The organism is Streptomyces sp. NPDC031479, assembly GCF_055581065.1.
On sequence record NZ_JBVIKC010000038.1, the window covers coordinates 1 to 84,959 of the forward strand.

The window sequence follows — 84,959 nt, forward strand, 5'->3', positions numbered from 1 at the left end:
GGGTCGGTCGACACCACCGGTCTCGATGCCGGGTACTGGTACCGCAACCTGCGTCACCCCGTCCGTTTCGAGGAGACCGTCAAGGTCCTCCTGGACAACGGCTTCGCCACCTTCGTCGAGTCCAGCGCGCACCCCGTCCTCACCATGGGCATCCAGGAGACCGCCGAGGCCCTCGGCGCCCACGCCGTCACCACCACCGGTTCGCTCCGCCGTGACGAAGGCGGACTCCAGCGGTTCCTGACCTGTGCCGCCGAGCTCTTCGTGCGCGGCACCGACATCGACTGGGCCCGGCTCTTCGAGGGCACCGGCGCCCGCCGCGTCGAGCTGCCCACCTACGCCTTCCAGCGCACCCACCACTGGCTGCCCGCCGCCCCCGCCCAGGCCCGTGCCGGCGCCGACGGGCCGGAGCCCCTCGGCTACCGCGTCGGCTGGCACAGCCTGCGCGGCGACGACACCGCCGCCCGGCTGCACGGTCGCTGGCTGCTCGTCCTGCCCGACTCCCCGGCCGGCCGCGCCGACGCGGAATCCGCCCGGCAGGCCCTCACCGGCCTCGGGGCGGCCGTCGAGACCCTCGCCATCGATCCCGTCCACGCCGACCGCTCCCTCCTGCGGGCCCACCTCGCCGAGGCCGCCGGCCGCCCCGGCGCCCAGCCGCTCACCGGTGTCCTGTCGCTGCTCTCCCTCACGCCCGGCGAGCACCCCGACCACCCGGGCGTCCCCCTCGGCCTCACCGCCACCCTCACCCTGGCGCAGGCCGCCGCGGACGCCGGGACCGAGGCCCGGCTGTGGGCCGCGACCACCGGCGCGGTCGCCGTGTCGCCCGCCGAGTCCCCCTCGCCCGTACAGGCCCAGACCTGGGGTCTGGGGCGGGTCGCCGCGCTGGAACTGCCCTCCCAGTGGGGCGGTCTCGTCGACCTGCCCGCCGAGCCCGACGACCGCTCCTTCCGGCGGCTGGCCGCCTTCCTCGCCGCGCCGGGAGCGGAGGACCAGGTCGCCGTACGCGGGTCCGGCACCTACGGGCGCCGGCTCCTCCCGGCCGCCCTCCCGGCCACCCCCGGCCGTACCCCGCAAGCCCCTGCCGGGAACGGCACCGTCCTGCTCGTCGGCGACACCGCTCCCGTAGCCGGAGTCCTCGCCCGCCGGCTGCTCGCCGACGGCGCCGGTCACGTCGTCCTCGCCGGACCCGCCGCGACCCTGCCCGACCCCTCCGGCGAGGACTTCGCCGACCTCGCCGACCGCACCACCCTCGCCGCGTGCGACCTCGCCGACGACGCCGCGCTGCGCTCCCTCCTCGCCCGGTACACGCCATCCGCCGTGTACGTCGCCCCGCCGGCCGCCGCGCTCACCGCCCTCGGGGACACGACCCTGGAGGGCTTCGCGGCGGCCGTCACCGCCAAGAGCGGCCTCGCGGGCCGTCTCGACGCCCTGCTCGGCACGCTCCCCGACGGTGCCGCGCCGGACACCCTCGTCCTGTTCTCCTCCGTCGCCGGCGTGTGGGGCGGCGCCGGGCAGGGCGGCTACGCGGCCGGCACCGCCTACCTCGACGCCCTTGCCGAACAGCGCCGCCACCGCGGGCTCCCCGCCGTCTCGGTGGCCTGGACCCCGTGGCGGGACGCCCTCACCGGGCCCGCCGCCGAGCGGCTGCTCCGCGCGGGCCTGGCCCTCCTGGAGCCCGAGCGGGCCCTCGACGCACTCGGCACGCTCGTCGCGCGCCGCGAGAGCGGCATCGTCGTCGCCGACGTCGACTGGGAACGCTTCGCGCCCGCTTACACCGCCGCCCGCCCCGGCACCCTCCTCGACGAGCTGCCCGCCGTACGGGCGCTGCGCGCAGCCGAACGGCGGGCCGCCGAGGACGTCCGCGACACCCCCGGAGCCCTCGCGGCCGGCCTGCGCGGGAAGAACGCCGAGGAGCGGCGCCGCGAACTGCTGCGGCTGGTCCGTACCCACGTGGCGGCCGTCCTCGGCCACACCTCCGCCGAGGACGTCACACCCGACCGGGCGTTCCGGGAACTCGGCGTGAACTCCGTGACCGCCGTCGAACTGCGCAACCGGCTGCGCGAGGCCACCGGGCTGGACCTGCCGGCCTCCCTCGTCTTCGACCACCCCACCAGCGCGGCCGTCGCCCGCCACCTCCACGAACTGGCGTCGGGCGGACCCGACGAACAGGCGGACGGCCCGTTCGCCACCGCCCACGCCGGCGGGGACGCGGAACCCGTCGCGATCGTCGCCATGGCCTGCCGGTTCCCCGGCGGCATCAACACCCCCGACGAGCTGTGGCAGCTGGTGCGCGGCGGCGGCGACGCCATCTCCACCTTCCCCACCAACCGCGGCTGGGACCTGGACGGCCTCTACGACCCGGACCCCGACGCGAAGGGCCGTACGTACGTCCGCGAAGGCGGCTTCCTCCACGAGGCCCCCGACTTCGACCCGGAGTTCTTCGGCATCTCGCCCCGCGAGGCCCTCGCCATGGACCCGCAGCAGAGGCTCCTGCTGGAAACCTCCTGGGAGGCCATGGAGCGGGCCGGAATCGACCCCGGCCTGCTGCGCGGCAGCCGGACCGGCGTGTTCGTCGGCACCAACGGCCAGCACTACATGCCGCTGCTGCAGAACGGTGACGAGGACTTCGACGGCTACCTCGGCACCGGAAACTCCGCCAGCGTCATGTCGGGCCGCCTCTCGTACGTCTTCGGGCTCGAAGGCCCCGCGGTGACCGTCGACACCGCCTGCTCGGCTTCCCTGGTCGCCCTGCACCTGGCCGTGCAGTCGCTGCGCCGCGGCGAATGCGGCCTGGCCCTCGTCGGCGGCGCCACCGTCATGTCCACGCCCGAGATGCTCGTCGAGTTCTCCCGCCAGCGCGTCATGTCGCCCACCGGCCGCTCCCGCGCCTTCGCGGCCTCCGCCGACGGCGTCGCCCTGGGCGAGGGGGCCGGCCTGCTGCTCGTCGAGCGGCTCTCCGACGCCGAACGCAACGGGCACCCCGTCCTCGCCGTCATCCGCGGCTCCGCCGTCAACCAGGACGGCGCCTCCAACGGACTCACCGCCCCCAACGGCCCCTCCCAGCAGCGCGTCATCCGCCAGGCCCTCGCCGACGCCGGCCTGGAGCCCGGTGACATCACCGCCGTCGAGGCGCACGGCACCGGTACGGAACTGGGCGACCCCATCGAGGCGCAGGCCGTCCTCGCCACCTACGGCGAAGGCCGCTCCACCGAGGACCCGCTGTGGCTCGGATCCGTGAAGTCCAACATCGGTCACACCCAGGCCGCCGCCGGAGTCGCCGGCGTCATCAAGATGGTGCTCGCGCTGCGCGGCCGGACCCTGCCCCGCACCCTGCACGTCGACGAGCCCACCCCGCGCGTCGACTGGTCGTCCGGAGCGGTGTCCCTGCTCACCGACGACGTCGACTGGCCGCAGGCCGACACCCCCCGCCGGGCCGCCGTGTCCGCGTTCGGCATCAGCGGCACCAACGCCCACGTCATCGTCGAGGAAGCCCCCCGCCCCGCCGCCACCGGCCCCGACACCGCGCCCGCGCCCGGCGCCGACACCGACGGGTGGGAGGAGGTCACCGTCCCGCTGCTGCTGTCCGCGCGCTCCGACAACGCCCTGCGCGCCCAGGCGGCCCGGCTGCGCGCCGGACTCCTCGAACACCCTGGCACCCACCCCGCCGACGCCGGCTACACCCTGCTCAAGGCCCGCTCCCGGTTCGCCCGCCGGGCCGCCGTCATCGGCGAGAGCCGTGAGGAGATCCTCGACGCCCTCAACGCACTCGCCCAGGACCGGCCGCACCTGGCCGTACTGCGGGGGGCCGCCGGCCCCGGCGACCGCGTCGTGTTCGTCTTCCCCGGCCAGGGCTCCCAGTGGCCCGCCATGGCCGACGGGCTCCTCGACCGGTCGCCCGCCTTCCGGGAGGCCGTCCTCGCCTGCGACGCCGCCCTCGGCTCCTACCTGGACTGGTCCGTCATGGACGTCCTGCGGCAGGTTCCCGGCGCGCCCTCGCTCGGCCGCGTCGACGTCGTCCAGCCCATCCTGTTCACCATGATGGTGTCGCTGGCCGCCGCCTGGCGGTCCCTCGGCGTCCACCCGTCGGCCGTCGTCGGCCACTCCCAGGGCGAGATCGCCGCCGCGTACGTGTCCGGCGGGCTCTCCCTCGACGACGCGGCCCGCATCGTCGCCCTGCGCAGCCAGGCCTGGCTGACCCTCGCGGGCAAGGGCGGCATGATCGCCGTGTCGCTGGCACCCGACGCACTGCGGCGCCGCCTGGAGCGGTTCGGCGACCGGCTGTCCGTCGCCGCCGTCAACAGCCCCGGCACCGCCGCCGTCGCCGGGGAGCCCGCCGCCCTGCGCGAACTCCTCGACGAGCTGACCGCGCAGGGCGTCCACGCCCGTGCCATCCCCGGCGTGGACACGGCCGGGCACTCCGCCCAGGTCGACGCCCTCAAGGAGCACCTCCTGGAGGTCCTCGCCCCCGTCGCCCCGCGGACCGGCGGGATCCCCTTCTACTCCACCGTCACCGGCGGCCTCCTCGACACCGCCGCACTGGACTCCGCGTACTGGTACCGCAACATGCGCGAACCCGTCGAGTTCGAGCGGGCCGTCCGCTCCCTCATCGCCGACGGCCACGAGGTCTTCCTCGAATCCAGCCCCCACCCGATGCTCGCGGCCTCCCTCCAGGAGACCATCGCCGACACCGGCGCCCACGCCGCCGTCCTCGCCACCCTGCGCCGCGACAAGGGCGGCGCCCGCTGGTTCGGCGCCGCGCTCGGCATGGCCCACGTCAGCGGCGTCGAGATCGACGCGGACGCCCTCTTCGGCAGCGGCTCCCGCCGGGTGGAACTGCCCACCTACCCCTTCCAGCGCGAGCGCTACTGGTACAACGCGCCCGCCCGCCGCGGCGACGCCGCCTCCGTGGGCCTCCACGAGGCCGGGCACCCCCTGCTCGGCGCCGGCGTGGAACTCCCCGAGTCCGGATCGGTCGTCTACACCGCCCGCATCGGCGCCGACACCCAGCCCTGGCTCGCCGACCACGCCCTGCTGGGCACCGTACTGCTGCCCGGCGCGGCCCTCGTCGACCTGGCCCTGTGGGCCGGCCGGCAGTCCGGCTGCGACCGCCTCGACGAGCTGATCCTCCAGGCGCCCCTGGTCCTGCCCGACACCGGCGCCGTCGAACTGCGCCTGCTCGTCTCCGCCGCCGACGGGGAGGGACGGCGCACCCTCACCGTCCACTCCCGCGCCGCGGGCGCCGCCCCCGGCTCGCCCTGGCAGCGGCACGCGGAGGCCGTCGCCGCCCCCGCCGGGGACACACCGCCCGCCGCCGCTCCCGCGTGGCCGGCGCCCGCCGCCCGGCCCGCGTCCCGCCCGGCCCCCGACTCCTTCTACGAGGAGTTCACCGCCCGCGGCTACGACTACGGCCCGCACTTCCGCGGCTTCCGCGACGGCTGGCGCGACGGCACCGCCGTCCACGCCGAGGTGGCCCTGCCCCCGCAGACCCGCGAGGGCTCCGCCGGCTTCGGTGTCCACCCGGCGCTCCTCGACGCGGCGCTCCAGGCGATGAGCCTCGGCGCGTTCTTCCCCGACGACGGCCGCGCCCGCATGCCGTTCGCCGTCCGCGGCGTCCGCCTGCACGCCGAGGGCGCCGACCGGCTGCGCGTCACCGTCACCCCCGCCGGCCCCGACGCCGTCACCCTGCGCTGCGCCGACGAGGACGGCCGCCCCGTCCTCGACGTGGACGAACTCCTCGTCCGTACCGTCTCCGACGAGCAGCTCGCCGCCGCCGCGGGCCCCGCGGGCGCCCTGCGGGGCGGATCCCTCCACGAGGTGACCTGGCCGCGGCAGCACACCGCCGCGGCCCCGCCCGGACGCCGCATCGCCGTCGTCGGCGAGGACCACGCCAAGGTCCTCGCCGCCCTGGAGAGCACCGGCGGCCACGGCGACTGGTACCCCGACCTGGCCGCGCTGTTCGCCGACACCGACGCCGTCACCCCCGACAGCGTCGTCGTCTCCTTCCCCCAGCACCCCCGCCCCGACGCCGCGACCGCCCACACCGTCACCCACCGGACCCTCGACCTCGCCCGGACCTGGCTGGACGCCCCCGAACGGTACGCGCACACCGCCCTCACCCTCGTCACCCGCGGCGCCGTCGCCACCGCCCCCGACGAGCACGTCACCGACCCGGCGACCGCCACCCTGTGGGGCCTGATCCGCTCCGCCCAGTCCGAGGAACCCGGCCGCTTCGCCCTCCTCGACCTGGACCCCGCCGCCGTCGACGGCACCGCCCTGACCGCCGCCCTGGCCGGCACCGAACCCCAGCTCGCCGTCCGCGGCGCCGCCGTCCGCGCACCCCGGCTGGCCCGCGCCGGCACCACCGACCCCCGTACGGACCTCCTCGTACCGGACGCCGGCACCACCGCCTGGCGGCTCGCCACCGACGGCGGCGGCACCCTCGAAGGCCTGCGCCTCGCCCCCGCCCCCGACACCCTGGCCCCCCTGGAGGAAGGCCAGGTACGGATCTCCGTACGGGCCGCCGGCATCAACTTCCGCGACACCCTCATCGCGCTGGGCATGTATCCCGGCGAAGCGGCCGTCATGGGAGCCGAGGGCGCCGGCGTCGTCACCGAGGTCGGACCCGGCGTGAGCACCCTCACCCCCGGAGACCGGGTCCTCGGCATGTGGACCGGCGGATTCGGCCCGTACGCCGTCGCCGACCACCGCATGGTCGCCCCGGTCCCGGCCGGCTGGACCTACGCCGAAGCCGCCTCCGTCCCCGCCGTGTTCCTCACCGCCCACTACGCGCTGACCCGCCTGGCCCGGGCCACCCCCGGCCAGTCCCTGCTCGTCCACGCGGCCGCCGGCGGCGTCGGCATGGCCGCCCTGCAACTGGCCCGCCACCTCGGCCTCACGGTCCACGCCACCGCGAGCACCGGCAAGTGGGACACCCTGCGCGGCCTCGGCCTCACCGACGACGCCATCGCCGACTCCCGCACCACCGGCTTCGCCGACGCCTTCCTCACCCGCACCGCGGGCCGCGGCGTCGACATCGTCCTCAACTCCCTCGCCGGGGAATTCGTCGACGCCTCCCTGCGGCTCCTGCCCCGCGGCGGCCACTTCCTCGAACTGGGCAAGGCCGACGTCCGCGACCCGCGGACCGTCGCCGCCGCCCACCCCGGCACCCACTACCAGGCCTTCGACCTCGTCCAGGCCGGCCCCGAAACGGTCGGGGAGATGCTCCGCGAACTCCTCGTCCTGTTCGAGGCGGGCGTGCTGCGGCCCCTGCCGCTGACCGTCCACGAGGTCCGGCACGCCCGCGAGGCGTTCCGCACCCTCAGCCAGGCCCGCCACACCGGAAAGCTCGTCCTGACCATGCCGCCCGCCTTCGGGCCCCACGGCACGGTCCTCGTCACCGGGGGCACCGGCACCCTCGGCAGCGCGGTCGCCCGCCACCTCGTCACCGCACACGGCGTACGCCACCTCGTCCTCGCCGGCCGACAGGGCCCCGAAGCCGAAGGCGCCGCCGAACTCGCCGACGAACTCGCCGGGCTCGGCGCCCGCGTCACCGTACGGGCCTGCGACGCGGCCGACCGCGACCAGCTCGCCGCGCTGCTCGCCGCCGTCCCCGCCGCCCACCCGCTGACCGCGGTCGTCCACACCGCCGGCGTCCTCTCCGACGGCACCCTGGCCACCCTCACCCCCGAAACCCTCGACACCGTCCTGCGTCCCAAGGTCGACGCCGTACTGAACCTGCACGACCTCACCAAGGACCTCGACCTGTCGGCGTTCGTCCTCTACTCCTCCTCGTCCGCGCTGTTCGGCAGCCCCGGCCAGGGCGGCTACGCGGCCGCCAACGCCTTCCTCGACGCGTTCGCCGACCACCGCCGCTCCCTGGGACTGCCCGGCGTCTCCCTCGCCTGGGGCCTGTGGTCCAGCAACAGCCGCATGGCCGGCCACCTCGACCAGAGCGGCATGCACCGCCGTCTCGCCCGAGGCGGCGTCATGCCCCTCACCGACGCCGAGGGCCTCGCGCTCTTCGACGCCGCCCAGACACTGGACACCCCCCTCCAGGTCCCGATCCGCCTCAACCCGGCGGCCCTGCGCGCCGCCGGACCCGTCCCCCCGTTCCTCAGCGCCCTCGTCGGCACGACGGACGCCCCCAGCGGCCCCCGGCAGCCCAGCGGCCCCACCGGCACCCTCGCCGACCGCCTTCCGGGCGTGCCCGCCGAGGAACAGGAGGAACTGCTCCTGGACGCCGTACGCGCCCACGCCGCGGCCGTCCTCGGCCACGGCGGCCCCGAGGGCATCACCGTCGACCGCGCCTTCAAGGAACTCGGCTTCGACTCCCTCACCGCCGTCGAGATGCGCAACCGGCTCGCCGCCGACACCGGGCTGCGCCTGGCCGCGACCCTGGTCTTCGACCACCCCACCCCGGTGGCCCTCGCCGCACACCTGCACCGCGCCCTCGCACCGCGGGACGACACCGAGGCCACCCCGGCCGCCGACGCCCGCGGCACCTCGGTCATGGCGGAACTCGACCGCCTGGAGGCCCTCTTCGGATCCCTGTCCGGCGGGGCCGCGCACGGCGCCACGGGCCCCGACGAAGCCGCCCACAAGGAGATCGCCAACCGGCTCGCGGCCCTCACCGGCCTGTGGAACGGCATCGGCGGCCCGAACGGCACGAACGGCACGAACGGCACGCACGGCACCACCGGGGGCACCGGGCCCTCGGACCCCGGCGGATCCGTCGCCGTGTCCCTGGAGGACGCCGACGACGACGAGATCTTCGCATTCATCGACGAGCGGTTCTGAACCGCACAGCACGTGACGGGTGACGAGACATGGCGAACGAAGACAAGCTCCGCGAATACCTGAAGCGGGCCACGACCGAACTGCACCGCACCAGCGAACGCCTCAAGGACCTGGAGTCCCGGGCCCACGAGCCGATCGCGATCGTAGGCATGGCCTGCCGCTTCCCCGGCGGCGCCGACAGCCCCGAGGCCCTGTGGAAGCTGGTCTCCTCCGGCACCGACGCGGTCTCCCCCTTCCCGGGGGACCGCGGCTGGGACGTCGAGGGCCTCTACGACCCCGACCCCGACGCGGCCGGTCGCTCCTACTGTCGCGAAGGCGGCTTCCTGGACGCGGCGGGCGCCTTCGACCCCGCCTTCTTCGGCATCTCCCCGCGCGAGGCGGTGGCCATGGATCCCCAGCAGCGGCTGCTGCTGGAAACCTCCTGGGAGGCCCTCGAACGGGCCGGAGTCGACCCCCGGTCCCTGCACGGCAGCCGCACCGGCGTGTTCGTCGGTGCCTGGGACGGCGGCTACACCTCCGGCGTCCACGCGCCGTCCGCCCAGCTCGAAGGCGACCTGCTCACCGGCAGCGTCGTCAGCTTCACCTCCGGCCGCATCGCCTACACCCTCGGCCTGGAAGGCCCCGCGGTGACCGTCGACACGGCCTGCTCGTCCTCCCTGGTCGCCCTGCACCAGGCCGCCCAGTCCCTGCGCCGCGGCGAGTGCGACCTCGCCCTGGCCGGCGGCGTCACCGTCATGTCGACACCCGCCGTCTTCGTCCAGTTCTCCCGCCAGCGCGGTGTGGCCACCGACGGCCGCTGCAAGGCCTTCGCGGACTCCGCGGACGGCTTCGGCCCCGGGGAGGGCGCCGGGATCCTGCTCGTCGAACGGCTCTCCGACGCCGTGCGCAAGGGACACCGCGTCCTGGCCGTCCTGCGCGGCTCCGCCGTCAACCAGGACGGCGCCAGCAACGGCCTCACCGCGCCCAGCGGCGCCGCACAGCAGCGCGTCATCCGCCAGGCCCTCGCCGACGCCCAGGTCACCGCCGCCGACGTCGACGCGGTCGAGGCCCACGGCACCGGCACGAAGCTGGGCGACCCGATCGAGGTCCAGGCCCTCATGGACACCTACGGCAGTGCCCGAAGCGTCGAACAGCCTTTGTGGTTGGGGTCGTTGAAGTCGAACATCGGGCATGCGCAGGCGGCTGCGGGTGTGGGTGGTGTCATCAAGATGGTGATGGCGCTGGAGCACGGGCGGCTTCCGAGGACGTTGCATGTGGGTGTGCCGTCTTCGGAGGTGGACTGGGAGGCGGGTGCGGTCGAGCTGCTGGCCGAGGAGCGTGTGTGGCCTGAGGTGGGTCGGGTGCGGCGTGCGGGGGTGTCGTCCTTCGGTGTGAGCGGGACGAACGCGCACGTGATCCTGGAGCAGGCCCCGCTGACGGAGCCCGCCGCGGAAGCGGACTCCCGGGAGCTGCCGGTGGTCCCCGTGGTGGTGTCCGCCAGGTCGGCGGCGGGCCTGCGTGACCAGGTGGAACGCCTGCGCACCCACATGGAACGGGAGCCCGCACCGCGTCCGCTGGACGTGGCGTGGAGCCTGGCCACGGGCCGTTCGATGCTGGAACACCGCCGGGTGGTCCTCGGCGGTACGACCGTCGAGGGTGTGGCGGGGTCGTTCGGTCGTCGGGTGCTGGTGTTTCCGGGTCAGGGGACGCAGTGGGTGGGGATGGGTGCGGAGCTGCTCGACTCTTCCCCGGTGTTCGCGGGGCGGTTGCGGGAGTGTGCTGATGCTCTGGCGCCGTTCGTGGATTTCGATGTGGTGGAGGTGTTGCGGGAGGGGCGTTCGCTGGAGCGGGTGGATGTGGTCCAGCCCGTGACGTGGGCGGTGATGGTTTCGCTCGCCGAGGTGTGGCGTTCGCTGGGTGTGGTGCCGGATGCGGTGGTCGGGCATTCGCAGGGTGAGATCGCCGCTGCTGTCGTGTCGGGGGCGTTGTCCCTTGCGGATGCGGCGCGGGTGGTTGCGTTGCGGGCTCAGGTGATCGGGCGTGAGCTGGCCGGTCTGGGGGGTATGGCGTCGATTCCGTTGCCGCTGGAAGCGGTTGAGGCGCGGCTTGGGGTGTGGGCGGGCCGGCTGGGTGTGGCTGCGGTGAACGGGCCGTCGAGCACCGTCGTCGCCGGGGATGCGGATGCGGTGGCCGCGTTCGTCGCGGAGGCGGTGGAGGAGGGGATCCGGGCCCGTCAGGTGCCCGTCGATTACGCCTCGCACTCTGCGCATGTGGAGCGGATCGAGGCCGAGCTGCTGGACGTTCTCGGCCCGATTGTGCCGCGCAGGGCGGAGATCCCGTTCTACTCGACCGTGACCGGCGGCCTCCTGACGGAGACCGTGCTCGATGCCGGGTACTGGTACCGCAACCTGCGCCATCCCGTCCGCTTCGAGGACACGGTGCGCAAGCTGATCGCCAAGGGATTCGGGACGTTCGTCGAGTCCAGTGCGCACCCCGTCCTCACCATGGGCGTCCAGGAGACGGCCGAGGCGGTCGGTGCCGAGGTGGTCACCACCGGTTCGCTCCGCCGTGACGAAGGCGGACTCCAGCGGTTCCTGACCTGTGCCGCCGAGCTCTTCGTGCGCGGCACCGACATCGACTGGGCGCAGCTCTTCGAGGGCACCGGCGCCCGCCGCGTCGACCTGCCCACCTACGCCTTCCAACAGCGGCACTACTGGCTGGAGCCCTCGATCCCGGCCGCGTCCCGGGCCCTGGAGGCGTCCGGCGTCGACGGGTGGCGGTACCGGGCCGGGTGGAAGAAGCTGCCGGGCCGTGAGCTTCCGGCCCGGCTGGACGGGACCTGGCTGCTGGTGGTCGCCGACGGGCTCGCGTCCGGTCTGGCCGACGAGGCGGAAGCGGCCCTCGTACGGCACGGCGCCCGCGTCGAGCGGTTCGTCCTCGACGCGGCGACCGCCACCCGCGCCGCCCTGGCCGCCGCTCTCGCCGGGCACACCGCCCCGGCCGGGATCCTCTCCCTCCTCGGTACGGGCGAACTCCCGCACCCCGAGGGGTCCGACGTGCCCCTGGCCGTGGCCGGTACCACCCTGCTCGCCCAGGCCGCCGTCGACGCGGGCCTCACGGCCGGGATCTGGGCCCTCACCCGGGGCGCCGTCGCCGTCTCCCCGGGCGAACTCCCGCACTCCGCCGGAGCCCAGCTCTGGGGCCTCGGGCGCGGGATCGCCCTGGAGCACCCCCGTCTGTGGGGCGGGCTCGTGGACCTGCCCGAGGCTCCCGACCGGCGCGCCTGGCAGCAGGTGGCCGCCGCCCTGACCGGTACCACCGGTGAGGACCAGATCGCCCTGCGGGCCTCCGGCACCTACGGGCGCCGGCTCGTCCCGGCGGACCGTACACCCGTACGCCGCACCTACGCTCCGCGCGGCACGGTCCTGGTGACCGGGGGGACCGGCGCGCTCGGGGCGCACGTCGCGCGCTGGCTCGCCGCGCAGGGCGCCGGGCATCTCGTCCTGACCAGCCGCCGGGGCGCCGGGGCCCCGGGCGCCGAGGACCTGGCCGCCGAACTGCGCGCCCTCGGCGCCGAGGTGACCCTCGCCGCCTGCGACGTCTCCGACCGGAGCGCGCTCGCCGCCCTCCTCGACGCCCACCCCCCGACGGCCGTCTTCCACACCGCCGGCGTCCCGCACTCCGAGACCTTCCTCGACACCGGCACCGGCTCCCTCGCGGCCGTGTACGGGGGCAAGGTCGCCGGGGCCCGCCACCTCGACGAACTCACCCGCTCCCACGGCCTGGAACTGGACGCGTTCGTGCTCTACGCCTCCGGGGCCGGCGTATGGGGCAGCGGAGGCCAGAGCGCCTACGGCGCCGCCAACGCGGCCCTGGACGCGCTCGCCGAGCGGCGCCGGGGGGAGGGCCTGACCGCGACCTCCGTGGCCTGGGGCCTGTGGGGCGGCGCAGGCATGGGTGAAGGCGCCGGGGAGGAGTTCCTCAGCAGCCGGGGGCTGCGCGCCATGGACCCCGCCGAGGCCGTCCGCGCCCTCGGTCGCGCCCTCGACCGCGACGACGTGTGCGTGGCCCTCGCCGACATGGACTGGCCGCTGTTCGCGAAGGGGTTCACCACCTTCCGGCCCAGCCCGCTCATCGGGGACCTGCCCGGCGTCCGCGAGGCCACGGCGGGCCCGGAGGCCGACGGGCCCGCCGACGACGGGCTGCCCGCGCTGCCGGTGCTGCTCGCCGCGGCCGACCCGGCCGAACGGTACGAGATCGTCCTGGACCGGGTGCGCGAGGCCGTCGCCGCCGTCCTCGGCCACGCGGGGCCCGAGGACGTCGACCCCGAAGGGGCCTTCAAGGACATCGGGTTCAGCTCCCTGACCGCGGGCGAGCTCGCCGTCCGCCTCAGCGGTGCCACGGGACGCAAACTGCCCCCGACCCTGGTCTTCGACCACCCCACGGCCTCCGCCGTCGCCGCCCACCTGGTGGACCTGCTGGCGCCGCGGGCCCCCGAGGGCGTGGCGGAGCCCGAGGAGGCGCGGATCAGGGCCGCGCTGGCGGCCGTACCGCTCGACGTGCTCCGCGGGGCCGGACTGCTCGACACCCTCCTCGCGCTGGCGCCCGGGGCGTCGGCAACGCCGGTACTCCAGCAGGGCTCGGGCGGCGTCGCCTTCGATCGGGTCGGCCACGGTCACGGCGGTCGTGACGGGGGCGGCGCCGACGGCGAGGCCGTCGACCTGATCGACGCGCTCGACGAGGACGCCCTGATCGAGCTGGCCCTGCGGGACGCCGCCGCCTGACCCGGTGTCCCGCCCGTACCACCCGCCCCACCCAGAGAGGGATCCACCGATGGCCATGTCCTCCGAGAAGCTCATGGAGGCGCTCCGCACCTCGCTGAAGGAGACGGAGCGCCTGCGCCGGCGCAACCGGGAGCTGACCGAGGCCGCGCACGAGCCGGTCGCGGTGGTCGGCATGGCCTGCCGCTACCCCGGAGCCGACTCTCCGGAGGACCTCTGGGACCTGGTGGCCGCCGGGCGGGACGCCGTCACCCCCTTCCCGGCGGACCGGGGCTGGGACCTGGAGGGCCTCTACGACCCGGACCCGGACGCGGAGGGCACCACCTACTGCGCCGAGGGCGGGTTCCTCGCGGGCGCCGCCGACTTCGACGCCTCCTTCTTCGGCATCTCGCCCCGCGAGGCCGTCGTGATGGACCCGCAGCAGCGGCTCCTGCTGGAGGTGTCCTGGGAGGCGCTGGAGCGCTCCGGCCTGGACCCGCGCTCCCTGCGCGGCACGGGCACCGGCGTGTACGTCGGTGCCGCCCACGCCGAGTACGCCACCGACCTGGACCGGGTGCCCGAGGGATCGGAGGGCTACCTCCTCACGGGCAGCGCGGACGCCGTGCTGTCCGGGCGGATCTCCTACGCCCTCGGTCTCGAAGGCCCCTCCATGACCGTCGAGACGGCCTGCTCCTCCTCGCTGGTCGCCCTGCACCTCGCCGTGGCGGCGCTGCGGCGCGGCGAGAGCGGACTGGCGCTGGCCGCGGGCGTCGCCGTCATGCCCGACGCGGCGGCCTTCGTGGAGTTCTCGCGGCAGAAGGGTCTGGCCGCCGACGGCCGGTGCAAGGCCTTCTCGGCGGACGCGGACGGGACCGGCTGGGCCGAGGGCGTCGGCGTCCTCGTCCTGGAACGGCTCTCCGACGCCGAACGCAACGGGCACCCCGTCCTCGCCGTCATCCGCGGCTCCGCCGTCAACCAGGACGGCGCCAGCAACGGCCTCACCGCCCCCAACGGCCCCTCCCAGCAGCGCGTCATCCGCCAGGCCCTCGCCGACGCCGGCCTGGAGCCGCACGAGGTGGACGCCGTCGAGGCGCACGGCACCGGCACCCGCCTCGGCGACCCCATCGAGGCCCAGGCGCTGCTCGCCGTCTACGGGACCGGCCGTCCCGACGGCCGGCCGCTGCGGCTCGGCTCGCTGAAGTCGAACATCGGCCACGCCCAGGCCGCCGCCGGGGTGGGCGGGGTCATCAAGACCGTCCAGGCGCTGCGGCACGGACTGCTGCCCAAGACCCTGCACGCCGCGACGCCCACCCCGCACGTCGACTGGTCGGCCGGCGGGGTCCGGCTGCTGACCGAGCCCGTCCAGTGGCCCGCCGGTACCCGGACGCGCCGGGCGGGGATCTCCGCCTTCGGCGTCGGCGGCACCAACGCCCACGTGATCGTCGAGGAGGCACCCCGCAGCGCACCCCCGGCGGCCGTTCCCACCGGAGCCCCCGACCGTGCGCCGGCCGCCGCCGCGCCGCCGCTCGTCCCGTGGTTCGTCTCCGGGCGCTCCGAAGCCGCCCTGCGCGCCCAGGCCGGCCGGCTGCGCGACCACCTCGTCACCGCCGAACCCGACGCCCTCGGCATCGGCCACGCACTGGCCGCCACCCGTACCGCCTTCGAACACCGGGCCGTCGTCCTCGGGACCACGTACGCGGAACTCGCCCGGGGCCTCGACGCCCTCGCCGACGGCGTGCCCTCCCCCTCCGTGGTGACGGGCGTGCGGCGCAGAGAGGCGAAGACCGCCTTCCTCTTCACCGGACAGGGCAGCCAGCGCACCGGCATGGCCCGCGCCCTGCGCGCCGCGCACCCCGTGTTCGCCCGCGCCGTCGACGCCGTGGCCGAGCGGCTCGACCCGCACCTGGACCACCCCCTGTCCACGGTCCTCGACGCCGCCCCCGGCAGCCCCGAGGAGGAACTGCTCCACCGCACCCGGTACGCGCAGGCCGCGCTGTTCGCCGTCGAGGTGGCCCTGTTCCGGCTGCTCGAACACTGGGGCATGCGGCCCGACGTCCTCCTCGGCCACTCCGTCGGCGAGATCGCCGCCGCCCACGTCGCCGGGGTCCTCGACCTCGACGACGCCTGCGCCCTCGTCGCGGCCCGCGGCCGGCTGATGCAGGCCCTGCCCGCCGGAGGCGCCATGCTCTCCGTACGGGCCACCGAGGACGAGGTGGACGAACTGCTCGCCGGCCTCGGCGGTGTCGCGGTCGTCGCCGCCGTCAACGGGCCCCGCTCCGTGGTCGTCTCCGGCACCGGGGAAGCAGTCGAGGAGGTCGGGGCGGCGCTCGCCCGGCGCGGCAGGAAGACCAAGCGGCTCACCGTCAGCCACGCCTTCCACTCCCCGCTCATGGACCCCATGCTGGAGGAGTTCCGCACCCTCGCGGACGGCCTCACCTACCGCGCCCCCCGCATCCCCGTGATCTCCAACGTCACCGGCCGGCGCGCCACCGGCGGGGAACTGCGCGACGGCTCGTACTGGGCCGGCCACGTCCGCGCGGCCGTACGCTTCGCCGACGGGGTGCGCGCCGCGCACGCGATGGGCGTCACCACCTTCGTCGAACTCGGCCCCGACGGCGTGCTGTGCGCGATGGCGGAGGAGACCCTCGCCGCGGTCCCGGCCGGCGCGCCCGGGGACGAGCCCGTCCTGGTCCCCGTGCTGCGCCGCGGCCGCCCCGAGGGCGAGACCCTGGTGCGCGCCGTGGCCGTCGCCGCGAGCCGGGGCGCCGCCGTCGACCGGGCCCGCCTCTTCGAGGGGACCCGCGCCCGGCCCTTCCCCCTGCCGGTGTACGCCTGGCAGCACCGGCGGTTCTGGATCGCCCCCGGCCCCCGGGGCCGGGGCCGGGGCCCGGCGGCGGCGGGCGGCACCCGGCGCCACCAGGTCACCTGGCAGCCGCTGCCCGCCCCGCACCCGGGCCCCGAGCCCCTCACCGGCACCTGGCTGCTCGTCGAACCCGCGCCGGGCGACTCCGCCGCGGCGGCCCCCTTCGCCGCCGCCGCCGTACGGGCCCTGACCGCGCGCGGGGCCGTCGTACGCCGACTGGCCGTCGACGCCGACCGGACCGACCGGGCCGCCCTGGCCGAGGCCCTGCGGACCGCCGCGGCCGACCCGGCCGCACCCGTCGCGGGCGTCCTCTCCCTGCTGGCGGCCGACGAACGGGAGCGGGCCGCCACCGGCGCCGTCCCGGCCGGGATCCGGGCGAACCTGGCCCTCGTCCAGGCCCTGGCGGACACGTCCCCGACCACCCGCCTGTGGTGCGCGACCCGGTCGGCCGTCGCCCTCACCCCCGGCGAGCGCCCCCGCCAGGCGGCCGCCCAGCTGTGGGGGCTCGGCCGGGTCGCGGCCCTCGAACTCCCCGCCCTGTGGGGCGGCCTGGCCGACCTGCCCGAGCACGCCGACGACGCCGACTGGCGGATCCTCGCCGCGGCCCTCGGCGGCCCCGAGGACCAGATCGCCGTCCGCGACGGCCGCGCGTACGGTCGCCGCCTGACGTCGGCCCCCGCGCCCCGCGCGCAGCGCCCGTACCGTCCCTCCGGCACCGTCCTGGTCACCGGCGGCACCGGTGCCCTGGGCGGTCACCTCGCCCGCCGGCTCGCCGCCGAGGGCGCCGCGCACCTGCTGCTCGTGGGCCGGCGCGGCCGCCGCGCCCCCGGGGCCGACGTCCTCGAGGCCGAACTCCTCGCCCTCGGCGCCAAGGTGACCTTCGCCGCCTGCGACCTCGCCGACCGGGCCGCGCTCGCGGACCTCCTCGACGGGGTGCCCGCCGACGCCCCGCTCACCGCCGTCTTCCACGCGGCGGGCGTCCCCCAGGTCAGCCCCCTGACGGAGGCCGGCCCCGCGGCCTTCGCCGACGTCTACGCGGGCAAACTGGACGGGGCCCGCCACCTGGACGAACTCACGCGCACCCACGCCCTCGACGCGTTCGTCCTGTACTCCTCGGGCGCGGGCGTCTGGGGCAGCGCCGGCCAGTGCGCCTACGCCGCCGCCAACGCCGGACTCGACGCCCTCGCCCTGCGCCGCCACGCCGAGGGCCTGCCCGCCACCTCCGTCGCCTGGGGCCTGTGGGGCGGCGGCGGCATGGGCGACGGCGAGGGCGCCGCCTACCTGACGCGGCGCGGCGTACGGCCCATGGACCCGCAGGACGCGCTGACCGCGCTGTTCCGTGAGATCGCCGCCGGCGAGGCCACCGCCACGGTCACCGACACCGACTGGGAGCGCTTCGCCGACGGCTTCACCGCGTACCGGCCCAGCCCCCTGCTGGCTCCGCTGATCCCCGCCGCACCCGGCGGCGTACCGGCCGCACCCGCCGCTGACCCGGCGCCCGGCGCACCCGCCCCCCGGGACCCGCGCCGGGAGCTCGCCGGGCTGCCCCCGGCCGAGCGGCACACCGCCCTCCTCGGCCTGGTGCGGGCCGAGGCCGCCGCCGTCCTGGGACACGCGGACGCCGCCGAGGTCGAACCCGACGCCCGCTTCACGCTCATCGGCTTCGACTCGCTCGCCGTCACCCACCTGCGGCGCCGCCTGGCGGCCACCACCGGACTCGACCCGGCCCCCGAGGCCTTCTTCGACCACGACACCCCGGCCGCCCTCGCCCGCCACCTCCTGGAACTCCTCCAGGCAGACCCCGACGACCCGGCGGACGGCCCCGCCGCGCCGCCCCGGCCCGGCACGCTCTCCGCCCTGTACCGGGACGCGGTCCGCGACGGCCGGATCGCCGAAGCCGTCGAAGCGTTCGGCGCCGTCGCCGCCCTGCGCCCCGTCTTCACCCGTGAACGGCCCGCGCGCGTACGACCCGTACCCCTCGCGCAGGGCCCGGACGGCGCGGGTGACGGGCCGCTGCTCATCGGCGTCGCGGGCACCGCGGCCGTCTCCGGTCCCGCGGAGTTCGCCGCCCTCGCGGCGGCCCTGGCGAGCCGCCGCACCGTCGCCGCCCTCCCGCAGCCCGGATTCCGGCCCGGGGAGGAACTCCCCGACTCCCTGGACGCCCTGTGCGCGGCCCACGCCGAGGCCGTCGCCGGACTGGCGGCGGGCCGGCCGTTCGCGCTCGTCGGCCACTCCGCCGGAGCCAACGCCGCGCACGCGCTCGCCCGTCATCTGGAAGCCCGGGGCGACGGCCCCGCCGCCCTCGTGCTCGCCGACGTCTACACCCCCAGCGCGCCCGGCGCGATGGGCGTCTGGCGGGACGTCATGCTGCGCTGGGCCATGGACCGCAGCCCCGTACCGCCCGACGACACCCGGCTCACCGCCATGGGCGCCTACCACCGGCTGCTCCTCGGCTGGACGCCGCGACCCACCCGCGCCCCGGTCCTGCACCTGCGCGCCACGCTGCCCATGGCCGACTGGACCGACCCCGACGAGGACTGGCGGTCCGTCTGGGACACCGCCCACACCGTCACGGACGTCCCCGGCAACCACTTCACGATGATGACCGAGCACGCCCCGGCCACGGCCCGTGCCGTCGACGGCTGGCTGGACGCGCTGTTCGGCGGCAACCGACGACGAGGAGAGGCATGACCTCCGAGACGCTGAACGGGGGAGCGCCGGCCCGGGACACCGCCCGCCGCGCCCGCAGGAACCAACTCACCCGTGCCGCGCAGTGGTTCGCGGGCATCGAGGACGACCCCTACGGCCTCCTCCTGCGGGCCGGCGACGAGGACCCGTACCCGTACGAGGAGCGGGTCCGCGCCCTCGGCCCCCTGTACCACAGCACCCTCCTGGACACCTGGGTCACCGCCGACCCGGCCGTCGCGCGACAGGTCCTGGGCCACCCCGCCTTCGAGGGGCCCGGCCCGGCCGACGCCGCCGACGACCCGCTGCCCTACCGCAGCCCCGCCCTCACCCCGGACCGGGCGGACGCCGCGCGGCTGGGCGCCCTCACCGCCTTCGGCGGGCCCCTCCTGCGGGCCGGGGACCCGGCGTCCGTCGAGCGGCGGACCGACGCGGCGGCCCGGACGCTCCTCGCCGGACTCGGCCCGCGCTTCGACCTCGCCGAGGACTTCGCCCGGCCCCTCGTGGGACGGGTCCTCGCCGCGGAGCTCGGCCTGCCCGAAGCCGTCCACGGGGACTTCGTCCGCCACCTGTCCGGCTGCCGCCACGCCCTGGACGGCCTGCTGTGCCCGCAGACGCACACCGTCGCCGAGGCCGGCGAGGCCGCCGAACGCTCCCTGGCCGCCCTCCTCGCCGAGGCCTTGCCCGGTGCCGAGGCCGGTGCCGACGCCGACCGCGCCGACGCCGACCGCGCCGACGCCGACCGCGCCGACGCCGACCGCGCCGACGCCGACCGCGCCGACGTCCTGCGTGCCGCGCTGGCCCTGGCCGTGGGCTGCGCCGAACCCACCGTGGTCCTGCTCTCCCACGCCGTCGGCCGGCTGCTCGACGAGCCGGGCGGCCGGCTCGGTCCGGCCGCCCGCCCCGACGGAGCCGCCGCCGCCATCGCCTCGACCCTGCGCGAGGCGCCGCCGGTGCGGCTGCGGACCCGTACCGCCCGCGAGGCCGTCACCCTCGCCGGGCACGAGCTGCCCGCCGGGGCCCACGTCACGGTCCTGGTCGCCGCCGTCGGCCGCGACCCGAGGGCCGCCGCCGACGGTCCGCCCCCCGGCCTCCCGGCCGACCCGTACCCCGGGCCCGGCGCCCACCTCGTCGGGGCCGTCGCCCGCGCCGCCCTGCGCGTCCTCGCCGAGACCCGTCCCGGGCTGCGCGCGGCCGGCGGGACGGTCGTCCGGCCGCGCTCGCCCGTACTGCGCGCCCCGGCCCTCCGGCCGGTCGCCGCCGACCCCGCCGACGGAACCGAGGAGGAGACGCTGCCGTGCGCGTCCTGATCACGTGCTTCGCGCACAACACGCACTACTACAACCTGGTCCCGCTGGCCTGGGCGCTGCGCGCCGCCGGACACGAGGTGCGGGTCGCCAGCCAGCCCGCCCTCACCGAGGTGATCAACGGGTCGGGGCTGACGGCGGTCCCCGTCGGAGACCTCGACTCCATCGTCGAGCTGATGACCCGGATCGGCGGCGACCCCACCCCCTACCAGCAGGGCCTCGACTTCGCCGAGACCCGCGGCGGTCCGCTGGGCTGGGAGCACGCCCTCGGGCAGCAGACCATGATGACCGCCATGTCGTTCGCCCCGCTCAACGGCGACACGACCATCGACGACCTGGTCGCCTTCGCGCGGGCCTGGCAGCCCGACCTCGTCCTGTGGGAACCCTTCACCTACGCCGGGCCGATCGCCGCGCACGTCGTCGGCGCCGCCCACGCCCGCCTGCTGTGGGGGCCCGACGTCATCACCCACGCCCGACGGCAGTTCCTCGAACTGAGCGCCGGCCGGCCGGAGGAGCTCCGCGAGGACCCCATGGCCGAGTGGCTCACCTGGACCCTGGAACGGTTCGGCCCCGCCCCCGACGCCGCCGCCGTCGAGGAGCTCATCGGCGGGATGTGGACCATCGACCCGGCCCCCGGGGCCCTGCGCCTGCCGGTGCCAGGCGAGGTCCTGCCGGTCCGCTACGTCCCGTACAACGGGCCGTCGGTGATCCCCGGCTGGCTGCACGCCCCGCCGGCCCGGCCCCGGGTCTGCGTCACCCTCGGCGTATCGGCGCGCGAGACCTACGGCCGGGACGCCGTCCCCTTCGAGGAACTCCTGCACGCCCTCGGCGACATCGACGCCGAGATCGTCGCCACCCTCGACGCGAGCCAGCTCCAGGACCGCGACGCGCTGCCCGCCAACATCCGGGCCGTCGACTTCGTCCCCATGGACGCCCTGCTGCCCACCTGCTCCGCCGTCGTCCACCACGGCGGCGCCGGCACCGGCTACACCGCCACCCTGCACGGCGTGCCGCAGATCATCGTCGGCTCCCTGTGGGACGCCCCGCTGAAGGCCGAACTCCACGCCGAACAGGGCGCCGGCATCGACCTGCCCCCCGCCAAGCTGGACGCCGCCACCCTGCGCGAGGCCGTCGTACGGGCCCTCACGGACCCCTCCATCGCCGCGGCCGCCCGCCGGCTGCGCGAGGAGGTCCTCGCCGCGCCGTCACCCGCCGCGCTCGTCCCCACCCTGGAACGGCTCGCCGCCCGCCACCGGGCCGCCCGCTCCGCTTCCCCCACCGCTCCCCGCCCCGGCCAAGGAGACCCGACGTGACCACCGCCACCGCCACCGCCCGACCGGACGACGGCTACACGGGCGGCATCGCCCGCCTCTACGACCTCGTCCACCAGGGCAAGGGCAAGGACTACGCCCGCGAGGCCGCCGACCTCGCGGACCTGGTGACCTCCCGCGCGCCCGGCGCCCGCAGCCTGCTCGACGTGGCCTGCGGCACCGGACTGCACCTCGAACACCTGACGGCCGCCTTCGACACCGTCGAGGGCCTCGAACTCTCCCCCGACATGCGGGAGATCGCCGTCCGCCGCAACCCCGGCGTCCCCGTGCACCCCGGCGACATGCGCGACTTCGCGCTCGGCACCACCTACTCGGCCGTCACCTGCATGTTCAGCTCCATCGGCCACATGCGCGACCAGGCCGAACTCGACGCCGCGCTCTCCCGCTTCGCCGCCCACCTGGACCCCGCGGGCGGGGTGGTCGTCGTCGAACCCTGGTGGTTCCCCGAGACCTTCACCCCCGGCTACATCGGCGCGTCCGTGGTGGAGGCCGAGGGCAAGACCATCTCCCGGGTCTCGCACTCGCGCCTGGAAGACGACGCCACCCGCATCGACGTCCACTACCTCATCGCCGAACCGGGCCGCGACATCACCCACCTCAGCGAGAGCCACCGCATCACCCTCTTCACCCGCGCCGCCTACGAGCTGGCCTTCACCCGCGCCGGACTGACCGTGGAGTTCCAGGAGGGCGGCCCCTCCGGTCGCGGCCTCTTCACCGGCGTCCGGGCCTGATCCGTCCGGGTCCGATCCGGCCGTGCCCGGCCGCGCCGTGATCCAGGAGATCCCCCCCGCCGGGCGCGGGCGCGGTCGACACCACGGCGGAGTTCCCGCCGGAACCGCTCTTCCCCGAGGCACGGGCGGCGGTCCGCGGGGCCGTCGCCGCCCGTACGCGACCGTACGGGTCTGCGCGCACCGGGCGCCCACCCTCCTCGGCCGGCCCGCCGGGCCGCCGCTCACCGCGGTGGCCCGGCCCGCCGCCTGAGATCCGTCGGAGCCCCGGCCGAGGTCCGCTCGCGGCCCACCGGAACGCGACAGTCCGCCCGCGCCCCGTACGGCATCCGCGCGGAGCGGACGGCGGCCGCCCGTACCGGAAAACCGGGGCGCTCCCGGCGCGAACCGGTCAGCGTACGACCGGGGCGGGGCACGGGCCAAGGTGGCGCGGGCACCCGTCAAAGGCCCCGCCGGGGCCGCCGGAGGTGCTCCGGCCACCACCCGGCCGGGCGGCCGCGAAGGCCCGTAGTCCGGTTGACGCCCCTTCACGGCGGACGTTACGTTCCCGGCCACCGAACAGATCGGCCGATTTCGTCCCAGGGGGGTAGCGATGACGGGGGAGGACTCCCAGACCGAGGACGACGTACTGCGCGTCCTCGAACTCCTGGCGGGCGAGGCGCCCGCCCGCGCCTACGACCAGCTCCTCGCCGGCGCCCGCTCCGGCGCCGCGCGCACCGAACGGCTCGAACGTGCCACGTTCCTGGCCCGCGAGGTGAGCGCCCTCTTCGAACGGCGCAGCCGGCGCGAGGCCGAACTCGCCGCCCTCGTCGACGCCGCACGCGACCTCAGCAGCCCGGGCGGTCTCGACGAGACCCTGCGCCTGATCACCCGCCGGGCCCGCCTCATGACCAACATGGACCTCGCCTGCACCGTCCTGGTCGACGAGGACACCGGCGACGCCACCCTCACCACCGCCGACGGCGCGGTCAGCGCCCTCACCGTCGGCTACCGGATACCCGCCGGGGCCGTGCCCGCCGCCGTTCCCGGCGAACCGCCCGCCCCCTTCTGGACCGCCGACCACCTCGCCGACGACCGCACCACCCACGCCACCGCCCTCGACGAGGTCCTGCACGCCGAGGCCCTGCAGGCCGTGCTCGGCGTCCCGCTGTGCGCCGACGGCCGTCACATCGGACACCTGTACGTCGCCGCGCGCGGCATCCACCACTTCACCCCCGACGAGGTCGCCCTCATGCGCTCCCTCGCCGACCTCTCCGCCAGCGCCGTCCGGACCGCCCGGACCCTGGAGGGCGTCCGGACCGCCAACGCCGAACTGGCCCGCGCCGACGTGCGGGTGCGCGCCTCCCTCAGCGAGGCCCTGCGCGCCCACCGGGTCCAGAACGACCTGGCCAAGCTCGTCCTGGACGGCCTCGGCCTGGACGCGCTCCTCGCCCGTGCCGCGGCGGACCTCGGCGGCAGCCTCGCCGTCCGCGGCGAGGGCGGCGAACGGCTCGCCGAACACGGCCGCCTGCCGCGCACGGACGACGCGGAACTGGCCCGCGTCCGGCTCAACGCGGCGGCGACCGGCGTCGCCTGCCCCCTGTCCGACGGCACCTGGGTCGTGCCGCTCTCCGTGCGCTCCCAGGACATCGGCTGCCTGCTCTTCCACCCGGCCGCCGGCGCCGGGGCGCCCGCCGACCAGCTCCTGGTCTCCTACGCCCGTACCGTGGCGCTGCTGCTCGTCGTACAGCGCTCCGGCACGGTCGAGGGACAGGTCCACGACGACCTGCTGGCCGACCTCACCACCTGGGACGGGCCGCCCGAGCGGCTCGTCGAACGGGCCAGCCGGTTCGCCGCCGAACTGCACCGCCCGCACGTGGTGGTCGTCGCGGACCCGCAGACCGGGGCCACCGACCTCGTGGAGAGCTGGGCCAGCGGCTACGTCCGCCACCGGCGCGGCATGAAGACCGTCCAGGCCGGCCGGCTCGTCCTGCTGCTGCCCGGCGAGGACGCGGCGGCCGTCGCCGAGGAGGTCCGCGCCGCCCTCGCAGCGGCCACCGGCGCCCAGGTCACCGCCGGTGCCTGCGGTCCCACCCGGGGTGCCGACGCCGTCCACACCGCCTACCAGCAGGCCGTGCGCTGCCTCCAGGCCCTCGTCGCCCTCGGCGGGACGGGCCGCTCCGCCGCCGCGCGCGACCTCGGCTTCCTCGGCATGCTCCTCGCCGGGGACCACGACATCGCCGGATTCGTCGAACGCACCCTGGGCCCGCTCCTCGACCACGACGCGGAACGCTTCGGCAACCTGGTGGAGACCCTGGAGGGCTGGTTCAGCGCCGCGGGCAGTCCCACCCGCGCGGCCGAGATCCTCTACGTCCACCCCAACACGGTCTCCCGCCGCCTGGAGCGCATCACCCAGCTGCTGGGCCGTGACTGGCAGCATCCGGACCAGGCACTGGAACTCCAGCTCGCCCTGCGGCTGCAACGGGCGCGCACCTGCCTCGACCCCGAACCCGCCGGCCCCCCTGCAACGGTGCGGACGTGACCTGCCCGCCCCCCAGGTGCAGGCCGCCGCCCAGCAGCCGCGAGGCGTGGGCCAGCGACACCAGCGTCGCGTGCCGGTGCCAGCCGTGGTACGAACGCCCCTCGAAGTCCAGGGCCCCCACCGACAGGCTCGTCCCGCGGAAGTCGGCGTCGGCCCGCCCGATCAGCCGGCCCAGCCCCAACAGGGCACCCCGGCCGGCGCCGGACATGCCGGTCAGCCACAGCTCCGCCACCTCCCGGCGGTCCGGATCCCACACCCCGACCAGGGTCAGCGCCGACGGCCCGGGCGGCCCGCCGGGCAGCCGCACCGGCAGCAGACCCACCAGCGAGGTCCGGGTGTGCCCCGGCCACGCCGGGTCGTGCCACTGCACGGGGCGCCGCTGGGAGCGCGCCAGTTCCGCGAGCCCGCCCGCCGACCCGGCCACCGCCCGGCTGCGCCCCGCGGACAGGCTCGGCGCCAGCAGCCCCGTACCGGCTCCCACCCGGATCAGGAACGGCAGCCGCGCCCGGGAGAACGCCTCCACCAGCGGCAGCACGCCCTCCTCCCGGGCGTCCGCCACCACCGGCAGCGCGGAGGCGCCCCATCCGGCCGTCTCCAGCACCATGTCCACGGCCAGCGCCTCCGCCGTGCGCGGATCCGCCGAGTCCTCCGGTATCGCGGCCCGCCGGCGCAGCTCCGTGTCGTCCAGCCAGTCGCCGCTCAGCGACAGCCGCCAGTTGACGGGCGCCGCGCCCGCGCCCGAGGCCAGCCACAGCCCGTATCCGTGCTGGCTGTTGACCACCTGCCCCAGCTGCGGGACGAACCGCCGCCCCACACCCACCGAATGACGGCCCGTCTTCGGGATCACCAGCGGCCGCACCACCCAGGCCCGCGGCGCGAGCAGCCGCTCCAGCCCGGCCGTCAGCTCCGCCCGCAGCGGCGACCAGTCCCAGGTGGAACAGCTGATGAAGTGGTGCAGGCTCTGCTCCGCCGAGCGGCGGCCCGTGGTCGCGGCGAGGTTGCGCATCGTCTTGCGGCCGGGGGTGTTCAGCAGCCCGTGCACGTAGAGCTCGCCCTTGTGACGCTGGTCCCGGCGGCGCAGCGACCCCAGCACCGACGTGCACAGCGCCCGCACCTCCGCGGACTGGTCACCTGTCGGGGTCTCGGCTTCCACCGGGCGGATGGCCCTCATGGCGCTCCTCGCGTTCTGCACCCCGGAACGTGGGGGCCGGGGCAGGTCAATTGGGTACCTCCACCGTCACCCCCGTACCGGCGGGCGCCCAGGTAGGCCGGAACCACACTTCCCGGCGCCGGCCGGGGTGGCCGCCCGGTCCCGGCCCACCGCCGACGCGCACCGCCCCGGGTGGTGACCCGGCCACCACCCGGGGCCCGCCGGAGCCCGTACGGGGCCCCTCGGTCGCCCTCCGCGGCGCCCGCCGCGGGCCGCCGGCCCCGCGGATCCCTTTCCCCGTACGGCCGAACAGCACCGGAACCGCGTACTCCGAACAGTGTGGCCGGGGAACCTCGCCACCCCGGCGGATCTCCGGAAGCGTGGAGGTGCGCGTACCCGGCGTCCGTCCCGGGGCAGCTGCGCGCCCACACCCAGGGAGACCACATGCCGTCCCGCACGCCAGGGGACCCGATACCCCGCCTCCGCAGCAGACTCCGCAGCCCTGGGCGGCGGGGCCCGCGCCGGGCCGCTCGCGTGCTCGCCGTCTGCGCGGCGCTCTTCTGCACCGGCAGCCTCCTCACCCCGGCCGCCGGGCACGCCGTCGGGGCCGCCACCGAGGGCAGCCCCCGCGTCCGGGCGCTGGTCGCGCGGATGACCCTCGACGAGAAGCTGTCCTTCGTCCACTGGACGGCCGGTCCCACCGGCGGCCCCCTCGCCCGCGGCGTCGGCTACCTGCCGGGCGTGCCCCGCCTCGGAATACCGCCGCTCCAGGCCTCCGACGGCCCCGTCGGGGTCCGCCTCAACGGGGTGCGGGCCACCGCGCTGCCCACCCCGACCGCCCTCGCCGCGACCTTCGACGACTCCCTCGCCACCGCCTACGGCACCGTCCTCGGCCACGAGGGCCGCGCCCTGGGCCAGGACGTGGTCCTCGGACCGATGGTCAACACCATCCGGGTGCCCCACGGCGGCCGCAACTTCGAGACGTTCAGCGAGGACCCCCTCGTCACCTCCCGCACCGCCGCCGCCCAGATCAAGGGCATCCAGAGCCAGGGCCTGATGGCCACGGTCAAGCACTTCGCGGGCAACAACCAGGAGACCGACCGCTTCACCGTGGACGCCTCCATCGACGAGCAGACCCTCCAGGAAGTCGAACTCCCCGCCTTCCGCAGCGCCGTCGACGCCGGCGCCGCCGCCGTCATGTGCTCCTACAACGGCGTCAACGGCACCCCCTCCTGCGGCAACGACCAGCTCCTGCAGAAGGTCCTGCGCGAACAGTGGGGCTTCAAGGGGTGGGTGATGTCCGACTGGCTCGCCACCCACGCCACCACCGACCTGACCAAGGGCCTGGACCAGGAACTCGGCCTGGAGATGGGCAAGCCCACCGACCCGGTCCCCGACGCCAGGCACTTCGGCGCCGCCCTGCGCGCCGCCCTGCGCGACGGCACCGTCCCCCAGGCCGCCCTCGACCGCTCCGTCACCCGCATCGTCGGGCAGATGGAACGCTTCGGCCTCCTCGACGCCGCCCGCCCGCGCCCCGCGCGCGACGCACAGGCCGGCCGCGACACCGCCCGCCGGATCGCCGAGAACGGCGCCGTCCTGCTGCGCAACACCACCGTCGCCGGCCGCCCGGCCCTGCCCCTCACCGGCCCGGCCGGCTCGGACCTCGCCGTCATCGGCGACAGCGCCCTGCGCCCCAAGGTGTCCGGCCTGGGCAGCGCGCACGTGGTGCCCGACGGTGCCGGGGCGCCCCTGGACGCCCTGCGCGAACGGGCCGGATCCGGCGCCACCGTCCGCTACGAGCCGGGCGTCGACCGCCTCGGCACACCGCTCACCGCCGAGCAGCTCAGCCCCGCCTTCACGGGTGGCAGGCAGCTCGACCCGGGCGGCGACCGCACCTTCTACGACGGCACCCTGACCGTTCCCGCCGACGGCGACTACCGCATCGGCCTGCGCGTCGACGGCGGCCTGGCCGTCCTCCAGATCGACGGCCAGAGCCCCGTCTACGCGGCCGACTCCTTCAGCGAGACCACCAGCGTCGTCCTGCGCCTGACCCGCGGCACGCACAAACTGTCCATGAACGGCTGGGCGTGGCCCGACCGCCCGCTGTCCGTCGACCTCACCTGGGTCACCCCGGAGCAGGCCGCGCGCAACCTCGACCGCGCCGTCGCCGCCGCGTCCGCCGCCCGGACCGCGGTCGTCTTCGTCCAGGACGAGGGCTCCGAGGGCTACGACCGCCCCTCCCTCTCCCTGCCGGACGGCCAGGACGAGCTCGTCACCGCCGTCACCCGGGCCAACCCGAACACCGTCGTCGTCCTCAACACCGGCTCCTCGGTGCTGATGCCGTGGCTCTCCGGCACCGCCGCCGTCCTCGACATGTGGTACCCGGGCCAGGAAGGGGCCCGGGCCACGGCGGCCCTGCTGTACGGGGACGCCAACCCCAGCGGCAAGCTCACCCAGACCTTCCCCGCCTCCGAGAGCGCCCAGCCGATGGCCGGGCACCCCGAGCGCTTCCCCGGCGTCGGCGGCAAGCAGACGTACAGCGAGGGCGTCAACGTCGGCCACCGCTGGTACGAGCAGCAGGGCGTCGCCCCGCTCTTCCCCTTCGGGCACGGCCTGTCCTACACCACCTTCGACTACCGCGACCTGGCCGTGGAACGCACCGGCGCGGGCGCCGCCGTCCACGTCACGGTCCGCAACACCGGCTCCGTCGCGGGCAAGGAGGCGGTCCAGGTCTACCTCGGCCCCAGCGGCCTCGTCTCCGCCCCGCAGGCCGTCCGCGCACTCGCCGCCTACACCAAGGTCTCCCTGGAGCCGGGCGAGGAGAAGCGCGTCACCCTGCCCGTCGACGCCCGTCGGCTCCAGTACTGGGACACCCGCGGGCACGCCTGGCAGAACGCCCCCGGCCCCCGCACGGTCACCGTCGGATCGTCCTCCGCGGACATCCGTCTCACCGGCCGTCTGAACCAGTGATCCACCCCACCCACCCCTTCTGAGAGGAAGCGCATGACCGCCACAGAGCAGCCCGGCACCACCACCCGCCCCATCGGCGCCGCCGACGCCATCGACGCCCGGGAGGAGACCGGACTGCGCCACGTCGCAGGCCTGTCGACCGAACTGCGCGACGTCGTCGAGGTCGAGCAGCGTCAGGTCCGCCTCGAACGCGTGGTGCTGGTCGGAGTGTGGACCTCCGGCTCGGCCGCGGAGGCGGAGAGCTCACTCGCCGAGCTGGCCGCCCTCGCCGAGACGGCGGGCGCCCTCGTGCTCGACGGAGTCATCCAGCGCCGCGACAAGCCGGACCCGGCCACCTACATCGGCTCGGGCAAGGCGAAGGAGCTGCGCGAGATCGTCGAGCGGACCGGTGCCGACACGGTGGTGTGCGACGGCGAGCTGAGCCCCTCCCAGCTGGTCCGGCTGGAGGAGTTCGTCCAGGTCAAGGTCGTGGACCGGACCGCCCTGATCCTCGACATCTTCGCGCAGCGGGCCACGTCCCGCGAGGGCAAGGCGCAGGTCGCGCTCGCGCAGATGCAGTACATGCTGCCGCGCCTGCGCGGCTGGGGCGCCTCGCTGTCCCGGCAGATGGGCGGCGGCGGCGCCGGGGGCGGCGGCATGGCCACCCGCGGCCCCGGCGAGACGAAGATCGAGACGGACCGGCGCCGGCTGCGCGACAAGATGGCCAAGATGCGCAGGGACATCGACGAGATGAAGACCGCGCGCGACCTCAAGCGCCAGGAGCGCCGTCGCAACAAGGTCCCCTCGGTCGCCATCGCGGGCTACACCAACGCGGGCAAGTCCTCGCTGCTCAACCGGCTCACGGGGGCCGAGGTCCACGTCCAGAACGCCCTGTTCGCCACCCTCGATCCGACCGTGCGCCGGTCCGAGACGCCCGCCGGGCGGGCCTACACCCTGGCCGACACCGTGGGATTCGTCCGCCACCTGCCCCACCAGCTCGTCGACGCCTTCCGTTCCACCCTGGAGGAGGTCGCCGAGGCGGACCTCATCCTGCACGTGGTCGACGGCTCGCACCCCGACCCGGAGGCCCAGATCGAGGCCGTGCGCGCCGTCGTCGGCGAGGTCGGCGGCGCCGGCGTGCCGGAGGTCGTCGTGGTCAACAAGGCCGACACCGCCTCCGCGCAGACCCTGGAGCGGCTGCTGGCGGCCGAGCCGGGAGCCGTCGTCGTGTCCGCCCGTACCGGGGAGGGAGTTCCCGAGCTGCTGGCCCGGATCGAGGCGGGGCTGCCGCACCCCGAGACCGAGATCGAGGTGCTCATCCCGTACACCGAGGGCCACCTGGTCGCGCGGATCCACTCCGACGGGGAGATCCTCGCCGAGAGCCACGAGGAGAGCGGAACCCTCCTGAAGGCCAACGTGGACGCCGCGCTCGCCGCCGAACTCGCCGGCTACGTGGCCTGACCCGCCCCGCCCGCCACCGGCCCGTCCGGCACGCTTTCCGGCGTGCCGGACGGGCCTTCCGCATCTCCCCTTCACGAAAAGTCGGGAGGGTGGCTGGATTTGTTCAGTCGGGCGGGGAAGAGGGTCGCCATATCGCTGCTGGGATGTCACACTAAAACGGCTCTAGAAAATGCTCAGGAGGTACGTATGACTGATACGCCGGAAAACCACGCCGCTGAGACCGATAGCAAGCGAAAGTTCCGCGAGGCTCTGGAGCGCAAGGTCCGCACCAACCGCTCGCAGCAGGCTCACCTGGAAGGACGGTCCAAGATCAACGGGCTCAACGGGCCCAACGTCCAGAACCGCAACTTCCGTCGTAAGGCCGGCTGAGCCGCCCCAGGTCGTTTTCTCAAGGCTGCCGCGATCCGATGCGCATCGGATCGCGGCAGCCTTTTTGTATTCCGTTGGAGCCTCGGTGGAGGGGGCCTGGAATTGGCCTGGAGTATCCGATGAGAAAGATCTGTGCGGCATTCGGTATTCGGACTCCGTTTGTTGATTGCGAATCGGGTGGAGCCGGAAAAGAAATCGGATAGCCGGTTTCCCGCGCACCCGGGACGCACCCGGGACGCACCCGGGACGCGCCCGGGACGCCCGTAGCGCGTCGCGGCAAAACCCTGGCCGCGTGGCCGGGCGGGATGCCACCATCGGCCGCGCGCGGGCACGAGGCCCGTCGGCGACGGGGGAGGACACGCCCATGGAAGCGGAACGGACACGACCGCGCGGTGGCGGACACGAGGGCGGGGGAAGAACCCGGGCGGCGGGCTTCCTGCTGGGGCTGGCGACCGTACTGGTCGGCCTGATGGCGGGCCTGTTCTTCGCCTTCGACATCTCGGTGATGCCGGGGCTGGCCGCCTCCGACGACCGTACGTACGTCACCGCCATGCAGCACTTCAACGCCGCCATCGACGGCAACGGCCTCTTCGGCACGGTCTTCCTGCTCGCGCTGCTCGCCGCGGCGGCCTCGGCGGTCGTCGAGTTCCGCGGCGGGCGGCGCCGGGTCGCGCTCTGTGCGGGCGCGGCCGCCGCCGCCTACCTCGCCGTCCTCGTCATCACCTTCACGGTGAACATCCCGCTCAACAACGAGCTCGCGGCCGTCGGTGACGCGGCGAAGGCCACCGCTTTCCCGGTGCTCGACAAGTTCAAGGGCACCTGGGTCACCACGAACATCATCCGCACGCTGCTCTGCACCGCCGCCCTGACCGCCCTGGCCCGAGCCCTCCTCCTGCACGGCCGCGACACCCCCTAGCGGGACTGTCCGTAGAGGACCAGTGCCCACGCCAGCAGGCCGGTCGCCGCCGTGCACAACAGCGTGCGCCACACGTTGGCGCGGACCCACGGGCCCTCGAACGCGCGGCGCACGGCGGCCGGGTCGGCCAGTCCGTCCGCCGGGCCGGCCTGCTCCAGGGCGTTGTTGAGCGGGATGTTCACCCGCCCCGTGACGACCAGCGCGAGGACGCTCGCCACGAACGCCCCGATCAGCGGAGGCAGCACCTCCCGCCCGTCCGCGGGCAGGTGCAGGACCAGGGCGAGCCCGGTGAACAGCGGCGCGCCCAGATACCCGGCCAGGAACCAGCCGTTGAGGATCGCGACGTTGACCCGCTGCATCACCTCCACGGCCGTCCGGTCGCCCGCACCGCGCAGGGCGGGCATGACCGCCACCGCGAATCCGTAGAAGAGCCCGCTCACCAGACCCGTCGTCACCACCGCCGCGATCAGCGAAGCCATCCGTGCCGTCTCCACGCAGCCCTCTTCCTCGCGCTCGTGTCGCCCCCCGTCGGACCGTCCAAGCGACGGGGAGCCGGTCCGGGGCGATCCTACGGCTCGCCGACGGCCACGTCCCGACATATCCGACGCGGCCCAAAGTCCCAGTTCAGCGCCTTGGGAGAGGCTTTGCCGGGGCACAGCCCGGGCGCGGTACGCTCCTTCGGCCGGGCCCGCACGCCCCCCGACAGACATCGGAGAGGAAACAGACGTGACCGACGCCAAGGACAGGCTGGACGTACTGCGGGCGGACATCGAGCGCCGCAACCCCGCACAGCCCGAGTTCCACCAGGCCGTACGTGAGGTCCTGGACACCCTGGCCCCCGTTCTCGCCGCACGTCCCGAGTACGCCGAGGCCGGCCTCGTCGAGCGGCTCCTGGAGCCCGAGCGCCAGATCATCTTCCGCGTGCCGTGGACCGACGACCGGGGCCGGGTGCACGTCAACCGCGGCTACCGCGTCGAGTTCAACAGCGCGCTGGGCCCCTACAAGGGCGGCCTGCGCTTCCACCCGTCGGTGGACATCGGCGTCGTGAAGTTCCTCGGGTTCGAGCAGATCTTCAAGAACGCCCTGACCGGCCTCGGCATCGGCGGCGGCAAGGGCGGCAGCGACTTCGACCCGCGCGGCAAGTCCGACGCCGAAGTCATGCGCTTCTGCCAGTCCTTCATGACCGAGCTGTCCCGCCACATCGGCGAGCACACCGACGTCCCGGCCGGTGACATCGGCGTCGGCGGCCGCGAGATCGGCTACCTCTTCGGCCAGTACCGGCGCATCACCAACCGCTGGGAGGCCGGCGTCCTGACCGGCAAGGGCCAGGGCTGGGGCGGGTCCGCGATCCGCCCCGAGGCCACCGGCTACGGCGCGGTGCTGTTCGCCTCCGAGATGCTCGCGGTCCGCGGCGAGTCGCTGGACGGCCTCTCCGCGGTGGTCTCCGGCTCCGGCAACGTCGCCCTGTACACGATCGAGAAGCTCCAGCAGCTCGGCGCCAACCCGCTGACGGCCTCCGACTCCTCTGGCTACGTCGTCGACGACAAGGGCATCGACCTCGCCCTGCTCAAGCAGATCAAGGAGGTCGAGCGCGGCCGCATCGACGAGTACGCCGCCCGCCGCGGGTCCTCGGCCCGCTTCGTGCGGGGCGGACGGGTCTGGGAGGTGCCGGCGGACGTCGCCTTCCCGTCGGCGACCCAGAACGAGCTGGGCGTCCAGGACGCGCGCACGCTCGTCGCGAACGGCGTCAAGGCCGTCTCGGAGGGCGCGAACATGCCCACCACCCCCGACGCGGTGCACCTGTTCCAGGCGGCGGGCGTCGCCTTCGGGCCGGGCAAGGCCGCCAACGCGGGCGGCGTCGCCGTCAGCGCGCTGGAAATGGCGCAGAACGCGGGCCGGGTGGCGTGGAGCCGCGACAAGGTCGAGGAGGAGCTCGCGGGCATCATGCGGTCGATCCACGCGGTCTCCCACGAGACGGCGGCCCGCTACGGCGCCGCGGGCGACTACGTGACGGGCGCCAACATCGCCGGCTTCGAGCGCGTGGCCGACGCGATGCTGGCCCAGGGCGTCATCTAGCCAGAACGCAGTCGCGGGCGCCGTCGCGGGCGCGGTCCCGGGCACCGGTACCGGACGCCGTCCCGGTCACCGGTACCGGGCACCGCTCCCGCGCGTCGTCCCGCACGGCCGTGGTGGTTCCGCCCCGCCCCAGGGGTGGGCGGGGCGGGGCCGCTCGGCCGGGAGTCAGGCGGGGGAACGTAGCCTGGCCTCCCACCACCGACAGGGAGTTGCCGCGTGCTGACCGCACTGGACGGGACGTACGGCGACCGCGCGGACGCCATCGGCGTCGCCGGCCGCACCGCTTCGTACGAGGAACTGCTGGGCGCGGCGGGCGCCGTGGCCGCCGACATCGCGGGCGCCCCCGCCGTCGCCGTGACCGCGACCGCCTCCCTGGAGACCGTCGCCGCCGTCGTCGGCGCGCTGCTCGCCGGGGTGCCCTGCGTACCGCTGCCCCCCGACGCCGGCCCCGCCGAACGCGACCACATCCTGCGCGACTCCGGCGCCGTCGGGATCGAAGTCGACTTCGCCCGGCGCGCCGCACCGCCCTCCGCCGCTCCCGGCGCCTCCCCGCGGGATCCCGCGCTGATCCTGTACACCTCCGGCACCACCGGCCCGCCCAAGGGCGTGGTCCTCGCCGCCGACGCCCTCGCGGCCGACCTCGACGCCCTCGCCGAAGCCTGGCAGTGGAGCGCCGAGGACACCCTCGTGCACGGGCTCCCGCTCTTCCACGTGCACGGCCTCGTCCTCGGCGTCCTCGGCGCCCTGCGCACCGGCAGCCGCCTCGTGCACACCGGCCGCCCGACCCCGCAGGCCTACGCCGCCGCGGGCGGCAGCCTGTACTTCGGGGTGCCGACCGTCTGGTCCCGCGTGGCCGCCGACCCGGGGGCGGCCGCCGCCCTGTCCGGGGCCCGCCTCCTGGTCTCCGGCAGCGCCCCGCTGCCCGCCCCCGTCTTCCGGGACCTGGAACGCCTCACCGGGCACCGCCCCGTCGAGCGCTACGGCATGACCGAAACGCTGATCACCGTCAGCGGCCGGGCCGGCGGCGCGGTGCGCCCCGGCACCGTCGGCACCCCGCTCCCCGGCATCCGGACCCGCATCGCCGCCGAGCCGGGCGCCGAGATCGGCGAACTCCAGCTGACCGGACCCACGCTGTTCTCCGGATACCTGGGCCGCCCCGAGGCCACCGCGGCCGCGTACACCGAGGACGGGTGGTTCCGTACGGGCGACATCGCGACCGTCGACGAGAGCGACGGCGTCCACCGCATCGTCGGCCGCGCCTCCATCGACATGATCAAGTCCGGTGGCTACCGCATCGGCGCGGGCGAGATCGAGAACGCCCTGCTGGACCACCCCAAGGTGAGCGAGGCGGCCGTCGTGGGCGTCCCCGACACCGACCTCGGGCAGCGGATCGTCGCCTTCGTCGTCGCCGAAGGGGTCACCGGCGCCGAACTGACCGACTTCGTCGCCGCCCACCTGTCGGTCCACAAACGCCCCCGCGAGGTCCGCTTCGTGGCCTCCGTACCGCGCAACGCCATGGGCAAGCCGCAGAAGAAGCTGCTGCTCGACGACCACTTCGGCGGGGAAGCGCGATGACCGCCCCCGCCGGCACCCGCCGCGACCCCTGGCTCCGCCGCTTCCACCCGACGGCGCACCTCCCGACCGCGCCCGTCCTGGTCGTCCTCCCGCACGCGGGCGGGAACGCCTCCTTCTACTTCCCGTTCTCCCGCGACCTCGCCGCGCACGCCGAGGTGCTCACGGTCCAGTACCCCGGCCGCCAGGAGCGGCTGGGGGAGAGCGGCCCGGACACGGTGGCCGGGCTGGTCGACGGAGTGGAGCGGGCGCTGCTGCCGTGGCGGGAGCGGCCCGTGGTGCTGTTCGGGCACAGCATGGGCGCCGTACTCGCCTTCGAGCTGGCCCGACGGTGGGAACGCGCGGGGGAGGGCCCGCGCGGCCTGGTCCTGTCCGGGCGGCGCTCCCCGCTCGTGCACCGCGAGGAGACCCTGCACCTCCAGGGCGACGACGCCCTGATCGGACAGCTGACGGCACTCGCCGGCACCGACGCCGGACTGCTGGCGGACCCGGAGTTCCGGGAGCTGATCCTCCCGTCGCTGCGCAGCGACTACAAGGCCGTCGAGACCTACCGGTACGAGCCGGGGCCGCCGCTGCGCACCGCCGTGAGCGTGCTGTGCGGGGAGTCCGATCCACGGGCGAGCGTGGCGGAGGCCATGGGGTGGCGGGAGCTGACGGGGGCGGCCTTCACCTTCCGCTCCTTCCCCGGCGGGCACTTCTACCTGGCCGAGCGGCACGCGGACGTGGTCCGCGCGCTCGCCGAGGACCTGGCGTCCTTCGTCCCCGCGCCGGCGTCCGGCTGACGGCGCGGGGGTCCACCGCGGGGGTGGAGGGGGTCACCGGAGGGTCAGCGGCGTCTCGGAGGCGACGCGGGCGAGCTTCGCGGGGTTGCGGACGTAGTAGAGGCCGCTGATGCGGGCGTCCTCGACGCGGACCGCCATGATCCCGTCGATCTCCCCGTCGAGGCGTACGACGAGGGCCGGGCTGCCGTTGACCGCGGTGAGCTCGCAGGTGACCGCGTACCCGGACTTGGCGGAGCCGCCGAGGTAGAAGCGGGCCACCTTCCCGGCGCCGACGACCGGCCGCAGCGCGGCCTGCTTGACGCCGCCGCCGTCGCTCACCAGGACGACCTCGGGGGCGAGCACGTCGAGGAGGTCCTGCAGGTTCCTCGTTTCGAGGGCGAGCCGGAACGCCTCCACGGCCGCCCGCGCCCTGCCCGCGGAAACCGTCTGACGGGGGCGGCGGGCGTCGACGTGCCGGCGCGCGCGGTGCGCTATCTGGCGGACGGCGGCCGGGGTCTTCTCGACGGCGGCCGCGATCTCCTCGTAGTCGACGTCGAAGACCTCGCGCAGTACGAAGACGGCGCGTTCGGTCGGCGAGAGCGTCTCCAGGACCAGCATCATCGCCATCGACACGCTCTCGGCGAGCTCGACGTCCTCGGCCACGTCCGGCGTGGTGAGCAGCGGCTCGGGCAGCCACTGGCCGACGTAGGCCTCCTTGCGGCGCTGCATCGTGCGCAGCCGGTTCAGCGCCTGGCGGGTGGTGATCCGGACCAGGTAGGCGCGGTGGTCGAGGACCTGTGCCGGGTCGACCTCGACCCAGCGCAGCCAGGTCTCCTGGAGGACGTCCTCGGCGTCGGCGGCCGATCCGAGCATCTCGTAGGCGACGGTGAAGAGCAGGTTGCGCAGGGAGACGAAGGTGTCGGTCGCCGGTCCGGCGGCATGGTCGCTCAGGCGTGCGTCCACAGGGGGTCCTTGTCGTAGACGGGGCGGGGCGGGGCGGTCGGGTCGGGGCGGGTCCGGTCGGGGCGGTCGGGTCCGGTCGGGGATTCAGGGGGTGGCCGGTGTCGCGTCGCGCTCGGCGCGCAGCGGCTGCCGGCGCTTCTCGTCCTTGGCCCACCAGGTGCGCGCGCCGGGCCTGCGGGCCTCGTACCCCAGCTGCCAGGGGATGCCCTTGCAGATGAGCTCCTTGACCAGCGCGCCCGGCCGGCCGGCCAGGTGGTACTTCTTGACGGTGTCGTCCTTGTGGGCCAGTTGCAGGACGCCGGCGCGGCGGCCCAGGCTGAGGCACTGGGCGGCGAACCCCACGTCGACGGGCTCGGGCCGGGTCCCGGCGATCCGGCCGAGCACGGTCTCGGCGGCCTGCGGGCCCAGCTGGACGGCGGCCTGGCAGCTCATCCTGAACGGCAGGTCCGACGGGGCGGCCGAATCACCGGCCGCGACGATGCGTACGTCGTCCACGCTGGTCAGCGTCTCGTCCGTGAGCAGGCGGCCCAGGGCGTCGGTGGTCAGCCCGCTGCGGGCGGCCAGGTCGGGCACGCCGAATCCCGCCGTCCAGATGGTCACCGCGCTGGGCAGTTCACGGCCTCCGCCGAGCCGCACGGCATCGCGCGAGACGGCCGTCACCCTCGTGTCGGGGCCCGCGAGCACGGTCACTCCGAGCCTCGCCAGCTGCCGGGCCACCGCGCGCCGGGCCCGGGGGTGCAGGGACGGCCCGAGCAGGCCGCCGCAGACCAGGGTCACGGCGCGGCCCCGCTCCGCCAGTTCGGCGGCGGTCTCGATGCCGGTCGTGCCGCCTCCGACCACCGTCACCGGGGCCGCCGCATCCGTGGCGTCGAGGAGCGGGCGCAGCCGCCTCGCCTCCTCCAGGCCGGCCAGCGGGTGGGCGAATTCGGCCGCGCCGGGCACGCGGGGGTCGGCGCTGCCGCTGCCCACCGCGTAGACGAGGTAGTCGTAGGCGACGGGAGCTCCGGTCGCCAGTGTCACGGTGCGTGCGGCCGCGTCGATCCGGGTCGCGCTGTCGACCACCAGCCGGACGTCCCCGGCGAGGACCTTGCGGTAGTCGAGCACCGCCTCGTGCGTCCCGGCCACCAGCTGGTGCAGGCGGATCCGCTCGACGAAGTCCGGGCGCGGGTTGATCAGCGTCACGGTCACGTCGTCGCGCTGCGTCAGGCGGTTGGCGGCCATCACTCCGGCGTAACCGCCGCCGATCACGACCACCTCGGTGCGCTGCGTCATGGTGTCTCTCCTTCGGTCCGGCCTCGTTCGGCCTCAAGACACCGGTGGGACCGCGGCTGTGACACCTTGTGAGCCGGATCACCTCGCGGGGGCGTGCCGTGGGAGTGCCCTCGACCGCCGGCCGGTGCGTGCGGCCGGAGGTCGGTGTCCGCGACCGGCGGCCGGTGCGTGCGGCCGGCGGCCGGCGTCCACGGCGGGCGGTCAGTGCCCGGGGCGGACGGCGAGGTGGCGGGCGAGGACCTCCAGGGCCCGCGTCACCTCGGGGAGGCGCTCGGCGCCCTCCTCGCCCAGGGCCCGGGCGAGGGCCTCCTCGACCTTGGAGCCGCCCCCGGCGCGTACGGCCGCGACGCGGGCGGAGACCACGGGGGAGGGCCGCACCAGCGTCCGGCGGCGGTCGGCGGGGTCGGGCGCCGTCTCGACGGAGCCGGCCTCGCGCAGGCGGGCGACGGCGCCCGAGACCTGACTCTGCGGCAGGCCGGTGCGCTGCGCGGTCTCGCCGACGGTGGTGTCCGGGTGGGCGGCGATGTCCCCGGCGACGATGACGACGGAGCGGGTGCCGCCGGCGTACCGGCCGGAGCCGCCGGGCGGTTCGGGCAGGGCCTCCTCGCCGAGCTTCATCAAGGCGCGGCCCAGCAGGAAGAGTTCGATTCCGTCCACCGCTCCACCCTACTGCATCGCAATGGATTCATCGGAATCGATCCATCTCTCTTGATGCATCGATCTCGATGGATTACGGTGATTGCAGAGCGGCGGACGAGGGGTCCGCGCCCCGACCGTACGAAGTCGATCGCACGAAGGAGTCACGTCACCATGTCCAGCACCCGTCAGATGTCCTCGCTCCCCGTTCCCGGCGCGACCCTGTACTACCGGCTCGAAGGCTCCGGGCCGTTGCTGCTCATCTCGCAGAGCGGCGAGGGCGACGCGGACCGCACCGTGGACCTGGTCCCGCACCTCACCGACGCCTTCACGGTCCTGACCTACGACCGCCGGGGGCTCTCCCGCAGCCGGCTCGCGGAGCCGGGGCGGACCACCTCCCTCGCCGAGCACGCCGAGGACGTCCACCGGCTGCTGGCCGCCGTCACCGACGAGCCGGCCCTGATGCTCGGATGCAGCCTGGGCGCGGTCATCGGCCTGCACCTGGCCGTCCGTCACCCCGGGCAGGTGTCCACCCTCGTCGCCCACGAGCCGGTCGCCCCGCGTCTGTTGCCGGCGGCCGACCGCGTCCGGCACGAAGCGGAGCTGGTCGGGCTCCGCGAGCTCTACCGCGACGCCGGGCTCGCCGCGACCCTGTCCGAGGTCGCCCGGTCGCTCGGCATAGACCCCGTCCGCCAGGAGACCGAGGCGGACCTCACCCCGCAGCCCATGGACGAGCGCCGCCGCGCCAATTTCGGATATTTCCTGGAGCACGACGTCCTCGCCGCCGCCCGGGACACCCTCGACCCCGCCGCCCTGGCCGGCTCGACGACCCGCATCCTCGCCGCCGTCGGCGCGACCACCCCGGCCACCGTCTTCGACCACGGCTGCGCGACCGCCCTGGCGGAGCTCCTGGGCACCGGGATACACACCTTCCCGGGCGGCCACAACGGCAACACCACCCACCCCCACGCCTATGCCACCCGCCTCCGCACCCTCCTCACCACCCCCTGAGTCCTCATCCGCCGCGCGTGCACCGCCCGGAGTGCCGGAGTCGGGGCGGGGCGGGGCGGGGCCGGATGGGGGCCGGGGTGGGGCCGGCCGGAGGTGGCCGGAGGTAGACCCCGGTGGGGCGCATGCGGGCCAACTCGCCCTCCGCAGAAGGCAATCCCTGCCAACATCGGGGGATGGATCAAACGGCTGGCGAGTCCAGAACCGATCAACGTGCCCTGTCGGCGGCTGCCGTGACCGTCGTGATGTGGGCCTCCGCATTCGTCTCCATCCGCGCGTCCGCCGAGTACTTCGGGCCCGGGGCGCTCGCGCTGGGGCGGCTGCTGACGGCTTCCGTCGCGCTGGGGGTGGTCCTGCTCGTCAAACGGGTGCCGCCGCCGTCGCGGCAGGCGTGGCCCGGGATCCTGGCGTCCGGAGTGCTCTGGTTCGGGCTGTACATGGTGACGCTGAACTGGGGTGAGCAGGGGGTCGACGCCGGTACGGCCGCCATGGTGGTCAACATCGGCCCCATCGTCATCGCCCTCCTCAGCGGCTGGCTGCTCAAGGAGGGTTTCCCGCCGATGCTGCTGGCGGGGATGGGCGTGTCCTTCGTGGGGGCGGCCGTCGTGGGGATGTCCACCTCCAAGGGCGGGAGTTCCTCCCTCACCGGCGTGCTGCTCTGCCTGGTCGCCGCGCTCGCCTACGGCGCCGGGGTGGTGTCGCAGAAGCCCGCCCTGCGGCACGCGAACCCGCTCCAGGTGACCACGTACGGCTGCTTCGTCGGCACGGTCTGCACCCTGCCGTTCGCCGGGCAGCTCATCGACCAGGTCCCGGACGCCCCGCTCACCGCCACCCTCAACATGGTCTACCTGGGCCTCTTCCCGACGGCCCTGGCCTTCACCACCTGGACCTACGCCCTGTCGCGCACCACCGCCGGGAAGATGGGCGCGACGACCTACGCCGTGCCCGCCGTCGTCGTGGTCATCGCCTGGTTCGTCCTCGACGAGGTCCCGGGCTGGCTGACCCTGCTGGGCGGCGCCATCTGCCTCGGCGGCGTGGCCGTCTCCCGCAGACGCCCCCGGCCGGCCCCGCGCCCGGCGGGCGTGCCCGAGTGAGGACCTGACCCCGGGGGATCCCGGCGGGGGCTCCCGCGCCGGGATCCCCCGGGGTCACAGGACGTAGGTGGCCTCGTTGCGGCCCAGGAGGTAGCCGAGCTGTAATCGGTTCAGGGCCCCGAGTTCCTGCTTGATGGCCGCGATGTGGGCCTGGAGGGAACGTTCGCTGATGCCTATGCGGCGTGCGATGGCCTTGTCCGAGTAACCCTCCACCAGTAGTCGACTGATGGACTCCCGGATCGCCGGGACGACCTCGTCGGCCGCCTTCGCCGCGTGCAGCGGGACGAAGGGAAAGGGCTTCGCCCTGTCCCAGGCCTTGTCGAACGTGTCGCGAAGAAATCGTACGATAGTCGGTTCGGTAATGGAGATCGCCGTGGTACGGTCCTCGTTCGCCGAAATGAAGGCGACATCGTCGACAATGATCAAACGGTCAAAGAATTCTTCCAGGGTGCGAACCTGGGCGCCGTATTCCGTTACGGCGCGGACATATTCCTTGGTCGCCTCGTCGAATCTCGTGGTGTGCTGATACAGGGTCCGCATAGCGATCCCCGCCGAGATGTGCCGGCGCACGGATTCCAGCGCGTCCTTCAGCACCGCGCTCGGCCGCGCCCCGTCGGGCTGCGCCGTGAGGATGTCCCGGCGGACCGCGCCCAGTGCCTCGTTGATCGCCGTCGAGATGCTGCCCAGGCCGTGCAGGTACCGCACTCCGGGTCCCACGACCTCCTCGTCCGGACGGGACTCCACCGCGGGCGCCGGGGTGGGCCGGGCCGCCTGCTGTGCGGCTTCCTGCGCCAGCAGGCCCAGGTGCGTTGCGAGTTCCCGCAAGAACGCCTGCGGTTCCCCCGCCGCAGCCGCGCACAGCGCTTCAGGTGCACCGCTTTGTGCGGTTTTGACGTATTTAACTACGTCCACGTGCCACCCCTGTCTGTCCGGTATGCAGCTGTTTATGGCGGTTGAGACCCCGTGGGTTCCCGCAATGCGTAAACCGGAGCCATCGTAGGTCTACCTCGTCGTGACCCGGCAGGGGAGATTTGGTCTCACCGCAGGAACGAACACCGACAAGGCGCCCCGGAGATCACCACCGCCGGAAACCCGCCTCGGTTTGGCGTTCCTGGAATGGCCGAAGACGAAACGACTTGAGGGGACTGGGCAAAATGGGGAAGAACCACATGGTGACTCGTCGGGCCGGCCGCGTTTCGGGAATCCGCGGCCGCGCGGTTCTCGCCGCCGCGGGCATCGCCCTCGGCGTCGGTACGGCGGTCACCGGCCTCGCCCACGGTGCCTCCACGGCCGACTCCGTCAGCCACCTGCGCCTCGGCGATGTCGGCTGGAACAACGCGAACCCGCACGTCGTCGCCGGTGACGCCGGTGACGTCGGCTGGAACAACCCGCAGCCCGGCACCACCCCCACCCCCCAGCCCACCTCCACCAACGACGTTGGCTGGAACTGATCCACCGCCACGGCCCCGTACTGCACTGCTTCCCCTCCCGCCTCCGACCGACCGGCAAAGGAATGGCTGATCCTCGTGGTTCCCTCGCCCTGGTTCCTGACGTCCGAGACCACGCCCGGCCCTGACCCCGCCGCCCGCGTCTACTGCTTCCCGCACGCAGGCGGGAACCCCCGGACCTTCCTCGACTGGCAGCCCGCCATGGGGCCCGACGCGCGGATCCTCGCCGTCTGCCCGCCCGGCCGCGGCCACCGCTTCCGCGAACCGGCCCCCGCCTCCCTCGCCGAGCTCGCCGACGGCGCCGCCACCGCCATCGCCCTCGCCGCCGACGCCGACCGGCCCTTCCTCCTCTTCGGCCACAGCTTCGGCGCCGCCCTCGCCTTCGAGGTCGCCCGCCGCCTCGACGGCATCCGCGGTTTCGCCGGCCTCGTCGCCTCCGGCTGCTCCGCCCCCTCGCTGCTGCCGACCCCCCGCGTGGTCGAGGCCGCCGCACTGGAGGGCCGCGCCTTCACCGAGGCCGTACGGTTCTTCGGCGGACTGCCCCCCGAGGTGATCGAGGACGAAGCCGTCCAGGAACTGCTCCTGCCGCACCTGAAGGCCGACTTCCGGATGGTCGCCGGCTACCGCTACGCGCCGGACACCCCCCTCACGGTCCCGCTCGTCCTCCTCAACGGTGCCGACGACCCCCACGTCAGCCCCGCCGCGCTCGGCCCCTGGGCCCGCGAGTGCGCCACCGAACCGGAGCTCCACTGGACGCCCGGCGGCCACTTCTACTTCGAGGACCGGCCGCACGCCGTCACCGCCGTCCTGCGCCCCCTGGCCCGCGCGGCCGCGGCGCCGACCCGCAGCGGAGATGAGTACGTTGAGCTGATCTGAACCACCGGCCGACGCACCCCAGCCCTTGCGAGGAACCCATGACCAGCACCACCGACGCGGCCCGACTGCGGCGCGCCGTCACCTTCCGGGACCTGCACACCGGTCCCCGCCCCTTCGTCGTCCCCAACCCCTGGGACGCCGGCACCGCACGCATCCTGGCGTCCCTCGGCTTCGCCGCCCTCGCCACCACCGGCGCGGGGCTTGCCCACAGCCTCGGCCGTCCCGACGGCGCCAACCGGCTCACCCGCGCCGAGATCCTGGACAACGCCGCCGCGATCGTGGACGCCACCGGCCTGCCCGTCACCGCCGACCTGGAGAGCGGCTTCGGGGAACGCCCCGAGGACGTCGCCGAGACCATCCGGCTGGCCGCCGCCGCCGGGCTGGTCGGCGGCTCCGTAGAGGACTCCACGGGCCGCGACGAGGACCCCGTGCGCCCGCTCGACGAAGCCGTGGAACGGGTCGCCGCCGCCGTCGAGGCCGCGAAGGGACTCGACTTCCCCTTCACCGTCACCGCCCGCGCCGAGAACTTCTTCCAGGGCCTGCCCGACCTCGACGACACCATCCGCCGCCTGAAGGCGTACGAGGCCGCCGGCGCCGACGTGCTCTACGCCCCGGGCCTGCCGGACGCCGAGTCCGTCCGCGCGGTCTGCTCCGCCGTGGACCGGCCCGTCAACGTCCTGATGACCGGCGCCCTCAAGCTGTCCGTCGCCGACCTCGGAGACCTCGGCGTGCGCCGCGTCAGCACCGGCTCGGCCCTGTCCCGCGCGGCCCTCGGCGCCCTCGTCCGCGCCGCCCGTGAGATCACCGGGTCCGGCACCTTCGACTTCGGCCTGGACGCCCTCCCGTACGCCGAGGCCAACGCCCTCCTGGCCCCCGCGGCCCCCGCCCCGTCCGCCCCGTCCGCCGACCGAGAGAGCGATCCGGCACCGTGAGCCTTCCGTACGCGTCACCCGCCGCCTCCGCGTTATCCGCGGCCCCCGCCGTCCACCTGTCCGCGCCCCGCTACGTCCTCGGTGAACTCCCCGCCGCCCACACCACGGTCGACGGTCTGGCGGAGCGGGCCCGTACGTTCGGCATGCCTCCCCGTGCCGAACTGTGGGGCTGGGGCACCGTCCACCGCACCGCCAAGGCCCTGGAGACCCTCGCCGCCGAGACCGCCCGCGCCACCCTCGACGGCGCGGGCGCCGCCCCGGCGGACGTGGACTGCCTCATCCTGTGCTCCACCCGCTTCCCCGGCGGCCCCCGCACCCACGGCGCGTTCGTGGAGAACGTCATGGCCGCCACCGGCCTCGGCGCGGCCGCCTTCACCGGCCTCACCCTCGGCCGCTGCGCCAACCTCCTCGCCGGCATCCGCACCGGACAGGCCTACGTCGCCTCCGGCATGCACCGCAGGGTCATGGTCGTCACCGCCGACCGGGTCACCGACGAGTCCGTCCGCATGGAGAACTTCGCGCTCTTCAGCGACGGCGCCGCCTCGTGCCTGATCAGCGCCGACCCCCTCGGCCCGGACGCCTACGAGATCGTCGCGGGCGCCAGCGCCCAGGACCCGGCCGGCCTCGACTGGTCCAACGAGATCAGCTCCGACCTCGCCCGCGAGGTCAACCGGCAGATCCTCGAAGAGGCCGGCATGAAGATCGGCGACATCCAGGGGGTGCTCCACCCCAACCTCTACAAGCCGCTGGTCGTCCTCAAGGAACGCCAGGCCGGCTTCACCCGCGAACAGCTCTTCCTGGACAACATCCCGCGCGTGGGCCACTGCTTCGCCGCCGACCCGCTGATCAACCTCGTCGACCGGGAGGCGGCCGGGGAGCTGAGGCCCCGCGGACACTACCTGCTCGCCTCCAGCGTCCCGGGCGTGCGGATCGGCGTCCTGCTGCGCAAGCTCCCCGCGACCGCCGCCGCGAGCGCCACCGACTCCGCCCGGCAGGGGGACCACTGACATGGACGCGCCCCTCACCCCCGGCGAGGAGACCTCCCTCGACATGGCGCGCGGCTTCTTCGCGCCCGCCTTCACCCTCCCCGACCTGACCACCTCCCTGCCGCCCGGCCCCTTCGAGGCCTCCCCGGCCGGTGCGGCCGAGGCCGCGCGGATCACCGCCCTGCCCCCCGCGGGCCTGTTCCGCCGGCTCCTCGCCGACCAGGAGAGCGAGGGCGTCCTGCTCGCCGCCCGCCGGGTCCTCGCCGCCTTCCTGGCCCCCGAGCCCGACGAACCGGAGCTGCGGGACCCTGCCGACGCCGACGAGGCCGCGGCCCAGGTGCTGGCGGCCCGCGCCGAACTCGCCGCCGTCCTCGCCCCGCTGCGCACCCACCCCGACCCCGAGGTGCGCACGGCCGTGCTGCGCCAGCGCGCCCCCCTGGCGCTGACCGGCGGCTGCTGGCTGGACACCCTCTCGCAGGCCGCGACCCAGCCCGCCGAGATCGTGGGCCGCCTCTTCGGGCAGCACTGGCTGCTCCAGGGCGAGGGCACCGCCGAGGCCGGCATGCTCGGCCGGCGCCGCCGGGCCCTGGTCGGCCACGGCGTGTTCCTGTCCGGGGTGGAGGCCGCCGCCTTCCTCGACGAGACCGGCGCCCGCCCGCTCACCGCCCTGCACGGCGCCTTCCACCTGGCCCTGTCCCGGCTGCCGGCCTCCTTCCTCCCCGAGGTCGTCGGCGTCCACTACGCCGCCCACGCGCTCGGCCTGGACGACCTGCTGCTCGGCATCGAGCCGATGCTCGCCGAGAGCGACGTGCGCCCGCTGCTCGCCGAGTACCTCTCCTTCACCGCGCAGTCGCCCACCGGAGCCGAGGACCGCCGCCGCGCGCTGGCCGCCGTACGCCTCCTCGTACGCCTGGAACGCGAGCACACCGCGGCCCTCGCCGAGCTCGCCGCCTGGCACGACGGGCTGTCGCTGGACGCCCGGGTCGCGCGGATCGTCGAGCGGCACGCGCCGCACGCGGGCCGCCAGCACCGCGCGGTGCGCCTCGGCACCCGCAAGCTCACCGACTGGCTCGACGACGGGCAGCTCGACCCGGCCGCCTTCGTACGGGAGTTCCGCACCGCCCGCCAGATCCGGCCCGCCCGCGACGGCGGCCCCTGCCGCTTCCTGAAGTCCATCAAGTTCGGCGGCCCCATGTTCGGCATCTTCGACGAGCGGGAGGCGGCCGTCCTGGCAGCCTGGGCGCAGGCCGTCGCCGACGGCGAGCCCGCGGGCGCGGACCTCGTGCCCACCACCGCGGGCGACGAGCCGGCCCGTGCCTGGAGCGGCCGGCTCGCCACGGTGCGGCCCACCGACGTGCTGGTCCGCGAACCCGAGGACCCCGGCGACCACCGCCGCTTCTTCCACCGCCTCGTCACCTTCGAGCGCCACCCGAACGTGCTGCCGCAGGCCCGCGCCCGCGCCGAGGCCGGGCTGGCCGACGCCGAACTGCTCTTCGCGCACGGGGCAGGCGGCGTGCTGACCGACGCGAGCTGGTTCCCGTACACGCCCGAGGCGCTGATGGAGCGGGTCGAGCGGATCTACTGGGACAAGCTGGTGGACCCGTACGAGCCGCTCACCGAGATCCCCTCCCGCGACGAAGTGGTCTTCGAGCAGTCGACGTACGCCCTCGGCAGCCTCATCGACGGCACCTGGGCGCACCGCATCGGCAACCTGGGCCGCCGCGGCCGGCGCAGCGACGACCTGCTCTTCTCCATCTACGCGGACGAGATGGGCCGCGGCGACATGGCCAAGAACCACATCACGATCATCCACAAGGTGCTGGCCAGCATGGACATGGACCTGCCGCACATCCGGCAGGAGGCGTTCCTGCACCAGGGCGACCTGCCGGACCACCTGTACGGCTTCTCCATCCACCAGGTGTGCCTGTCGCTTTTCCCCGACAGCCTCTACAACGAGATCCTCGGCTACAACCTGGGCATCGAGATGTTCGGCCTCGGCGCGATGCGGCTGCACGAGATCCAGAAGCTGCGCCGCCACGGCCTCGACGTCTCCTACGAAGAGGCCCACCTGTCCATCGACAACTTCTCGGCGGGCCACGCCCGCCAGTCGGCCGAGATCGTCGTGGCCTACCTCGACGAGGTGCTGCGCGGTTCCGGCGAGGAGGCGGTGCAGCGCGAGTGGCGCCGCATCTGGCGCGGTTACGCCTCCTTCGCCTACTTCGTCGAGCACGCCCTGGTGAAGCGGGTCCGCGCCGGGGCGTCCGATTCGGGCGGGCCCGCCTCCGGAACCCCCGCCGCCGGTCCCGTCGACGCCCCTGCCGACACCCCCGCCGACCTGGTCATCTGAGGAGCCGGACGATGGAACTGACGACGAGCTTCGACCCCGAGGTCCTCGCCCTGCCCTTCTACGAGGACTCCCACCGCCGCCTCGCCGAGGAGGCGGGGGCCTGGTGCGACAGCAACCGGGTGCTGTGGGAGGAGATCCGCGCCCTCGACCCGGACGCGGCCGGGCGCCGGCTCGTGCGCGCCCTGGGCGCGGCGGGCTGGCTGGCCGAACTGGACCCCCGGGGCGCGCCGGTGGACGACTTCCGCGCGGTGTGCCTGCGCCGCGAGGCCCTCGCGTACGCGGAGGACCTCGCCGACTTCGCCTTCTCCATCCAGGCGCTGGCCGCGACCCCGCTGCTGCGCTTCGGCAGCGAGGCGCAGCGCCGCCGCTACCTGCCGGGGATGGCCGCGGGGACCCTGATCGGGGCCTTCGCGGTCTCCGAGAAGGAGGCCGGCTCGGACGTGGCCTCGGTGGGGCTGGAGGCGGTGAAGGACGCGGCGGACGGTTCGTACGTGCTCGACGGGCGCAAGGCCTGGATCGCCAACGGGACCATCGCCGACGTGTTCGTCGTCATCGCCCGCACCGGGCAGGGCCCCGGCCCGCTGGGGCTGTCCGCCTTCCTGGTGCCCGCGTCGACCCCCGGGCTGCGGGTCGAGCGGATCGACGCGATCGCCCCGCGGTCCTTCGCGCACCTGTCCTTCGAAGGGTGCCGGCTGCCCGCGGACGCGCTGCTGGGGCGGCCGGGGAAGGGGTTCGTGGTCGCGGTCGACCTGCTGGAGCGGTTCCGTACGACGGTCGGCGCGGCGGCCCTCGGATTCGCCCGGCGGGCCTTCGACACCGCGCTCGCCCACGTCCTGGGGCGGGAGGCGTACGGGGCCACCCTGTTCGACCTCCAGCTGGTGAAGGCCTCCCTCGCCGACATGGAGGTGCAGCTGAACGCGGCCGCGCTGCTCGTGGCGCGGGCCGCCTGGGAGACCGACCGCGGCAGCCGGCGGTTCGCCCGCCACTCCAACATCGCGAAGGTGCACGCCACCGAGGCCGCCCAGGGGGTCGTCGACTCCGCCGTGCAGCTGCTCGGGGCGGCGGGCATCGTGCAGGGCTCGGTCACCGAGCGGCTGTACCGGCAGATCCGCTCCCTGCGCGTCTACGAGGGCACCTCGGAGGTGCTGAGGATGGCCATCGCGGGCTCCCTCGACATGCGCAGGGCGGCCCGCGCGGCGGCCGCCTGACCCTTCTCCACCCGCCCGGCCGGCCCTCCTCGCCTGCCCGCCCCCGCTTCACCCGCTCGGCCCGCACCACCCGTTCGACAAGGAGTCACCAGTGAGCAGCACCACGACCCTCAGCCCCGTCGAGGCCGTCCGCCTCCCGGACCCCTACCCCTTCTACGCGCGCCTGGTGGCCGAGCGCCCCTTCGTCTTCGACGAGGCGCTGGGGGCCTGGGTGGCGGCCGACGCGGCCGCGGTGCGCGCGGTGCTCGGCAGCGGCGTGCTGCGGGTACGGCCGGTGGCGGAGCCGGTCCCGGCCGGGATCGCCGGCACGGCGGCGGGCGAGGTGTTCGGGCAGCTGGTGCGGATGACCGACGGCGCGGCGGCGGCCCGCCTGAAGGGGGCCGTCGCGGGGGCCCTGGCCGGCGCCGACACCGTGTACGCGGGGGAACTGGCGGCCAGGTTCACCCGTGAGGCGCTCGCCGCGGGCGGCGAAGTCCCCTACGAGGAGCTGATGTTCGGGGTCCCGGCGCGGGTGGTCGCGGTGCTCGCCGGGCTGACCGGGGGCGCCGACCGCGAGGCGGCCCGCGCGATCGCCGACTTCGTCCGCTGCATCCCCGCCACCGCGGGTCCCGAGGACCGGGAGGCGGCCGCGGTGGCCGCCGTCCGGCTGCGCGAACTCCTCGGCCCGGTACTGGACTCGGCCGCCGCCGCGGGCCCGGAGGAGGGGCCGGGGGCGGCGTCCGGTGCCGGGATCCGGGAGGGGTACGGCGCCGGCCGGGCGCACGGACTGCTCGCCGGGCTGGTGCGGGCCGCCGACCGGGAGGGCCTGGTCGACCTCGGGCCGCTGCTCTCCAACGCCATCGGCTTCCTCTCCCAGACCTACGACGCCACCGCCGGGCTCATCGGCAACACCCTGGTCGCCCTCGCCCGGGGCACGCAGGCCCCCGACACGGGTGCGCTCGTGCGCGAGGTGGTCCGCCACGACGCCCCGATCCAGAACACCCGCCGCTTCGCCGCCGGGTCCTTCACCCACGCGGGCTCCACGGTGGAACCCGGGCAGCAGCTCCTCGTGGTGCTCGCCGCCGCCAACCGGGACCCCGCCGTCAACGCGGACCCCCACACCCTGCACCCCGGCCGGGTGAATCCCGTGATCTTCACCTTCGGCGCGGCGGCCCACCGCTGCCCGGGGGAGCGGCTCGCCGTGGCGCTCGCCACCGCCGTCGTCACCGAACTGCGCACGGCAGGCTGGAGCACCACAGCGACCCCCGCCTACCGCCCTCTGGCGAACGCCCGGATCCCGCTCCTCTAGCGCGCAGGCACTCCCAGGACGTCGCCCCCGCAACCGCGATCAGGCCGGGGGTCTACCACCCCTATGCCTTCAGACAGGACAAAACGCACCATGTCGGACAGTACTCACCTCTGGATGCGCCACGAGGCCCGCCCCACCGAGCGCCGCGCCCCCCTCACCCCGCACGACGCGGGCCGCCTGGTGGAGGCCGGGGTCCGGATCACCGTCGAGGAGTCGGACCAGCGCGCCTTCCCCCTCGCCGACTACGCCGCCGCCGGCTGCGCCACCGCCCCCACCGCCTCCTGGGACGCACAGGCCCCCGCCGACGCCTACGTCCTCGGCCTCAAGGAACTCCCCGCCGGTCCCGGGGCACCCGCCCTGCGCCACCGCCACATCTACTTCGCCCACGCCTACAAGGGCCAGTCGGGCGCCGCCGAACTGCTCTCCCGCTTCACCGCCGGCGGCGGCGCCCTGCTCGACCTGGAGTACCTCACCGACGAAGCCGGCCGGCGCGTCGCCGCCTTCGGCTACTGGGCCGGCTACATCGGCGCAGCCCTCGCCGTCCTGCACCACCGCGGCGCCCTCACCCCCCCGCTGCGTCCGACCGACCGGCCCGCCCTCGACGCCCTCCTCGCCTCCGGCGCCACCGCCGGCGACCCCACCACCGCCCTCGTCGTCGGAGCCCTCGGCCGCAGCGGCCGCGGCGCCTGCGACGCCCTCGTCCGGGCCGGACTGGAACCCACCCGCTGGGACCTCGCCGAGACCCGCTCCCTGGACCGGGCCGCGCTGCTCGGCCACGACCTGATGGTCAACACCGTCCTGACCACCACCCCCGTACCGCCGTTCCTGACCAAGGCCGACCTCGACGACCCCGCCCGCCGCCTCTCCCTCCTCTCCGACGTCACCTGCGACGTCACCTCCGACTGCAACGTCCTGCCGGTCTACGACGAGACCACCACCTGGACCGAGCCCGTCCGCCCCCTGCGCGCCGAGGCCCCCCGCCTCGACCTCATCGCCATCGACAACCTCCCCTCCCTCCTCCCCGTCGAGGCCAGCACCGCCTTCTCCGCCGAACTCGCCCCGCACCTGATGCGCCTGGCCGAGTGGGACGGCGTCTGGGCCCGCGCCCTGCACACCTACCGGACCGCAGTCGAAGCCCAGGAGGCCCCCCTTGTCCGCTGACCCGCCCTCACCCGCCGCGGCGCCGGCGTCCGGCACCGTCCACTGGATAGGCACCGGCCTGTCCACCGGCCGCTCCGGCCTGTCCCTCGTCTGCGAGCGCGCCCGTCGCGTGGTCCTGTGGGACCGCACCACCGACCGCGCCACCGCCCGCCTGGCCGCCCACGGCCTCGCGGGCCGCGCGGAGGTCCGCGCCCTCACCCCGGCCGCCCTGGCGGACGGGGTGGGCCCCGGCGACGTCCTCGTCTCCATGCTCCCCGCCGCCGAACACCCGGCGCTGCTGCGTCTGGCGACCGACCGCGGGGCCCACTTCGCCTGCACCAGCTACGTCTCCCCGGAAATCGCCGCGCTCGCCGGCGCCGCCGCCGCGCGGACCCGTACCGTCGTGCTCACCGAGGCCGGACTCGACCCCGGCATCGACCACCTGATGGCCCACGACCTGGTCGCCCGGGGCCGCGAGGCCATCGGCCCGGCACCGGCGACCGCCGCGTTCACCTCCTACTGCGGAGGGGTCCCGGCGGTCCCCAACGCCTTCCGCTACCGCTTCAGCTGGGCCCCGTACGGGGTCCTCGCGGCCCTCGGCTCCCCGGCCCGGCACATCGACTCCGGGGCCGAACGCACCGCCGCCCGCCCCTGGGAGGCCACCCGGCCGCTGGTCCTGGCGGGCGAGGAGTTCGAGGTCTACCCCAACCGCGACAGCCTCCCCTTCGTCGCCCAGTACGGCATCCCGCACCAGTGGCAGCTCGCCACCTTCGTCCGCGGCACCCTGCGCAACGCGGGCTGGCGCACCGCCTGGAAGGAGGTCTTCGACACCGTCTCCGCGGGCGACCCCGCGGCCGTCCGCGCGCTGGCCGCGGCCCTCGCCGCCCGCTACCCCACCACCCCCGCCGACCGCGACCGCGTCGTCCTGTCGGTCTCCCTCGAACTGCGCACCGCCGCCGGGACCCGCTGGCGCGGCTCCCACCTGCTGGACCTCACCGGCGACGGCGAAGAGTCCGCGATGGCCCGCTGCGTCTCCCTCCCCGTCGCCTACGGAGTGACCCGCATCCTGGCCGGCGCCCTCCCCGCCGGCCTCAACCGGGCCGCCGAGACGCCCCGGGAGACCACCCGCTGGCTCACCTTCCTCGCCGCCCACGGCCTGGGCGGGACCTGCGAAGAAACCTCCTCCACCCCCTCAGGAGTCCCGGCATGACCCACCCGACCGCGCAACCGTCCCACCCCGCCGCCCACGAGCCGCTCCCCGAGGCCTTCGTCCTCACCGGCGCCTTCCGGGTCGTCTGCCGCAACCCCCGCTACCTGGAGGAACTCGCCGCCCGCGGCCTGAGGATCCTCCTGATCACCCCCGAGTCGTACCGGGACGCCGCCGAGACAGCCCGCAAGGACCCCGACCACCCGGCCTCCCTGATCGACGAGATCGCCTACGTCGACGGCTCCCTCGACCTCGACGGCTCCTTCACCCCCGGCTTCGCCGCCCGGGCCCGCGCCTGGCACGGCCGCTACACCGTGCGCGGCGCCTACGCCGTCGGCGAGACCCTGGTCGAGCAGACCGGCCTGCTGTGCGACGCGCTCGGCCTGCCCGGACCCGGACTGCGCGCCACCCGCGTCTGCCGCAGCAAGTACCTCCAGCGCTGGTACCTCGACGCCTTCGGCCCGGCCTGCCTGGTGGTGCCGCCCGGCGGCCGAGAGGACGCCGACCTGACCGCGCTGACCTACCCGGTCGTCGCCAAACCCGCCACCCGGCACTCCAGTTCGGGCGTGGTCGCCGTCGAGGACGCCGGGGCGATGCGCGCCCTGCTGATGGAGTACCCCGCCCACGAGACCGTGCTGATCGAGGAGAAGGCCACCGGCCAGGAGTACTCCGTCGAGACCCTCGTCCAGCACGGCGAGCCCGTCTTCGCGTCGGTGACCCGCAAGGAGACCACCGAGTCCGGCGCGCACACCTTCGTGGAGCTCGCCCACTCCGTCCCGGACCCGTCCGGCGGGCACGACGCGGTCCTGCGGGACGCCAACCGCCGGATGCTGGACGTCCTCGGCTTCCGCGACGGCATCGCCCACTCCGAGTGGCGCGTCGGCGCCGACGGCCGCCCCTGCCTGATGGAGGTCGCCGCCCGCACCCCCGGCGACGGCCTGCTCGCCCTCTACCACCTGGCCACCGGGCAGCCGATGGAACCCGAGATCATCAAGATCGCCCTGGGCGAGCCCGCCTCCTACCCGGCCCCGCGCCGCTTCACCCGCCAGGTCTACCTGGACCACGCCCCGGGAGTCCTCGCCGACGTCACCCTCGACCGGCCCGGCGTACGCCCCCAGTGGGTGGGCGAGGCCGGGATGTGGCCCGAGTGGGTCCCGGGCGCCGCCGGGGACCCGGCCGCGCTGCGCGCGCTCCTCGTCCTGAAGGAGGCCGGCGCCCGGCTGGGCCCGCTCGCCAGCTCCGACGACCGCGCCGTGACCTTCCTCCTCGACGCCCCGACCGCGGACGCCCTGGACGAAATGGAGCGGTCCGTACGGGCCGCCGTCACCGTCGTCACCGAACCGGAGGCCGGCGCCGATGAGCACTGACGTCCGCCCCGCCGAGGCCGCCCCGGAGCCGGCGGCCGCGCCCGCCGCCCCCGGGGTGTGGGTGACCTTCAAGGAGGCCCCGCGCGCGGTGAAGACCGTACTGGCCGGGGTGCTCGTCAACCGGCTCAGCGGCTTCCTGCACGTCTTCCTCGTCCTCTTCCTCACCGCCGAGGGCTACTCGAAGGGCCACACGGTCATCGCCCTGGGCGTCTACGGCGGCGGGGCCGTCGCCGGCTCCCTGGCCGGCGGCACCCTCGCCGACCGGCTCGGCATCCGCGGCGCCACCGTGCTCTCCATGAGCAGTACGGCCGTGCTCACCGCGGCCCTCCTCTACCTGTCCGACTTCACCCTGCTGCTCTGCGCCATCGCCCTCGTCAGCCTGGGCGCCCAGCTGTTCCGTCCCGCGTCGGCCACCCTGCTCGCCGAGCAGACCGACGGCGACCGGCAGATCATGATCTTCGCGATGTACCGCTTCGGCCTCAACGTCGGCGCGACCGCCGCCCCGCTGCTGGGCTACGCGCTCTACAACGCCGGCGGGCAGACGTACACCCTGCTGTTCTGGGGAGAGGCCGCCCTCGCCCTCGCCTACGCGCTCGTCGCACGGGCCACCCTGCCCGCCAGGAGCCCGGTCCGCACCGGGACGATGCGCGAGGCCGCCCCCACCGGCGGCTACGGCGCGGTCCTGCGCGACCGCCGCTACCTGCTCTACCTCGTCGCCGCCTTCTTCCACTCCGCCGTCTACATGCAGTACCTGTCCACGCTCCCGCTGTCCCTGAAGGACGCGCACATCGCGCTCTTCTGGTACACCTTCGCGGTCGCGCTCAACGGCTTCATCGTCATCGCCTTCGAGCTGCTGGTCACCAAGGTCTCGCAGCGCTGGCCCCTGAAGATCACCATCGGCCTGGGCTTCGCCCTCGTCGGTGCCGGCGTCGCCTGCTACGGACTGCCGATCGGGCCCGCCGCCGTGGTCATCGGCACCCTCGTCTGGTCCCTGGGCGAGATCCTCGGCGGCCCCGCCGTCTTCGCCTACCCGGCCGGCGCCGGGCCCGAGGCGCTGCGCTCCCGCTACATCGGCAGCTTCCAGTTCACCTTCGGCCTGGGCTCCGCCCTCGGGCCGATGGCCGGCACCTGGCTCTTCCTCCAGTACGGCCAGCTCGTCTGGCCGCTGGTCGGCGCCTGCTCCCTGCTCGCCACCCTGTTCGGCCTGATCGCCGTACGCACGCGCCCGGCCGCCGCGGCCTAGCGCTCCCCACCCCACCCCCTCCTCTTCCCTTACCGAATCGAACGAGAGGTTCCGACCATGGGGCACGAGAGCTTCCGGCCGGGCATCACGCACTTCCGCTGCCTGGGAGTCGGCGTGGGTCCGGCCAACCTGAGCCTGGCCTCCCTGCTGCACAGCCGGCCGGACGTACCCAATCTCTTCCTCGACCGCAAGGAGTCCTTCAGCTGGCACGACGGCCAGCAGATCCCGGGCACCACCCTCCAGGTCTCCCAGTTCAAGGACCTGGTGAGCCTCGCCGATCCCGCGAACCCGTTCTCGTTCCTGTCGTACCTGCACGCCAAGGGACGGGTCTACCACTTCCTCAACGCCCAGTTCGATGACGTGCCGAGGCTGGAGTTCCGCAACTACCTGGCCTGGGCCAGCCGCCGCAACGAGAACATCGTCTTCGGCGAGGGCGTCCGGGAGGTCGGCTTCGACGACGGCCTCGGCGCGTTCACCGTCCGCACCGACCGCCGCGAGCTGACCGCCGAGAACGTCGTGGTCGGCGTCGGCAGCCGCCCCTGGGTCCCGCCGCAGGGCGAAGGACGGCTCGGTCCGACGCAGTTCCACGTCTCCGACTACCTGAACGCCGCCCGCGACGTCGGCGGCAAGCGGGTCGTCGTCATCGGCGGCGGCCAGTCCGGCGCCGAGGCCTTCCTCGACCTGATCTCCCGCGGCGGCTGGGACCTTCCCCGCCGGGTCTCGTGGATCTCGCGACGGCCGAACTACCTCCCGATCGACGACTCGCCCTTCACCAACGACTACTACATGCCCAGCCACGCGGACTACTTCTACGGACTGCCGCGCGAGCGCCGCCAGTCGCTGAACTCCAGCAACATCCTGACGAGCGACGGCATCTCCGAGTCCACGCTGCGCGAGATCTACCAGACCATCTACGTCCACCGGTTCGTCGAGGGCAACGAGGACCTGGTCGCCCTGCACCCCGGCCGCGAGGTCTTCGACGTCTCCACCGGCCCACTCGGCGGCTGGGAGGTGTGCGCCCGGCACACGGGCGAGCCGGAGTCCGTGGAGCGGTTCGAGGCCGACATCGTCGTCTGGGCCACCGGATACCGGCCCGCGGCCATGGACTTCCTCGCCCCCCTCACCGGCCGCCTGGAGCACGAGGGCGAGGAACTGCGCGTCGACGAGGACTACGCCGTCCGCTGGGACGGCCCCGCCGACCGCCGGATCTTCGTCCAGAACGGGGTCCGCGGCCAGCGCGGCCTCGCCGACCCCAACCTCAGCCTCAACGCCTGGCGCAGCCGGCGCATCGCCGACCGGCTGTGCGGCGTACGCGCGGACGAGCAGCTCGCCTCCTTCATCGAGTGGTCCTCCAAGGCCCCGCAGGACGAACGGTGGAGCGCCTGATGCCCGCCACCGGCCCCGCCACGGGCCCCCTCACCGGCCCCGCCCTCACCGAGCCCGCCGGCTACCGCCGCACCGCCCCCGACGCCGGCGGCCCCACCGGCGCCCGCACCGGCATCGCGGTGGTGGGCGCGGGCATCCTCGGGGTGCTCATCGCCCGCGAGATCACCGCCCGCGACCCCTCCGCCACCGTCACCGTCCTCGACCGGGACATGATCGGTTCCGGCGCCACCCGCCGCTCCGCCGGACTCCACTTCCCGCGCGGCGCGAACGACACCGTCCGCACCCTGGCCGCCGAGAGCGAGCGCTTCTACGCCGACCTCCACACGGCCCGCCCGGACCTGCCCATCCACCCGCTCGGCATGACCGTCCTGGCCCCCGAGAGCGCCGAGGAGCGGCTGCGCGAGGTCTACCTGCCCGAGGCCAAACTCCGCTGGACCACCGAACTCCCGCCCGTGGTCGGGCCGCTGCCGGAGAACTTCGGGGCCTGGGAGGGCGACGGCTGCCAGTACGCGGACGTGCACGCCCTCACCCAGCTCCTCGCCGCCGAACTGCGCCCCCGGGTCGCCTTCCGCGAGGGCGTCGCCGTCACCTCCGTCGCCGCCGGTCCCGGCGGCGCGCGCCTGACCCTGACCGGCGGCGCCACCCTCACCGCCGAACACGTGGTGATCGCCCCCGGGCCCTGGCTCGCCGAACCCGCCTGGCGGGACCTGGTGACCCCCCTCGGAGCCCGGGTCAAGAAGATAGTCGCCCTGCACATCGACCGGGCGCCCGCCCCGGGGGACCGGGCGGTCGTCCTGCACGCCGAGGACGCGTTCCTGCTGCCCTTCCACCACCGGGGCCACTGGCTGTTCAGCTACACCTGCCGGGAGTGGGACGTCGACCCCGCGGCCGTCGACCCCGCCCTCACCGCCGGCCACCTGCGCGAGGCCCGGGCCCTGCTCACCCGCTACGCCCCGGACCTGGCCGCCCACTGCCGCTCCGGCCGGGTCTTCTGCGACGCGTACGGGCCCGGCGGCACGCCCCTGGTCACCGCGCTCGACCCCTACGGCCGGCTCGTGTTCGCGGGCGCCGCGAGCGGCTCCGGCTACCGGCTGGCCCCGGCGCTCGCCGCCCGCGCCGCCGCCCTGATCCCCTCCCTCCCGTCTCCGCGAAAGGCCACGACATGATCATCGCGAGTTACGACGCCGACGTCCTGGAGCAGGCGTTCGGTATCGACATGAGCGGCGTGGAGGGGCTGGGCACGGCCGCCGGCTGGGGCCGCGTCGCCCCCGGCCGCGCCACCGACAGCCACCGGCACGACGAGACCGAGCTGTTCGTCATCGTCTCGGGCCGGGGCGAGTTCGTCATCGACGGCGAACGGCACCCCGCCGCCCCCGGCACCGTCGTCCTCTTCGAACCCTTCGAGTCCCACGTCCTGAAGAACACCAGTCCGGAAAGGACCGGCCTGGAGAACACCGACGGGGACGGGGCCGACCTCGTCTTCTTCACCCAGTACTGGCGCGACGCCCAGCGCGCCGCCACCTCCGCCGCCGACCCGGTCCGCAAGGGCTTCGGAGACCGCCCCGTCTTCGTGTTCTCCACCCCGCCCACCCCCAACGGCGACCTCCACCTCGGCCACCTCTCCGGCCCCTACCTCGGCGCCGACGCCTTCACCCGCTACCAGCGCATGACCGGCGCGGAGGCCTACCACCTCACCGGCAGCGACGACTACCAGAGCTACGTGGTCGCGGCCGCCGCCAAGGACGGCGGCACCCCCGCCGAGACCGCCGCCCACTACAGCGCCGAGATCGCCGAAACCCTGCGGCTGATGGACATACCGCTCGACCAGTACACGGTCACCGACCAGGACCCCGCCTACCGCGAGGGCCTGCGGGACTTCTTCGGCAAGGTCGTCGCCTCCGGCGAGATCGCCGTCACCGAGACCGACGCCCTCTACGACGCCACCACCGGCGGCTACCTCTACGAGGCCGACGTCAAGGGCGGCTGCCCCGGCTGCGGCTCCACCACCTCCGGCAACATCTGCGAGGAGTGCGGCGAGCCCAACACCGTCGCCGACCTGACCGGCCCCCGCTCGACCCGCTCCGACGCCGCGCCCACCACGGCCCCGGCCGCCCGCTGGACCCTGCCCCTGCACGCCTACGCCGGGGACGTCCGCGCCCACCACCGCCTCGGCCGGGTCCCGGCCCGGCTGCGCGAACTCGCCGACCGGCTCTTCCGCCGCCCCGACCTGACCATCCCCCTCACCCACCCCTCCACCTGGGGCGTCGAGCCGCGCGAGGCCGGCACCGACGGCCAGGTCATCTGGGTGTGGCCCGAGATGAGCTACGGGTTCCTGCACGGCATCCAGTCCCTCGGTGCCCGCCTGGGCCGGCCCTGGAAGGCGGCGGACCCGGCCGCCGACTGGAAGATCGTCCACTTCTTCGGCTACGACAACAGCTTCTACCACTCCGTCCTCTACCCGGTCCTCTACCAGCTCGCCTTCCCCGGCTGGACCCCCGACATCGACTACCACGTCAACGAGTTCTACCTGCTCGAAGGCGAGAAGTTCTCCACCAGCCGCCGCCACGCCATCTGGGGCAAGGAGATCCTCACCCCCGACACCGTCGACTCCGTCCGCTACTTCCTCGCCTCCACCCGCCCCGAGGGCACCCGCACCGACTTCCGGCGCGCCGCCTACGAGGCCACCCTCGACGACACCCTCATCGGGACCTGGCAGCAGTGGCTGAACGACCTCGGCGCCCGCGTCGCCAAGCACCACGGCGGCCGCGCCCCCGACGCCGGGAACTGGACCGCCGAACACTCCGCCTTCCTCGCCCGGCTCGGCACCCGCCTCGCCGCCGTCACCGGAGCCCTGCAGAACGACTCCTTCTCCCTCAACCAGGCCGCCGCCGAACTCGACGGCATCGTCCGCGACACCGTCCGCTTCGCCCGCGCCGAAGGCCTCCTCACCGACACCCCCGGCTGGGAGGACGAGAACCGCACCGCCGTCGCCCTCGAACTGGCCGCCGCCCGGCTGCTCGCGCACGCCGCCGCCCCCGTCATGCCCCGCTTCGCCGACCGGCTCGCCGCCGCCCTCGGCACGGACGCCCCGAGCACGTGGCCCCGTAGCGTCGAACTCCTCGCCCCCGGCAGCGCCGTCACCCTCGCCGACGCCGTCTTCTTCCGGCCGGCCCCGCCCGCCCCGCCCGCCGAGCCGGCCCTCACCCCCTGGCTCACCGGGGTCGCCCGCACCGTCCTGCGCCTCGGCGACGACGAGCGGATCGCCCACCGCACCCTCACCCAGCTCGCGGCCGGCTCCCTCCAGGCCGTCACCGTCCAGTACCAGATCCTCGACGCCCTCGACGTCGACCTCTCCATGGACGAACTCCTGCACGGCGGCACCCTCGCGGAACTCGCCGCCGTCATCGCCGAGCGCGCCGAGCCCTCCGCCGTCGCCGCCCTGACCTCGGGGGACGCCCGATGAACGCCCGTCACATGCTGCGCGAGATAGCCCGGCGCGGACTGTCGGTCACCCTCACCGACGGCGACCTGCGCCTCCAGGGCAACCGCGAGCGGATGGACCCCGAGTTCATCGCCTCCCTCAAGGCCGCCAAGCCCGAGCTCGTCGCCCACCTCGCCCGCGAGGCCGAACACGGCCCCGGCTTCCCCCTCACCCCGCTGCAGCGCAGCTACTACCTCGGCCGCAGCGGGATCTTCGAGATCGGAGACGTCGCCAGCCACGTCTTCCACGAGATCGAGGGCGACTGGGACCTCGACCGGCTCCAGGCCTCCCTCGACACCGTCGTGGCCGCGCACAGCGCCCTGCGCTCGCGCTTCCTCTCCGACGAACGCCAGGTCACCGAGTACGGGGACCACGCCCCGCAGATCGGCGTCCTCGACCTGCGCGGCCACAGCCCCCGCCAGCAGGACCTGATCCGCGCCGAACTGCGCGACATGCGCTCCCACCAGGTGCTCCCCGCCGACCAGGCACCCCTGCTCACCGTCGACGCGACCATCCTCGACGACGACAGGATGGTGCTGCACGTCGGCCACGACGGCCTCGTGATGGACGGCATCAGCATGTTCCTGTTCTTCCGCGCCTGGTGGCACGCCTATCAGAGCCCCACCGCGGACGTCCACGAGGAACTCCCCTACGAGGACTACGTCGCCGCGCTGGAAGCCGCCCGCGACCGGGCCCCCGCCCGGCGCTCGCGCGACTACTGGATGGAACGCTGCGAGGACCTCGCCCCCCACCCCGACCTGCCGCTGCGCACCAGCCCGGCCGCCCTGACCGGCACCCGGTTCACCCAGCGCACGGTCGGCCTCGGCCGCGAGGAGTGGAGCGCCCTCAAGGACCGGGCCGCCGCCGCCGGCCTGACCCCCTCCGCCCTGCTGCTCGCCGCGTACGCGGAAACGCTGGCCACCTGGGGCGCGGGGGAGCGGTTCACCCTCACCACCACCGTCGCCCACCGGCCGCCCGTGCACCCCCGGGTCTTCGAGGCCATCGGCCAGTTCTCCGACACCCTCCTCGTCGAGGCCGAGGTCGACCGCTCCCTGCCCTTCGCGGAACGCGCCAAGGCCCTCCAGACCCGCCTGCACACCGACATCGACCACCGGCACTTCTCCGGCATCGAGGTCCTCAAGGAACTGGCCCGCCGCCGCGGCGGGGTGGCCGGCGCGCGGATGCCCTTCACCTTCAACAGCGCCATCGGACACGTCAGCAGCGAGGTCGACGGCTCCGCCCTGGAACTCTTCGGCGAGGAGGTCTTCTCCGTCAGCCAGACCCCGCAGGTGTGGCTCAACGCCTTCGCGATGGAGCGCCGCGGCGCCCTCGTCGTCCAGCTCGACGGCATCGACGAACTCTTCTGCGAAGGCCTCCTCGACGACCTCGCGCACGGCTACGCAACCCTCCTGGCCACCCTCGTCGACGAGAGCGCCTGGCAGCAGCACCACTTCGACCTGCTGCCGCCCGCCCAGCGGGCCCGCCGCGACGAGGCCAACGACACCGCCGTCGCCCTGCCCGACGAGATGCTCGGCGACGCCATCGTCGCCCAGGCCGCCCGCACCCCCGCCGCCCCCGCCGTCCTGACCTCCGACCGCACCGTGAGCTACGGCGAACTCCTGCACCGGGCCGCGACCGCCGCGACCTGGCTGCGCGGACAGGGAGTCGGCCGCGGCGAACTCGTCGGCCTCGTCATGCGGCGCGGGCCCGAGCAGATCGTCGGCGTCCTCGCCACCGTCCTCGCCGGCGCCGCCTACCTGCCCGTCGACGCCGACCTGCCCCCCGCCCGCCAGGACTACATGCTGGCCGACGGCGAGGTCCGCTGCGTCCTGACCAACACCGGCCGGCCCGACTCCGGCGACATCGCCTGCTTCGACCTCACCCAGCCCTGCTCCGGCCGCGCCGAGGTCCCCGACCGGCTCCCCGGGTCCCACCCGGACGACCTCGCGTACGTCCTCTACACCTCCGGCACCACCGGCGCCCCCAAGGGCGTCATGGTGACCCACCGCAACGTCGCCAACGTCGTCGCCGACTGCCAGACCCGCTTCGGGATCACCCCCGAGGACCGGTTCATGGCCATCAGCGCCTTCAACTTCGACCTGTCCGTCTGGGACGTCTTCGGCGCCCTCGCGGCCGGGGCGGCCCTCGTGATGCCCGACCGGGACAAGGCCGTCGACCCCGCCCACTGGCTCGACCTGTGCCGCCTGCACGACGTCAGCGTGTGGAACTCCGTCCCCGCCATCGTCGGGCTGCTGCACGGCCAGGCCCGCGCCGACGGCGCCGTACCGCCCGCCCTGCGCCTGGTCATGATGAGCGGCGACCGGCTCCCGCCCGCCCTGCCCGCGCAGTTGCGCGCGATGATGCCGGAGCTGGAGGTGGTCTCCCTCGGCGGCCCCACAGAGACCACCATCTGGAACATCCTGCACCCCGTCGGCGAGGAGGAGGACGGCAGCGAGTCCATCCCCTACGGACGCCCCAACGCCAACAACCGCGCCTACGTCCTGGACCGTCACGGCCTCGACGCCCCCGACTGGGTCACCGGCGAGATCGTCGCCGCCGGCACCGGCCTGGCGCGCGGCTACTGGCGCGACGAGGAACGCACCGCCGAGCGGTTCCGGGAGGACCGCGTACGCGGTGAACGCCTCTACCGCACCGGCGACCTCGGCCGGTACCTGCCCGACGGCGACATCCAGATCCTCGGCCGCAGCGACTTCCAGATCAAGATCAACGGCTATCGGATCGAGGCCGGGGAGGTCGAGACCCGCCTCGCCGCCCTCGCCGAGGTCACCCGCGCCGTCGTCGCCGCCCAGGGCAACCGCCTCGTCGCCCACCTGGTGCCCGCGGGCGACCACCGCCCGCACCTGAACGACCTGCGCGGGGCACTGCGTTCCGACCTGCCCGACTACATGCTCCCCGCGGCCGTCCTGTGGCACGACGAACTGCCGCTGACCCGCAACGGCAAGGTGGACCGCACCCGGCTGGCCGAACTCGGCGCGCAGGCGCCCGCCGACGCACCGCCGACCGGCGGCAGCGCCCCCGCCACCCAGGCCGAGAAGATCCTCTGCGACATCTGGTCCACCGTCCTGCGCCGCCCCGACGTCGGCGCCCTGGACACCCTCGCCTCCCTCGGCGGCGACTCCATCGCGGCCGCCCGGATCCTCACCGCCGCCCGCAAGCGCTTCGGCGTCACCCTCACCCTCGACCAGTTCTCGGAGCTGGAGACCGTCCGCGCGATGGCCGCCGTACTCATGCCGGGGGTGACCCGATGACGATGACCGCCTCGGACACGCCCGCCGGGGCACGGGCCACGCCCCCGCCCGGAGCACCCGGAGGCGGGGCCGTCCCCGAGACGATCAGGCGGATCGTCGGCCGGCCGCCGGGCGGCGGGCACATCTCCGTCGCCCGCCTGGACGGGACACGGACCATCCCCCTGCGCGAGCTCCACGACCGCTCCGGCCGCCTCGCCCACCACCTGCGGGACACCTACGGCATCGGTCCCGGCGACCGCATCGGGATCCTCGCCGCCAACAGCCTGGAATGGGTGCTCCTCGACCTGGCCGCGCTGCGCCTCGGCGCGCAGACCGCGGGCCTGGAGCCGGGCAAGTTCACCCCGTCCACCGCCCTCATGGACCGCTACGGCCTCCACCTGCTCTGCACCGACCAGCCCACCGACGTCCCCGACACCCTCACCACCGACCGGATCTGGGAGCTGACGGAGCCCACCGGCTCCGCCGACGCCCCGCTGCCCCCCGTCACCTGGGGCGCCCGGGACGTCACCACCATCAAGTTCACCTCCGGCAGCACCGGCGTCCCCAAGGGCCTCGGTGCGACCGCCGGCAGCATCGACAGCGCCCTCACCGCCGTCCAGGAGATCTTCGAACACACCCCGGACGACCACCTCTTCGTCTTCCTGCCCCTCTCCCTCCTCCAGCAGCGCTACTGGGTGTACTCGGCCCTGCTGCACGGCCACGACGTCACCGTCACCACCTACGAGGCGGCCTTCGCGACCCTGCGCCGGGTCCGCCCCACCGTGGTCATGGGCGTCCCCGCCTTCTACGAGTCCGCCCGCCGCACCATCGACGGCCGGCTGCGCCGGTCCGCCGGCCGCACCCTCCCCGACGTGGCCCGCGCCCTGTTCGGCGACCGCATCCGCTACCTCTGGACCGGATCCGCGCCCGCCTCGCCGGCCGTCCTGCGCTTCTTCACCGAGGCCGGACTGCCGATCTACGAGGGCTACGGGCTCAACGAGACCTGCATCGTCACCAAGAACCACCCCGGCGCCCACCGCGAGGGGAGCGTCGGCAAACCGGTCCGCGGCAAGGAGGTGCTGATCGGCGAGGACGGGGTCATCAGCGTCCGCAGCACCCACCCCGTCAACAACCACTACGAGTACGCCCGCCCCGGCGACTCCGAGAAGGTCTTCTCGCCCGACGGCACCGTCCGCACCGGCGACCTCGGCCACCTCGACGAGGACGGCTTCCTCTTCGTGCACGGCCGCGCCGACGACGTCATCGTCCTCGACAACGGCAAGAAGGTCGTCGTGCGGCCCATCGAGGAACTGATGCGGGCCGACCCCGCGATCGCCGAGTGCGTGGTCTTCAGCCCCACCCAGACCGAACTCGTCGCCGTGGTCTCCCCGGCCGCCCGGCCCGCGGACGCCCGCGCCATCGCCGCCCGGCTCGCCGCGACCAACGCCGCCACCACCCCCGACGAGCGGATCAGCCGGGTCGTGGTCGCCGACCCGCCGTTCAGCATCGGCAACGGCCTGCTGACCTCCCAGTACAAGCCCAAGCGTCCCGACATACGGGCCGCCTACCACTCCCCGCTGCACACCCAGGAGGCCGGAATCCATGCCTGAGACCCCGTCCGAGATCGAAACGGCCGCCCGCGAACAGCTCTCCCTCGTCCTGATCCCCGAGGTCGAGCCCCACGCCATCGACCCCGCCGCCGACATGGTCGCCGCCTACGGGCTGACCTCCCTCAACAAGGTCCTCTTCCTCACGGAGGTCTGCGAGGAGACCGGCGTCGACCTCGCCCACTTCACCGAGCACGACCTCGCCGACATGCGGACCCTGCGCGACGTCACCGACGCCCTCACCCGCCACCACCACGCCACCACCGGAGCCTGAGCCATGAGCTGGAGCGAGCACGCCGCCGCCGTCCTGGAGAACGACCGGGTCCGTCTCACCCCGATCACCGAGGCCGACCGCGAGGGCGTCCGGGCCGTCGCCATGGACCCCGACATCTGGCGCTACTTCGTCGCCGCCGTCGACACCGACGCCGACTTCGAGACCTTCTTCGACACCAACCTCGCCGACCACGCCGCCGGCCGCCGCTTCGTCTACACCATCACCGACAAGGACAGCGGACGCGTCGCGGGCAGCATGAGCTTGGGCAACATGGCCGAGGCCGACCGCCGCCTGGAGGTCGGCTGGTCCTGGCTCGGCCGCGACTTCCGCGGCCGGGGCGTCAACCACTGGGCCAAGGCCCTGCTCCTGGAGCACGCCTTCGAGGTGCTCGGCGCCGAACGCGCCGAGTTCAAGACCGACGTCCTCAACGTCCAGGCCCGCCGCGGCCTCGCCAACATCGGCGCCACCGAGGAGGGCGTCCTGCGCAGCTTCAACTACATGCCCGGAGGCCGCCGCCGCGACGCCGTCTTCTACAGCGTGCTGCGCGCCGAATGGCCCGCCGTCCGGGCGCTCCTCGCGCGCGGCCCGAAGAAGGCCGTCCCGGCATGAGCGGGACCGACGGGACCGCCCGTCCCGGCATCACCCACATACGGGCGGCGGGCACCCCGTACGAGATGGGCCGCGCCCACGGCGCGGCCCTCGCCGCGCCGCTGCGGGCCTTCCTCGACGACGGGCTCGCCCGCCTCGCCCACCTCACCGACCGCCCCCCGGCCATGGCCGGCCTGCGGCCCCTCATCGCCGCCCACCGGGCCGTCGTCGAGGCGGCCCTGCCCGACCTCGCCGAGGAGGTGGCCGGCCTCGCCGACGGGGCCCGGATCAGCGCGGACGAGGCCTGGCTGCTCCAGCTCCGCCGCGAGGCCATGGGCTACTCCAAGGTCCGCTCCGGCGGGGACTGCACCACCTACGCCCGCACCGGCCCCGCCGGCCCGCCGGTCCTCGCCCAGACCGTCGACCTGAGCGGCGACCTCGACACCCACATCAGCGTCCTGGAGACCGCCCGCGCCGGCTCCGGCCGGCGCTCCCTGGTCCTCAGCTTCGCCGGGCTCCTCGGCTACCTCGGCCTCAACAGCGACGGCCTCGCCGTCGGCCTGAACCTGGTCCTCGGCGGCACCTGGCGGCCGGGCGTGCCCCCGTACCTGGCCATCCGCCACCTCCTGGACACCGCCGGGAACACCGCGCACGCCCTGAAGATCCTCGCCGACCTGCCCCTGGCCAGCTCCCGCTCCCTGATGCTCTGCGACCCCGAACGGGTCCTGTACGTCGAACACCTCGACGGCGACCTGCGCGTCACCGAGGCCGCCCCCGGGGACCTGGCCCACACCAACCACTTCCTCCACCCGGACTTCGCCCCGGCCGACGAACTGAACGTCTTCGCCCGCAACTCCTCGCTGCGCCGGCTGCGCGCCGCCCACGAGGGCCTGGCCGCCCTGCCCGCCGACGCCTGTGCCGAGGACCACTTCGCGCTGCTGTCCCGGCCGCCCGTGCGCGTCCCGGACCGGGGTGACATCCGCGCCGAACGCACGGTCGCCGCGGCCGTCATGTTCCCGGCCGCCGGGCTGCTGCACGTCCGGCCGGGCGACCCCGCGCGCTCCCGCACGCGGGTGTTCGGCCTGTAGGCGCCCCCCGGGGCCGTGTCCCGCGCAGGGACGCGTCCACGAAAGGCCTGTGTCCGAGAAAGGAGCATGATGGACGCATGGCTGGTCGACCTCGACCAGGTCGTCCCCACCGACATCAGCGCGCACTATCCCGAGGGCCTCACCGAGGAGGAGCTGCGGCGCGGCGCCGAGTTCGTCCACGCGCGGGCCGCCCACCGCTTCTTCCGTGCCCGGCTCACCGTCCGCCGCCTGCTCGCCGACCGCCTGGGTCTCGCCGCGCGGGACCTGCGCATCCACTACGACCCGGCCGGCAAGCCCTACCTGCCCGACCAGCCCGGCACCCACGTCAGCTGGTCCCGTTCCGACGGGCTGCTGCTGCTCGGCGCCACCGAGACCGGGCCGATCGGGGTGGACGTGGAGCTGGTCCGCCCGTCCACCACCAGCCTAGACGTGCTCACCTTCGTCTACCCGGGGGTCCCGGCGGGCGTGGCCCCCGAGACCTTCTTCCACGCCTGGACCCTGCTGGAGGCCGCCGTGAAGGCCACCGGCCGGGGCCTGACCGACGGCGCCCGGGAGGTCGACCTGGACTTCGGCCCGGACGGGGCCGTCACCCTTCGCGGGATCACCGGCCACGGCGCCCTGCCCTGGCACGGGCACACCGCGCTCCAGCCCACCCTGCAGGACTCCCCGTGGGCCATGACGGCCTTCGTCTCGCGCGAGCTCCCGCCGGTCACGGTCCTGCCGTGGCCGGACCGCGCCCGTGACCTCGTACGGGAACGGGCGCGGGCGCGGGCCCTGGCGCGGGCCGGGCTCACGACGGACTGACCACCGGGGTGCCGTCCGGGGCGATCGCCGAGAAGCCCGTGTACGGGACCAGCGCGGGCGGCACGGTCACCGAGCCGTCCGCGCGCTGGTACTGCTCCAGGATCGCGACGAGGGTACGGCCGACCGGCAGCGCCGAACCGTTGAGGGTCGCGGCGAACTCCTTGCGGCCGTCCCGGTCGCGGACCTTGATGCCGGCCCGGCGCCCCTGGAAGTCCCCGCAGTCGGAGCACGAGGAGATCTCCCGGTAGGTGCCCTGGCCCGGCAGCCACACCTCGATGTCGTAGGTGCGCCGGGCGGCGAACCCGAGGTCCCCGGCCCGCAGTTCCACCACCCGGTGGGCCAGCCCCAACCGCTGCAGCGCCGTCTCCGCGTGCCCGGTCAGCAGCTCCAGCTCCTCGGCGGCCCGCTCGGGCCGGCAGATCCGCACCAGCTCGACCTTCTCGAACTGGTGCAGCCGCACCAGCCCCCGGGTGTCGCGCCCGTACGAGCCGGCCTCCGCCCGGTAGCAGGGCGTGAACGCGGTCAGCGCCAGGGGCAGTTCGCCCTCCTGGAGGGTCTCCCCGCGGTACAGGTTGACCAGCGGCACCTCCGCCGTCGGGATCAGCAGCAGGTCCCGGTCGGCGGCGGTCGTCAGGAACAGGTCGTCCTCGAACTTCGGGAGCTGCCCGGTGCCGGTCATCGTCTCCCGGGTCACCAGGTGCGGCACCCCGTGCTCGGTGTACCCGTGCTCGGTGGTGTGCAGGTCCAGCAGGAACGCCGCCAGCGCCCGCTCCAGCCGGGCCCCCGCGCCCCGGGTCACCGCGAAGCGCGAGCCCGACAGCCGCGCCGCCCGCACCTGGTCCAGGATCCCGAGGCGGGTGCCGATGTCCACGTGGTCGCGCGGGGTGAACTCGAAGCCCGGCACCTCGCCCCAGACCCGGCGCACCACCGGCGGATCCTGCTCGGTCCCGTCGGGGACGTCCGCGTGCGGCAGGTTGGGCACGGCCAGCAGCAGCGCGCCGAGCCCCTCCTCCGCCTCCCGGAGCTCCTCCGACACCGCCCGCAGGCGTTCCTTGGCCTCCTGGATCCGGGCCCGGGCGGCCTCGTCGGGGCGGACGCCGCTGCGCGCGGAGCGGTTCTGCTCGGCCCGCAGCTTGTCCCGTTCGGCGATGAGCCGGGCGCGCCGTTCCGTCAGGTCGCTCAGGGCGGCCCGGTCCAGCTGGTGTCCGCGTCGTGCCAGGGCGGTGTGGGCCTCGTCCTGGAGCAGGCGGTGCGGGTCGTGCATGACGGCTCCTCGGTTCAGGGGATGTCGGCGGTGTCGTGCGCGGCGGTGGCCAGGTCGCGGTACCGCTGCGGACACCGGGCCCGCAGCCATCCGGCGTAGCCCAGCCCGCCGAGCGCGGCACCGACCATCAGCCAGGGGATCCGGTTGACCCAGGCGGAGGTGGTGCCGGTGACCAGGGGGAAGTTGTCCAGCAGCAGCACCAGGGCGCCCACCAGGCCGACGAGGGCCAGGGCCGGGGCCAGCCGGGTGCGCCACCAGTGGGCGTCGGGGTGCCGGCGGAAGAAGACCAGTACCGCCACGGCCACGGCGGCCTGCAGGCCGACGATCCCGACCGTGCCGAGCGCCAGCATGGTGGTGGCGAGGTTCGTGTACGGGTGCGCCCCCGCGAGCGCGAACAGGGCACAGACGACGGCCGTGGCCACCGACAGCACCACGCTCGCCCGGTACGGGGAGGCGTGCCGCGGGTGGATCCGGGCGAGGGAGGCCGGCAGGACCCGCTCGCGGCCCAGGACGAACAGGTAGCGGTTCGCGGCGGTGTGCAGCCCGAGCAGGGCCCCGAACAGGCTGGTGCAGAGCAGCACCTGCATCACGCTCGTGGCGAAGGTGCCGAGGTAGTCGTCGGAGAGGTGGAAGAACAGGTCGCCCAGTTCCCTCCCGGCCCGGTCCGTGACCCGGTCGGCGCCGACCGCCCCGACCGCCGCCCAGCTGATCACCGCGAAGAAGACGGTGATCAGGACGACGGAGGTGTAGGTGGCCACGGGAACGCTGCGCCTGGGGTCGCGGCTCTCCTCGCCGTAGAGCGCCGCCGCCTCGAAGCCCACGTAGGAGATCAGGGCGAACATCAGCGCCACCCCGAGGCCCGGGGAGAACACGGTGTCCGGACGGAAGGAGGCCGCGGGCAGGGTGTCCGCCCCGTGGCGCACCCCGATGGCCAGCGCGAGCAGCCCCAGCACGGCCACCTCGGCGACCATCAGCACCGCCAGCAGCCGGGCGCTCAGGTCGATCCGCCGGTAGCCCATGACCGCCGTCAGCGCGAGGGCCGCGCCCGTCCACACCGGCCAGGGAACAGGCAGGTGGTGGGCGGTGGAGACCAGTTCGGCGAAGTACCCGAAGGCCCCGGCGACGCCCGCGACCGCCGCCGTGTAGGCGACGACGGCCGTCAGCCCGCCGGCGACGGCGAGCGGCCGGCCCAGACCCTGACCGATGTACGTGTAGAAGCCGCCCGCACCCACCACGTGCCGGCTCATCGCCGCGTAGCCGACGGAGAAGCACAGCAGGATCAGCCCGGCCAGGGCGAAGGTGGCGGGCACCCCCGCCCCGTTGCCGATGGCGTAGGCGAGGGGCACCGAGCCCACCACTCCGGACATCGGGGCCGCCGCGGCGACCACCAGGAACACGATCCGGGGGGTGGTCAGGGTCCGGCGCAGCGCGGGCGGGGCGGACTCGCGGGTGCCTCTCGCGGGGATCGTCGAGGTCACCGGGTCACCTCGGGTGGTTGCGGATGATGTCGACGGCCTCGGGGATGCCCATGTACGGCAGTCGTACCTCGGCCATGTCGTCGGTCCACTGCTCGGCGAGGTCGTAGCGCTGCTTCGGGGTGGTCTCCAGCAGCCTGCAGCCGGGGAACACCTCGTAGCCGTCCAGGAGTTCGGCGTGCGCGAACATGCCCTGCTGGAAGAGCTCCTCGCGCTCCAGCACGAACTCCTCCGACGGCAGCTCGTCCCACAGCCGCCGGCCGCGCCGGATCAGCTCGATCAGCCGCGGCCGGTAGGAGGGGTTGCGGGCCAGGTGCTCGCGGACGATGGAGCTGCCGACGGTGAGGTGGCGGATCTCGTCGATGGACGCCCCGCGCGCGATCTCGGCGGCGGCCGGGTCCAGCAGGGTCCACTTGCGTTCGCTCAGCTCGGCGGCGGGGGCCAGGACGCCCTCGATGACGATGGTGAACACCGCGACGGCGCCGATGAAGTCGCCCTCGTCGCGCACCACGGAGGTGGCGAACTCGGCGATCGGGTTCAGTACCCGCTTCGTGTAGTCGGCGCCCTGCTCCTTGATGAAGTCCAGCAGCCCGGCCTGCGGCACCCCGAGGTCGGTGAGGTGCTTGCGGAAGATCATCGCGTGCCGGGCCTCGTCGATCACCTGGGTGGTGAAGAACTCCTGCTCGACGACGCCGGGCGCGCCGATCACGTAGTGCGAGAGCACCTCGACCGCGCGGGTCTCGGCCAGCGAGCGGTTGCCCAGCTCCAGCACGAGGGCCTGGCGCAGCGGCCCGTCCTCGCGCATGTGGGCGGGGGTCTCGGCGTCGTGGCCGGCCTCGGCCCGCCCGCGCAGGGTGCCCTGGGCGACGGCCGACAGCCAGTACCCCAGGTCGCACTCCTCGGCGGTCAGGGTCATCTCCTGGGCCCCGTCGAGCAGGTTGGGCGCGCGGTCCCAGTCGGCCTCGACGGGGATCTGCGGAACGCTGGTCATGACACAACCTCACTGGGGGAAGCGGGTACGGACACGGAGGCGGCCGGGGTGACGCACGCGCTGTGCATCCGGCCGGCGAAGCTGAGCATCGGGGAGTCGACGGTGTGGCTGCCGCCCGTGACCTCGGCGAGGAGCATGTCGTGGTCGCCGACCTGGTGCCAGCCCAGGACCCGGCAGGCCATGTGGGCGAGGCTGCCGCCCAGCAGCGGGGCGCCGGTGAGCGGGTCGGTGGTCCAGTCGAAGCCCTCGAACTGGGCGTCGCCGAGGGGGCGTCCGGGGTTGGCGAAGCGGCGGGCCACGTCGTCCTGCGCCGAGCCGAGCACGTTCACCGAGAACCTGCCCGCCCGGCGGACCATGCCGGCGAAGGTGGAGGTGGGCCGCAGGCAGGCGCCCAGCACCAGCGGGTCCCGGGAGAGGGTGACCACGGCGCTGGCGGTGGTCCCGTGCCGGACGCCGTCGCGGCTGACCGTCAGCACGGTCACGCCGGAGGCGAGCCGGCGCAGCGCGAGGCGGGCCGCCTCGGGGTCCTCGTACCCCTCGGCGGGGGCGGTGGCGGACCGGTCGGTGAGCCAGGTCGGGTAGCGGCTCACCGGGTCACCCCGACGGCCGGGGCGGCGCCGGTGGCGGCACGGGTCGCCGGGTGCTCCTCGTAGGGCAGCGGGACCGGGCCGTCGGTGGCGCCGCGCCGTTTGAGCATGGCCGTCACCTGGTCGACCAGCGGGGTGGTCTCGGGCTCGAAGGGCAGGCCGAAGGGCTTGAGGAAGTTGCCGAAGACGCCCCGGTCGCCGAAGACGTGGAACGGCAGGGCCAGCAGCGCCCATTCGGGGCCGATCAGCCACATCCACAGGAGGCCGACGGCGGCCACGCTGAGCAGGCTGTGCATCGTGTTGTAGAGGACGTAGTAGGCCTTGGGGATCCGGCCGTCGGCGCTGCGCCGGTAGGCGATGGCGCCCGGGATGTAGCCGAGGAGGTCGATGTAGAGGAACAGGCCGATCGCCGCGAACCAGTTGATGTCCGTGAAGTGCCACAGGATGAACCCGATCGTCACGGCGAAGGCGACCAGGTACTCGGCTCGGTGCAGGTTGAAGGTGACCGGTGACTCGACCGGGTTCTTGATGTCCATCAGGGGTGTCCTTCCGACAGGGCGGCGGTGCGTACCGGTGGCGCGGGTCAGGACAGCCGCAGCGGGCCGCCGGCGAAGTACTCGGCCAGTTCCGCGGCGACGCTCGCGCGCGACGGCGGGTGGAAGGCCAGGGCGCGGACGGCGGAGGCGAGGTAGGCCACGTCGCCGGAGCGGATGTAGGCCATCCCGCCGAGCATCTCCACCGCCTGGTCGACGGTCTGGGCGAGCAGGTCCTGCGTCGCGTAGCGCGCGGTGAGCACCGCGGCCACCGCCTCGTCGCCCTCGGTGCCGTCCTCCAGGGAGCGGGCCGCGCCCTCCACCAGGGAGACCGCCGCGTCCAGCCGTACGGCCAGCTGCGCGCGCTCCGCGGGCGTCCCGCGCTTCCCGGCCAGCACCTGGGCGACCAGCGCGGACGCGGCGCCCACGTAGGAGGAGGTGGCCAGCAGCTCGAACCAGGTGAACCCGGCGGTCTGGAGGTCGTCGAGCCGGTCGGCGTCCTCGGGGGTGCTGTGGATGACCAGCTCCTCGGGCACCACCACGTCGGTCAGCCGCACCTCGTGGCTCTGCGAGGCGGCGAGCACCGGGGTGGCCCAGAAGGGCCGGGTCCCGATGCCGGGGGAGGAGGCCGGGATCAGCATCAGGGCCAGCCCGGACCGTCCGTCGTCGTGCGTCACCTGGACGCTCGCCGTCAGCACGTCCATCGAACCGGACAGGCTGCACGGCTTCTTGGAGCCGTTGACCCGGTAGCCACCCCCGGGGAGCCGCTCGGCGACGACCGACGGGGCCAGGATGTTCTGGTCGGTACGCCCCTCCGCCCAGCCGGAGGCCAGCAGCAGCCCGTCCGGGGCCACCGCCGACAACAGCTTCAGCTGGGCCGGGGTGAGCCGGCCGGTGGCCTCCGCCAGCCGGAACAGCATCGCGACGGTGAAGTGGTGCATCACCGTGGCCACGCCCAGGGAGGGCGAGGCGGCGGCGAGCGCCCGCTGCACCCGGACCGCCTCCAGCGGGCCGGCCGCCGCGCCGCCGTACGCGGCCGGCACCAGCAGCCCGGGGCCGCCGTGCTTGCGGTACAGCTCCAGGACCGGGCTGTCCTCGCCCTCCCGGGTGCTGAGCGGCAGGTCTTCGAGTGCGTCGAGAAGACCTGCGTGGAATTGCTCGCAGATCCCGCGCGCTGTCGTCAGGGAACGCATCGCCGTGCTCACCTCGGGCTCTCTGGGAATTCTCTTGCGGATCGGGGAAAGCTATTCCTGTGATCCCTTCGATCCGAAAGCCAATATTCGGAAAGCATCGTTTCACTGAGTGTCTGACTGAGGCCTGACACTCATCTGACCTGCGTTTTCACCTGACTTTCCCCTGACGGGCCGCTGACCGGAGGGCGAGGTGGGCTTGTGGCGCGGTGGCGCCCGTGCCATAAGTGGTGAAGTGCCGTGGGGACGTGTCGGCGGGAGAATGGATCTGAAATGACCGAAGCAATTCTGGAGACGGATGTCGCGCTCGACGCCATCCGGCGGTACGCGGACGCGGGAAATCCGAGCGCCTATTTCGCCTTCAGTGACGGGAACAGCCACTTCCGGCTGCCGGACGTGCCCGGGGTGATCGTCTACCGTCCGGTGGGCCGCTACCTGGTCCAGTTCGGCGGCCCCTTCGCCCCCTTCGCACCCACCGGACCGGACGGCCCCCGGGCCCGGCTGCTGGCGGGGTTCACCGCCTTCGCCGCGGAGCAGGGGCGCGAGATCGTCTCCGTACAGCTCCAGGGGGCGGACGCCGACGTCTACGTCGACCAGGGCTTCACGGTGAACCAGATGGGCGCCTCGTACGCCGTCGACCTGGAGACCTTCACCCTGGCCGGCACGAAGTTCATGCAGCTGCGCAACAAGATCTCCCGGGCGCTGCGCAGCGGCCTGGAGATCAAGGAGGTCTCCTACGAGGACTACGCCGACCGGATCGCGGCCCTCGACACCGCCTGGCTCTCCACCAAGGGCGAGGGCGTCAAACCGCTGGAGTTCCTCGTCGGCCAGACCGGTGGCCGCTACCAGCACCTGCGCCGCCTCTTCGCCGCCGTCCGCGACGGCGAACTGATCGGCTACGTCTCCTACGCCCCGGTGTACGGCCCCCAGCCGGGCTGGATGCACGACCTGAGCCGCCGGCAGCCCGACTCCCCGCCCGGGGTGATGGAGGCCCTCAACAAGGCGGCGATCGACGTGTTCACCGCCGAGGGCACCCGCTGGCTGCACTTCGGCTTCACGCCCTTCACCTCCCTGACGGCCCCGCAGTTCCCGGGCCACAGCCTCGGGTTCCACTGGTTCATGGAGCACCTGTGGGAGCACGGCGCGCACATCTACCCGGCGCGCACGCAGCTGGAGTACAAGCAGAAGTGGGCGCCCTCCCTGGTGCTGCCGGAGTACATCGCCTTCCAGCACCGGGCCAGCCTGCCCGCGCTGGTTCACGTCTTCCGCGCCTGCAACGCGGTCTGAGAGGGAGTCACGGGATGACCGAGGAGATCGAAACGACGGGCCTGCTGCTCGTGGAACGCTTCCAGTCCTGCGCCGCCGCCCCCGACGACCTGACCGCGGCCGCAGCCTGCGACGAGGCCCTGACCCACCTGGACGCCCTGCTGCGTGCGCCGGAGCGGGCCTGATCCCGCCCCCACGCGCTGCGCCCCGCACCCGCCGGGCGGGCGGGCGCGGCCGCCCGCCCGCCCGGCCTCAGCCGGCGACGAAGCGGACGAACAGGGCGCCGAGCACGGCCAGCACGCTGACGACGTGGAGGACCTGCCGCTGCCACTCCCTCACCGGGCGCGGCCCGAGCGATCACCGGTGGACGCAGCGGCCAGGTTCCGCAGGATGCGGGCCAGTGCCCGCGCGTGGTTCCAGTTCGCGTGGTCGCCCCGCCCCGCCGGCCCGGCGTCGACGAAGTACGCCCACTCGGCGAGGGCCGCCCCGACACGCTCCGTCCGCTGGTCACCGGGCATCGCGGCCACCCGGACGTGGAGGACCTGCCCGTGGGTGATGAGGTCGTCGATGAGGCGCGCGACGGCCTCGGCGTCGGGCCTGTCGGAGTAGGGCACGATCGCCCGCCTGATGAGGTCCTCGATCGTCTGCGTCTCGTCGGCCATGGTGCTGCTCCCTGAGGTCGTCAGCGGGTGCTGATGACGAGTGTGGGAGCACGCCGGGGCATGAATGCTCACAGATCTGTGAGTGCCGTGAGCGTTATAGGCCGATCCAGCGCGCCATCCCGCCCAAACTGTCCGGTGCCCGCCGCGACATGTGTACCAGCCCCCGGATCGTGGCCCGAGTGGCAGGCAGATGCCTCGTCTGCTCGGGTGCGACCTTCCTGGCCTCCGCCAAGAACCCGAGCGAGGTCCTGGCCGAGCCCGCCTCCATCTCGACCAACGCGCGGTCCACGAGGTAGCGGGCGCGCCGGGAGGTCAGCGTCGACTGCGGCAGCTTCAACGCGCGGGCCCGGCCGAGGGCCTCGTCGAAGTCGCGCATCGTGATCGCGGTGCCGATCTCGTGGAGCCTGACGTTGACCCGCCCGAAGGAAAGCCAGTGCACGTCGCCCGCTTCGCCGCCGACCCGGTCCGCCATCTCCCGAGCGGCAGCGAGATGCGTTTCCACCGCGGTCGCATCCTCATTCTTCGCGGCCACGGTGGCCAGGCCGAGATGGAGCTGCCCCGTCACGGCGAGCGCCTCGCGGCTGGTCTTCCCCGCGAGCAGAGCGTGCCCTGACGTGATCAGCGGCACGCTGGTCGCGCAACGCCACAAGGTCGCACGTTTGTACCGCTGTACCGCTTCGACGCACGGATCCGACGCTCGGCCCGCGGCCCAGCCCATCCGGTCCAGCGCGATGCGGGCGAGGTCCGGGTGGTCGAGCTTCAGTGAGACGTCGTGGGCGGTCCGGTACGCCGAAGCGAGGGCCCGCCACAACGCCGCCGACGGCTCCGTCCAGACCGTGTGGGTCAGCTCTACGATCAGAGTCGGCAGAGCCCGCGCCGCGGCCCGCAGGTGCGTTGCCCTCACCTGCCGGCACAGTGCGTCCGCCTCGGCGATCAGATCCGGCGCGGGCCGTGTGCGGGTGATGTCGGGGTTCGGTCCGAGGTCGAAGCGGTCCAGGGCTTCCCGGACCGGGGTGACCAGCCCGAGCAGCCGGTCGGTGGGAAGCGCGTGCACGGCGGTGAGCCCTGTCAGTTTGGACGCGTCCACTCGCAGCGCGAGCGCCACGGCCGCCACGAAGCCGGGAGTCGCTGGCCGTGCCCCGCACTCGACCTGGTTCAGGAGGCTGAGGCTGTACGGGATCCGGTCGGCCAGTTCGCGCTGGGTCAGCCGGGCCAGGCGCCGCTGTTCCCGGATCCGGTGGCCGGTGTGGTCGTCGTCGGGTAGAGGCATGCCGGTCTCCGTCCAAGGACTCGTCGCCGAGGAACATATCCGTGAGCGGTGAGCCGCGTCCTGCTTTGCTCCCGACTCCACCCGGACAGGGAGGTATTGCATAGGCTCGGGCGCCATGACGACGAGGACCCTGTACTTGCTGTGTTCGGCCGCCCCACCGGTCTTCGAGGTCGCCGGTGTGGTCGAGGAGGCACAGCGCCGCGGTTGGGACGTCTGCCTGGGCCTTACCCCGACGGCCGCCGACTGGCTTGAGGACAGCCTTCCCGGTCTGGCGGCCCTGACGGGGCATCCGGTGCGCTCGCGCTACAAGCGGCCCGGCCAACCGGACGTGTGGCCGCCTGCGGACGCGGTGCTCGTGGCTCCGGCGACGACGAACACCATCAACCGGTGGGCCCTCGGCATCACCGATACGTGGCTCGTCGGATTCGTCGCCGAGGGCCTCGGCAAGGGCATCCCGATGACGACGATGCCATGCGTGAACTCGGCGTACGCCCGGCACCCCCAGCTGCCGCTGTCCCTGGAGACCCTCCGCACGGCCGGAGTCCGGGTGCTGTACGGACCGGACGGCTTCGAGCCGAACCCGCCGGGGGAGAAGCGGCCGTACCCGTGGAGCCTTGCACTGGACGCGGCCGAGGCGCACGGCCGCTAGCGTCGGCCGCAGCGCGGGCGATCTCCCCGCCCGCCTCGCCGAGGCGTGAGAAGGAGAACAGACGTGGCTGACGACCTGTCCGCGGTGGCACGGTTCCTCTATGAGGCGGGGACGCTGAAGAACACGGCCCGTACGGGCTGGTGGATGGCCGGGGTCAAGCAGCCCGAGAGCGTTGCCGAGCACTCGTGGCGGGCCTCGCTGATCGCCTCGGTCATCGCGAAGCTGGAGGGCGCCGATCCCGCGCGGGCCGCGTTCCTCGCGGTGTGGCACGACACGCAGGAGACCCGGACCGGGGACGTCAACCACCTCGGGAAGAAGTACGCGCCGGCGGGCGACCCGCGGGCCGTGACGGCCGATCAGACCGCCGGCATGCCCGACGTGCTGGCCTCGGTGATCCGGGAGCTGGTCGCCGAGTACGAGGCCGGGGATTCGCCGGAGGCGGTGTGTGCGCGGGACGCCGACAAGCTGGAGTGCATGCTCCAGGGCATCGAGTACCGCGCGCAGGGGTACGAGGCCGCGCAGCGGTGGATCGACAACAGCCGGGGCCGGCTGACGACGGAGACCGGGCGGCGGCTCGCCGACGAGCTGCTCGGGCAGGGCCCGTTGGACTGGCTGCGGAACGCGCTGGGTGAGAAGGAGTGACCCCCTCCCACCGCGCGGTGGGAGGGGGCAGGGCCGGTCAGCGCAGGGCCGGGCGGGTGTGGACGAGGGTGCCGGAGGGGCCGCGGACCAGCATCGGGCGGACGCGGAGGGCCGAGGACGCCGGGCCGGCGGCCGGGGAGAGGTGGGCGGTCAGGAGGTCCTGGGTCACCGGGCCGCCGGGGCCGGCCACCAGTTCGTGCAGGTCGTCGGTGACGGTGCGCCGGTCGAGCAGCAGGCCCTGGCCGGGCCGCGGGGCCGCCTCCAGCAGGGGCGCCGAGGCACCGCCCGGACCGTAGAGGCGGGAGCGCAGGCTGCCCGCCCCCTGGCGGCCCAGGAGCGCGAGGAGGGTGAACGTGGCGTCCGCCGGGGGCGGTTCCGGTGGCTCCACCCGGACCGTCGTCCCCGCCGGGGCGACGGTCCGGATGCGGTGCAGCCCGATCAGCCAGTCGGCGTGGACGTCGAGCCACGGACCGCTGAGCGTGCGCCGCAGGAGGGAGCCGAGCCCCGCCGCCAGGCGCCGGTCCGCGAGGTCGCGTACCGGACCGCCCGGCGCGGGCGCCCCGGACGGCGGGACGTACTGGAAGAGCCAGTCGTCGTCCGCCGTCCAGGACATCCGCAGCCGCAGCGTGCGGTACGGGTGGTCGCGGAAGCCCGCCGTGACCGCCGCCGGGACCGGCGGCAGGACGACCGGCGCGAAGCCGTGCTCGCGCAGTCCGTGCGCACCCGTCGGCACGGCTCAGCCCGCGGCGACGGGCGTGCGCTCGGCGGCGGCCCGTGACGTGGCGGGCCGTGCCAGGTCCAGGCGCTCGTCGAGGTGCCGGGCGGAGGAGTTGGCCCGCCACAGGGCGCCCCGGGCGATGCCGCGGCGCATGTACGCGGTGTCGGCGCTCGGGATGACCACGTTGTGGAACCAGCCCGCCGCGTGCTGCGAGTCGATGGTGATGTGCAGCCGGTGGTAGGTGATGCCGACCTCGGGCAGGCCCAGGCGCTCCCAGGCCCGGACGACGTTGCGGAACCGGTCGGGGGCCAGCCACTCGGTCATGCCGAGGAAGCCGACCGCCTCCGGGTAGAGGTGGCGGTACCGGCACAGCAGCACCGCGAGGTTGCCGGAGTGCAGGTCGGTGGTGGTCATGGCGGCTTCGAGGTCCTCGGCGCGGACGTCGAACACCTCGTAGATCTTGTTGAAGAGGTGGGTGTGCACGGCCTCGGGATCGCCGTTGCCCATCTCGTCCCAGTAGTTCCCGGCGATCTCCAGCTTGCTGGCGCCGGCCGTGCCGATCTGCATCATCGCGAGGAAGTCGTCGAAGCGGCCGTCGATCAGCGACTCCTGGATGACGTAGGTGCGCAGGTCCTCGCGCTGCGCCTCGCGGTTGATGAAGTCCGTGTAGTAGGGGTGCTTGAAGGCCCGGTGGGTGCGGATCAGTCCCTTGAGCCAGGACAGGAACTGCTTGGGCTCGGTGGGCGCCGACTCCAGGAGGCCGGGCTCCAGGTGGGCGTCCTCGGCGGCCAGGGTGGCGTTCTCCAGCATCCGGGTGACCTCGTGCAGCAGCACCGAGCCCTCGGCCGTCGGCTGGTCCGGTATCTGCATCACCGTCTGGTAGATGCGCGACAGCAGGAGCTGCTGGTGGTAGTGGGCGTCGGCCCGGTCGGGGCCGGTGACGGCGGCGGAGTTCATCTCGCTCACCGCCTCGACGACGCGCGGGCGCTCGCCCAGGAACTTGGCGTCGATCTCGTCGGCGTCCACGGTCAGCCAGGAGGAGACCTCCTCCACGAGCGCGGCGGCGTCGGTCCTGCGGATCGTGGGCACGGTGTGGTTGTCGGTGCTGGGCAACTGCGTCTCCATGTCTCTCGGGGTCGCTCGGAAAACGACGCCTGTTCGGGTCGCGCCGGAGATGGGGAAGTGGATGCGGATCCGTCGACGGGACCCGCGTGCGGAAGGGCCCGGGGCGGGTGGGCTGCCGGCGGGCGGGATGCCGGCCGGCCGCGCCCGCTCCGCGCGTCGCGCGTCGCGGGTCCGGGGACGAAGGGAGGCGCTCGCGGGGCCCCGCGCACCGCTGCGGGTGGGTGCGGGGCCCCTCATGCCAAAGACACGCGCACCCCTGGTACCGGATCGGGATGCGCGTGCCTGGGATGAGCACCAGCGGAGAGGGCAGGATTCGAACCTGCGTGGGCAGAGCCCGTCCGGCGAGATTCCGGACCCCATTCGGCCGCTTTGGGAACCTCTCCTCGGCCTTTCTGTGACATCAGCTTGGCACGGGACGGCTGACACCGTGCTGATGGATATCTGAGAAGGAAATACGGGCACCGGTCAGGGGGCCATCAGTGCTGACTGGGATAGTCGAAGGCGATCGAGCCACTACGAATCTGGTACCAGGGGAGTTCCCGTGAGCGCCGAGACCGCCAAGATTGCCGTATCGCGTCTGTACGCCGACGAGAACGGGGAATCGCATTTCATCGACGAGACGCTGGAGGTGACGGCGGTGAATTTCGCCCCGCCCGCGCCCTCGCTGTTCGTCTCCGAGGGCGTGCCGGCCAAGCAGGCCGTCTACCTCTACATCCCGGCCGGGTGGTTCGGCGACTTCCACCCGGCGCCGCGCCGCCAGATCATGACCCTGGTCAGCGGTCGGATGGAGTGCGGTGTCAGCGACGGGACCTGGCGCACCTTCGTACCCGGCAACACCCAGCTGGTCGAGGACACGCACGGCAAGGGCCACGCCACCAAGGCCCTGGAGGACTGCGTGATGATCGTCTCCCAGCTCGGCTGAGGCCGGCACCGGAGGGGAAACGCGAGCGAAAGCGCGAAAGCGCGAAAGGAGGGGGGACGGGCCGCATGCGGCCCGTCCCCCCTCCTTTTCGGGGATCAGCCCTTGACGTAGCCGAAGCTCTCGACGATCAGTCCGCCTTCGAGGCGGGTCACGTTCACGCCCCGCACGAAGTCCTGCGGACCGCCGCCCCAGCGCAGCGTCCAGCGGCACACCGCGCGCTCGCCGGCCGTCCAGACCTCCTCCACCTCGAAGGTCATTCCCTCGTTGCCCGCGATGGCGCTCCAGAACTGCAGACATTCGTCGTACCCGACGTGCTTGGAGCCGTCGGGAGCCGGGCCGGAGTTCTCCAGCCGGCAGTTCTCGGCGAGGAGGTCTTTCAGCAGGCTGGGGTCGTGCTGCTGGAATGCCTGGTTGAACTGGTCGATAACCTTGCGTGTCTGCTCGTCGGACATCGGTACTCCTCATGTCTCATGGCTCGGCACGGGCGGCCCGCCGGTCGGACCGGGCCACAGGAGAAAGTAATACAGTCCAACGGCCCGTGAAGTCCACGGAGTCCGGGTAACCGGTTGTTCCGGCCATATTCGTCAGTCGTACGTCAGTGCCCGCGCCCTAGGTTAGTACTATGACCACAGCAGACAGTGCGCCTCTCGCATTGGCCTATCAGCAGGCCACCGAATATCTGGCGGGTCTCGCCGATCGGCCGGTCGGTGCCACTGCCGGTTCCGAACAATTGCTGAAAATGTTGGGTGGCCCGCTGCCCGCCGGGCCGGGTGCGGCGACCGACACCATCGAACTCATCGGCCGGGCCGTCGCCGAGGGCGGCATCCCCACCGCCAACGGCCCCCGCTACTTCGGCTACGTCACCGGCGGCACCTTGCCCGTGGCCATCGCCACCGACTGGCTCGTCGCCGCCTACGACCAGACCGCCAGTCTCTACAACCTCTCGCCGGCCATCGCCGTGGCCGAGGACGTCGCCGCGCAGTGGGTCCTGGAACTCCTGGGTCTGCCCGCGCACGCCTCCGTCGGCTTCCCCACCGGCTGCACCATGGCCCACCTGACCTCGCTGGCCGCCGCCCGCCACAAACTCCTCGCCGAGGCCGGCTGGGACGTGGAGCGCGAGGGCCTGGGCGGCGCGCCCGACGTGGCCATCGTCGCCGGCGCCCAGCACCACATGACCATCGACCTGGCCGCCCGCTACCTCGGCTTCGGCACCGCCCGCATCCGCAACGTGCCGGTCGACGACAAGGGCCGCATGATCCCCGCCGAACTGGAGCGCACCCTGGCCGCCCTGGACGGGCCGGTCATCGTCTGCGCGCAGATCGGCGACGTCAACTCCGGTGCCATCGACCCCGTCGGTGAGGTCTGCGACATCGCGCACCGGTACGGGGCCTGGGTGCACGTCGACGGTGCCTTCGGCCTCTGGGCCGCCGCCAGCCCGCGGCTGCGCCCCCTCGTCGAGGGCGTGGAGCGGGCCGACTCCTGGGCGCTGGACGCCCACAAGTGGCTCAACGTCCCCTACGACTGCGGGATCGTGGTCATCGCCCACCCCGAGGCGCACCGGGCCGCCATGCTCAACGAACGGGCCGGGTACCTCCCGCCCGGCACCGACGGCGAACGCGACGCCATCGAGTGGGTCCCCGACTTCTCCCGGCGCGCCCGCAGCCTGCCGGTCTGGGCCGCGCTGCGCTCCCTGGGCCGCTCCGGGGTCGCGGACCTCGTCGAACGCTGCTGCGCGCACGTACGGCGCTTCGAGGGGCACCTGGCCGGCGTCGAGGGGGTGGAACTCCTCAACGACGTCGTCCTGAACCAGCTGCTGGTCCGCTTCGGCGACGACGACCAGGTCACCCGGAACGTGATCGCGCGGATCCAGGAGAGCGGCGTCTGCTGGTTCGGCGGCACGGTGTGGGAGGGCCGGGCCGCGATGCGGATCTCGGTCGTCAACTGGCGTACGACGGAGGAGGACGTGGACCGCAGCGCGGGCGTCATCCGCGAAGCCCTTGCCGAGGAACTCGCCGCCGCCTCCTCCTGACCCCCCTGGTCACCCCCCACCCGGGCCGGGCCCCGCCATCGCGGGCCCGGCCCGGCCGTTTGTCCGGTCCGGTCCGGTCCGGTCCGGTCCGGTCCGGTACGGTACGCCGCTGCGCGGGGCTGTTCCCCTCCCCGCCCTTCCACCGTTCCCGCCTCGGTCGCCGGCGCGGCTCACTGCATGGCGCTCCGCGCCCGCGCCTCAAACGCCGGCGGGGCTGGATTGCCCTGCGGGCAATCCAGCCCCGCCGGGGCACACGGCTGCGGCCCGGCGGAGAGGTCCCGGCGGGCCGCAGCCGATTGCGTGGGGGACTAGGCCGTGTCTCCCAACCTTTGGGCACGGAGGCATGAAGGGCTTCGGCGTGCTCGTAGACTTATGAGGTGGCATTCATGAGCACCCCGCACTGCTGCTTCCTGTGATCGGAAGGCGCTGAGGGCGATGCCGGACGGCGTCGCCCTCCTTGTTGTGCCTGCTGCGTGAATCACGTCCCGATGCTGCCCGTTCCTTCCTGAGGCAGTGACGCTCTGATCGCGCAGGCACGATCCCTCCCCTTCCCCCCTCGCCAGGAGTGCCTCGTGCCCGTGTCGTTTCCCCCTGCCCTCGATCTGTCCCTCGACCTGCTGCGCTGCCCGACGTGCCGTACGGGCTGCCTGCACCCCGACCACGGTGCACTGCGTTGCCCGGTGGGCCATACCTTCGACATCGCCCGCCACGGCTATGCCAGCCTGCTGACGGGCACCCGCGCCACCAGCGGTGACGACGCAGACATGGTCCAGGCCCGGGGCCGGTTCCTGTCCACCGGCGCCTACGCGCCCATCCGCGAAGTCGGGGCCCGCCTGGCGGCCGACGCCGTGTCTGAGCAGGGCACGGTGGTGGACATGGGGTGCGGCACGGGCTACTACCTGGCCGGCCTACTCGACCAGATGCCCGGCGCCCGTGGCCTGGGGCTGGACACATCGGTGCGCGCACTGCGCTTGGCAGCCCGCGCTCACGATCGGGCCGCCGCGGTGGCCTGGGACGTCTTCCGTCCCTTCCCATTGGCCGACGGGGCGGCCGATGTCGTGCTGGACGCGTTCGCCCCGCGCAACCCGGCCGAATTCCACCGCGTACTGCGCCCGACCGGCCGGCTGATCGTGATCCGACCCACCGGGCGGCACTTGGCCGAGCTTCGTGGCCAGGTGCCTGCGATGGTCGCGATCGACCCGGCCAAGGAACAGCGCCTGCACCAAGCGCTCGACCCCTTCTTCGAGGCCGTCGTCACCGAACAGGTGGAGTACTCAGCGTCCTTGACCAGGCTGGATGTCCTGGACTTGGTTGCGATGACGCCGAGTGCACGCCACGTGAGCCCTGCAGACCTGAACGGCGGCGTCCTGCCCGATCAGGTCACTGTTTCCGTGCTGGCGACCGCCTACCAGCCTCGGTGACTACGAGCGGGCGCATGCGCCTGCTGACCGACGAGCAATGGGCACGCCTGGCGCCCTGCCTTCCCCGCAGCGCGGGGAAGGCAGGGCGTCCGTTCGCCGACCACCGTCGCATCATCGAAGGGATCATCTACCGGTACCGCACGGGCGTCCCATGCAGAGACCTGCCCCGCGAAGCATTCGGTCCCTGGCAGACGGTGTGGAAGCGCCATCGCAGGTGGGCAGCCGACGGCACCTGGGACACGATTCTGGCCCAGGTGACCGCTCAGGCGGACTCGATCAACGGGATCGACTGGACAGTCTCGGTCGACTCGACAATCAACCGGGCCCACCAGCACGCCACGAACACTGCTCGGCCGGAGAAGGACACCAGCGCTGCCACTTGCCGGAGCAAGAGCGAAACCCCTGCCAGTCGAAGTCAGCACGCCGGGCCTGCTGGAAGTCCGTGGCGTCGGCCCGGACAGCGCCGCTGCCCTGCTCATCTCGGCCGGCGACAACCCCGAGCG

60 protein-coding genes, 1 tRNA gene and 1 pseudogene are annotated in these 84,959 nt (G+C 74.2%); 44 read left to right on the forward strand and 18 right to left on the reverse strand.

Features of this window, described 5'->3' with window-relative positions; translation table 11 throughout:
- From ACZ5D2_RS30750 to ACZ5D2_RS30780, 7 genes and pseudogenes are all read left to right on the forward strand, one after another.
- Window positions 1-8,793, forward strand: an 8,793-nt coding sequence (locus ACZ5D2_RS30750; RefSeq protein WP_468933859.1) for an SDR family NAD(P)-dependent oxidoreductase, incomplete at its 5' end; no start/stop codon positions are given.
- A gap of 29 nt (window positions 8,794-8,822) precedes the next feature.
- Window positions 8,823-13,556: a type I polyketide synthase gene (locus ACZ5D2_RS30755; RefSeq protein ID WP_468933862.1), complete on the forward strand. Its 4,734-nt coding sequence runs from the start codon at window positions 8,823-8,825 to the stop codon at window positions 13,554-13,556.
- A gap of 49 nt (window positions 13,557-13,605) precedes the next feature.
- Window positions 13,606-19,086, forward strand: coding sequence for an SDR family NAD(P)-dependent oxidoreductase (locus ACZ5D2_RS30760; RefSeq protein WP_468933865.1), 5,481 nt, complete (start codon window positions 13,606-13,608; stop codon window positions 19,084-19,086).
- On the forward strand, window positions 19,083-20,390 hold the full coding sequence (locus ACZ5D2_RS30765; protein ID WP_468933867.1) for a cytochrome P450 family protein: 1,308 nt from the start codon (window positions 19,083-19,085) through the stop codon (window positions 20,388-20,390). Before ACZ5D2_RS30760 ends, ACZ5D2_RS30765 begins: the two co-directional genes overlap by 4 nt.
- Window positions 20,378-21,700 carry an activator-dependent family glycosyltransferase gene (locus ACZ5D2_RS30770; RefSeq protein ID WP_331733473.1) on the forward strand — a complete coding sequence of 441 codons (1,323 nt, stop codon included), beginning with the start codon at window positions 20,378-20,380 and terminating at the stop codon, window positions 21,698-21,700. The genes ACZ5D2_RS30765 and ACZ5D2_RS30770 overlap by 13 nt, the downstream gene beginning before the upstream one ends.
- Complete coding sequence (locus ACZ5D2_RS30775; RefSeq protein ID WP_331733470.1) at window positions 21,697-22,449, forward strand: class I SAM-dependent methyltransferase; 753 nt, start codon at window positions 21,697-21,699, stop codon at window positions 22,447-22,449. The genes ACZ5D2_RS30770 and ACZ5D2_RS30775 overlap by 4 nt, the downstream gene beginning before the upstream one ends.
- A gap of 589 nt (window positions 22,450-23,038) precedes the next feature.
- A pseudogene (locus ACZ5D2_RS30780) lies at window positions 23,039-24,844 on the forward strand (helix-turn-helix domain-containing protein); the annotation flags it as partial.
- On the opposite strand, the gene ACZ5D2_RS30785 reads toward ACZ5D2_RS30780, so the two are convergent.
- Window positions 24,834-26,138, reverse strand: coding sequence for an IS701 family transposase (locus tag ACZ5D2_RS30785; protein WP_468933870.1), 1,305 nt, complete (start codon window positions 26,136-26,138; stop codon window positions 24,834-24,836). The pseudogene ACZ5D2_RS30780 and the gene ACZ5D2_RS30785 overlap by 11 nt on opposite strands.
- Before the next feature lie 513 nt (window positions 26,139-26,651).
- Here ACZ5D2_RS30785 and ACZ5D2_RS30790 point away from each other — a divergent pair.
- From ACZ5D2_RS30790 to ACZ5D2_RS30805, 4 genes are all read left to right on the forward strand, one after another.
- Entirely contained in the window at window positions 26,652-29,087 is a 2,436-nt protein-coding gene (locus ACZ5D2_RS30790) for a beta-glucosidase (protein ID WP_468933873.1), read from the forward strand.
- A gap of 33 nt (window positions 29,088-29,120) precedes the next feature.
- The gene (gene hflX, locus ACZ5D2_RS30795; protein ID WP_331733460.1) at window positions 29,121-30,527 is read left to right on the forward strand and encodes a GTPase HflX; all 1,407 of its coding nucleotides are present in this window, start codon (window positions 29,121-29,123) and stop codon (window positions 30,525-30,527) included.
- A 186-nt stretch (window positions 30,528-30,713) separates the two neighbouring features.
- The gene (locus ACZ5D2_RS30800; protein ID WP_266845177.1) at window positions 30,714-30,896 is read left to right on the forward strand and encodes a DUF5302 domain-containing protein; all 183 of its coding nucleotides are present in this window, start codon (window positions 30,714-30,716) and stop codon (window positions 30,894-30,896) included.
- Between the two features lie 364 nt (window positions 30,897-31,260).
- On the forward strand, window positions 31,261-31,812 hold the full coding sequence (locus tag ACZ5D2_RS30805; protein WP_331733455.1) for a DUF1772 domain-containing protein: 552 nt from the start codon (window positions 31,261-31,263) through the stop codon (window positions 31,810-31,812).
- Here the strand turns inward: ACZ5D2_RS30805 and ACZ5D2_RS30810 are convergent.
- Complete coding sequence (locus ACZ5D2_RS30810; RefSeq protein WP_468933877.1) at window positions 31,809-32,306, reverse strand: anthrone oxygenase family protein; 498 nt, start codon at window positions 32,304-32,306, stop codon at window positions 31,809-31,811. The two genes, ACZ5D2_RS30805 and ACZ5D2_RS30810, sit on opposite strands and share 4 nt — an antisense overlap.
- Before the next feature lie 232 nt (window positions 32,307-32,538).
- On the opposite strand from ACZ5D2_RS30810, the gene gdhA reads away from it, so the two are divergent.
- The 3 genes from gdhA (at window position 32,539) to ACZ5D2_RS30825 (ending at window position 36,242) form a co-directional block, all read left to right on the forward strand.
- Complete coding sequence (gene gdhA, locus ACZ5D2_RS30815; RefSeq protein ID WP_468933880.1) at window positions 32,539-33,888, forward strand: NADP-specific glutamate dehydrogenase; 1,350 nt, start codon at window positions 32,539-32,541, stop codon at window positions 33,886-33,888.
- 216 nt (window positions 33,889-34,104) lie between these two features.
- Entirely contained in the window at window positions 34,105-35,463 is a 1,359-nt protein-coding gene (locus ACZ5D2_RS30820) for an AMP-binding protein (protein ID WP_468933883.1), read from the forward strand.
- On the forward strand, window positions 35,460-36,242 hold the full coding sequence (locus tag ACZ5D2_RS30825; RefSeq protein ID WP_331733443.1) for a thioesterase II family protein: 783 nt from the start codon (window positions 35,460-35,462) through the stop codon (window positions 36,240-36,242). The genes ACZ5D2_RS30820 and ACZ5D2_RS30825 overlap by 4 nt, the downstream gene beginning before the upstream one ends.
- A 33-nt stretch (window positions 36,243-36,275) precedes the next feature.
- Here the strand turns inward: ACZ5D2_RS30825 and ACZ5D2_RS30830 are convergent, their stop codons facing one another.
- From ACZ5D2_RS30830 to ACZ5D2_RS30840, 3 genes are all read right to left on the reverse strand, one after another.
- Window positions 36,276-37,172 (reverse strand): RNA polymerase sigma-70 factor, encoded by an 897-nt coding sequence (locus ACZ5D2_RS30830; protein ID WP_331733701.1) that lies wholly within the window; start codon window positions 37,170-37,172, stop codon window positions 36,276-36,278.
- A gap of 96 nt (window positions 37,173-37,268) precedes the next feature.
- On the reverse strand, window positions 37,269-38,456 hold the full coding sequence (locus ACZ5D2_RS30835; RefSeq protein WP_331733440.1) for an NAD(P)/FAD-dependent oxidoreductase: 1,188 nt from the start codon (window positions 38,454-38,456) through the stop codon (window positions 37,269-37,271).
- Window positions 38,457-38,657: 201 nt separating this feature from the next.
- Window positions 38,658-39,113 carry a MarR family winged helix-turn-helix transcriptional regulator gene (locus tag ACZ5D2_RS30840; protein ID WP_331733437.1) on the reverse strand — a complete coding sequence of 152 codons (456 nt, stop codon included), beginning with the start codon at window positions 39,111-39,113 and terminating at the stop codon, window positions 38,658-38,660.
- A gap of 153 nt (window positions 39,114-39,266) precedes the next feature.
- Between ACZ5D2_RS30840 and ACZ5D2_RS30845 the strand changes: the two genes are divergently transcribed.
- Together ACZ5D2_RS30845 and ACZ5D2_RS30850 are read left to right on the forward strand one after the other, a co-directional pair.
- Window positions 39,267-40,103 (forward strand): alpha/beta fold hydrolase, encoded by an 837-nt coding sequence (locus ACZ5D2_RS30845; protein ID WP_331733434.1) that lies wholly within the window; start codon window positions 39,267-39,269, stop codon window positions 40,101-40,103.
- Window positions 40,104-40,276: 173 nt separating this feature from the next.
- Window positions 40,277-41,194 (forward strand): DMT family transporter, encoded by a 918-nt coding sequence (locus ACZ5D2_RS30850; RefSeq protein WP_331733430.1) that lies wholly within the window; start codon window positions 40,277-40,279, stop codon window positions 41,192-41,194.
- Window positions 41,195-41,248: 54 nt separating this feature from the next.
- Here ACZ5D2_RS30850 and ACZ5D2_RS30855 read toward each other — a convergent pair whose 3' ends face one another.
- Window positions 41,249-42,106, reverse strand: a complete 858-nt coding sequence (locus tag ACZ5D2_RS30855) for a helix-turn-helix transcriptional regulator (protein WP_331733427.1) — start codon at window positions 42,104-42,106, stop codon at window positions 41,249-41,251.
- A 257-nt stretch (window positions 42,107-42,363) separates the two neighbouring features.
- Between ACZ5D2_RS30855 and ACZ5D2_RS30860 the strand changes: the two genes are divergently transcribed.
- From ACZ5D2_RS30860 to ACZ5D2_RS30955, 20 genes are all read left to right on the forward strand, one after another.
- Window positions 42,364-42,645, forward strand: a complete 282-nt coding sequence (locus ACZ5D2_RS30860; RefSeq protein WP_356225225.1) for a hypothetical protein — start codon at window positions 42,364-42,366, stop codon at window positions 42,643-42,645.
- Between the two features lie 75 nt (window positions 42,646-42,720).
- A complete protein-coding gene (locus tag ACZ5D2_RS30865) occupies window positions 42,721-43,518 on the forward strand; it encodes a thioesterase II family protein (RefSeq protein WP_331733421.1) in 798 nt (265 codons plus the stop codon).
- A gap of 38 nt (window positions 43,519-43,556) precedes the next feature.
- Window positions 43,557-44,450 carry an isocitrate lyase/PEP mutase family protein gene (locus ACZ5D2_RS30870; RefSeq protein WP_331733418.1) on the forward strand — a complete coding sequence of 298 codons (894 nt, stop codon included), beginning with the start codon at window positions 43,557-43,559 and terminating at the stop codon, window positions 44,448-44,450.
- The gene (locus ACZ5D2_RS30875; protein ID WP_468933893.1) at window positions 44,447-45,457 is read left to right on the forward strand and encodes a beta-ketoacyl-[acyl-carrier-protein] synthase family protein; all 1,011 of its coding nucleotides are present in this window, start codon (window positions 44,447-44,449) and stop codon (window positions 45,455-45,457) included. The genes ACZ5D2_RS30870 and ACZ5D2_RS30875 overlap by 4 nt, the downstream gene beginning before the upstream one ends.
- A gap of 1 nt (window position 45,458) precedes the next feature.
- Window positions 45,459-47,783 (forward strand): iron-containing redox enzyme family protein, encoded by a 2,325-nt coding sequence (locus ACZ5D2_RS30880; protein WP_331733411.1) that lies wholly within the window; start codon window positions 45,459-45,461, stop codon window positions 47,781-47,783.
- A gap of 11 nt (window positions 47,784-47,794) precedes the next feature.
- Complete coding sequence (locus ACZ5D2_RS30885; protein WP_266845151.1) at window positions 47,795-48,991, forward strand: acyl-CoA dehydrogenase family protein; 1,197 nt, start codon at window positions 47,795-47,797, stop codon at window positions 48,989-48,991.
- A 91-nt stretch (window positions 48,992-49,082) separates the two neighbouring features.
- Window positions 49,083-50,279 (forward strand): hypothetical protein, encoded by a 1,197-nt coding sequence (locus ACZ5D2_RS30890; RefSeq protein WP_468933898.1) that lies wholly within the window; start codon window positions 49,083-49,085, stop codon window positions 50,277-50,279.
- A gap of 90 nt (window positions 50,280-50,369) precedes the next feature.
- Window positions 50,370-51,440 (forward strand): saccharopine dehydrogenase, encoded by a 1,071-nt coding sequence (locus ACZ5D2_RS30895; protein WP_468933901.1) that lies wholly within the window; start codon window positions 50,370-50,372, stop codon window positions 51,438-51,440.
- Window positions 51,430-52,629, forward strand: coding sequence for a saccharopine dehydrogenase family protein (locus tag ACZ5D2_RS30900; protein WP_468933904.1), 1,200 nt, complete (start codon window positions 51,430-51,432; stop codon window positions 52,627-52,629). The genes ACZ5D2_RS30895 and ACZ5D2_RS30900 overlap by 11 nt, the downstream gene beginning before the upstream one ends.
- Entirely contained in the window at window positions 52,626-53,993 is a 1,368-nt protein-coding gene (locus tag ACZ5D2_RS30905; protein WP_468933907.1) for an ATP-grasp domain-containing protein, read from the forward strand. The genes ACZ5D2_RS30900 and ACZ5D2_RS30905 overlap by 4 nt, the downstream gene beginning before the upstream one ends.
- Window positions 53,983-55,236, forward strand: a complete 1,254-nt coding sequence (locus ACZ5D2_RS30910) for an MFS transporter (protein ID WP_468933910.1) — start codon at window positions 53,983-53,985, stop codon at window positions 55,234-55,236. The genes ACZ5D2_RS30905 and ACZ5D2_RS30910 overlap by 11 nt, the downstream gene beginning before the upstream one ends.
- A gap of 57 nt (window positions 55,237-55,293) precedes the next feature.
- Window positions 55,294-56,622, forward strand: coding sequence for a lysine N(6)-hydroxylase/L-ornithine N(5)-oxygenase family protein (locus tag ACZ5D2_RS30915; protein ID WP_468933912.1), 1,329 nt, complete (start codon window positions 55,294-55,296; stop codon window positions 56,620-56,622).
- Window positions 56,622-57,788, forward strand: coding sequence for an NAD(P)/FAD-dependent oxidoreductase (locus ACZ5D2_RS30920; protein WP_468933915.1), 1,167 nt, complete (start codon window positions 56,622-56,624; stop codon window positions 57,786-57,788). Before ACZ5D2_RS30915 ends, ACZ5D2_RS30920 begins: the two co-directional genes overlap by 1 nt.
- Window positions 57,785-60,085 carry a class I tRNA ligase family protein gene (locus ACZ5D2_RS30925; RefSeq protein WP_468933917.1) on the forward strand — a complete coding sequence of 767 codons (2,301 nt, stop codon included), beginning with the start codon at window positions 57,785-57,787 and terminating at the stop codon, window positions 60,083-60,085. Before ACZ5D2_RS30920 ends, ACZ5D2_RS30925 begins: the two co-directional genes overlap by 4 nt.
- A complete protein-coding gene (locus ACZ5D2_RS30930; RefSeq protein WP_468933920.1) occupies window positions 60,082-63,372 on the forward strand; it encodes a non-ribosomal peptide synthetase in 3,291 nt (1,096 codons plus the stop codon). Before ACZ5D2_RS30925 ends, ACZ5D2_RS30930 begins: the two co-directional genes overlap by 4 nt.
- Window positions 63,369-64,961, forward strand: a complete 1,593-nt coding sequence (locus tag ACZ5D2_RS30935; protein ID WP_331733387.1) for an AMP-binding protein — start codon at window positions 63,369-63,371, stop codon at window positions 64,959-64,961. Before ACZ5D2_RS30930 ends, ACZ5D2_RS30935 begins: the two co-directional genes overlap by 4 nt.
- Complete coding sequence (locus ACZ5D2_RS30940; RefSeq protein WP_331733385.1) at window positions 64,954-65,232, forward strand: acyl carrier protein; 279 nt, start codon at window positions 64,954-64,956, stop codon at window positions 65,230-65,232. The genes ACZ5D2_RS30935 and ACZ5D2_RS30940 overlap by 8 nt, the downstream gene beginning before the upstream one ends.
- A gap of 3 nt (window positions 65,233-65,235) precedes the next feature.
- Window positions 65,236-65,841 (forward strand): GNAT family N-acetyltransferase, encoded by a 606-nt coding sequence (locus ACZ5D2_RS30945; RefSeq protein WP_331733382.1) that lies wholly within the window; start codon window positions 65,236-65,238, stop codon window positions 65,839-65,841.
- Window positions 65,838-66,908, forward strand: a complete 1,071-nt coding sequence (locus tag ACZ5D2_RS30950) for a C45 family peptidase (RefSeq protein ID WP_331733379.1) — start codon at window positions 65,838-65,840, stop codon at window positions 66,906-66,908. Before ACZ5D2_RS30945 ends, ACZ5D2_RS30950 begins: the two co-directional genes overlap by 4 nt.
- 66 nt (window positions 66,909-66,974) lie before the next feature.
- A complete protein-coding gene (locus tag ACZ5D2_RS30955) occupies window positions 66,975-67,712 on the forward strand; it encodes a 4'-phosphopantetheinyl transferase family protein (RefSeq protein ID WP_331733375.1) in 738 nt (245 codons plus the stop codon).
- Here the strand turns inward: ACZ5D2_RS30955 and serS are convergent.
- Genes serS through ACZ5D2_RS30985 form a run of 6 tightly spaced genes read right to left on the reverse strand, consistent with a single transcriptional unit; the run spans window position 67,699 to window position 73,755 of the window.
- Entirely contained in the window at window positions 67,699-68,976 is a 1,278-nt protein-coding gene (serS, locus tag ACZ5D2_RS30960) for a serine--tRNA ligase (protein ID WP_468933927.1), read from the reverse strand. The genes ACZ5D2_RS30955 and serS overlap by 14 nt on opposite strands.
- A gap of 14 nt (window positions 68,977-68,990) precedes the next feature.
- Window positions 68,991-70,454 carry an APC family permease gene (locus ACZ5D2_RS30965; RefSeq protein WP_331733368.1) on the reverse strand — a complete coding sequence of 488 codons (1,464 nt, stop codon included), beginning with the start codon at window positions 70,452-70,454 and terminating at the stop codon, window positions 68,991-68,993.
- 4 nt (window positions 70,455-70,458) lie between these two features.
- On the reverse strand, window positions 70,459-71,442 hold the full coding sequence (locus ACZ5D2_RS30970; RefSeq protein ID WP_331733365.1) for a ferritin family protein: 984 nt from the start codon (window positions 71,440-71,442) through the stop codon (window positions 70,459-70,461).
- On the reverse strand, window positions 71,439-72,032 hold the full coding sequence (locus ACZ5D2_RS30975; RefSeq protein ID WP_331733361.1) for a flavin reductase family protein: 594 nt from the start codon (window positions 72,030-72,032) through the stop codon (window positions 71,439-71,441). The genes ACZ5D2_RS30970 and ACZ5D2_RS30975 overlap by 4 nt, the downstream gene beginning before the upstream one ends.
- Entirely contained in the window at window positions 72,029-72,565 is a 537-nt protein-coding gene (locus ACZ5D2_RS30980; protein WP_266845125.1) for a hypothetical protein, read from the reverse strand. The genes ACZ5D2_RS30975 and ACZ5D2_RS30980 overlap by 4 nt, the downstream gene beginning before the upstream one ends.
- Window positions 72,566-72,612: 47 nt before the next feature.
- Window positions 72,613-73,755 carry an acyl-CoA dehydrogenase family protein gene (locus ACZ5D2_RS30985; protein WP_468933933.1) on the reverse strand — a complete coding sequence of 381 codons (1,143 nt, stop codon included), beginning with the start codon at window positions 73,753-73,755 and terminating at the stop codon, window positions 72,613-72,615.
- Between the two features lie 270 nt (window positions 73,756-74,025).
- On the opposite strand from ACZ5D2_RS30985, the gene ACZ5D2_RS30990 reads away from it, so the two are divergent.
- Both ACZ5D2_RS30990 and ACZ5D2_RS30995 read left to right on the forward strand, forming a co-directional pair.
- Window positions 74,026-75,039, forward strand: a complete 1,014-nt coding sequence (locus tag ACZ5D2_RS30990) for a bifunctional lysylphosphatidylglycerol flippase/synthetase MprF (RefSeq protein WP_331733352.1) — start codon at window positions 74,026-74,028, stop codon at window positions 75,037-75,039.
- Between the two features lie 14 nt (window positions 75,040-75,053).
- Window positions 75,054-75,203 (forward strand): hypothetical protein, encoded by a 150-nt coding sequence (locus tag ACZ5D2_RS30995; protein WP_331733349.1) that lies wholly within the window; start codon window positions 75,054-75,056, stop codon window positions 75,201-75,203.
- A gap of 150 nt (window positions 75,204-75,353) precedes the next feature.
- On the opposite strand, the gene ACZ5D2_RS31000 is transcribed toward ACZ5D2_RS30995, so the two are convergent.
- Both ACZ5D2_RS31000 and ACZ5D2_RS31005 read right to left on the reverse strand, forming a co-directional pair.
- A complete protein-coding gene (locus ACZ5D2_RS31000) occupies window positions 75,354-75,680 on the reverse strand; it encodes a DUF6415 family natural product biosynthesis protein (RefSeq protein WP_468933937.1) in 327 nt (108 codons plus the stop codon).
- Between the two features lie 94 nt (window positions 75,681-75,774).
- Complete coding sequence (locus tag ACZ5D2_RS31005) at window positions 75,775-76,950, reverse strand: helix-turn-helix domain-containing protein (protein ID WP_468933939.1); 1,176 nt, start codon at window positions 76,948-76,950, stop codon at window positions 75,775-75,777.
- Between the two features lie 115 nt (window positions 76,951-77,065).
- On the opposite strand from ACZ5D2_RS31005, the gene ACZ5D2_RS31010 reads away from it, so the two are divergent.
- Window positions 77,066-77,599, forward strand: coding sequence for a flavoprotein (locus ACZ5D2_RS31010; RefSeq protein ID WP_468933942.1), 534 nt, complete (start codon window positions 77,066-77,068; stop codon window positions 77,597-77,599).
- 63 nt (window positions 77,600-77,662) lie between these two features.
- The gene (locus ACZ5D2_RS31015; RefSeq protein ID WP_468933945.1) at window positions 77,663-78,241 is read left to right on the forward strand and encodes an HD domain-containing protein; all 579 of its coding nucleotides are present in this window, start codon (window positions 77,663-77,665) and stop codon (window positions 78,239-78,241) included.
- A 37-nt stretch (window positions 78,242-78,278) separates the two neighbouring features.
- Here ACZ5D2_RS31015 and ACZ5D2_RS31020 read toward each other — a convergent pair whose 3' ends face one another.
- The 3 genes from ACZ5D2_RS31020 to ACZ5D2_RS31030 all read right to left on the reverse strand — a co-directional run bounded on the left by ACZ5D2_RS31020 (window position 78,279) and on the right by ACZ5D2_RS31030 (window position 80,467).
- Entirely contained in the window at window positions 78,279-78,974 is a 696-nt protein-coding gene (locus tag ACZ5D2_RS31020) for a hypothetical protein (RefSeq protein ID WP_331733331.1), read from the reverse strand.
- Between the two features lie 3 nt (window positions 78,975-78,977).
- On the reverse strand, window positions 78,978-80,084 hold the full coding sequence (locus tag ACZ5D2_RS31025) for an iron-containing redox enzyme family protein (protein ID WP_468933948.1): 1,107 nt from the start codon (window positions 80,082-80,084) through the stop codon (window positions 78,978-78,980).
- A 298-nt stretch (window positions 80,085-80,382) separates the two neighbouring features.
- Window positions 80,383-80,467 (reverse strand) — tRNA-Arg (locus tag ACZ5D2_RS31030).
- A 158-nt stretch (window positions 80,468-80,625) separates the two neighbouring features.
- Here ACZ5D2_RS31030 and ACZ5D2_RS31035 point away from each other — a divergent pair.
- Window positions 80,626-81,006: a cupin domain-containing protein gene (locus ACZ5D2_RS31035; protein ID WP_030237785.1), complete on the forward strand. Its 381-nt coding sequence runs from the start codon at window positions 80,626-80,628 to the stop codon at window positions 81,004-81,006.
- A gap of 95 nt (window positions 81,007-81,101) precedes the next feature.
- On the opposite strand, the gene ACZ5D2_RS31040 is transcribed toward ACZ5D2_RS31035, so the two are convergent.
- Complete coding sequence (locus ACZ5D2_RS31040) at window positions 81,102-81,458, reverse strand: nuclear transport factor 2 family protein (protein ID WP_030237782.1); 357 nt, start codon at window positions 81,456-81,458, stop codon at window positions 81,102-81,104.
- Between the two features lie 287 nt (window positions 81,459-81,745).
- On the opposite strand from ACZ5D2_RS31040, the gene ACZ5D2_RS31045 reads away from it, so the two are divergent.
- The 3 genes from ACZ5D2_RS31045 to ACZ5D2_RS31055 form a co-directional block, all read left to right on the forward strand.
- Window positions 81,746-83,035: a pyridoxal phosphate-dependent decarboxylase family protein gene (locus tag ACZ5D2_RS31045; RefSeq protein WP_468933952.1), complete on the forward strand. Its 1,290-nt coding sequence runs from the start codon at window positions 81,746-81,748 to the stop codon at window positions 83,033-83,035.
- A 572-nt stretch (window positions 83,036-83,607) separates the two neighbouring features.
- Complete coding sequence (locus tag ACZ5D2_RS31050) at window positions 83,608-84,456, forward strand: methyltransferase domain-containing protein (RefSeq protein WP_331733312.1); 849 nt, start codon at window positions 83,608-83,610, stop codon at window positions 84,454-84,456.
- Window positions 84,453-84,959, forward strand: a 507-nt coding sequence (locus tag ACZ5D2_RS31055; RefSeq protein WP_468933955.1) for an IS5 family transposase, incomplete at its 3' end; no start/stop codon positions are given. The genes ACZ5D2_RS31050 and ACZ5D2_RS31055, both read left to right, overlap by 4 nt.

Bases quoted from the DNA above. Each gene is read 5' to 3' on its own strand.
- ACZ5D2_RS30755 (WP_468933862.1), top strand. From the start codon at position 8,823: ATGGCGAACGAAGACAAGCTCCGCGAATACCTGAAGCGGGCCACGACC.
- ACZ5D2_RS30760 (WP_468933865.1), top strand. From the start codon at position 13,606: ATGGCCATGTCCTCCGAGAAGCTCATGGAGGCGCTCCGCACCTCGCTG.
- ACZ5D2_RS30765 (WP_468933867.1), top strand. From the start codon at position 19,083: ATGACCTCCGAGACGCTGAACGGGGGAGCGCCGGCCCGGGACACCGCC.
- ACZ5D2_RS30785 (WP_468933870.1), bottom strand. From the start codon at position 26,138: ATGAGGGCCATCCGCCCGGTGGAAGCCGAGACCCCGACAGGTGACCAG.
- hflX (WP_331733460.1), top strand. From the start codon at position 29,121: ATGACCGCCACAGAGCAGCCCGGCACCACCACCCGCCCCATCGGCGCC.
- ACZ5D2_RS30800 (WP_266845177.1), top strand. From the start codon at position 30,714: ATGACTGATACGCCGGAAAACCACGCCGCTGAGACCGATAGCAAGCGA.
- ACZ5D2_RS30805 (WP_331733455.1), top strand. From the start codon at position 31,261: ATGGAAGCGGAACGGACACGACCGCGCGGTGGCGGACACGAGGGCGGG.
- ACZ5D2_RS30825 (WP_331733443.1), top strand. From the start codon at position 35,460: ATGACCGCCCCCGCCGGCACCCGCCGCGACCCCTGGCTCCGCCGCTTC.
- ACZ5D2_RS30835 (WP_331733440.1), bottom strand. From the start codon at position 38,456: ATGACGCAGCGCACCGAGGTGGTCGTGATCGGCGGCGGTTACGCCGGA.
- ACZ5D2_RS30845 (WP_331733434.1), top strand. From the start codon at position 39,267: ATGTCCAGCACCCGTCAGATGTCCTCGCTCCCCGTTCCCGGCGCGACC.
- ACZ5D2_RS30850 (WP_331733430.1), top strand. From the start codon at position 40,277: ATGGATCAAACGGCTGGCGAGTCCAGAACCGATCAACGTGCCCTGTCG.
- ACZ5D2_RS30860 (WP_356225225.1), top strand. From the start codon at position 42,364: ATGGTGACTCGTCGGGCCGGCCGCGTTTCGGGAATCCGCGGCCGCGCG.
- ACZ5D2_RS30870 (WP_331733418.1), top strand. From the start codon at position 43,557: ATGACCAGCACCACCGACGCGGCCCGACTGCGGCGCGCCGTCACCTTC.
- ACZ5D2_RS30880 (WP_331733411.1), top strand. From the start codon at position 45,459: ATGGACGCGCCCCTCACCCCCGGCGAGGAGACCTCCCTCGACATGGCG.
- ACZ5D2_RS30885 (WP_266845151.1), top strand. From the start codon at position 47,795: ATGGAACTGACGACGAGCTTCGACCCCGAGGTCCTCGCCCTGCCCTTC.
- ACZ5D2_RS30895 (WP_468933901.1), top strand. From the start codon at position 50,370: ATGTCGGACAGTACTCACCTCTGGATGCGCCACGAGGCCCGCCCCACC.
- ACZ5D2_RS30905 (WP_468933907.1), top strand. From the start codon at position 52,626: ATGACCCACCCGACCGCGCAACCGTCCCACCCCGCCGCCCACGAGCCG.
- ACZ5D2_RS30910 (WP_468933910.1), top strand. From the start codon at position 53,983: ATGAGCACTGACGTCCGCCCCGCCGAGGCCGCCCCGGAGCCGGCGGCC.
- ACZ5D2_RS30915 (WP_468933912.1), top strand. From the start codon at position 55,294: ATGGGGCACGAGAGCTTCCGGCCGGGCATCACGCACTTCCGCTGCCTG.
- ACZ5D2_RS30920 (WP_468933915.1), top strand. From the start codon at position 56,622: ATGCCCGCCACCGGCCCCGCCACGGGCCCCCTCACCGGCCCCGCCCTC.
- ACZ5D2_RS30925 (WP_468933917.1), top strand. From the start codon at position 57,785: ATGATCATCGCGAGTTACGACGCCGACGTCCTGGAGCAGGCGTTCGGT.
- ACZ5D2_RS30930 (WP_468933920.1), top strand. From the start codon at position 60,082: ATGAACGCCCGTCACATGCTGCGCGAGATAGCCCGGCGCGGACTGTCG.
- ACZ5D2_RS30935 (WP_331733387.1), top strand. From the start codon at position 63,369: ATGACGATGACCGCCTCGGACACGCCCGCCGGGGCACGGGCCACGCCC.
- ACZ5D2_RS30940 (WP_331733385.1), top strand. From the start codon at position 64,954: ATGCCTGAGACCCCGTCCGAGATCGAAACGGCCGCCCGCGAACAGCTC.
- ACZ5D2_RS30945 (WP_331733382.1), top strand. From the start codon at position 65,236: ATGAGCTGGAGCGAGCACGCCGCCGCCGTCCTGGAGAACGACCGGGTC.
- ACZ5D2_RS30950 (WP_331733379.1), top strand. From the start codon at position 65,838: ATGAGCGGGACCGACGGGACCGCCCGTCCCGGCATCACCCACATACGG.
- ACZ5D2_RS30955 (WP_331733375.1), top strand. From the start codon at position 66,975: ATGATGGACGCATGGCTGGTCGACCTCGACCAGGTCGTCCCCACCGAC.
- serS (WP_468933927.1), bottom strand. From the start codon at position 68,976: ATGCACGACCCGCACCGCCTGCTCCAGGACGAGGCCCACACCGCCCTG.
- ACZ5D2_RS30970 (WP_331733365.1), bottom strand. From the start codon at position 71,442: ATGACCAGCGTTCCGCAGATCCCCGTCGAGGCCGACTGGGACCGCGCG.
- ACZ5D2_RS30980 (WP_266845125.1), bottom strand. From the start codon at position 72,565: ATGGACATCAAGAACCCGGTCGAGTCACCGGTCACCTTCAACCTGCAC.
- ACZ5D2_RS30985 (WP_468933933.1), bottom strand. From the start codon at position 73,755: ATGCGTTCCCTGACGACAGCGCGCGGGATCTGCGAGCAATTCCACGCA.
- ACZ5D2_RS30990 (WP_331733352.1), top strand. From the start codon at position 74,026: ATGACCGAAGCAATTCTGGAGACGGATGTCGCGCTCGACGCCATCCGG.
- ACZ5D2_RS30995 (WP_331733349.1), top strand. From the start codon at position 75,054: ATGACCGAGGAGATCGAAACGACGGGCCTGCTGCTCGTGGAACGCTTC.
- ACZ5D2_RS31000 (WP_468933937.1), bottom strand. From the start codon at position 75,680: ATGGCCGACGAGACGCAGACGATCGAGGACCTCATCAGGCGGGCGATC.
- ACZ5D2_RS31005 (WP_468933939.1), bottom strand. From the start codon at position 76,950: ATGCCTCTACCCGACGACGACCACACCGGCCACCGGATCCGGGAACAG.
- ACZ5D2_RS31010 (WP_468933942.1), top strand. From the start codon at position 77,066: ATGACGACGAGGACCCTGTACTTGCTGTGTTCGGCCGCCCCACCGGTC.
- ACZ5D2_RS31025 (WP_468933948.1), bottom strand. From the start codon at position 80,084: ATGGAGACGCAGTTGCCCAGCACCGACAACCACACCGTGCCCACGATC.
- ACZ5D2_RS31040 (WP_030237782.1), bottom strand. From the start codon at position 81,458: ATGTCCGACGAGCAGACACGCAAGGTTATCGACCAGTTCAACCAGGCA.
- ACZ5D2_RS31045 (WP_468933952.1), top strand. From the start codon at position 81,746: ATGTTGGGTGGCCCGCTGCCCGCCGGGCCGGGTGCGGCGACCGACACC.